General features: G+C 63.4%; 105 protein-coding genes, 1 tRNA gene, 3 rRNA genes and 3 pseudogenes (2 of these 112 only partly in view). 77 read left to right on the top strand and 35 right to left on the bottom strand.

Going from position 1 to position 115,343, the window contains the following annotated elements; translation table 11 throughout:
- A protein-coding gene (locus RCH11_RS06525) for a thymidylate synthase (RefSeq protein WP_327056175.1) crosses the window boundary here: on the top strand, positions 1-203 show its final stretch. The gene continues 604 nt to the left of window position 1, outside the view; only the last 203 of its 807 coding nucleotides appear in the window; the start codon falls outside the window, past its left edge; the stop codon is at positions 201-203.
- 451 nt (positions 204-654) lie between these two features.
- Here RCH11_RS06525 and RCH11_RS06520 read toward each other — a convergent pair whose 3' ends face one another.
- A complete protein-coding gene (locus RCH11_RS06520; RefSeq protein WP_327056174.1) occupies positions 655-1,062 on the bottom strand; it encodes an ester cyclase in 408 nt (135 codons plus the stop codon).
- A gap of 112 nt (positions 1,063-1,174) precedes the next feature.
- Between RCH11_RS06520 and RCH11_RS06515 the strand changes: the two genes are divergently transcribed.
- Positions 1,175-2,410 (top strand): aminotransferase class I/II-fold pyridoxal phosphate-dependent enzyme, encoded by a 1,236-nt coding sequence (locus tag RCH11_RS06515; RefSeq protein ID WP_327056173.1) that lies wholly within the window; start codon positions 1,175-1,177, stop codon positions 2,408-2,410.
- A 177-nt stretch (positions 2,411-2,587) separates the two neighbouring features.
- Here RCH11_RS06515 and RCH11_RS06510 read toward each other — a convergent pair whose 3' ends face one another.
- Positions 2,588-3,898, bottom strand: a complete 1,311-nt coding sequence (locus RCH11_RS06510; protein WP_327056172.1) for a hypothetical protein — start codon at positions 3,896-3,898, stop codon at positions 2,588-2,590.
- 111 nt (positions 3,899-4,009) lie between these two features.
- On the opposite strand from RCH11_RS06510, the gene RCH11_RS06505 reads away from it, so the two are divergent.
- Positions 4,010-7,783, top strand: a complete 3,774-nt coding sequence (locus RCH11_RS06505) for an AAA family ATPase (protein WP_442789010.1) — start codon at positions 4,010-4,012, stop codon at positions 7,781-7,783.
- A 216-nt stretch (positions 7,784-7,999) separates the two neighbouring features.
- Here RCH11_RS06505 and mscL read toward each other — a convergent pair whose 3' ends face one another.
- Positions 8,000-8,479 carry a large conductance mechanosensitive channel protein MscL gene (gene mscL, locus RCH11_RS06500; protein WP_327056171.1) on the bottom strand — a complete coding sequence of 160 codons (480 nt, stop codon included), beginning with the start codon at positions 8,477-8,479 and terminating at the stop codon, positions 8,000-8,002.
- Positions 8,480-8,550: 71 nt separating this feature from the next.
- Here mscL and RCH11_RS06495 point away from each other — a divergent pair, with 71 nt between their 5' ends.
- Positions 8,551-8,724 carry a hypothetical protein gene (locus tag RCH11_RS06495; RefSeq protein WP_327056207.1) on the top strand — a complete coding sequence of 58 codons (174 nt, stop codon included), beginning with the start codon at positions 8,551-8,553 and terminating at the stop codon, positions 8,722-8,724.
- A 62-nt stretch (positions 8,725-8,786) separates the two neighbouring features.
- Here the strand turns inward: RCH11_RS06495 and RCH11_RS06490 are convergent.
- Together RCH11_RS06490 and RCH11_RS06485 are read right to left on the bottom strand one after the other, a co-directional pair.
- A pseudogene (locus RCH11_RS06490) lies at positions 8,787-8,882 on the bottom strand (FmdB family zinc ribbon protein); the annotation flags it as partial.
- A gap of 26 nt (positions 8,883-8,908) precedes the next feature.
- Positions 8,909-9,487 carry a 5-formyltetrahydrofolate cyclo-ligase gene (locus RCH11_RS06485; protein WP_327056170.1) on the bottom strand — a complete coding sequence of 193 codons (579 nt, stop codon included), beginning with the start codon at positions 9,485-9,487 and terminating at the stop codon, positions 8,909-8,911.
- An 83-nt stretch (positions 9,488-9,570) separates the two neighbouring features.
- Here RCH11_RS06485 and galU point away from each other — a divergent pair, with 83 nt between their 5' ends.
- The 14 genes from galU to RCH11_RS06415 all read left to right on the top strand — a co-directional run bounded on the left by galU (position 9,571) and on the right by RCH11_RS06415 (position 23,009).
- Positions 9,571-10,464 carry a UTP--glucose-1-phosphate uridylyltransferase GalU gene (galU, locus tag RCH11_RS06480; protein ID WP_327056169.1) on the top strand — a complete coding sequence of 298 codons (894 nt, stop codon included), beginning with the start codon at positions 9,571-9,573 and terminating at the stop codon, positions 10,462-10,464.
- Positions 10,465-10,516: 52 nt separating this feature from the next.
- Positions 10,517-11,173 carry a GNAT family N-acetyltransferase gene (locus tag RCH11_RS06475; protein ID WP_327056168.1) on the top strand — a complete coding sequence of 219 codons (657 nt, stop codon included), beginning with the start codon at positions 10,517-10,519 and terminating at the stop codon, positions 11,171-11,173.
- A 38-nt stretch (positions 11,174-11,211) separates the two neighbouring features.
- Entirely contained in the window at positions 11,212-12,117 is a 906-nt protein-coding gene (locus RCH11_RS06470; protein WP_327056167.1) for a hypothetical protein, read from the top strand.
- Between the two features lie 206 nt (positions 12,118-12,323).
- Positions 12,324-12,399: transfer RNA gene (locus tag RCH11_RS06465), tRNA-Ala, on the top strand.
- Positions 12,400-12,799: 400 nt separating this feature from the next.
- The gene (locus RCH11_RS06460) at positions 12,800-13,042 is read left to right on the top strand and encodes a VOC family protein (RefSeq protein ID WP_327056166.1); all 243 of its coding nucleotides are present in this window, start codon (positions 12,800-12,802) and stop codon (positions 13,040-13,042) included.
- A 180-nt stretch (positions 13,043-13,222) separates the two neighbouring features.
- Positions 13,223-14,020 (top strand): ABC transporter ATP-binding protein, encoded by a 798-nt coding sequence (locus tag RCH11_RS06455; RefSeq protein ID WP_327056165.1) that lies wholly within the window; start codon positions 13,223-13,225, stop codon positions 14,018-14,020.
- On the top strand, positions 14,002-15,570 hold the full coding sequence (locus tag RCH11_RS06450; RefSeq protein WP_327056164.1) for a transporter: 1,569 nt from the start codon (positions 14,002-14,004) through the stop codon (positions 15,568-15,570). The genes RCH11_RS06455 and RCH11_RS06450 overlap by 19 nt, the downstream gene beginning before the upstream one ends.
- A 117-nt stretch (positions 15,571-15,687) precedes the next feature.
- Positions 15,688-16,341 carry a recombinase family protein gene (locus RCH11_RS06445; RefSeq protein WP_327056163.1) on the top strand — a complete coding sequence of 218 codons (654 nt, stop codon included), beginning with the start codon at positions 15,688-15,690 and terminating at the stop codon, positions 16,339-16,341.
- A gap of 116 nt (positions 16,342-16,457) precedes the next feature.
- Positions 16,458-17,246, top strand: a complete 789-nt coding sequence (locus RCH11_RS06440; protein ID WP_327056162.1) for a DeoR/GlpR family DNA-binding transcription regulator — start codon at positions 16,458-16,460, stop codon at positions 17,244-17,246.
- Between the two features lie 113 nt (positions 17,247-17,359).
- On the top strand, positions 17,360-18,433 hold the full coding sequence (locus RCH11_RS06435; RefSeq protein WP_327056161.1) for an ABC transporter substrate-binding protein: 1,074 nt from the start codon (positions 17,360-17,362) through the stop codon (positions 18,431-18,433).
- 127 nt (positions 18,434-18,560) lie between these two features.
- Positions 18,561-20,156 (top strand): sugar ABC transporter ATP-binding protein, encoded by a 1,596-nt coding sequence (locus tag RCH11_RS06430; RefSeq protein WP_327056160.1) that lies wholly within the window; start codon positions 18,561-18,563, stop codon positions 20,154-20,156.
- Positions 20,153-21,121 carry an ABC transporter permease gene (locus RCH11_RS06425; RefSeq protein WP_327056159.1) on the top strand — a complete coding sequence of 323 codons (969 nt, stop codon included), beginning with the start codon at positions 20,153-20,155 and terminating at the stop codon, positions 21,119-21,121. Before RCH11_RS06430 ends, RCH11_RS06425 begins: the two co-directional genes overlap by 4 nt.
- Complete coding sequence (locus tag RCH11_RS06420) at positions 21,118-22,116, top strand: ABC transporter permease (RefSeq protein ID WP_327056158.1); 999 nt, start codon at positions 21,118-21,120, stop codon at positions 22,114-22,116. Before RCH11_RS06425 ends, RCH11_RS06420 begins: the two co-directional genes overlap by 4 nt.
- Before the next feature lie 32 nt (positions 22,117-22,148).
- Positions 22,149-23,009, top strand: coding sequence for a phytanoyl-CoA dioxygenase family protein (locus RCH11_RS06415; protein ID WP_327056157.1), 861 nt, complete (start codon positions 22,149-22,151; stop codon positions 23,007-23,009).
- Positions 23,010-23,124: 115 nt separating this feature from the next.
- On the opposite strand, the gene RCH11_RS06410 is transcribed toward RCH11_RS06415, so the two are convergent.
- Together RCH11_RS06410 and RCH11_RS06405 are read right to left on the bottom strand one after the other, a co-directional pair.
- The gene (locus RCH11_RS06410) at positions 23,125-23,586 is read right to left on the bottom strand and encodes an NUDIX domain-containing protein (protein WP_327056156.1); all 462 of its coding nucleotides are present in this window, start codon (positions 23,584-23,586) and stop codon (positions 23,125-23,127) included.
- A gap of 3 nt (positions 23,587-23,589) precedes the next feature.
- Positions 23,590-24,459, bottom strand: coding sequence for a DUF4349 domain-containing protein (locus tag RCH11_RS06405; RefSeq protein ID WP_327056154.1), 870 nt, complete (start codon positions 24,457-24,459; stop codon positions 23,590-23,592).
- A gap of 159 nt (positions 24,460-24,618) precedes the next feature.
- On the opposite strand from RCH11_RS06405, the gene RCH11_RS06400 reads away from it, so the two are divergent.
- The gene (locus RCH11_RS06400; protein ID WP_327056153.1) at positions 24,619-24,834 is read left to right on the top strand and encodes a hypothetical protein; all 216 of its coding nucleotides are present in this window, start codon (positions 24,619-24,621) and stop codon (positions 24,832-24,834) included.
- A 41-nt stretch (positions 24,835-24,875) separates the two neighbouring features.
- The gene (locus RCH11_RS06395) at positions 24,876-25,874 is read left to right on the top strand and encodes an aldo/keto reductase (protein WP_327056152.1); all 999 of its coding nucleotides are present in this window, start codon (positions 24,876-24,878) and stop codon (positions 25,872-25,874) included.
- A gap of 74 nt (positions 25,875-25,948) precedes the next feature.
- Here the strand turns inward: RCH11_RS06395 and RCH11_RS06390 are convergent, their stop codons facing one another.
- The gene (locus RCH11_RS06390; protein ID WP_327056151.1) at positions 25,949-26,779 is read right to left on the bottom strand and encodes an aldo/keto reductase; all 831 of its coding nucleotides are present in this window, start codon (positions 26,777-26,779) and stop codon (positions 25,949-25,951) included.
- 92 nt (positions 26,780-26,871) lie between these two features.
- Between RCH11_RS06390 and RCH11_RS06385 the strand changes: the two genes are divergently transcribed.
- Positions 26,872-27,432, top strand: a complete 561-nt coding sequence (locus tag RCH11_RS06385) for an NADPH-dependent FMN reductase (protein ID WP_327056150.1) — start codon at positions 26,872-26,874, stop codon at positions 27,430-27,432.
- A gap of 24 nt (positions 27,433-27,456) precedes the next feature.
- On the opposite strand, the gene RCH11_RS06380 is transcribed toward RCH11_RS06385, so the two are convergent.
- Positions 27,457-28,668, bottom strand: coding sequence for an MFS transporter (locus tag RCH11_RS06380; protein ID WP_327056149.1), 1,212 nt, complete (start codon positions 28,666-28,668; stop codon positions 27,457-27,459).
- Positions 28,669-28,961: 293 nt separating this feature from the next.
- Here RCH11_RS06380 and RCH11_RS06375 point away from each other — a divergent pair, with 293 nt between their 5' ends.
- From RCH11_RS06375 to msuE, 11 genes are all read left to right on the top strand, one after another.
- Positions 28,962-31,520 (top strand): ribonucleoside-diphosphate reductase subunit alpha, encoded by a 2,559-nt coding sequence (locus tag RCH11_RS06375; RefSeq protein ID WP_327056148.1) that lies wholly within the window; start codon positions 28,962-28,964, stop codon positions 31,518-31,520.
- Positions 31,521-31,680: 160 nt separating this feature from the next.
- Complete coding sequence (locus tag RCH11_RS06370; RefSeq protein WP_327056147.1) at positions 31,681-32,673, top strand: ribonucleotide-diphosphate reductase subunit beta; 993 nt, start codon at positions 31,681-31,683, stop codon at positions 32,671-32,673.
- 95 nt (positions 32,674-32,768) lie between these two features.
- Positions 32,769-33,200, top strand: coding sequence for a GNAT family N-acetyltransferase (locus RCH11_RS06365; RefSeq protein WP_327056146.1), 432 nt, complete (start codon positions 32,769-32,771; stop codon positions 33,198-33,200).
- A gap of 282 nt (positions 33,201-33,482) precedes the next feature.
- On the top strand, positions 33,483-34,376 hold the full coding sequence (locus RCH11_RS06360; RefSeq protein WP_327056145.1) for an ABC transporter substrate-binding protein: 894 nt from the start codon (positions 33,483-33,485) through the stop codon (positions 34,374-34,376).
- Between the two features lie 4 nt (positions 34,377-34,380).
- Positions 34,381-35,397, top strand: a complete 1,017-nt coding sequence (locus RCH11_RS06355) for an amino acid ABC transporter permease (protein WP_327056144.1) — start codon at positions 34,381-34,383, stop codon at positions 35,395-35,397.
- Between the two features lie 11 nt (positions 35,398-35,408).
- Positions 35,409-36,161: an amino acid ABC transporter ATP-binding protein gene (locus RCH11_RS06350; protein WP_327056205.1), complete on the top strand. Its 753-nt coding sequence runs from the start codon at positions 35,409-35,411 to the stop codon at positions 36,159-36,161.
- Positions 36,162-36,285: 124 nt separating this feature from the next.
- Positions 36,286-37,863: a long-chain-fatty-acid--CoA ligase gene (locus RCH11_RS06345; protein WP_327056143.1), complete on the top strand. Its 1,578-nt coding sequence runs from the start codon at positions 36,286-36,288 to the stop codon at positions 37,861-37,863.
- An 81-nt stretch (positions 37,864-37,944) separates the two neighbouring features.
- Positions 37,945-38,991 carry an iron ABC transporter substrate-binding protein gene (locus RCH11_RS06340; RefSeq protein WP_327056142.1) on the top strand — a complete coding sequence of 349 codons (1,047 nt, stop codon included), beginning with the start codon at positions 37,945-37,947 and terminating at the stop codon, positions 38,989-38,991.
- Between the two features lie 23 nt (positions 38,992-39,014).
- A complete protein-coding gene (locus RCH11_RS06335) occupies positions 39,015-40,559 on the top strand; it encodes an ABC transporter permease (RefSeq protein WP_327056141.1) in 1,545 nt (514 codons plus the stop codon).
- Positions 40,556-41,632 carry an ABC transporter ATP-binding protein gene (locus RCH11_RS06330; protein ID WP_327056140.1) on the top strand — a complete coding sequence of 359 codons (1,077 nt, stop codon included), beginning with the start codon at positions 40,556-40,558 and terminating at the stop codon, positions 41,630-41,632. The genes RCH11_RS06335 and RCH11_RS06330 overlap by 4 nt, the downstream gene beginning before the upstream one ends.
- Before the next feature lie 77 nt (positions 41,633-41,709).
- Positions 41,710-42,342 carry an FMN reductase gene (gene msuE, locus RCH11_RS06325; RefSeq protein ID WP_327056139.1) on the top strand — a complete coding sequence of 211 codons (633 nt, stop codon included), beginning with the start codon at positions 41,710-41,712 and terminating at the stop codon, positions 42,340-42,342.
- A gap of 3 nt (positions 42,343-42,345) precedes the next feature.
- Here msuE and hrpA read toward each other — a convergent pair whose 3' ends face one another.
- Positions 42,346-46,140, bottom strand: coding sequence for an ATP-dependent RNA helicase HrpA (hrpA, locus tag RCH11_RS06320; RefSeq protein ID WP_327056138.1), 3,795 nt, complete (start codon positions 46,138-46,140; stop codon positions 42,346-42,348).
- Between the two features lie 282 nt (positions 46,141-46,422).
- Between hrpA and RCH11_RS06315 the strand changes: the two genes are divergently transcribed.
- Entirely contained in the window at positions 46,423-47,055 is a 633-nt protein-coding gene (locus RCH11_RS06315) for a hypothetical protein (protein ID WP_327056137.1), read from the top strand.
- Between the two features lie 98 nt (positions 47,056-47,153).
- On the opposite strand, the gene RCH11_RS06310 is transcribed toward RCH11_RS06315, so the two are convergent.
- From RCH11_RS06310 to pdhA, 5 genes are read right to left on the bottom strand one after another with little or no spacing between them, the layout of a single operon-like run.
- Positions 47,154-48,359, bottom strand: a complete 1,206-nt coding sequence (locus tag RCH11_RS06310; protein ID WP_327056136.1) for an acyl-CoA dehydrogenase family protein — start codon at positions 48,357-48,359, stop codon at positions 47,154-47,156.
- Entirely contained in the window at positions 48,356-49,099 is a 744-nt protein-coding gene (locus tag RCH11_RS06305) for an SDR family NAD(P)-dependent oxidoreductase (protein WP_327056135.1), read from the bottom strand. The genes RCH11_RS06310 and RCH11_RS06305 overlap by 4 nt, the downstream gene beginning before the upstream one ends.
- A gap of 7 nt (positions 49,100-49,106) precedes the next feature.
- Positions 49,107-50,474, bottom strand: coding sequence for a dihydrolipoamide acetyltransferase family protein (locus tag RCH11_RS06300; RefSeq protein ID WP_327056134.1), 1,368 nt, complete (start codon positions 50,472-50,474; stop codon positions 49,107-49,109).
- Positions 50,474-51,454: an alpha-ketoacid dehydrogenase subunit beta gene (locus RCH11_RS06295; protein WP_327056133.1), complete on the bottom strand. Its 981-nt coding sequence runs from the start codon at positions 51,452-51,454 to the stop codon at positions 50,474-50,476. Before RCH11_RS06295 ends, RCH11_RS06300 begins: the two co-directional genes overlap by 1 nt.
- Entirely contained in the window at positions 51,451-52,566 is a 1,116-nt protein-coding gene (gene pdhA, locus RCH11_RS06290; RefSeq protein WP_327056132.1) for a pyruvate dehydrogenase (acetyl-transferring) E1 component subunit alpha, read from the bottom strand. Before pdhA ends, RCH11_RS06295 begins: the two co-directional genes overlap by 4 nt.
- A 143-nt stretch (positions 52,567-52,709) precedes the next feature.
- Here pdhA and RCH11_RS06285 point away from each other — a divergent pair, with 143 nt between their 5' ends.
- Positions 52,710-53,189, top strand: a complete 480-nt coding sequence (locus tag RCH11_RS06285) for an Lrp/AsnC family transcriptional regulator (protein ID WP_327056131.1) — start codon at positions 52,710-52,712, stop codon at positions 53,187-53,189.
- Between the two features lie 10 nt (positions 53,190-53,199).
- On the opposite strand, the gene RCH11_RS06280 is transcribed toward RCH11_RS06285, so the two are convergent.
- Complete coding sequence (locus RCH11_RS06280) at positions 53,200-55,122, bottom strand: propionyl-CoA synthetase (RefSeq protein ID WP_327056130.1); 1,923 nt, start codon at positions 55,120-55,122, stop codon at positions 53,200-53,202.
- Positions 55,123-55,250: 128 nt separating this feature from the next.
- Here RCH11_RS06280 and RCH11_RS06275 point away from each other — a divergent pair, with 128 nt between their 5' ends.
- The 5 genes from RCH11_RS06275 to RCH11_RS06255 are packed head-to-tail and all read left to right on the top strand — an operon-like array spanning position 55,251 to position 59,698.
- Entirely contained in the window at positions 55,251-55,958 is a 708-nt protein-coding gene (locus RCH11_RS06275) for a GntR family transcriptional regulator (RefSeq protein ID WP_327056129.1), read from the top strand.
- Positions 55,959-57,458 carry an MmgE/PrpD family protein gene (locus RCH11_RS06270; protein ID WP_327056128.1) on the top strand — a complete coding sequence of 500 codons (1,500 nt, stop codon included), beginning with the start codon at positions 55,959-55,961 and terminating at the stop codon, positions 57,456-57,458.
- Positions 57,458-58,354 carry a methylisocitrate lyase gene (gene prpB / locus RCH11_RS06265; RefSeq protein ID WP_327056127.1) on the top strand — a complete coding sequence of 299 codons (897 nt, stop codon included), beginning with the start codon at positions 57,458-57,460 and terminating at the stop codon, positions 58,352-58,354. Before RCH11_RS06270 ends, prpB begins: the two co-directional genes overlap by 1 nt.
- An 8-nt stretch (positions 58,355-58,362) precedes the next feature.
- Positions 58,363-59,511 (top strand): bifunctional 2-methylcitrate synthase/citrate synthase, encoded by a 1,149-nt coding sequence (locus RCH11_RS06260; RefSeq protein WP_327056126.1) that lies wholly within the window; start codon positions 58,363-58,365, stop codon positions 59,509-59,511.
- Positions 59,501-59,698 carry a hypothetical protein gene (locus tag RCH11_RS06255; RefSeq protein WP_327056125.1) on the top strand — a complete coding sequence of 66 codons (198 nt, stop codon included), beginning with the start codon at positions 59,501-59,503 and terminating at the stop codon, positions 59,696-59,698. Before RCH11_RS06260 ends, RCH11_RS06255 begins: the two co-directional genes overlap by 11 nt.
- A gap of 163 nt (positions 59,699-59,861) precedes the next feature.
- Here the strand turns inward: RCH11_RS06255 and RCH11_RS06250 are convergent, their stop codons facing one another.
- Positions 59,862-60,224, bottom strand: a complete 363-nt coding sequence (locus RCH11_RS06250; RefSeq protein ID WP_327056124.1) for a DUF1844 domain-containing protein — start codon at positions 60,222-60,224, stop codon at positions 59,862-59,864.
- Between the two features lie 230 nt (positions 60,225-60,454).
- Between RCH11_RS06250 and infC the strand changes: the two genes are divergently transcribed.
- The 15 genes from infC (at position 60,455) to RCH11_RS06175 (ending at position 75,843) form a co-directional block, all read left to right on the top strand.
- Entirely contained in the window at positions 60,455-61,540 is a 1,086-nt protein-coding gene (gene infC / locus RCH11_RS06245) for a translation initiation factor IF-3 (RefSeq protein WP_327056204.1), read from the top strand.
- Between the two features lie 46 nt (positions 61,541-61,586).
- Complete coding sequence (rpmI, locus tag RCH11_RS06240; RefSeq protein ID WP_196829774.1) at positions 61,587-61,781, top strand: 50S ribosomal protein L35; 195 nt, start codon at positions 61,587-61,589, stop codon at positions 61,779-61,781.
- 31 nt (positions 61,782-61,812) lie between these two features.
- Positions 61,813-62,199 carry a 50S ribosomal protein L20 gene (rplT, locus tag RCH11_RS06235; protein WP_327056123.1) on the top strand — a complete coding sequence of 129 codons (387 nt, stop codon included), beginning with the start codon at positions 61,813-61,815 and terminating at the stop codon, positions 62,197-62,199.
- A 163-nt stretch (positions 62,200-62,362) separates the two neighbouring features.
- Positions 62,363-63,172 (top strand): TrmH family RNA methyltransferase, encoded by an 810-nt coding sequence (locus RCH11_RS06230; RefSeq protein WP_327056122.1) that lies wholly within the window; start codon positions 62,363-62,365, stop codon positions 63,170-63,172.
- Between the two features lie 278 nt (positions 63,173-63,450).
- Complete coding sequence (gene pheS / locus RCH11_RS06225) at positions 63,451-64,473, top strand: phenylalanine--tRNA ligase subunit alpha (protein ID WP_442789013.1); 1,023 nt, start codon at positions 63,451-63,453, stop codon at positions 64,471-64,473.
- Positions 64,473-66,965, top strand: a complete 2,493-nt coding sequence (pheT, locus tag RCH11_RS06220) for a phenylalanine--tRNA ligase subunit beta (RefSeq protein WP_327056120.1) — start codon at positions 64,473-64,475, stop codon at positions 66,963-66,965. Before pheS ends, pheT begins: the two co-directional genes overlap by 1 nt.
- Before the next feature lie 224 nt (positions 66,966-67,189).
- Positions 67,190-68,233: an N-acetyl-gamma-glutamyl-phosphate reductase gene (gene argC, locus RCH11_RS06215; RefSeq protein ID WP_327056119.1), complete on the top strand. Its 1,044-nt coding sequence runs from the start codon at positions 67,190-67,192 to the stop codon at positions 68,231-68,233.
- Positions 68,230-69,381, top strand: a complete 1,152-nt coding sequence (gene argJ / locus RCH11_RS06210; RefSeq protein ID WP_327056118.1) for a bifunctional glutamate N-acetyltransferase/amino-acid acetyltransferase ArgJ — start codon at positions 68,230-68,232, stop codon at positions 69,379-69,381. The genes argC and argJ overlap by 4 nt, the downstream gene beginning before the upstream one ends.
- Positions 69,381-70,277 (top strand): acetylglutamate kinase, encoded by an 897-nt coding sequence (argB, locus tag RCH11_RS06205; protein WP_327056117.1) that lies wholly within the window; start codon positions 69,381-69,383, stop codon positions 70,275-70,277. The genes argJ and argB overlap by 1 nt, the downstream gene beginning before the upstream one ends.
- Positions 70,277-71,476, top strand: a complete 1,200-nt coding sequence (locus tag RCH11_RS06200; protein WP_327056116.1) for an acetylornithine transaminase — start codon at positions 70,277-70,279, stop codon at positions 71,474-71,476. The genes argB and RCH11_RS06200 overlap by 1 nt, the downstream gene beginning before the upstream one ends.
- Positions 71,473-72,393, top strand: coding sequence for an ornithine carbamoyltransferase (argF, locus tag RCH11_RS06195; protein WP_327056115.1), 921 nt, complete (start codon positions 71,473-71,475; stop codon positions 72,391-72,393). Before RCH11_RS06200 ends, argF begins: the two co-directional genes overlap by 4 nt.
- A 42-nt stretch (positions 72,394-72,435) precedes the next feature.
- On the top strand, positions 72,436-73,635 hold the full coding sequence (locus RCH11_RS06190) for an argininosuccinate synthase (protein WP_327056114.1): 1,200 nt from the start codon (positions 72,436-72,438) through the stop codon (positions 73,633-73,635).
- A gap of 2 nt (positions 73,636-73,637) precedes the next feature.
- Positions 73,638-75,077 carry an argininosuccinate lyase gene (gene argH, locus RCH11_RS06185; RefSeq protein WP_327056113.1) on the top strand — a complete coding sequence of 480 codons (1,440 nt, stop codon included), beginning with the start codon at positions 73,638-73,640 and terminating at the stop codon, positions 75,075-75,077.
- Positions 75,074-75,220, top strand: coding sequence for a hypothetical protein (locus RCH11_RS06180; protein ID WP_327056112.1), 147 nt, complete (start codon positions 75,074-75,076; stop codon positions 75,218-75,220). Before argH ends, RCH11_RS06180 begins: the two co-directional genes overlap by 4 nt.
- Positions 75,221-75,231: 11 nt before the next feature.
- Positions 75,232-75,843 (top strand): DNA-3-methyladenine glycosylase, encoded by a 612-nt coding sequence (locus RCH11_RS06175; RefSeq protein WP_327056111.1) that lies wholly within the window; start codon positions 75,232-75,234, stop codon positions 75,841-75,843.
- Here RCH11_RS06175 and RCH11_RS06170 read toward each other — a convergent pair.
- Positions 75,840-76,409, bottom strand: a complete 570-nt coding sequence (locus RCH11_RS06170; RefSeq protein ID WP_327056110.1) for a hypothetical protein — start codon at positions 76,407-76,409, stop codon at positions 75,840-75,842. The two genes, RCH11_RS06175 and RCH11_RS06170, sit on opposite strands and share 4 nt — an antisense overlap.
- Positions 76,406-77,020, bottom strand: a complete 615-nt coding sequence (locus tag RCH11_RS06165) for a DNA-binding protein (RefSeq protein WP_327056109.1) — start codon at positions 77,018-77,020, stop codon at positions 76,406-76,408. Before RCH11_RS06165 ends, RCH11_RS06170 begins: the two co-directional genes overlap by 4 nt.
- A 112-nt stretch (positions 77,021-77,132) precedes the next feature.
- On the opposite strand from RCH11_RS06165, the pseudogene RCH11_RS06160 reads away from it, so the two are divergent.
- From RCH11_RS06160 to recN, 11 genes and pseudogenes are all read left to right on the top strand, one after another.
- A pseudogene (locus RCH11_RS06160) lies at positions 77,133-77,878 on the top strand (DUF817 family protein).
- A 26-nt stretch (positions 77,879-77,904) separates the two neighbouring features.
- Positions 77,905-79,206: a tyrosine--tRNA ligase gene (gene tyrS / locus RCH11_RS06155; RefSeq protein ID WP_327056108.1), complete on the top strand. Its 1,302-nt coding sequence runs from the start codon at positions 77,905-77,907 to the stop codon at positions 79,204-79,206.
- A gap of 682 nt (positions 79,207-79,888) precedes the next feature.
- A 16S ribosomal RNA gene (locus RCH11_RS06150) occupies positions 79,889-81,420 on the top strand.
- A gap of 565 nt (positions 81,421-81,985) precedes the next feature.
- Positions 81,986-85,107 (top strand): 23S ribosomal RNA (locus RCH11_RS06145).
- A gap of 150 nt (positions 85,108-85,257) precedes the next feature.
- Positions 85,258-85,374: ribosomal RNA gene (gene rrf, locus RCH11_RS06140) — 5S ribosomal RNA — on the top strand.
- Together the 16S, 23S and 5S rRNA genes form the textbook arrangement of a ribosomal RNA operon.
- A gap of 148 nt (positions 85,375-85,522) precedes the next feature.
- Positions 85,523-86,554, top strand: a complete 1,032-nt coding sequence (locus RCH11_RS06135) for a tetratricopeptide repeat protein (protein ID WP_327056107.1) — start codon at positions 85,523-85,525, stop codon at positions 86,552-86,554.
- Positions 86,514-87,554, top strand: coding sequence for an HAD-IIA family hydrolase (locus RCH11_RS06130; RefSeq protein ID WP_327056106.1), 1,041 nt, complete (start codon positions 86,514-86,516; stop codon positions 87,552-87,554). The genes RCH11_RS06135 and RCH11_RS06130 overlap by 41 nt, the downstream gene beginning before the upstream one ends.
- Before the next feature lie 51 nt (positions 87,555-87,605).
- Positions 87,606-87,818 (top strand): hypothetical protein, encoded by a 213-nt coding sequence (locus RCH11_RS06125; RefSeq protein WP_327056105.1) that lies wholly within the window; start codon positions 87,606-87,608, stop codon positions 87,816-87,818.
- The gene (locus RCH11_RS06120) at positions 87,811-88,620 is read left to right on the top strand and encodes a TlyA family RNA methyltransferase (protein ID WP_327056104.1); all 810 of its coding nucleotides are present in this window, start codon (positions 87,811-87,813) and stop codon (positions 88,618-88,620) included. The genes RCH11_RS06125 and RCH11_RS06120 overlap by 8 nt, the downstream gene beginning before the upstream one ends.
- A gap of 119 nt (positions 88,621-88,739) precedes the next feature.
- Positions 88,740-89,648, top strand: coding sequence for an NAD kinase (locus tag RCH11_RS06115; protein WP_327056203.1), 909 nt, complete (start codon positions 88,740-88,742; stop codon positions 89,646-89,648).
- Positions 89,645-91,351 (top strand): DNA repair protein RecN, encoded by a 1,707-nt coding sequence (gene recN, locus RCH11_RS06110; RefSeq protein WP_327056103.1) that lies wholly within the window; start codon positions 89,645-89,647, stop codon positions 91,349-91,351. The genes RCH11_RS06115 and recN overlap by 4 nt, the downstream gene beginning before the upstream one ends.
- Positions 91,352-91,353: 2 nt before the next feature.
- Here the strand turns inward: recN and RCH11_RS06105 are convergent, their stop codons facing one another.
- On the bottom strand, positions 91,354-92,103 hold the full coding sequence (locus tag RCH11_RS06105) for an MBL fold metallo-hydrolase (RefSeq protein WP_327056102.1): 750 nt from the start codon (positions 92,101-92,103) through the stop codon (positions 91,354-91,356).
- 22 nt (positions 92,104-92,125) lie between these two features.
- On the opposite strand from RCH11_RS06105, the gene RCH11_RS06100 reads away from it, so the two are divergent.
- Positions 92,126-94,045 carry a thioredoxin domain-containing protein gene (locus tag RCH11_RS06100; RefSeq protein WP_327056101.1) on the top strand — a complete coding sequence of 640 codons (1,920 nt, stop codon included), beginning with the start codon at positions 92,126-92,128 and terminating at the stop codon, positions 94,043-94,045.
- Here RCH11_RS06100 and RCH11_RS06095 read toward each other — a convergent pair.
- The 8 genes and pseudogenes from RCH11_RS06095 to RCH11_RS06060 form a co-directional block, all read right to left on the bottom strand.
- Positions 94,033-94,653: a hypothetical protein gene (locus RCH11_RS06095; protein ID WP_327056100.1), complete on the bottom strand. Its 621-nt coding sequence runs from the start codon at positions 94,651-94,653 to the stop codon at positions 94,033-94,035. The genes RCH11_RS06100 and RCH11_RS06095 overlap by 13 nt on opposite strands.
- A gap of 374 nt (positions 94,654-95,027) precedes the next feature.
- Positions 95,028-95,552: an AAA family ATPase gene (locus RCH11_RS06090; protein WP_327056099.1), complete on the bottom strand. Its 525-nt coding sequence runs from the start codon at positions 95,550-95,552 to the stop codon at positions 95,028-95,030.
- Positions 95,553-95,699: 147 nt separating this feature from the next.
- Entirely contained in the window at positions 95,700-96,110 is a 411-nt protein-coding gene (locus RCH11_RS06085) for a GNAT family acetyltransferase (protein ID WP_327056098.1), read from the bottom strand.
- 139 nt (positions 96,111-96,249) lie between these two features.
- A complete protein-coding gene (locus RCH11_RS06080) occupies positions 96,250-96,546 on the bottom strand; it encodes a hypothetical protein (RefSeq protein ID WP_327056097.1) in 297 nt (98 codons plus the stop codon).
- A gap of 294 nt (positions 96,547-96,840) precedes the next feature.
- Positions 96,841-97,164 (bottom strand): DUF4190 domain-containing protein, encoded by a 324-nt coding sequence (locus tag RCH11_RS06075; protein ID WP_327056202.1) that lies wholly within the window; start codon positions 97,162-97,164, stop codon positions 96,841-96,843.
- Positions 97,165-97,254: 90 nt separating this feature from the next.
- Positions 97,255-97,368 (bottom strand): annotated as a pseudogene (locus tag RCH11_RS06070) (DUF2510 domain-containing protein); the annotation flags it as partial.
- A 262-nt stretch (positions 97,369-97,630) separates the two neighbouring features.
- Positions 97,631-97,909: a hypothetical protein gene (locus RCH11_RS06065; RefSeq protein WP_327056096.1), complete on the bottom strand. Its 279-nt coding sequence runs from the start codon at positions 97,907-97,909 to the stop codon at positions 97,631-97,633.
- Between the two features lie 389 nt (positions 97,910-98,298).
- Positions 98,299-98,571 (bottom strand): DUF4190 domain-containing protein, encoded by a 273-nt coding sequence (locus RCH11_RS06060; protein WP_327056095.1) that lies wholly within the window; start codon positions 98,569-98,571, stop codon positions 98,299-98,301.
- 601 nt (positions 98,572-99,172) lie between these two features.
- Between RCH11_RS06060 and RCH11_RS06055 the strand changes: the two genes are divergently transcribed.
- The 4 genes from RCH11_RS06055 (at position 99,173) to RCH11_RS06040 (ending at position 101,402) form a co-directional block, all read left to right on the top strand.
- Complete coding sequence (locus RCH11_RS06055; RefSeq protein WP_327056094.1) at positions 99,173-99,460, top strand: ArsR/SmtB family transcription factor; 288 nt, start codon at positions 99,173-99,175, stop codon at positions 99,458-99,460.
- An 11-nt stretch (positions 99,461-99,471) separates the two neighbouring features.
- A complete protein-coding gene (locus tag RCH11_RS06050; RefSeq protein ID WP_327056093.1) occupies positions 99,472-99,729 on the top strand; it encodes a hypothetical protein in 258 nt (85 codons plus the stop codon).
- Positions 99,730-99,892: 163 nt separating this feature from the next.
- Positions 99,893-100,630: a hypothetical protein gene (locus tag RCH11_RS06045; protein ID WP_327056092.1), complete on the top strand. Its 738-nt coding sequence runs from the start codon at positions 99,893-99,895 to the stop codon at positions 100,628-100,630.
- Between the two features lie 244 nt (positions 100,631-100,874).
- Complete coding sequence (locus RCH11_RS06040) at positions 100,875-101,402, top strand: GNAT family N-acetyltransferase (protein WP_327056091.1); 528 nt, start codon at positions 100,875-100,877, stop codon at positions 101,400-101,402.
- 211 nt (positions 101,403-101,613) lie between these two features.
- On the opposite strand, the gene RCH11_RS06035 is transcribed toward RCH11_RS06040, so the two are convergent.
- The gene (locus RCH11_RS06035) at positions 101,614-102,267 is read right to left on the bottom strand and encodes a hypothetical protein (RefSeq protein WP_327056090.1); all 654 of its coding nucleotides are present in this window, start codon (positions 102,265-102,267) and stop codon (positions 101,614-101,616) included.
- 418 nt (positions 102,268-102,685) lie between these two features.
- On the opposite strand from RCH11_RS06035, the gene RCH11_RS06030 reads away from it, so the two are divergent.
- From RCH11_RS06030 to RCH11_RS06020, 3 genes are all read left to right on the top strand, one after another.
- Entirely contained in the window at positions 102,686-103,126 is a 441-nt protein-coding gene (locus RCH11_RS06030) for a GyrI-like domain-containing protein (protein ID WP_327056089.1), read from the top strand.
- A gap of 265 nt (positions 103,127-103,391) precedes the next feature.
- A complete protein-coding gene (locus RCH11_RS06025; protein ID WP_327056088.1) occupies positions 103,392-103,628 on the top strand; it encodes a hypothetical protein in 237 nt (78 codons plus the stop codon).
- Entirely contained in the window at positions 103,625-103,969 is a 345-nt protein-coding gene (locus tag RCH11_RS06020; RefSeq protein WP_327056087.1) for a type II toxin-antitoxin system PemK/MazF family toxin, read from the top strand. The genes RCH11_RS06025 and RCH11_RS06020 overlap by 4 nt, the downstream gene beginning before the upstream one ends.
- A gap of 100 nt (positions 103,970-104,069) precedes the next feature.
- Here RCH11_RS06020 and RCH11_RS06015 read toward each other — a convergent pair whose 3' ends face one another.
- Positions 104,070-104,963 (bottom strand): alpha/beta fold hydrolase, encoded by an 894-nt coding sequence (locus RCH11_RS06015; RefSeq protein ID WP_327056086.1) that lies wholly within the window; start codon positions 104,961-104,963, stop codon positions 104,070-104,072.
- A gap of 288 nt (positions 104,964-105,251) precedes the next feature.
- On the opposite strand from RCH11_RS06015, the gene RCH11_RS06010 reads away from it, so the two are divergent.
- Complete coding sequence (locus tag RCH11_RS06010; protein ID WP_327056085.1) at positions 105,252-105,971, top strand: hypothetical protein; 720 nt, start codon at positions 105,252-105,254, stop codon at positions 105,969-105,971.
- Positions 105,972-106,160: 189 nt separating this feature from the next.
- Here RCH11_RS06010 and RCH11_RS06005 read toward each other — a convergent pair whose 3' ends face one another.
- Complete coding sequence (locus RCH11_RS06005) at positions 106,161-106,856, bottom strand: hypothetical protein (RefSeq protein ID WP_327056084.1); 696 nt, start codon at positions 106,854-106,856, stop codon at positions 106,161-106,163.
- Between the two features lie 457 nt (positions 106,857-107,313).
- On the opposite strand from RCH11_RS06005, the gene RCH11_RS06000 reads away from it, so the two are divergent.
- The 3 genes from RCH11_RS06000 to RCH11_RS05990 all read left to right on the top strand — a co-directional run bounded on the left by RCH11_RS06000 (position 107,314) and on the right by RCH11_RS05990 (position 111,245).
- On the top strand, positions 107,314-108,558 hold the full coding sequence (locus RCH11_RS06000) for a sugar ABC transporter substrate-binding protein (RefSeq protein ID WP_327056083.1): 1,245 nt from the start codon (positions 107,314-107,316) through the stop codon (positions 108,556-108,558).
- Between the two features lie 115 nt (positions 108,559-108,673).
- Positions 108,674-110,320, top strand: a complete 1,647-nt coding sequence (locus tag RCH11_RS05995) for an ABC transporter permease subunit (RefSeq protein ID WP_327056082.1) — start codon at positions 108,674-108,676, stop codon at positions 110,318-110,320.
- Between the two features lies 1 nt (position 110,321).
- The gene (locus tag RCH11_RS05990) at positions 110,322-111,245 is read left to right on the top strand and encodes a sugar ABC transporter permease (RefSeq protein WP_442789009.1); all 924 of its coding nucleotides are present in this window, start codon (positions 110,322-110,324) and stop codon (positions 111,243-111,245) included.
- Between the two features lie 4 nt (positions 111,246-111,249).
- On the opposite strand, the gene RCH11_RS05985 is transcribed toward RCH11_RS05990, so the two are convergent.
- From RCH11_RS05985 to RCH11_RS05970, 4 genes are all read right to left on the bottom strand, one after another.
- Positions 111,250-112,266, bottom strand: coding sequence for a LacI family DNA-binding transcriptional regulator (locus RCH11_RS05985; protein ID WP_327056081.1), 1,017 nt, complete (start codon positions 112,264-112,266; stop codon positions 111,250-111,252).
- A 4-nt stretch (positions 112,267-112,270) separates the two neighbouring features.
- Positions 112,271-112,846 carry a CoA-binding protein gene (locus RCH11_RS05980; protein ID WP_327056080.1) on the bottom strand — a complete coding sequence of 192 codons (576 nt, stop codon included), beginning with the start codon at positions 112,844-112,846 and terminating at the stop codon, positions 112,271-112,273.
- Between the two features lie 33 nt (positions 112,847-112,879).
- Entirely contained in the window at positions 112,880-114,187 is a 1,308-nt protein-coding gene (locus RCH11_RS05975; RefSeq protein ID WP_327056079.1) for an O-acetylhomoserine aminocarboxypropyltransferase/cysteine synthase family protein, read from the bottom strand.
- Between the two features lie 93 nt (positions 114,188-114,280).
- Positions 114,281-115,343, bottom strand: the 3' portion of a protein-coding gene (locus RCH11_RS05970; RefSeq protein ID WP_327056078.1) for a dolichyl-phosphate-mannose--protein mannosyltransferase. It continues 578 nt past the right edge of the window; 1,063 of the gene's 1,641 nt are visible here — the last part of the coding sequence; its start codon lies beyond the right edge, outside the window — the gene reads right to left on this strand; the stop codon is at positions 114,281-114,283.

The following is a 115,343-nucleotide window of genomic DNA, read 5'->3' as shown; positions in this document are numbered from 1 at the left end:
GCGACTTCATCTGGACCGGCGGCGACTGCCACATCTACGACAACCATGTTGATCAGGTGACGGAGCAGCTCAGCCGCGAGCCGTTTCCGGCGCCGACTCTGCGCCTCGCACCGCGCGACAGCATCGACGACTACGTCTACGAAGACTTCGAGGTCCTGGACTACCAGCACCATGCGGCGATCAAGGCACCGGTCGCCGTCTGAGCGAGCGCCGTGCGTTCGTAGTTGCTCATTCAGACCCGTGACTGCGCAGATTCGCGCCCAGGATTGCCGCGTTACTGCCTATTTCGTCCGGTCACCGTCAGTGACTGTCGCGGGCTGGCGACGTGACGGCGCATCCGGGTAAGTTACCGCGCGCCATCCCTGCCCGAGGCGCCATCCGCAGCTTCGCGTCCGTGGCGCCCTCCGCAGCTTCGCGCCCGTGGGTGACACGCGCGCCTAAAGATGCGGGCGCGCGTGTCACTCGGTGGCGCGAAGGGGGTGCGACGGGCGTGCGGCGACCCTTCCGGGGGCGCGCGCAATCAGAAGGGTTCACCCGCGGACGGGGCGTTGCACCGAACACCCACCGTGATTCACCGCCACGCGATGGCGTGATTAGACCCGGTGAAGGTACCCGATTGAGGGCGAGAGCCAGGATGGCCCGTGAGCCTGCGAATCAGGCAAGACCGAGCTGCTGCATGAGGGAGAGCTGGTCGCTACTGCCCCATCGCTCGACCAGCTTCGCGCCCTCGAATCGGCTGATCTGCAAACCGTGCACCGAAAACGACTTACCTGTGGGCGGGTGCCCCTGGAAGGGTCCGTCGTGGGTTCCGCTGAGCGTGTAGGCAAATGACACGTCAGTCTCGTTGGCGACGAGACGATCGACCTCGATGTGCAGGTCGGGGAAGGCTGCACGCAGTTCCCCGAACATGTCTCGGAAGCCCTGCGGCCCTGCTACCTGGCCGGGAGCCGGGTCGTGATCGACCGAATCGATGGCGACGAGGGTGTCAAGCTCGTCGAGACGACCGCTGTTGACGGCGCTTCCGAACGCCTGCTGGCTCGCGATGTTCTCCTGCTGCGACATTGTCGGATCCTTTCGTCGGTGGATGATTCCGCCGACGGTAACCCGCTCGTCGGGAAGCGCGCGAGATTTGCAGGGAACACTCAACCGGCCGCCGGTCAAGTAGTTTTAAGGGGTGAGCGAAATCAGCACAGCCCTCGAATCGCAGTATGCCGAACTCCGGGCGAAGAACCTCTCGCTCGACCTCACGCGGGGCAAGCCCTCACCCGCCCAGCTCGACTTGTCGCACGCACTGCTCACACTGCCCGGCGAGGGTGACTATCGTGATGCGGCCGGTACCGACCTGCGGAACTATGGCGGTCCGGACGGGCTGATCGAGCTTCGCCAGATCTTCTCCGAGCTGCTCGTGATCCCGGTCGACCAGCTGCTCGCCTCCGGAAACGCGAGTCTCGCGATCATGCATGACGTCATCGTTACCGCGCTCCTGCACGGCGTGTCCGGCAGCGTCGGTCCATGGCGGGACGCGCCGGGGTTGTCGTTCCTCTGCCCCGTTCCCGGGTACGACCGCCACTTCGCGATCTGCGAGGCCCTGGGCATCCGCATGATCCCGGTTCCGTGCGTCGACGGACGCCTCGACCTTGACACCATCCGTCGTCTCGTCGCTGCGGATGCTGGCATCCGCGGCATGTGGGCGGTGCCGATGTACGCGAACCCCACCGGCACGAGCTTCAGCGTCGAGGAGGTCGAGGCGCTCGTGAGCATGCCGACGGCCGCCCCCGACTTCCGGTTGTTCTGGGACAACGCCTACGCCGTGCATCACCTCACCGACGACGAGCCCGTCGTGATCGATGTGCTCGCCGCGGCCGAGGCGGCCGGCACCCCAGACCGTCCCTTCGTCTTCGCGTCGACCTCGAAGATCACCTACCCGGGGGCCGGCATTGCGTTCTTTGGAGCGTCGCCGAGCAACATCGCCTGGCGCAAGCACCACACCGCAGTTCAAACGATCGGCCCCGACAAGATCAACCAGCTCCGCCATGTGCGGATGCTCGGCGACGCCGAGGGCGTTCGCCGCCTCATGCGCGCCCACCGCGCCATTGTCGAGCCGCGCTTTGCCGCGGTGCTCGAGATTCTCGAGAGTCGGCTCAGCGGGGTTGCCACCTGGACGACCCCGACGGGCGGATACTTCATAAGCCTCGATGTTCCCCACGGTGCGGCCTCGGCAGCGGTCGCACTCGCGGGGCAGATTGGCGTGGCCGTCACACCCGCGGGATCGAGCTTCCCCTACGGCGACGACCCCGATGACACGAACATCCGCATCGCGCCGACCTTTCCGTCGCAGGCCGATCTCGAGTCCGCGATCGACGCTCTGTGCACCTGCGTGTTGCTCGCGGTGGAGCGGATGAGCGGATGAGCGCCGGGTAAGGTCACCCCGGCTGCTGGCCGAGTAGCGAGCGCCAGCTCTCGTGTCAAAACCGGCCTCGTGAGGCTCGCCCCTGCACTCGCGCTCAGCTGCGCGCCGACCAGTGACACGCGCGCCCGAACGTTCGGGCGCACGTGTCACTCGCGGGCGCGGAGGCCGCCTACAGCATCAGCGGTGGTCGTCGAACCTCGCCAGGGCATCCGCATCCCGCGAATAGGTCGCAGAGCTGCGGGCGGTGTCGAGCGCGGCGACGGGGTCGGACTGCGCCTCGGCCACCTCGAGCAGCCGCTGTGCCTCGGCAAGGCGGGTGCGGGCATCCGCCCCTACACCGCCGCGTCGGCTCGCGATGAAGTCCTGCGTTGCGGCAATCTGGCTGCGAGCGCTCACCAGAACGCCGACGAGCGCCGCGCTCGCGTGCTCGAGCCGCTGGGTTTGGTTTCGCGCGGTCGCCAGGGCGCTGTCGAGTTCGGTCACGGCATTCTCAAGCAGGCGGAGGGATGCGGCGGGTTCGCCGCTCACGAGGGAACCGAGCACCGACTCGAGCGCGCTGACGGCGGCACCGATTGCCGCCCCGGATTCTGGATCCGGCGCCGCATCCCGCGCGGACCTCGCCTCCGCGAGGTCGGCCTGGCTCTGGGTCGTGAGCGATGCGAGTCGGTCGGACTGCTCGGCGAGCGATGCGCTGAAGCTGTCCACCGCATCCAATAGCCGCACAGCCCTGGTCGCCGTCACTCGGGCCTCCTGCACCCGGTCGGCGACATCGGTTGCAAGCGGATCCGCGAGTCGAGCAAGTGCGGACTCCGCACCCTGACCCGCGGCGGTCAGCAGCCCGCGCGCCGCGGTGACATTGCCGCTCACCGTCGCGATCGCGGCCGGAGAGTAGCGGATACCGAGCGCGCTGAGGGCGGCCTCCGTGGTCGGGACACGCATCGAGGTCGCGACCACGAGCATCCGCACGGCTGCCAACTCTGTCGGGGCATCCGTCTCGCGGCGGCGCAGCGCATCGAAGGCGGCAGCCTCCGCAACGAGTTCCTGCTGTGATGATTCGCAGAGATGGATGATCCGCGCGTTCCATTCCCGCTGCTGAGTCGTCGTGTCGGCCTCGGAGTCGTCGAGCCGTTGCTTCAACCGGAATGACTCGGTGCGATCGCGCCGAGCCGTCACGAGGGCCTCGGCGAAGTCGCGAGTGCGATCCTCGCCGAACTGCGCGATCGCGAAACCGAGGTCATCGTCGGCCTGCGTCACCGCATCATCCAGCCGCACAAGGAGAATGTTTGCGCGCGTCGCGAGATCGCCGTCTACTGCACTGACACCCTCGGTGTTGGTGGTTGGCACCGCGGGTCTGCGGCGTCTCCGGCGCGACAGGATGGTGAACCCGGCGATCACCACGATCGCGAAGAGGACGACAATGGTGATGAGCGCGGTCGTCACGGCCTGGACGAGGTCGGAAGAAGCGGCGCGGATTGCCAGGATGAGCATGGCCGATATCTTACGTTTCACGCCCTGTGAGCGATCGAGGTGCACCTCGACGCGCGGCGAAACTCCCCCGCATTTCCCGAGATTCCGGGATGCCCCCGTTAAGGTTGCCCTGTGTGGCGTGCCAATAGACCCCAGGATGACGACTTCTTCGCGGAGCCGGGCGATAATCATGCCCGGGTGGAGCGGCAGGTGACTTCGCCCCACGCGCTGACCCTCGGCGATCCCAATTACTCGCTCTCGAATGTGGCAGAGCCCACCTGGCAGGGCTGGCGATCCGAACTCTCAGGTATTGGCGGCACCTCCCCGCTCCTGCACTTCGTCGACGGGCCTCGCACACGCATCGAGCTCGGCGCTACCCATCCGGGTGGACTCGCGCAGTTCATCACCGGCAAGTCCACTCTTCTTTCCAACCTGATTCGGGATGACATCGCCCTGCGTGCCGCGAAACTCGCCGCCGCAGAAATCGCCGATAAAAGCCTCGAGCTCGCCACTGCCCGGGGCATCGACTCGATCCACCTCGGAATCGGAATTGCGGAATGGCAGCATGACGGCGTGCAGTTCCGGGCACCGGTGCTTCTGCGCCCGCTCGCCATCCGTCGCTATGGCAGCAACTTCGAGCTCAAGCTCAAGGGTGCCCCGTTCCTCAATCCGGAGTTGTCCCGCGCTCTCGAAGCCCAGTTCCAGATCTCGCTCGATGCGGAGGCCTTCGTCGCGCTCGCCGAGGAAGACGGGTCGTTCAAGCCGAACCCGGTGATCGACCGCCTTCGCGGCCTCACCTCACATCTCGAGTGGTTCAACGTGCAGCCGAGACTGGTCGTTTCGTCGTTCGCCGATGTCGCGCGTGCGATGGAGTCCGACGCCGGTGACCTCGAACATCCGGTGCTCGATGCCCTGGCTGGCAACCCCTCAGCGAAGTGGGCCATCGAGGAGAGCTATTCTCCGGTCGCGCCACACAGCCCCGACCTACGCACCCCCGAAACCGACACGCTACTGCTCGATGCGGATGCCGAGCAGGAGAACGTGATCGCCCAGATCGCCGGCGGTAATTCCGTGGTGGTCAAGACACTTCCCGGCACGGGCGCCACCCAGACCATCGTCAACGCCATCGGTGCCCTCGTGAGCCAGAACAAGCGTGTGCTGGTCGTGAGCGCACGCCGGTCCTCCCTCGCGGGTATCGCCCAACGCTTCGGGGATGTCGGTCTCGCTGGCCTCGCGGTCGCTCCCGGCACGCTTCGCCGCGATCTCATCCGCTCGATCGGACGCAACGAGAAGGCACGCGCGCCGCAGATCGGTGAAGTGGATGACGCACTCGTGCGCCTGCGCAAGGTGCTGCTCGACTATCGCGGCGCCGTCGCCCGCACCGACCCGGCCCTGCGCGTCTCCGTGCTCGACTGCCTCACCGAGCTCTCCCGACTCGCCCTGCTTCCCGACCCGCCGGCCACCACCGCGCGGCTATCCCGCGAATCCGTCGAACTCATGGCGGATGACCGCGTCGGCGCCGCCCGGGCGATGGTCGAAGCGGCCGGCCTCGGTGAATTCCGCTATGGTCCGGGAGACTCGCCCTGGTACGGAGCCAACTTCGCGACGAGCGAGGCTGCCTCCCGAGCCCACGCGATCGCCAAGCAACTGAATCACACCGAGTTCCCACGACTACTCGAGCGTGCGGGCGATCTCATCTCGGGTACGCGCATGCGTCCGTTCGAGACGATCAACGAACTCGGCATCTACCTTCGCCTGCTCATTGACATCCGCGACACCCTCGACCGGTTCCTTCCGGTGGTCTTCGACCGCTCGCTCAGCGAGCTCATCGCCGCAACATCCGCCCGCAAGGACTCGCCAGAGATGTCGTCGGCGAATCGTCGGCGGCTCAAGAAACTCGCTCGGGAGTATGTGCGCCCCGGCGTTCACATCGGGGACATCAACGAGAGCCTGCAGCACATCCAGCAGCAGCGAATCCTCTGGCAGCGTTTCGTCGCTGCCGGGGTCACGCCTGAGGTACCGGTCGGCATCGCCGACGTGCAGGTGGCGTACCAGCAGGTGGCCCAGGACCTCGAATTCCTCGACGAGCCACTCGGTGCGGTGACGCGCGAAACCCAGCTTATCCACCTGCCGATCCATATCCTCACCGAACGACTCGCGGACCTCGCCGCGGAATCGGATGTGCTGAACAACCTGCAGGAGCGCGCCGAGTTGCGCGGCACCCTTCGCCACCTCCAGCTCGACCCGCTCCTCGACGATCTGGCATCGCGCCACGTGCCCGATGAGCAGGTCGCCGCGGAGCTTGAACTCTCCTGGTGGCAGTCGGCTCTCGAGTCGCTGCTCGAGGCGGATCGCGCCCTTCTCAACGCCAACACTTCGGTGCTCGACCGTCTCGAGGCGGACTTCCGCCTTGTGGACGAAGCCCACGCCGCAGGCAGCGCACAGCTGCTGGGCTGGCAGCTCGCCGAGAACTGGAGCATCGGCCTCGTGGACTGGCCGGAGGAGGCATCCGCTCTCAAGTCCGTGCTGCGCGGCCCGTCTATCGACGCCCGGGACCTGCAGGAGGCTGCCCCGCATCTCTCGCGAACGATCGCGCCAGTCTGGCTCGCATCCCCCTATGAAGTGGCGGGCATCACCGACACTCTTTCCTTCGACACCGTGATTCTGGTCGATGCCGGTGCGACGACCCTTGCGGAGAATCTGGCGGCCATCCGTCGTGGCAAGCAGACCGTGGCGTTCGGTGACCCGGTGACGCAGACGCCGTCCCCCTTCACCGTGGGGCTCGCGGGCGCCGACGACATCGTGCAGCTCGACGCGGAGGCGCTCGACGCGCTGCACGGAGAGTCTGCCCTTGCTCGCCTCGGGTCTCTGCTGCCGTCTCTCGCTCTCACGCGTAGCTACCGCGCGGGGGGAGAAGACCTCGCCGAACTGGTAAATCGGCGTTTCTACGCCGGCAAGATCGAGTCGTTCCCCTGGGCGGGCAGCTTCCTCGGTCACGGCAGCATCCGCCTGGATTTCCTGGCCGATGGATCGGGGATGCCCGACCCGGAGTCCGGCGGAGTCGAGAGTGTCGACGCCGAGGTCAACCGCATCGTCGAGCTCGTAATCGAGCACGCGACGACACGCCCGCACGAGTCCCTCATGGTGATCACTGCCAGCGCCCGCCACGCCGTGCGCGTGCAGCAGGCGGTGCTGGCCGCCACCTCCGGACGCCCGGAGCTCGGCGAGTTCGTGCTCGGCGATCGACCGGAGCCGTTCACGGTCACGACGATCGAGCAGTCCGTAGCTCAGAGCCGCGATCGGGTGATCTTTTCCATCGGCTATGGCCGGACTCCCCATGGCCGCGTGCTGTCGGACTTCGGTGCTCTCGGGCGCCCGGGTGGCGAGCGACTGCTCGCGGTCGCGATGACCCGTGCGCGCCGTTCCATGGTGATCGTCACGTGCTTCGAAGCGCAGGATATCGACGAGGACCGGATGCACTTCGGTGCGATCGCGCTCGCCGAGATCCTGACCGATGTAACGGCGCGTAGTGCCCTCGAGGCCGCAACGGACGACAGCGAGCCGATGCTGGTCGACCTCGCACGGCGGCTGAAACTGCGTGGCCTGCGCGTCGCTCTCGGTCACCGCGGAAAGCTCGGGCTCGTGGCATCCCACCAGGGCATGTGCCTCACCATCGAGACCGATTCCGTACTGCACGGCACGAGCCTGCGCGAGTCGCTGCGGCTGCGGCCCGAGATGCTTCGGCGCCTCGGATGGCACTACCTCCGTGTGCACGCGTTCGAGCTCTTCAGCGAACCCGACGCCGTGGCTGATCGCATCGTGACCATGCTCGGCGCCACCTCGACGCCAGATACCCAGCCGATCCCGACCGTTGGCGCAGTCGGCAGCGCACCGCACCCGGGTTGACGTGGGAAAGCACGACGCGCCTACGCCGCGGGAAAGACCGCGCCGCCGGGTGAGGACCGAGGCCATCGCCGGTTCAGACCCTCATCCGCAAAAGGAAGCACCGCGGCACGCCGAGAATGAAAACGACGAGCGTCTCACGGCAGATAAGCCGCCGCACTGGGGCCAGACTCACTAACAGTCTTCACTGCCCAAATTTCACACGAGGTACCGCGGCCGCTACTGGGCGGCGTGAGCCCCACCGGCCGGGGTGCTCGCGGGCAGGGTGTGGTCACCCTCGAGCGACGGACGACCGGCGAGCAGGTCACGAATCTGAATGAGCAACTCGGTCTCCGTCGGCGGCTGGTCTTCGGGGGTGGCCTCCCTTTCCTTTTTTTGCTTCGCGAAGGCGACTTTGCCCAGGTGGTTGATCGGCAGCACGATCGCGAAATAGACCACCAGAGCGATGATCAGGAACTGGAGCACGGAAGCGATGACCGAGCCGAACAGAATGTACGCGGTCTTGCCGTTGAGGGTCGGGATGGGCACCTTGAAGGCATCCTTCAGGTCCGAGGCATTGAACAGCGCCCCGATGATCGGGTTGAAGATGCCCGCAACCAGCGCCGTGACAATAGCGGTGAATGCCGCGCCGATGATGATACCGACGGCTAGATCGATCACGTTACCTCGGAGGACGAATTCCTTAAAACCTGTGAGCACGGGGGTCTCCTTTGCTTCTCTGATTCGAGTACTACGAACCGGTGGGACCGGAGGGGGACTTTGAAGGGACGGTGCCGGATTTCGGAGCGGGCGATTTCGGGGCCTTCGTTTCTCCCGGTGAGGAACTCGACTCGGATTTTTTGGCCGGAGCTTCGGATTTTGTCGCCGAGGTCGAGTCTGCTGACGAGGTCGACGACACGCCGGACGAGTCCTTCGACTTCTCGGCGCGACTGTCGTTGCGATAGAAACCCGATCCGGTGAAGCTCACGCCGATTGAATTGAACACCTTGCGTAGCTGCGATTGGCCACAGTTGGGGCACACGGTGAGGGACTCATCCGTGAATGCCTGGTATTGGTCGAACGCGAAGTCGCAGTTGGCACAGCGGTAGGAGTAGGTGGGCACAGAGGTCCTTAGAGCGTCGGGGGGAGTTAGAAGCGAGTGATGGCGCTGGGGGTGATGACACCGTCCACACGCTTGTCGTGCACTTCGCTGGGCACGCTATCGACGAATTCCCGGTCGAAGATCACAGCATAGACCGGTGGGCACTTTTCCATCGATCCCAGCGTGCGGTCGAAGTAGCCGCGGCCCCAGCCCATCCGCATTCCCGTGCGGTCGACGGATGCGGCGGGCACGAGGATGAGGTCCACATCGTTGATGGCGATCGGGCCGAGTAACTCGCCAACGGGTTCCAGCATGCCGAAGAGTCCCTCGACCTCGGTCTCGCCGTCGCCAACCGTCCAGTCGAGCAGGCCGTCATCGCGAGAGATGGGAAAGAGGATGCGGATCTGCTGTTCGTCCGCCCAGTTGAGGAAGGGACGGATGTTGGGCTCCTCGGTTGTCGGCAGGTACGCCGCCACCGAGCGCACGTGAAGTCGCGTGGCGAGTTCGATGAGGTGGGCGCTCAGTTGTGTGGTGGAAAGCTCACGCTCCCGGGTCGTCATGATCCGTCGCCGTTCTCGAAGCTCGGCACGCAGGGCGCGCTTCTGGTGGCTCTCGTCTCCAGTCATCCCAGTACCCCGTTCATTCCGGCAAGTCTACGGTTAGGCCGCAGTTAACACCCTCGAAGGAGAGGCCGTATACCCTAGGCCCCATGGCCTTCACAATCACTAAAGCTGTCATTCCCGCCGCGGGACTCGGAACACGATTCCTGCCCGCGACGAAAGCGATGCCCAAGGAGATGTTGCCCGTCGTCGACAAGCCCGCGATTCAATACGTGGTCGAGGAAGCCGTCGCGGCAGGTCTCACCGATGTTCTGATGATCACGGGACGCAATAAAAACGCGCTCGAGAATCACTTCGACCGCGTGGGTGAGCTCGAAGCGACCCTGCTCATGAAGGGCGACATCGAGCGGCTGCGCAAAGTGAACTACGCCACCGATCTTGCCGAGGTTCACTACGTGCGCCAGGGTGACCCCAAGGGACTCGGCCACGCCGTGCTGCGCGCACGGATGCACGTGGGACACGAACCCTTTGCCGTGCTCCTCGGTGATGACATCATCGACGAGCGCGACGTGTTGCTCTCGCGCATGCTCGAGGAGCAGGGCAAACGCAATGCGACCATCGTCGCCCTGCTCGAGGTGGATCCCGCGCAGGTTCACATGTACGGAATCGCGACGGTCGAGGCGACGGAAGATGATGACGTTGTGCGCATTACCGGACTTGTAGAGAAGCCCTCCCGCGAGACGGCCCCGTCCAACTACGCGATTATCGGCCGTTATGTGTTGCAGCCTGAGATCTTCGACATTCTGGAACACACGCCCGCGGGCAAAGGCGGAGAGATCCAGCTGACGGATGCCCTGCAAACCCTTGCAGCAAACCCCAGCATCGCGGGTGGCGTCTACGGCGTCGTCTTCCGCGGCCGCCGGTACGACACCGGAGACCGGCTCGACTACATCAAGGCCATCGTGCAGCTCGCGGTCGACCGCGACGACCTCGGCCCCGACCTTCGCCCTTGGCTCAAGGACTTTGCCAAAAACCTCGAGTAGCGCCTCACGATGGCGAGCCGGCGCATCGATGACCCGGCTCTAGACTGGGGCGGTGGCGACTCCGATCCCTACCCTGCGCGAGGGTAAGACGACGATTCGCCCTATCCGTCTCAGGGATGCTCGACTACTCGAGCGTGAGTTGCTTGAGAATCGCGGATGGTTGCGCAAGTGGGAGGCGACCAACCCGCACGGGGCGATGAGTTTCGATGTGCGCTCGAGCATCCGCAGTCTCCAGGCCAATTCCCGCGCCGGCTTCGGTCTGCCATTCGCCATCGAATACGACGGTGAGTTCGCGGGCCAGCTGAACGTGTCGGGTATCACCTACGGTTCCCTCTCGTCGGCGACGATCGGCTACTGGGTGTCCGAACGGTTTGCGGGGAAGGGCGTGACGCCGGCGGCGGTAGCGCTTGCCAGCGACTATGCCTTTTTCCAGGTGGGGATGCACCGCATGGAGATCTGCATCCGTCCCGAGAATGCGCCGAGCCTTCGGGTTGTAGAGAAACTCGGGTTCCGTTACGAAGGGCTGCGACGGCGCTACATTCATATCAATGGCGACTGGCGCGACCATTTCTGCTTCGCACTCGTCGCGGAGGAGATTCCGGTCGGTGTACTGCGACGCTGGCTCGATGGTCGCGTTCCCGTTGGTGCGGGCACGGTGCCCCAGGCCGACTGGGATGCCTCGCTTCAGCGCGGGACACACCCTCGATAATCGGCCGTGAATTGGCCTCGCCCTCGTACCGTAGGGCTATGGGTGCAGCAGGATTCGGATCGAGCGTGATCATTGCTCTGGCTGCCGTGCTCTGGCTCACCTATCTTGTGCCAACCTGGCTGCGTCGCCGCGAGTACCTCGCGACCGAGCGCAACGCCCTTCGCCTTCAGCAGACCCTCCGCATCATGGCCGAGACTGCAGAGGTGCCGCAGGAGGTCCGCGTCGAGACGACTGCCCGTAATGCAGCCCAGCTGGAGCGGGTGCTCAAGACTCAGCTTCAGCGCACTGCTGCCATCGCCGAGGCGCAGGCTGTCGCGGTCGCTCGTGCCGCCGCTCGTCGCCTTGCCGAAACCCAGCCGGCCCTCGCCGCGGATATTGCGATCACATCGTCTGCATCGCGACGACTCCGTCGTTCGCGCGCCGTTACCGCGGTGATCCTCTTCGCCGCGCTTGCCGGCTCCGGGCTCGGGGTCGCGGAGTTCGTCGCCTCCGGTGCCTGGACTCTTCTCGCTGGTGGTTCGGCCGTGACACTCGGCAGCATCGCGATGCTCGGGCAGATGGCATCCGTCGGCCGAGCCCGCGCCGAACTCGCCCGCAGCCTGCGTTCCCGGCCCGCGGTCGTTGTCGAAGCTCCGCGGGTGATTGTCGTTCCCACGGTCCCGGTGCGGGCCACCTGGACGCCCGTTCCGGTGCCGAAACCGCTCTACATGTCACGGCCGGCTCCCGAGCGCTCGCTCGTCGCGTCCCTCGAGGCCGCCGCCGAGGTGCGCCAGGCCGCTGCGGATGCCGAGCGCCGGCTGCGCGAGGCCTTCGATGCTCCCGAGGTCACTCCGATCCGACCCGCCGCTCACGTGCCGAGTCGATTTGCGCGGATGGGATTTATCGAGGAGCAGCCCGAGATTCACACGGACCTCGATGCCGTGCTGCGCCGCCGTCGCGCCTAGCCCGCGCGCTGAAGTTGTGCGGCGGTGCTCGGGCCGCAGTTTTCGGGCCGCAGTTTTCATGGCGCAGTTTTCGGGCTAACTCCTGAACCATGGCGCCATTCCCGCCCACTCGATACCGGACGGATGGTCCGCGGCCAGCACCGCGCAGTGGAGCGGTCGCCTGCGCCGAAGCCAGCACCGAAAGTGATAACGTAGCTACGCAGCACGGGCCCTTGGCGCAGTTGGTAGCGCGCCTCGTTCGCATCGAGGAGGTCAGGAGTTCGAATCTCCTAGGGTCCACCAGCACTGCAGAAACTCCCCGCACCTCGGCATCACCGCCGTGGCTCGCGGGGAGTTCGTTCGTGGAGGCCTCGATCAGTCGGGAACCGTAGCGCCGAGAACGGGACGGCCGCGTTCACTGGGCTCTTCTGCGGCAGTGGATCGCCAGCGAGGGTAACCGGCGAGCAGGCCTCCGGCAGTGAGGATGTGTCGATCAGCGGTGACACACCAATCCAGCGATTCGATGTGGCGTCTCGCGCCGGGAAGATGTGTAAACGGCGGGCGCGCCGATCCTGCGAGCGATCGGGGGCATGCTCGTGATCCCGCCACCCGTGACACCGCGGATGTCTCCGCCGAGAGCACCTTCTGGTCAGGCCTCCTGCAGGCCGCAGTCGAGATTAGCGACGATTGGCACACGCTATAGGTGGATGGTGCGCCACGTCTGGGATTTCAATTCGCCCCAAACTATGTCGCGCCGGACTGGCCCGATGGCGAATCGCAGCAGATGCACCTCGACCTGTATGTCGACGATATCGCCGCTGGCCACGCCGAAGCGATGGCGCTTGGCGCCCGCCTGCTGAAGCTGTCGGCGCACCCCGAGTCAGCGGAGAGGTTTCATATTTACGCGGATCCGGCCGGGCATCCATTCTGCCTCTGCTGGGGCTGAGCAGGGTCGTCGCCGCAGCTATGCGCCCGCGAGCGACACTCGCGCCCGAACCTTCGGGCGCGAGTGTCGCTCGCGGGCGCATAGAAGCCGCGGAGAGGGTCGCACGGAGAGGGTCGAACGTAGAGCAGGGATAGCCGAAAGCACCTCGTCTTATCGGCACCGTCGAGTAGTCTGACGCTCGTGCCCGAGACCCAAGACCAGCCTTCCACCGCCCCCGTCTCCTCACCGGCAGCTCTCCGCATCCGCGGACTGTATAAGCGCTTCGGTGAGAAGAATGCGGTCGACAATCTCGACCTGGACGTGCCGACCGGATCGTTCTACGGACTGGTCGGGCCTAACGGCGCGGGGAAGACCACGACCCTCTCAATGGCGACCGGGCTGCTGAGACCGGATGCCGGCACCATCATCCTGCACGGGGTCGATGTCTGGCGAAACCCCATCGAAGCGAAGAGACTCGTGGGAGTGCTTTCCGACGGAGTGCGCCTGTTCGATCGGCTCACCGGCGAACAACTCGTGACCTACTCCGGACTGCTCTCGGGCATGGACCGGGCTACGGTCGCGGAGCGTGTCGACGACCTGCTTCGCCTGCTCGACCTGCAGGGTGCGAGCGGCACGCTGGTAGTTGACTATTCGGCGGGTATGACCAAGAAGATCGCCCTCGCCTGCGCCCTCGTGCACGCGCCGCAGCTTCTCGTGCTCGACGAGCCCTTCGAATCGGTTGATCCGGTATCAGCGGCGAATATCCGTGACATCCTGCAGGGATACGTCTCATCGGGTGGCACGGTCATTGTCTCCAGCCACGCGATGGATCTGGTGCAACGCATGTGTGACCACGTCGCTGTCATCGCGGCTGGCCGGGTGCTGGCCGCAGGCACGGTCGACGAGGTGAGGGGCGGATCGACGCTGGAAGACCGGTTTGTCGAGCTCGTCGGCGGACGGCACCATGCGGAAGGCCCCGAATGGTTGCGAATCTCCTGAGGCTTCGCCTCCTCGTTCTCAAGAACTCCCTTCTGCGCAGTACCTGGCAGCTCGTCGCCGTGATCTTCGGCGCACTCTACGGTCTCGGCGTGCTGTTCGGTGCCGCGATCGGGCTCATCGCCCTCAGCGGTGCGCCGGTGTCCATCGCGCGCACCGTAGTGGTGCTCGCCGGCTCGGCAGTGGTGCTCGGCTGGGTCGTCATCCCGCTTCTCACCTCTGGTATCGACCAGACCCTCGAACCGGCGCGGCTGGTGACCTTTCCCATTCCGCTCAACACCCTGCTGCTTGGGCTCGCCCTCAGCGGACTCGTGGGGGTGCCAGGGATCGTGACCATGCTCGGGTCGCTGGCGACCGCAGGCACCTGGTGGCAGCATCCGCAGATCGCCCTGATCGCCGCGATCTGCGCGGCTATTGCGGCGGCGACCTGCATCGTCGGGTCGCGGGCGGTCACCACCCTCAGCGCCACCTTCACCTCGGGGAGACGCTTTCGGGAGGCTGCAGGATTCCTCGCATTCATTCCGCTAGTGCTGCTCGGTCCGATCATCGTCTCGCTGTCTTCTGGCATTCGCAATTCCACCGACGCCCTTCCCGGCCTCGCAAACGCCCTCGCCTGGACTCCGCTCGGAGCCCTCTGGGCCGTACCTTCGGATGTCGCGGTCGCTGACTGGGGTGCCGCCGGCCTGCACTTCCTCATCGGCGTCGCGACTCTCGTGCTGCTCACCCTGCTCTGGCGACGCAGCCTCGCACTCGCCCTCATCACGCCGGCCCACGTCACCTCGCGAAGCCGAGGACGCGGAAAGCTTGGCTTTCTCGGCAGCTTCCCTGCGACTCCGGCGGGAGCGGTGGCGGCGCGATGCCTCACCTACTGGATCCGGGATCCGCGCTACGCCCGACAGTTGCTCATCGTGCCACTCATCCCCGCTCTCATGTTCTTCTACAGCCGCAACGGGCCGCTCGAGCTGCTCAACTCGGTGGGACCGATCGTCGCTCTGCTGCTCTCTCTGTCGATCTTCTCCGACCTGTCGTATGAGGGCACTGCCTTCGCCACGCAGATCGCGTCCGGCATCCGGGGGAGGGACGACCGGCTCGGTCGCGCCGCAGCTCTCGGAAGCTTCGGACTGCCGATCGTGATCATCTTCACCATCGGATCGGTGTGGATCAGCGGCTCTTGGGAGGTGCTCCCCGGACTTCTCGGGCTATCTCTTGGCATCTTCCTGAGCGGACTCGGCGTGTCGAGCTTCTCGTCGGCGCGGATCGTCATCCCCGTGCCGGGGCCGGGCGATAATCCATTCAAAGCTGCACCGGGGGCGGGTTTCACCACCGCGCTCACCACCTTCGCGACCTGGGGGGTGCTCGGGGTGCTCGTATTACCGGAACTCGTGCTCGCGGTGGTCGGGGCGGCGACCGGGGTGGGAATCCTCGGCTGGATCGGGCTCGGGGTGGGCATCGGACTCGGTTCGGCGCTGCTGGTGGCGGGTGTCCGGCTCGGCGGCGCCCAGCTCGATCGGGCGGCACCGGAGCTTCTCGAGAAACTGGCTCGCCAGCATTGAGAACACGGCGAGAGTCGGGCCGGTGGGTCTGTGCCGGTGGGTCTGTGCCGGTGGTAGGTTGGGGCGATCATCGCCCGGCGCTATCGGGCCGGTCTCGGGAGCAGGGGTGGTGAGTCGATGACACGGGTTGGCTATATCTGGGTCGGTCCTCTCGAGCACAACCTGGAGTTCCAGCGTGACCTTCTGGCCACGCGCGGCATCGACATCCTCTACGAAGACATCAGTGCCAAGGTGGCGACTCCGATCCGCACCGAACTAACCACCGCACTCGACGCGATCGGCGCGGGCGACACTCTCCTGGTGTGGCGTCTCGACCGTCTCGGCAGCACATCGGGCAACGTGCTTTCCCTGCTCGAGTTACTCGGTCGTCGTGGCGTCGGTGTCGCCTCCGTCGCGGAGAACCTGGATACCTCGGGTGACGCAGGTCACTCCCTCCTCACGATCATCTCGGCGTTCAACGAACTCGAACGCTGTCTCAGTCGTGAGCGCACGATGGTCGGGGTCTATGCAGCGCGTGCCCGTGGTCGAGTGGCCGGACGCCCGCGTGCTCTCTCACCCACCAACGTCGAGCGCGTGCTGATGCTCAAGGACCAGGGTGCGACAGTGCGCGAGATCGCCCAAGAGCTCGGCACCTCGCGCGCCACGGTGTACCGCGCGATCGAACTTGCGGCCGTGGATGCCTCGGCAGAGCGCCCCGCGGAACAAGAGCGCACCTCGCTCACGGTACGATTTGGCAGCCCGCTCCTCGGTGATGCGGACGCCCTGGCGTAACCCGCTGGCGTAACCCGCTGGCCTAAGCCCCTGGCCTGGCCCGCCCGCGTGCAGCGCGAGCGGCAATAAAGAACAAAATAGATCACTTTCTCTCATTAACTTTGTAGCATGAGCAGGTGATTGCCGCGCAGAGACGCCAACTGATCCTCGATTCGCTTCGGGTGGATGGTGCCGTGTCGATCACAGCGCTTGCTCTCCTCCTCGACACCTCGGCCGTCACCATTCGCCGTGATCTTGACTACCTCGACTCGGTCGGAAAACTGACCCGAACGCACGGGGGAGCGGTGGCCGGGCTCACGGCGGTGGAGTCTCCGTATGCCGAGAAGGTGGTGCAGGCGATCGCCGAGAAGGAGGCGATCGCGCGGCTCGCGGCGTCTCTCGTCCGCGACGGCGATGTGCTCATCATCGGCCCGGGTACCACCACCGAAGCGCTGGCGAAGAACCTCACCATACGCACCGGACTCACTATCATCACTAACTCGCTACCGGTGGCAACGGCCTTCGTCGAATCCCCGGGAAATCAACTGATCATGACGGGCGGAACGCTGCGTGCATCCATTCTCGCCCTCGTCGGAGATGCGACCAACCGCACCATCCGCGGCATCCATGCGGACACCACTTTCCTCTCCGGAAACGGCCTCGACGCCGAGTTCGGGCTCTCGACCCCCAACATGACGGTGGCGGATGCCGACCGCGCGATGGCGGCATCCGCTGCCAGGGTGGTCGTGCTTGCTGATCACACCAAAATCGGCGTGCGCACGGCCATCCAGACTCTCCCCACCGCATCGATTTCCCATCTGGTGACCGACAGTGGATCCCCTCTTGCGCAGCTGGAGGCGATGTCTCAAAAAGGGGTCACTGTGCACAGTGCAATAATTGCCTCTGGACTTTTGGACACGTTTTAGCAACAATCCTTAGGGAACAGGTTTGCATTCTGCAACCTATTGCTATGTTTTGAGCGATTCGGTTCGAACCGGAGTGCTTTTACACGTCATCTCTAACAAGGAAGTTGGACCCAATGTTCACGAAACGTACGGCGCAGAGCCTCGCCGGTACCGTTGCATTCGTTGCAGCGGTCGGGCTCGCGCTCACCGGTTGCACCAATACCGGAACCCCCACGTCAAGCTCTGCGGGCACGGACGTCAAGCAGACCGTCAAGGCATCCGACGGGCCCACCTGTTCGCTCACCGACTACAAGGGCGCCAAGATCGATCTCAAGAATGCGATCGTCGGATTCTCCCAATCGGAGAAGGAAGACAACCCGTTCCGTATCGCGGAGACCAAGTCGATCACCGACGAAGCCGCCAAGATCGGCGTGAAGAAGTTCATCAAGACGAACGCCCAGTCCACGCTCTCGAAGCAGATCTCCGATATTCAGGATCTGATCTCGCAGGGAGCACAGGTGCTGATCGTCGCCCCGCTCAACTCGGACGGCCTCAAGCCGGCGCTGTCGGCAGCGCGGGCCAAAAATATCCCGGTGCTGACGGTTGACCGCAAGCTCAACGCAAGCGCCTGCACCGACTACGTGTCGTTCCTCGGGTCGGATTTCATCTCACAGGGCAAGCGCGCCGCCGACCAGTTGATCAAGGGAACGAGCGGCAAGGGCAACGTCGCGATCCTGCTCGGAGCGTCGGGAAACGGTGTCACGACCGACCGCACGAAGGGCTTTGTTGACGAGATGGCCGCGAAGGCGCCCGACATGAAGATCGTCGCGCAGCAGACCGGTAACTTCAACCGCGGAGACGGCCAGACCGTGACCGAGCAGCTGCTGCAGGCTCACCCCGACATCTCGGTCATCTACGCCGAGAACGATGAGATGGGGCTCGGTGCCCAGGCCGCCATCATCGCTGCAGGCAAGGCTCCGGGCAAGGACATCCAGATCTACTCGATCGACGGCACCAAGAACGCGGTGCAGCAGATCGTCGCTGGTGCCTACAACGGAGTCATCGAGTCCAACCCGCGGTTCGGTCCGCTCGCCTTCGCGACTCTCACGACCTTCCTCGCGGGCACCCCGGTCGGCCAGAGCATCGTCATCGAGGACTCAGAGTACGACCCCGCGAATGCGGCGCAGAAGGTAGATTCGGCCTTCTAGCCGTACGAACGGCCAGCGCACCGCCAGCACAGTCGCCCCATCGCGACCTGCCGCCGGTGCGCTGGTGTTCGATCACCCTTCCGATCAGTGCGTCGGAAGAGACCCGTTCGACAGAGAGGTAGTGGCTGTGACTATCGAGTCCCCGACCAGCGGTGCCCCGCTCGATGGCGAGGCGACCACCCCCGCGGTACCGGTGCTGGAAGCGCGTGGCGTCACCAAGAGATTCGCCGGTGTCACCGCGCTTGACTCGGTGGATTTCGCGGTGCGGCCCGGTGAGAGCCTCGCCCTCATGGGCGAGAACGGCGCTGGCAAGTCGACCCTCATCAAAGTGCTCACTGGTGTCTACCAGCCGGACGATGGAGAGCTGCTGCTCGGTGGAGTGCCTGCGAAGTTCGCTCGGCCGCTCGATGCGCAGCGCAACGGAGTGTCCACTATCTACCAGGAGGTCAATTTGATCCCCCTGATGTCGGTGGCCCAGAACATCTTCCTCGGGCGGGAGCCCCGCAATCGGTTCGGACTCATCAACTTCGCACGCATGTATGCCGACGCCAGGGGTCTCCTCGACGTGTACGGCATCGACGTGGATGTGCGAAGGCCATTGCGGAGCCTGGCCCTCGGCATCCAACAGATGGTGGCCCTCGCGCGCTCGGTGAGCATCAACGCGCGGGTGGTGATCATGGACGAACCCACGTCCTCGCTCGAAGCCCGCGAGGTGGAGACTTTATTCTCGGTGGTCTCGTTGCTGCGGGAACAGGGAATCGCGATCGTCTATGTGAGCCATCGGATGGACGAGATCTACCGCGTTGCCGAGCGAGTGATCGTGCTGCGTGATGGCAGGGTCGTGCACGTCGGCGGTCTCGCCGAACTGCCCCGCGTCGAACTCATCTCCCTCATGCTCGGGCGCTCGGTGGAGAAGGTCACCCGAGGAGGGACGACCGCGTTCGGCGGCTCGCACGCGTCCAGCGCACCGCCGGTGCTGGTGGCCGACGACCTCAGTCGCAAGCATCAGATCGACGGCATCGACATCCAGATCCGCCCGGGCGAGGTCGTCGGTCTCGGCGGACTCCTCGGCTCCGGACGCTCCGAGACGCTCAAGGCGCTCGCCGGAGTGATGCAGCTGGATCGCGGTACGGTGACGATCGACGGCAAACCCGTCAAAAGCGGATCAGTGCCTGCCGCTATTCGCGCCGGAATCGTGATGCTGCCAGAAGACCGCAAGGCCGAGGGCATCGTGCCGGGCCTCTCGGTGCGCGACAACATCGTGCTCGCCGCGCTACCCCGCCTTTCTCGCGGTGGATTCTCGTCGAAGAAGAACCAGGATGCGGTGGTCGAGGTCTTCATGAAGCGATTGCACATCAAGGCATCCAGCCCCGACCAGATCGTCTCCGAACTCTCCGGCGGAAACCAGCAGAAGGTGATGATTGCGCGCTGGCTTGCGATGAGCCCCAAGGTGTTGCTCCTGGACGAGCCGACCCGCGGGATCGACGTCGGTGCCAAAGCCGAAGTGCAGGCGCTCATCGACGAACTTGCGCGAGAGGGGCTCGCGATCGTGCTCGTCTCCTCTGAGGTGGAAGAGGTTGTCGAAGGATCCGCGCGCGTGATCGTGCTGCGTGACGGCTCACTCGAGACCGAACTCGACGGGGATGACGTGAACGAAGACCGACTGCTCGCTGCCCTTGCCGGCGGAACCGACACCGCCATCACCCCCGGAGCGGACAAGTGACCGAGCAGACCGTGACGATAACCCTGCCTCAGCGAGGTGCCGTGCTCGGAGTTTTGCAGAAATACGGCGTGTACATCGCCATCATCGTGCTCCTGCTCTACAACCTCTTCTTCACTCCCAATTTCTTCCAACTCGAGAATTTTCGCACGCAGTTCGTGCAGGTGGTGCCCGTACTGATCGTGGCGCTCGGTATGGCGCTCGTCATCGGCACCGAAGGAATCGACCTCTCCGTCGGCGGGGTGATGGCGCTCGCCGCGGCGGTCATCCCGCTCTACATCGGCTACGGCCTCGTCCCGGTGGTGATCATCGCCATTGTCGTCGGCAGCCTGGTCGGCCTCATCAACGGCTCACTCGTGGCTCTCGTGGGAGTGCAACCGATCGTTGCGACGCTGTCGCTCATGGTCGCAGGGCGAGGGATCGCGCTCCTCATCGCCAATGAGCAGTTGAAGTCGGTGGTCGACCCGAACCTGCTCGCTATCGGTCGGGATTCCCTGTTGGGCGTGCCGTACAGCGTGATAATCGCAGCCGTACTCGTGCTGCTCATCGCTCTTCTCGTCAACCGAACGACCTTCGGTAAGCAGCTCATCGCGATCGGAGGCAGCCGCCGCGCCGCAGAGCTCTCCGGGTTGCCGGTGAAGCGCATCCTGCTTCTCGTCTATGTGATCTGCGCCGTGCTCGCCGCCATCGCTGGCATCATCGGCACCGCGCGTCTCGGGGCTTCGGTGCCCTCGACCCTCGGCAACCTGATCGAGCTTTCGGCGATTACCGCCGTCGTGGTGGGAGGTACCCCGCTCACCGGAGGGCAGGTGAAGGTGGCCGGAACGGTAGCCGGAGCGCTGCTCCTGCAGTTCATCAGTGCCACTCTCAACCAGCACAATGTGCCGGATGCGTTCTCGCAAATCACCCAGGCCGTAATCATTCTCTTTGCGGTCTATCTCCAGCGCGGACGGACGGCAGTGCGATGAGCGTCACCATCGAGACGAGTGCCGGACCGACGACGGACAGCCAGGCCCGCCGAGAACGCGTCGCCGGTATCCTGCAGGGATATGGCGCTGCCATCGTGCTCGTGATCCTGCTCGTGGTGGGGGCGGTATCTTTCCCCACTTTCTTCACCCCGAGCAATTTCACCAACATCGCGACCCAGTCGTCGTTTCCCCTGATCGTTGCGGTCGGCATGACCTTCGTGATACTCACGGGCGGAATCGATCTCTCGGTCGGGTCGGTTTTCGCCCTTGGTGGGGTGCTCGCGGCCTATGGCTCGGCTCTCGGAGTGCTCGGCGCCCTGCTCCTGCCGCTCGTGGTTTGCGGCGTGATCGGCCTGGTGCAGGGCCTGCTCGTCGCGTGCGCGAAAATGGCGCCTTTCATCGTCACCCTCGCGGGACTGCTCGCCGTGCGTGGCCTCGTGCTCGCGATCACCGCCGGGGGCTCGAACACGCCGCTGGTGAAGGATCCGGCGTTCACCGCCATCGGACAGGGCGGGGTCTTCAGCATCCACTGGACGGTGATCATCGCGATCGCCGCCGTGGTGATCGGCACCATCGTGCTCACGCGCACTCGGGGTGGCCAGGCGATCTTCGCTGTCGGAGGTTCGGAGAGCGCATCGACCTTCATGGGGCTCCCGGTCGCCCGGGTGAAGCTGACCGTCTATATCGCGAGTGGACTGTGTGCCGGGCTCGCTGGTGCGCTCAACGCCGGCTATTCCTCATCCGGGGTTCCGACGGTCGGTGTGGGGCTTGAGCTCAGTGCGATCTCGGCGGTCGTGATCGGCGGCACGCTGCTTGTGGGCGGCCGAGGCAGCCTCGTCGGCACCCTGGCCGGGGTGCTGCTGCTCAGCGTGATCCAGAACATGATCAACCAGGTCGGCTCTTTGTCGTCATCGGTGCAGTCAGTCGTCTCCGGCCTATTTCTCGCGGTCGTGGTGATCATTCAGACTGTGCTCTCTCGAACGCAGCGGCTGTAGCCCAACATTCATAAGACGAAGAGGCGGAAATCATGACGGTACCTCGGGTCGCAATCAGTGCGGAGCCAACAATCAAGGTGGCTGACGTGACGATCGCAGCGGTCGTGCACGCTCTCTACACCGACGGAATTTCGGCGCTGAAGGGAGCCATGTCGGTTGAATGGGCCGACACCCTTCGCGAAGACATCGACCTCGCTCTCGCGGAGGCGCTCGCTCGAAAAGACGGCGCGGTCGGGCGTGGCCCGAGCCGGTACTACGTCGAAATGCATCCGGAACAGATTCGGGGCTGGCGTGAGCTTGTCGATCATCCGTGGGTGCGAAGCGTGAGTGAAGCCGTGCTTGGTCCGGATTACCAGATCGTCGAATTGGGCTTCGACATCCCCGGTCCTGGCGCGATGAACCAGCCCTGGCACCGTGACTTCCCGATGCCGGAGGAAACGCGGTCAACAGGTCGTCTCACCTCGCTTGCGTTCAACGCGACGGCGGTCGATACTGCCAGGGACATGGGGCCGTTCGAGATCGCTCCGACCACGCAGTGGGATCTGCCCGAGGGATTCGAGCATGAGATGTTCCCGGCGAAATCGCTCTCGGAACGATACGAAGGTTTGGCGCAGCGCAAATTCCCACTGCGTGGTGACCTCTCTGTTCGTTCTGCCCTGACCATCCATCGCGGAACGAAGAACGAATCACAGAAGTCACGACCGGTGCTCGTGCTCGGTGTCGATGCGCCCGGTGCAGGAAACGCGGAGGCTCACGACATGGCCGTGACGAGGTCGTTCTACGAAAGCCTGCCGCAGCGGATTCGCGATCACCTGGTTTGTCCGATAGTCGACACCCTCACCCCGATCACCCAGAAGCACAGCATCGAGGGATTAATGATGGGTGAGGCGTGATTCGCTGAATCGACTCGGGAGTTGATGTCGGTTGCAGCCGATTCTGGTGACAACAACTCCCGAGTCGATTCAGTGGGGCGGGAATCGTGGGTGGATGAGGCACCACGCAAACCGGTCACGCACGGTCCGCGATCAGGGCAACCAGCGCGTCGAGCATCGCGACCTGTCCTTTCACCACTTTCTCGCGGGACAGCTCCAGTGGAAACCACCGTGCATCGTCGATCTCGGGGAACTGCTGGGTGCGGCCCGACCGCGGCGGCCACTCGAGGTCGAAAAGGTTGCTGTTCACCCGGTCGACTTCGAAGTCGGTTTCGCCGGTGAAGACCACCACAACCTTTCCCGAGGGCTGGACGAACTCGCCAAGCAGGATCCACTCCGCTTCGGGAGCGGGATGCCCCATCTCCTCAGAGAATTCGCGAAGGGCGGCGGCGAGGTCGACTTCACCCTCCTGCACTTCGCCCTTCGGGATCGACCAGGCCGCGCCATCCCGTTTCGCCCAGAAGGGGCCGCCCATGTGGCCGATCCAGACTTCGAGCCCGGGGTGGTGTCGGAAGAGGAGCAGGCCGCAGCTTCGCATGCCTCAAGCATGCTGGATCGAGCGACGACGCCGCCACCGAACGACCAGCAGGATGATCCCGCCGATCACGCCAGCGACGACCACCCAGGGCAGTACAACGCCGATGACAACGAGCAGGCCGGAGACGAACCCGACGAACGAACCCCAACGGGCGGCGAGGCCAGACAGGAAGGTCGCGGGCGGTCGCACCGGCGCGGTGGCGACGGTGCCGAATTCCACGGTGAGAGTGGCAAGGTCGACCTGGTCGTCGAGGCCACGCTTCTGCGATTGCAGGCTCTCCAGGCTCGCCTGGCGATCGGAGAGGGCGGACTCGATGGAGATGAGATCGGCGGTGGTGGTGGCGCGTGTCATGAGTTCGACGAGCCGGTCGACGGAGGTGGTGAGAGCCGTGATGCGCGCGTCGAGGTCCTTGGCCTGACCCGTGACATCCTGCGTCGACTGCGAGACTTTCTCCACGCGGCCGAGCTTCTTCAGTTGCGTGATTGCGCCATCCAGTTTCGCGGTCGGGATGCGCAACACCAAGTGGGCTGACCCGGGGTTACCTTCCGCTGGGAGGCGCTCGTCGCGTCCGTCGACGTGCCCCCCCGAGGCATCCGCGATGTGCACCGCTTCTTCCGCGGCCGCCGAGGGCGTGACTACCGTGATCGAGAGTGCGCCCGTCGTGATCACCTCGCGGGCGGATGTCGCCCGTGACGCTGTGCCGGCGGCGGCCTTCGCTGAGTCGCCCTGTTCGGGCACTATGGCCGGAACCCCTGGCAGTGAACTTCCCGAGCTTCCCGAGCTGTCCGAGCGTGATGAGCCGGAGGATGGCGTGCACCCCGCCAGGCCGAGCGCCGCGATGAGCAGAACGGTGGTGACCAGGATTCGCCTCATGAGCCAACGGTAGATCGTCACATCGGCGAGCCGCCACCCAACGTTTTGTGCGATTCAGACGTCAGCACAGACGAGACTCTGAGAATCGCGTGGGATCCCGGTGCGCGACCCGTGCCCAGTAATAGCGTGAGAAAAACCGCAACACGTGAAGGAGAGATCATGGGCCTGTTGGACAACGCCAAGGATGCTGCAGAAGCGACTGGCAAGAAGGTCGGCGAGTGGGCCGATGACACCAAGGAGCGGGTGAGCGACCGGGTCGACGAGGCGAAAGCCGAGGCCGATGTGAAGCGCGCCGAGCGAGGCGTCTCGAAGGCGGAAGTGGATCGCGATGCGACCAAGGCGACGAACGACTACAAGGAAAAGTTGCGCGACTGATCCGGTGCGGGCATGTGGGTGAGTCGACCTAGGCTGGAGCGATGGACACTCGCACCCTCGGCCGCACCCACCGCTCCGTCTCCGCAATAGGGCTCGGCACCTGGCAACTCGGTGCCGATTGGGGCACGGTGACGGAGTCGGATGCCCGGGCAGTGCTCGACGCATCCGTCGCGGCCAGCGTCACCCTGTTCGACACCGCGGATGTCTACGGTGATGGCCGAAGCGAGCAACTGATCGGCGGATATCTCGCCGACCGCCCCGGACACAGCATTACCGTTGCGACCAAGATGGGACGCCGCGAGGCGCAGGATGCCACCAACTTCACACTCGCGAACTTTCGCGACTGGACTGATCGCTCGCGATCGAACCTCCGCACCGACACCATTGACCTCGTTCAGCTGCACTGTCCGCCGACCGCCGTCTTTTCGAACGATCGGGTCTTCGACGCTTTGGACTCCCTCGTCGAAGACGGCGCGATCGCTGCCTACGGGGTGAGTGTCGAAACCACGGATGAGGCGCTGATGGCGATTGCGCGGCCGAATGTCGCGACCGTGCAGATCATCCTCAACGCCTTCCGCCTGAAGCCACTGGATGCCGTGCTTCCGGCCGCGAAGACGGCCGGAGTTGGCATCATCGCCCGCGTGCCCCTCGCTTCGGGACTGCTGAGCGGCACCTACACCGCGCAGACGACCTTCGCGGCGAACGACCACCGCAGCTACAACCGCGACGGCTCGGCATTCGACGTGGGGGAGACCTTCTCGGGGGTCGACTTCGAGCGGGGAGTCGCCGCCGCACAGGAGTTCGCTGCACTGCTGCCGGAGGAAGCCGCGGCATCCGGATTCACCACCGCGCAGGTGGCCATCGCCTGGGTCGCGCAGCTCGATGGCGTGAGCGCCGTCATTCCTGGGGCCCGAAACGTGGCGCAGGCCGAGAGTAATGCTGGGTCTGGCTCGGTGCCGCAGCTGAGCCCGGCATTCACCACAGCGGTGACGGAACTCTACGACCGCGAGTTCCGCGCGGCAGTGCACGACCGCTGGTAGAGCCTAGGCGGTCGGTCACCGGCGATCGATGACCGGTGGCGAGTGTGGAGCGCACCGCCGGCATCGAGACCAGGTCAGTGTGCGTCGGGATCCATGCCTGTCCGCGTGCCCGACTCGAGCCCGGCGATAGCGGCGAGGTCGGCGGTGTCCAGTTCGAAGTCGAACACCAGGAAATTCTCTACGATGCGACTCGCCGTCACTGACTTCGGGATCACCACGTTGCCGAGCTGTAGGTGCCAGCGGATCACGACCTGCGCGGGAGTGCGATCGTGTTTTGCCGCGATGGAGTCGAGCACGCGATCCCCGATCAGTCGCCCGCGCGCCAGCGGAGACCACGCCTCGGTGCGGATGCCATGGCTGGCGTCGTAGTCCCGAACCTGCTGTTGGGGAAGCCACGGGTGCAGCTCCACCTGGTTGATCGCTGGCACGGTGTCGGTCTCGGCGAGCAGGCGGTCGATGTGATGGGGGGCGAAGTTAGAGACCCCGATCGACAGGGCGCGGCCGTCCGCTTTGATCGCCTCGAGCGCTCGCCACGTCTCCACGAACAGGTCGGTGGACGGCACCGGCCAGTGAATGAGGTACAGGTCGACGTAGTCGAAACCGAGCAATTCCAGGCTCGTGTCGAAGGCGCGGCGCGTCTTGTCGAAGCCGTGGTCGTCATCCCAGACCTTCGTTGTGACGAAGACCTCGTTGCGAGGAACCCCGGAGGCTCGCACGCCGTCGCCGACGCCGCGCTCGTTGTTGTAGAGCGTGGCGGTGTCGATGTGGCGGTAGCCGGCGTCGAGCGCGACCTCCACGACCCGCGCCGCTTCGGCATCCGGCACCTTGTACACTCCGAGGCCGAGCTGCGGGATGTCGCGGCCGTCGTTGAGGCGCAGATTGGCGGGAGTCGTGGTGGAAGTCATCCCTCCATTATGGAAGATTCGTTCGTCCCACCATCTCGATGCACACTGTTAACAACGCCCGGCGTTCGGGTGAAATCATGCCAAGGAGAAGCATGCCAAAGCTCATGATCATCGTCGGAAGCGTTCGCCCGGGCCGGATCGGCCTGTCCATCGCCAAGTGGGTGCGCGACTCGGCGCTCGCGCGGGGGGACTTCGAGGTGGACTTCGTCGATCTCGTGGAGCTCGGACTTCCGTTCATGGATGAGCCGAATCATCCGCGACTCCGCTCCTACACCAAGCAGCACACCCTGGAGTGGAGCGCCCGCGTCGACGCGGCGGAGGCAATACTGCTCGTGACTCCCGAATACAACCACAGTTTTTCGCCCGCCCTGAAGAACGCACTCGACTACCTTTCCGCGGAGTGGTGGCGTAAACCTGTCGCGTTCGTGAGCTACGGCGGTATCTCCGGGGGAACCCGCGGGGTCGTGGCACTGGAGCCCGTCGTCATCGGACTCGGGATGGTGCGGGTCGGTTCGGAGGTGGAGATCCCATTCGCCGCGCGCCTCGTCGTCGACGGTGTCTTCTCGCCGGAGGAGAAGGAAGTGGCGATCCTCGGAAAGCTCTTCGACGAGACGGTTGTGCTCGCCGGGGTGCTCGGGCCGTTGCAGGGATAGCGGGGCGCCAGCAGGCGCCAGGGCCTATCCGGGATGTGTTGCGATCGGCTCCGTGTCGGGGATCGGGCTGGCGTCGCGGCCGCGAAGGTCGGGGTGTGCTCGATGGAAGATCGTCGGGAGGAGAAATCCGAGTCCGGCGAATACCGCCGCAACCCAGAATGCGCCGGGGGCGTTGAATCGGTCGATCAAGAACCCGGCGACGGCTGATCCGATCGCCGCTCCGATCAGCTGTCCGGTGCCGACCCAACCGTATGCCTCGGCGGTCTCGCTGAACCGCACGCTCGACGATACGATCGCGAACATCACAGCGAGGGCCGGGGCGATGCCGATTCCCGCGATGAAGAGGGTGACCGCTAGCCACCAGAAGTTGAGGGATGCCGCGGCCAGCGACATCCCGACGAAGATCGCGAACAGGCGGCGGGCGAGTGCCCACGGGCCGATCGGGATGTGCCCGAGCGCGAGTCCTCCGATCAGCGAGCCGACCGCGAAGAGGCCGAGGACGAGTCCTGCCTGCGGTCCGCTCTTGCCGAAGGCCGAGACCACCCCCGCTTCGACCGCTGCGCAGGCGCCGACGAGCAGGAACCCGGTGGTGGTCGCGAGCAGCACGGCCGGCTTCTTCAGCACGGCTCCGAGATTGCGCTTGCTGCGGGGGATGCGTACCCGGCCGACCTCGGGAGAGGAGATGAACCAGATGCCGCCGCCGATCAGAAACACCAGGGCGACGAGAATCGCGAGCACCGTGCTGACCTGGATGGCCAGGAAGGTAGTGATCACCGGGCCAACCACCCAGATCACCTCCTGGGCCGATGCGTCGAGCGAGAACAGGGGGGTGAGCTGACGGGAGTTGACCATCTTGGGATAGATCGTGCGCACCGCCGGTTGAATCGGGGGAGTGCTGAGTCCGCTGATAAATCCGATCGCCATGTAGAGCCCGATCGGCAGCGCAGGGGCGAGCGCGATGGTACCGACCGCTGTCGCGCACACGATCATGGTGAGCACGAGCACGCGGCGCATACCCCAGACGCCCATCCATCGGCTCGTCAGCGGGCCGGCGATCGCCTGGCCGAGGCTGGTGGCGGCGAGCACGAGGCCGGCCGCGAAATACGAACCGGCGATGTGCTGGATGTGGAGCAGGAAGGCGAGCGAGAGCATTCCGTTGGGGAATCTCGCAACCAGCTGGGCCGCCATGATGCGCGCGACGCCGCGCGTTTTCAGGAGGCTCAGGTAGGTCTTCACAAGGCTGCAAGCCTACCGGTCGGGCAGAAATTCGCCGGTGTCGGATGTCGCGGATACGCTCGTCACCTGCACCTCGGGAATTGTGCACAGCCTGTGTAAAAATCGGCGAACTTATCCACACTCTGTGGATGACACGCCCACTACATATAGGGTTACCGTTTTGTCGGAGGCCCGATATATAGTGGTCAAACCGCGGAAACGCTGTTCTTTGATCCCCGTGATCGGAGGGCGTGAAATCACAATTTCCGCATACTATTTCGACCCTGCTGAGGGGCGCACGAGGGGAAGCAAACGTGGCAATCACCGTAGTTAAGCGCAATGGCCAGCGCGAGCCGTATGACGCGAACAAAATCAATCTCGCGATCGAGCACGCCAGTACCGGTCTCGACGAGAACATCACCTGGGTCACACAGATCGCGAGCGAGCTCGAGTTGACCCTGTTCGACGGCATCACCACCCAGCAGCTCGATGAGGCGGTGATCCAGGTCGCCCTGCAAAACGTGAAGGACGACCCGGCCTTCGACACGGTTGCCGCGCGCCTGCTCCTCAAGACGATTTACAAGCGAGTGCTCGGCGACTACGAGAGCGCGGAAGAATTGAAGGCGTTGCACGCCGGCCAGTTCGAGGCGAACGTGGCCCGCGGTGTGGAAGAAAAGTTGCTCGATCCCCGTCTCACCGAACTCTTCGATCTCAAGGTGTTGGCGGATGCCCTCGAGCCCGCGCACGACGAGCTGCTCAAGTACATCGGTGTTGTCACCCTCAACAACCGATATGGCATCAAGGGCCGAAACGGCGATGCGCTCGAGGTGCCGCAATACTTCTGGATGCGCATCGCGATGGGGCTCTCCCTCAACGAGGCGAATCCAACGGCGCACGCCATCAAGTTCTACGAGAAGATGTCGCAGCTCGAATACCTCGCTGCGGGATCCACCCTCGTCAATGCCGGCACCGTTTACCCCCAGCTCGCCAACTGCTTCGTCATGGAGATGCAGGATGACATGGAGCACATCGCCAAGACGACCCGCGACGTGATGTGGCTCACCAAGGGCACCGGAGGAATCGGCCTCTCGGTCACCAAGCTGCGCGCGCAGGGCTCGCCGATCCGCTCGAACAACACCACCTCGACCGGCCCGATCCCGTTCATGCACACGATCGACTCGATCCTGCGCGCGGTCAGCCGCGGCGGGAAGAAGTTCGGCGCACTCTGCTTCTACATGGAGAACTGGCACCTCGACTTCCCCGAGTTCCTCGACCTTCGCCAGAACTCGGGCGACCCCTACCGGCGCACCCGTACCGCCAATACCGCGGTCTGGATCTCCGACGAGTTCATGAAGCGTGTCCAGAACGATGACGACTGGTACCTCTTCGACCCGCTCGAAGTGCAGGATCTCAACGAGCTCTACGGCAAGGCGTTCTCGACGAAGTACAACGAATACGTCGTCAAGGCCGAGGCCGGCGAGATGCGCCTGTTCAAGAAGATCACCGCGCGCGAGCAGTTCAAGTCGATCCTCATCTCCCTCCAGACCACCAGCCACCCGTGGCTGTGCTGGAAAGACACGATCAACAACCGTGCGCTCAATAACAACACGGGCACGATCCACCTCTCCAACCTCTGCACCGAGATCACACTGCCGCAGGACGAAGACAACGTTTCGGTCTGCAACCTGGCGTCGATCAACCTTTCGCGTCACCTCGACAATGCGGGAAAGTTGGATTTCGCCAAGATTGAAGAGAGTGCACGTCTCGCCGTGCGCCAGCTCGATAACCTCATCGATATCACCCGTTCCTCGGTGCAGGAAGCCGACTTCTCAAACGCCCAGAACCGTGCCGTTGGTCTCGGCGTCATGGGGTTCACCGACGTGGTCGAGCGTCTCGGCTTCAGCTATGAAAGCGAAGAGTCCTACGACCTGATCGACGAGATCATGGAGCACGTTTCCTACGCAGCGATCGACGAGAGCGCCAACCTCGCACAGGAGCGTGGTTCCTATCCGAATTTCGATGGCTCGCGCTGGTCTGAGGGACTCGTGCCGCTCGACTCGATTGCGCTTACCGAAGCCGATCGCGGCATGGAGATTAAGGTCAACCGCACGACCCGTCTCGACTGGGACGCGCTGCGCCTGAAGGTCAAGGGCGGAATGCGCAATGCGACGCTTATGGCGATCGCGCCCACCGCATCCATCGGGCTCGTGGCAGGCACGACGCCGGGTCTCGATCCGCAGTTCTCGCAGATCTTCTCCCGCTCGACCTCGAACGGCAAGTTCCTCGAGGTGAACCGCAACCTGGTGAAAGACCTGCAGGACCTGGGGATCTGGGACACCACGCGCGAGGCCATCCTGCGCAGCCAGGGCGACATCCAGAACATCGCGGCGATTCCGGATCACCTGAAGGCCACGTATAAGACGAGCTTCCAGCTCTCGCCCTATTCGTTCCTCGAGGTCGCGGCCCGGTCCCAGAAATGGATCGACCAGTCCATCAGCCGCAATATGTACCTCGAAACGCGTGACCTCGGCGACATGATGGACATCTATTTCGCAGCCTGGGAGCGTGGCGTCAAGACCACCTACTACCTGCACATGAAGCCGCGTCACACGGCCGAGCAGTCCACGGTGAAGGTGAACAAGTCGGAGCAGATCGGTGGGGGAGCCACCAGTTCGGCCCGAAGGGGCTTCGGCTCGGCAGCTGGTTCGGCCCCGGCCGGTGCGCCGGCTGTCAGTGCACCTACCGTCGCAGCGCCGGTTGCGTCAGCACCCGCTGTCGCACCCGGTCTCTCTGCACCGGTCGCCGAGGTCGCGGCCCCTGCACCCAAGCGCGGCTTCGGTTTCGGTGGGCTCGCTCCCAAGTCGGGAGAGTAGACAGTGAATAACGACTCCACCGTTTTCGAATACGAAGTACCGGTCGACCCAATGGACGACCTCCAGTGCGATAGCTGCCAATGATTCGGGATGGTCGCTGAGCGACCTTCACGATTACCAAATTTCGTCAACAGTGTTATCTAAGAAAGAAGAACAGCTCATGGGAATTCTCGGAACCGGCCTGCAAGAGGGCCTGCTTCTCAAACCAATCCGCTACCAGTGGGCGATGGACCTTTACGACCAGGCGGTCGCAAACACCTGGTTCCCGAACGAGATCCAGCTCGGCGAGGACATCGCGGACTTTAAGAAGATGACCGATGAAGAGCGTCACGCGGTCACCTTTCTGATGAGCTACTTCAACCCGAACGAGCTGCTGGTCAACAAGGCCCTCGCCTTCGGCGTGTATCCCTATGTGAACGCGGCAGAGTGCAGCATTTATCTCGCGAAGCAGATGTGGGAAGAGGCCAATCACTGCATGTCGTTCGAGTACGTGCTCGAAACCTTCCCCATCGATCGGGAGGCGGCGTACAACTCGCACGTCAACGTCCCCTCGATGGCGAAGAAGGAAGAGTTCGAGATTCGGTACATCCGTCGCATGACGGAAAACACCCTCGACATCACGACGACCGAGGGCAAGAAGGACTTCGTGCGTAATCTCGTGGCGTACAACGTGATCCTCGAGGGCCTCTGGTTCTACTCGGGCTTCATGGTTGCGCTGTCGTTCCGCCAGCGCAACCTGCTGCGCAACTTCGGTTCGCTCATGGACTGGGTCGTTCGCGACGAGTCACTGCACCTCAAGTTCGGTATCAACCTGATCCTCACGGTGTTGGAAGAGAACCCCGACCTGCAGACGGAGGAGTTCGCTGCCGAGATCAAGCAGATGATCCTGGATGCCGTGGAGCTCGAGGAGCAGTACAACCGCGATCTTCTCCCCGGTGGCATCCTCGGGCTCAATGCCAACTACATCAACCAGTACGTCAAGTATCTGGCTGACCGTCGGCTTGAGGAGCTCGGCTTCGAAGCCGAGTACAACGTGACCAACCCGGCCAAGTGGATGGCGACGGCCAACGACACCCTGCAGCTCGTCAACTTCTTCGAGTCGACGAACACGTCGTACGAGTCCAACGCGTCCGCGACGGTAGGCGCGAAGTAGCACTCTTGGACGGTCGGGCCATCTCGACGGACGGGTCAGCCGAGATGGTCTCTGTCGGCTGGCTCGATCCCCGGGCTGTCGCCCTGCGTGAGGCAATGGAAATCGAAATGGGCGCTATCTACGCGCCTAGCTTTGGCCGGTATCCGCGAGAAATCCAGAGCCTGCTTGGGTCTGCGTTTGACGTGGATTTCTCCACGGTTGTCGCGACGGTACTCGCAGTTATCGGTGATGTGCCGGTCGGTCATGCGGGCCTGCGCCCGTATGACGACCGGGGCTCTCTTGAGGTGAAGAAAGTGGTGGTAGATCCCGCCCATCGCGGCCGCGGCATCTCGCGCAGCCTGATGCTCGAACTGGAGCGGATCGCCCGCGAGCGAGGTGTGCCGTCCCTGGTGTTGCAGACCGGCGATCTCCAGCCGGCGGCGATTTCGCTGTACGAGAGTCTCGGCTACCAGCTGATCCCGCCGTATCCACCGTTTCAGCTCCTGGCGAACGCGCTGTGCTACGAGAAAGTGCTGTCTACGGAGTAGCGGTGTGCGAGGCACGGCTCCGTGTCGCCACCGTGTCGCTGCAGTGTCACTGCAGTGTCGCTGCCGTGGCGGCGGCAGTCGGTGCCAATGTCAAGGTGTAGGCTCCGAGCACAGTCGAGGCAAGGGTGCCGGAACCGTGCAGCGAGGCCCGAGGGCACGATAAATGTGACCACCGCGAAGAAATCCGATCGTGGTGGTGATGGTCGTTCTTCTGCGGCCGGATTTCATCGGTCGCCGGATCGCTCCCTATGCCCCCCCACCAGGAGAGAATAGGTAGAAAAAATGCGAATCAGATACGGGATTCCCGTTTTCGCTGTCGTCGTGGCGCTTGCGTTGAGCGGATGCGTCGACAACTCGACCCCGGCCGGTCCCGCGAGCTCAGGCGCACCAGCGGCCGCGAAAAAAGATGCGGCCGCTGCGGCCCTGCTTCCGAGCAAGATCGCCACGGCGGGCAAGCTCATCGTCGGCATCGATCCCACCTATCCCCCCAACGAGAAAAAAGACGCGAACGGCCTTCCCATCGGCTGGGAAGTCGAATTGATGGATGCGGTCGCCGGCAAGCTCGGTGTGAAAGCCGAGTATGCCGTGTCGAAGTTTGACACCATCATCCCGAGCATCACCGGGGGCAAGTACGACCTCGGGTTGTCATCTTTCACCGACAACGCAGAGCGCGAGAAAGTCGTCGACTTCGTGAACTATTACACCGCGGGTATCCTGTGGGCGTCACCGGCAGGCAAGACGGTTAAGCCGGACGACGCGTGCGGTCTCAAGGTCGCAGTCCAGGCCACCACTTTTCAAGACACGGACGAAATACCGGCCAAATCCAAGGCCTGCACGGACGCGGGAAAGCCGGCGATCCAGGCACTGAAGTTCGATACCCAGGACCAGGCGACCAACGCGGTGGCGCTCGGCCAGGCGGATGCCCTGAGCGCGGACTCCCCGGTCACCCTCTACGCTGTCGCGCAACTGAAAGGCAAGCTGCAGGTCGCGGGCAAGTCCTTCGAGGTCGCGCCCTACGGGCTCGCCGTCAACAAGGGCAATGCGCTCCAGAAGGCGCTCCAGAAGGCGCTCCAGTCGACCGTCGACGACGGCACTTACAAGAAGATCCTCGACAAATGGGGCGTTGCGGATGGCGGGATAGACAAGATCACGATCAACGCCGCTGCGAACGGCTAACAGGATGGCCCGTCCAGTTCATATCGGGTCGGCGGTGCGCTCATCCGTGCCGCCGACCGAGGGGTCTGCTAGCCACGACGGACGGGCCATCAAAGCGGTTCGGCTGCGTCATCCGATTCGCAACATCTTCGCGGCGATCATCGTCATTTTCGTGGCCGCGTTCGTCTACGACGCTGCACTACGGCCGGCCTTCAACTGGCCGGCGGTCGGCAAGTACATCTTCGACCGCCGCATCTCGGAGGCGGCCGTCAACACCCTTCAGCTCACCGTCTATTCGATGGTGATCGCGATCGTACTCGGTGTGGTGCTTGCGGTCATGCGGCTGTCGCCGAATCCGGTTTTCAAGAGCATCTCGTGGTTCTATCTCTGGGTCTTTCGAGGCACGCCGGTCTACGTGCAGTTGACCTTCTGGGGGCTGTTGTCGGTCATCTACCCGGTGATCAACCTGGGACTTCCCTTCCTGCATCCGTTCATCACGCTCCCCACCGGCGACGCACTCAATGTCTTCCAGCTTGCGATCATCGGTCTCGCGCTCAATGAGGCGGCCTACCTGGCGGAAATCGTGCGTGCCGGAATCCTCTCTGTTGATCGCGGGCAGGAAGAGGCATCGACGGCGCTCGGTATGACCTGGGTCCAGACGATGTGGCGCATCATCATCCCGCAGTCAATGCGTGTCATCATCCCGCCGATCGGCAATGAGGTCATCTCGATGCTGAAGACCACCTCGTTGGTCACGGCGGTGCCCTATAGCTTCGATCTGTTCACCCGGTCGCGAGACATCTCCGCGGAAACTTTCAACACGATCCCGCTGTTTCTCGTGGCCTCCCTCTGGTACCTGGCCTTCACCTCCATCCTCATGGTCGGCCAATACTTCCTGGAGAAGCGGTTCGCCCGAGGGGTTGGAGCTGCCCCATCGGAGAAGAGGGTCACGGTCGCAACCGGCCTAGTTCCCGTGGTCGGCTCGCCCGTCGAAGACACGGAAACGCACCCGGACGACGGAAAAGGAGGCGGCACGCCGTGAACGATACCTTGATGGTGGATGCTGATCGCGTCTCAAAGAGTTTTGGCTCGAACCAGGTACTCAAAAGCATTTCCCTCACGGTGAAGCGCGGCGAAGTAATGTGTCTGGTCGGTCCGAGCGGATCGGGAAAATCTACGTTTCTTCGCTGCATCAATCACCTGGAGACGGTGGACGCCGGCCGCCTTCGGGTCGACGGCATTCTCGTCGGCTACCGCGAGAAGGATCAGATTCTCCATGAGCTCAAGCCTCGCGAAGCCGCGTTGCAGCGACGCGACATCGGGATGGTCTTCCAACGCTTCAATCTCTTCCCCCACATGACGGCGCTCGAAAACGTGATTGAGGCTCCGATGCGGGTCAAGAGGGTTCCGAAGGCGAAGGCGGTGGAGCGTGCCAGGGAACTGCTGGCGCGGGTGGGACTCGCCGAGAAGGCCGACGCCTACCCCGCACACCTGAGCGGAGGCCAGCAGCAGCGCGTTGCGATCGCCCGGGCGCTCGCCATGGATCCCAAGCTCATGCTTTTCGACGAGCCGACCTCTGCCCTCGATCCCGAGCTCGTCGGTGAGGTGCTGGACGTGATGAAGAAGCTCGCCCAGGAGGGGATGACCATGATCGTCGTGACCCACGAGATGGGCTTCGCGCGTGAGGTGGCCGACTCGCTCGTCTTCATGGATGGCGGTGTGGTCGTCGAGTCGGGCGAGCCTCGCGAGGTACTCACCAATCCGCAGCACGAACGCACCCGGTCCTTCCTGTCCAAGGTTCTGTAGCGCTGCAGGTGCTGCGGATTCGCTCTGGTGCGCTCGGCGAAGTTGAAGTTTCCGCAGTCACTGGCGTAGCGTGCGAAAGAGCGTTCGCAGGCGAGCGCACCCAGTCGAGGATGACAGGAACACCATGACCGACCCGAGCTACTCCACCCTCTCCGTCGCCGCGATTCTCAAGGAATCGGCGGATCGCACGCCCGACAACATCGCATTGGTTGTGGGAAGCCAGGAGATCACCTACGCCGAACTGTGGACGCAGACCCGCTCTTACGCCGGAGCCTTGCTCGGGCGAGGGGTGAGCGAAGGCGACGCGGTCGCGATCCTCATCCCGAACGTCGCGGACTTCGCCCGCACCTATTTCGCGATTCTCAGTATCGGCGGGATCGTCGTACCGATCCACGCGCTGCTCAAGTCCGACGAGATCGAATACGTGCTGCGCGACTCGGGCGCCACGATGCTCATCTGCGCCGCTCCGCTTCTGGGGCAGGGTGCCAAAGGTGCCGAACAGGCCCGCATCCCGGTGCTGTCGGTACTTTCGCCAGATCCGATCGAAGGAATCCCGCAGCTGGAGACGCTCGCCGCTGAGGCCGAGCCGATTCGCACCTATCTGCCCCGCCAGCCCTCGGACACGGCAACAATCCTCTATACGAGTGGCACCACCGGCAAGCCGAAGGGGGCGATGGGCAGCCATTTCGCGCTCGTCGAGCAGACCAACACCCTGCTGCTCAGCACCTTCGACATGCGCGCGGATGACACGGTGTTCGGAGGTCTTCCGCTCTTCCATACCTTCGGCCAGACCTGCACCCTCAACACCGGCCTGCGTGCCGGCGCGAGGATCGTGCTGCTGCCGAAGTTTGACGGTGACTCCGCCCTTCGCCTGCTCATCGACTCCGGGTGCACGATCATGATGGGCGTTCCCACCATGTACATCGCTCTCCTCGAAGCGGCAAAGAAGACCACGGAACGGCCGAAGCTGCGGTATGCGGTCTCCGGGGGATCATCCCTTCCCGTCGCCGTCATCGAACGGTTCAGGACCGAGTTCGGGGTGGAGATCTATGAGGGCTACGGCCTCACTGAAACGTCGCCGGTCGCAAGCTTCAACCATGTGGGCCGCACGCCTCGCCCCGGGAGCATCGGTACCCCGATCTGGGGAGTGGAGGTCGAGATCGCACGGGCCGAGGTCGAGGAGGCGATCGAACTGCTCCCCATCGACGAACTCGGCGAGATCGTGATCCGCGGTCATAATCTCATGAAGGGTTATCTCAACCTGCCGGAGGAATCGGCCAAAGCGGTCGTCGATGGTTGGTTCCGCACTGGAGACCTCGGCACCAAAGACGCGGATGGCTACATCTGGATCGTGGACCGTAAGAAAGACATGATCTTGCGCAACGGTTACAACGTATATCCGCGTGAGGTCGAGGAGGTTCTGGTGGCGCATCCGGCGGTCTCAAGTGTCGCGGTCTTCGGGGTGGCGCATGAGATGCATGGCCAGGAGATCATGGCTGTCGTCGTGCTGAGCCCCGGAGCAGACGTCGACACCGCCACGCTCGCAGCGTTCGCGAAGGAAAAACTGGCAGCCTATAAATACCCCCGCAGGGTGGAGATCGTGGAGGTGCTACCCCTCGGGCCAAGCGGCAAAGTGCTCAAGCGCGAGCTCGTGGCGATCTACGAGACAGAGATGAAAGCCGTGGTTGATCCTCACTCCTAGCCGGTTAGGGTAGGCTTACCTAAATGAGGTTCGGCGATATCGCTGCCGGTCCAGAGCCTGCCCGTGACTAGAGGAATGTCCATGACCACCACCCCGAAATGGGTCGCCGCCGCGGCGCTCTCACTCGCGACCGTCATCGTGCTCGCTGGATGCTCCGCGGCGACACCGGCGGCCAGCTCTACGCCCGGCGCGAAGCCCAGCGGAGCGATCACGGTCTACAACGCGCAGCACGAAGAACTCACTCAAGCCTGGGCCGATGAGTTCACGAAGGAGACCGGCGTCACTGTCACGCTCCGCAACGGTGACGACTCCGAGCTTGGCAACCAGCTGGTGCAGGAGGGGAGCGCCTCACCCGCTGATGTGTTCCTCACAGAGAACTCTCCAGCAATGAGCCTCGTCGATAATGCCAAGCTGTTCGCCCCGGTAGATGCCGCTACTCTCGCCCAGGTCCCCAAGGCCTATCGGCCGTCGACCGGCCACTGGACCGGCATTGCCGCGCGCAGTACCGTTTTCGTCTACAACCCGTCCCTGCTCTCGGAGGCCCAGCTGCCGGCATCCCTGTTGGACCTGGCGGATGCGAAGTGGAAGGGCCGGTGGGCGGCCTCACCCTCGGGTGCCGATTTTCAGGCTATCGTGAGTGCGCTTCTGGCCCTGAAGGGCGAGAAAGCGACCGCGGCGTGGCTCGCGACGATGAAAGTAAACAGCACGACCTATAAGGGAAACAGCACGGTCATGAAGGCGGTCAACGCGGGCGAGATCCCCGCCGGCGTGATCTACCACTACTACTGGTTCGGAGACCAGGCCGGCACAGGTGAGAACAGCGCGAACACGAAGCTCTACTACTTCAAGAACAAGGATCCCGGCGCTTTTGTAAGCACCTCGGGTGGCGGAGTGTTGAAGACGGCGAAGAATGCTGTGGCAGCCCAGGCGTTTCTGAAATTCATTACGGGAAAAGCCGGACAGGCCATCCTCCAGTCGGGCAGCTCGTTCGAATACCCCGTTGCCAGCGAGGTCGCCGCGAACAAGGCACTGGTTCCCCTCGTCGACCTGAACGCCCCCGTACTCGATCCGTCGAAGCTCGACAGCCGTAAGGTCACCGACCTCATGACCGCTGCGGGAATTCTTTAGGCCAACAGGGAAAGACTCCGCCGGTGACTCGACTCCGACATCGCACCCCGGCGGCCATCATCGCGATGGCCGCCGGGGTATCACTGTTGGGTCTGGTGCCGCTCGGATACGTAGTTGTCACCGCGATCGCAACCGGCGCACCGACGCTCTCCGCTCTCGTTTTCCGCCCAAGGGTCGCAGAACTGCTCGCGAACACGGCAGGGCTTGTGCTCATCACCGTGCCGCTCTGCGCCCTCGTCGGCGTCGCGGCCGCCTGGCTGGTCGAGCGCACGAGGCTCGCTGGCTCGCGTGCGTTCGGGATCCTGCTTGTCGTACCGCTGGCCATTCCCGCTTTCGTCAACAGCTACGGCTGGGTGAGTGCAGTGCCCTCGCTCAATGGGCTGTGGTCGGGCGTGCTAGTAGCGGGACTCTCTTACTTTCCGCTCGTCTACCTCCCAACCGTCGCGGCGTTGCGTCGACTCGACCCTGCCGTTGAGGAGTCCGCTCGGTCACTCGGCGTCCCGCCGCTCGGGGTCTTTCTGCGAGTGGTGCTGCCGCAGCTGCGCCTTCCCATCCTCGGCGGGTCGCTGATCATCGCCCTGCACCTGCTCTCGGAATATGGTGCCTTCGCGATGATCCGGTTCGATACCTTCACCACTGCGATCGTCGACCAGTTCCGTTCCACTTTCAACGGCCCGGCCGCCAACGCCCTGGCCGGCGTTCTGGTGCTGTGCTGCCTGTTCCTCTTGGTGGGCGAGTCCGGCGCCCGCGGCGGAGCACGATATGCGCGTATCGGCACGGGATCGGCTCGGCCCGCAGGTCGCACCCTCCTCGGCTCGTGGGCGCCGATCGCCTATCTCTTTCTCGGCGTTCTCGTAGCGCTGTCGGTAATCGTGCCGTTCGCGAGCGTGGCGCGGTGGCTCGTCTCGGGTGGACTCGCCATCTGGTCTGACCGCTATCTCCTCACAGCCCTGGGCCAGACCATCGGTTACGGGCTGGTCGGTGCGCTGGTCACGTGCCTTCTGGCCTTCCCGATCGCCTTCCTCGCGGTGCGGTTTCCCGGTCGGGTCGCCCGCGTCCTCGAGTCGATCAACTATGTGACGAGTTCGCTCCCCGGGCTCGTGACGGCTCTCGCGTTTGTGACCGTGGCCATCCGATTGATGCCGGCGCTGTACCAGACCACTACCCTCGTGATCGTGGTCTACCTCCTGATGTTCCTGCCGCGCGCGATCGTGAACCTGCGCTCCGGACTCGCCCAGGTGCCGCCCGGGCTTGAGGAGGCGGCTCGCTCACTCGGTCGGCATCCCCTGGTCGCGTTCTCGACGGTTACCCTCAGGTTCGTGATGCCTTCGGCGCTCGCGGGGGCGTCCCTGGTATTCCTCGGCATTGTCACAGAGCTGACATCTACCCTGTTGCTCGCACCGAACGGCACGCGTACGCTCGCCATCCAGTTCTGGTCGCGGGTGAACGACATCGACTATGTCGGCGCTGCACCCTATGCCAGTCTCATGATCCTGCTCTCGTTGCCTGTTACCTACCTGCTCTTCGCGAGATCACGTTCCGAGAGAACGGCGGTGAACAGCATATGAGCGAGATCGAACCCAGCACCTCCGAACACAGCACGATCGACCTGCGCGGCATTGGAAAGCGCTACGGTTCGACCCCCGTGCTCGAATCGATCGACCTCTCGGTGCCCGCCGGGTCGAAGACGGTGATCGTCGGATCGTCAGGGTCGGGCAAGACCACGCTTCTGCGGTTACTCAGCGGTTTTGATTTTCCGGATGTCGGCACCATCCGTATCGGTCGGGAGATCGTCGCGGGTCCCGGGGTTGCCGTCCCGGCCCATCGCCGCGGCGTCGGTCATGTCGCGCAGGACGGCGCCCTGTTTCCCCATCTGACTGTTGGGCAGAATGTGGCCTTCGGGCTCGATCGCCACGAACGCGACGACCGCCCGGCGATCGTCTCCGAGCTCCTCGACCTCGTGTCCCTCGATCCGGTATTGGCGTCGCGCAGACCAGACGAACTCTCCGGCGGGCAACAACAGCGCGTTGCACTCGCCAGGGCCATGGCCCGGAAGCCAAGCGTGATGTTGCTCGACGAGCCGTTCTCCTCCCTCGACACCGGCCTGCGCGCCTCCACTCGCGAACTCGTTTCCGCCGCGCTCACGTCCGCGGGCATCACGACGGTTCTCGTGACCCACGACCGCGCCGAAGCCCTCACCTTCGGCGATCAGGTCGCTGTGCTGCGCGACGGGCGACTTGCGCAGGTGGGAACTCCGACGGCGCTGTATTGTTCGCCGACCGACCTCGCAACCGCGCGCTTTCTCGGCGATGTCGTGCTCCTTGAGGCGAACGCATCCGCCGGTCAGGTTCGCTGCCCGCTCGGTGTCGTCGCCCGGTGCACCTCCCTCAATGGAGGCTGCACGGCGCTGTTTCGGCCTGAGCAGCTGGTCATCGATCTTCTCGTACCGGGAGTGGATGCCGGTGGCATCGTCGCTCGCATTGCCGCTGCCGAGTTTCAGGGGTCATCCCAGCTTCTCACTCTCGAGATCGCGGGAACTTCGGGGCTCGAACTGCCTGTCGCCAGCGGGATCCAGTATCGAGTGGGGGACCAGGTGACGATCCACACCATCGGCGACGCTATCGTTTTTCCTGCGAGCTAAGGGGGCATCCCGTCGCTTTGCCGTCACGCAGAGCAACACTCGCGCGCCTGGAGCGCCACTGTATTACGGTCGAAGTCATGAGCCGCCCACTGAATGTCGTCGCGATCTCCGGGAGCCTTCAGGCGCCATCGAAGACCATCGCGCTGGTCGAGGAGATCGTTGCGGAGTTGGCAACACGCCTGCCCATCGACGCACACTTCATCAAACTCAACGAACTCGGTCCGTCGTTCGCGGGTTCGCTCAGCCGCGCGGGGCTACCGCTGAACGTCGAGCGAGAACTGCAGCGCATCGAGACCGCCGACCTGCTTGTCGTCGCCTCTCCGGTCTATCGGGCGTCGTTCACCGGGCTCTTCAAGCACCTTTTCGACTTCGTGGACCAGTACGCGCTGGTCGACACCCCGATCCTGCTCGCCGCCACCGGCGGTTCGGAGCGCCATGCGCTCATCATCGAGCACCAGTTTCGCCCCCTGTTCTCGTTCTTCCAGGCGCTCACGCTGCCGCTCGGTATCTATGCACACGATTCGGATTTCACCGATTACCGGGTGTCAAGCACGTTCCTGCACGATCGCATCCGTAAGGTCATCGAACGATCGCTGCCGATCATCACGGCGAACCTGGAGGAGAAGCTCAATGTCGAGCGCGTCCTCGACGGGCAACTCGTGCTGAACGACGAGACCGTCGCCCCGGCCGTGGTGCGACTGCTGACCTGATTGCTACTCCGCTAGCACCCGAACGATTCGCTGCAGCGATACCGGCTCGGCAGTGCCCAGATGCTGGGCAAACAGGCTGAGCCGTAGTTCTTCGAGCAGCCAACGCGCCCGCACGAGCGATAGTTTCGAATTCGGTGCGAGCGGCAGGCTGCCACCAGCCAGCTCGAAACGAGCGGTCGCGGTCTGCACTTCGGCCATCCAGACCCGGTCTCGACCGAGATTCTCGCCGAGCTTGCCGATGCGGTGCACGATGCCGGCGAGGTAGACCGGCAATCGGCGCAGTTGTGCCAGGCCGGTCACGGAGGCGAAGCCGGGATAGACGAGAGCCGAAAGCTGCTCGCGAGCATCGGCGAGCGGGCTGAGCATGGCAATGTTGGAGGCCGCCTTGATCGCCTTTTCGGCGTCGCGCGAACCAACTATCACTTTCGTCAGCAGCGAGACCGTCTGGAACAGGGCATCCATGATCGTGGCCGAGATCTCGTCGCGAATGGTTTCGAACTGCGTGCGAGTCCAGATCTCGCGGTCCTCGACCACCGCGTCGATACAGACCGCCATGCAGTCCGCGAAGAGCTCGGCGGTCGTGCGGTACGGGCTCTGCGCAAGAGTGATCTTCTCGGTATGGGTGAGGTGCTCCTGCACGTAGGACACCGGCGAGGGGATCGCGAGCAGAAGCATCCGCCGCACTCCACTGTGCTGTTCCCGCGCCTGGTCGCCGGGCGTGCTCATGAGCCGGATGGAGACGCTCGTGCCGTCGTCAACGAGGGCGGGGTAGGCCCGGATGGTGTTGCCGCCCTGCTTCGTGTCGAGAGTGCGGGGTAGCTCGTCGAAGTCCCAGGTCGTGAGCCCCGCCCGCTCGAGGTTGCTGCGGGGGGTGACGGATGCCCTTGCCACGCTTTCGCGAACCGTCGAGGCGAGCTGCTCCTGTAGCGCGCGTAAGTCCATTCCGCTGGCGACCGTGCGAGAACGCTCGTCGATCACCGCGAAGGTCATGCGAAGGTGAGAGGGGATGCGCGACTCGTCGAAGTCGGTGACCGCCACGGGCACGTAGGTGAGGCGGGTGACCGTTGCGGCGATGGCGGCGCGAAGCGACCGTCCGTCACTGGCATCGGGCAGTTCGGCGAGCAGACGGCGCGCCCAATCGTTCGCCGGCACGACATTTCGACGGATCGCCTTCGGCAGCGACCTGAGCAGCGCCGTGACCAGTTCCTCTCGAAACCCGGGCACCTGCCAGTCGAAGCCCTCGGGTTGGAGGCGCGCGAGCAGGGCGATCGGCACCTGCACGGTGACTCCGTCGTCGTCGGCCCCCGGCTCGAACCGGTAGCTCAGGGTGAGGCGCTGGTCGCCCTGGCTCCAGGTCTTCGGATAGGAGGTCTCCACGAGTTCGGCCACCGGGGCCGCCTCATCTTCGTCGATGAGGTTCTCCGCGGTCATCGTGAGCAGGTCTGGAGTCCGGGACCGGGCTGTGCGCCACCAGGTCTCGAACAGGCGCTGGCTGGTGATCTCGGCCGGGATACGTCGCTGGTAGAAGTCGAACACGGCTTCGTCGTCGTAGAGCAGATCACGTCGACGCGTGCGTTCCTCGAGCTCGGCGAGTTCGTTGCGCAGCGCACGGTTCGCGCGGTCGAAGGCACTCACGCGCGTGTCGATGCGGTCGAGATCCCAGTCACCGTCGACCAGCGCATGACGGATGAACAGTTCGCGCGCGTAAGCAGGGTCAACCTTTGAAAACTGCGCCCGTCGACGCGCGACGATCGGCACACCGTAGAGAGTCACTCGTTCCCACGCCACGGCGGAGCCCTGTTTCTTCTCCCAGTGCGGCTCGCTGTAGCTTCTCTTCACCAGATCGCCGGCGATGGGCTCGGCCCAGGAGAGGTCGATTGCCGCGTTGGTGCGGGCGAAAAGCCGACTCGTCTCGACGAGCTCGGCGCTCATCAATTCGGCTGGCTGTTTTTTCGCCAGAGCGGAGCCGGGAAAGACGCTGAAGCGCACCTGCCGAGCGCCGATGTATTCCTTCTTCGCGACATCCCGGATGCCCAGCTGGCTCAGCAGGCCGGCAAGAAGGGAGCGGTGGATGCCGTTCGGGTTGGTCGACGGGCCGCCGACCACGAGGCCGAGGGGCTTTGCCATCCGCTCAAGCTGGCGGAAGACATCCTTCCACTCTCGCACCCGGAGGTAATTGAGGTACTCGCTGCGGCAGAGGCGTCGAAACTGGTTGCCGCTGAGTTCTTTCTCCTTCTCGCGCAGATAGTTCCAGAGGTTGAGAATGGAGAGGAAGTCGCTGGTCGGGTCGACGAAGCGGGCGTGTGACTGGTCGGCCTGCGGTCGCCTGTCGAGCGGTCGCTCCCGAGGATCCTGGATGCTGAGCCCGGCGACGATCGCCATGACCTCGCGGGTGACTCCGTGTTGCTTCGACTCCACGACCATGCGCGCGAGCCGCGGGTCGATCGGCAGTTGGGTGAGCTGTTTACCGATGCGGGTGATGGCCGGATCGACTGTTCCTGAGCCCGAAACCGCCCCAAGCTCTCGCAGCAAGTCGAGCCCGTCCTTGATGCCGCGCGAGTCGGGCGGTTGCAGGAACGGGAAGTTCGCGATGTCGCCGAGCCCGAGGGAGATCATCTGCAGGATCACTGCCGCGAGATTGGTGCGCAGGATCTCCGGCTCGGTATATTCCGGCCGGCGCATGAAGTCCTGTTCGGAATACAACCGAATGGCGATGCCGTCGCTGGTGCGGCCGCTGCGACCCGATCGCTGGTTTGCGCTCGCTTGGCTGATCGCTTCGATCGGTAGTCGCTGCACCTTTGATCGCACGCTGTAGCGCGAAATGCGCGCAGTCCCCGCATCGATCACGTATTTGATGCCGGGCACCGTGAGACTCGTCTCGGCCACATTGGTGGCGAGCACGATGCGACGGCGGATGCCGGGGGTGCGCCCGGTCTCAAAGACCCGGTGTTGCTCCGCCGAGCTCAGTCGGCCATACAGTGGAAGCACCTCGGTGAACGGCAGGTTGCGCCCCCCAATCGCCTCCTCGGCATCCCGGATCTCGTTCTCTCCACTGAGGAAAACCAGAACGTCGCCGCTCGACTCCCGCGCGAGTTCGTCGAGGGCGGCGTTGATTCCCTCCATCGGATCGAGGTCGGCCTCGGTCTCGGCGTCTTCCTCTTCGTCCGCGATCGGCGCCTCGGCCACGAGCGGGCGATACCGAACTTCCACGGGAAAAGTGCGCCCGCTCACTTCGACGATGGGTGCACCGACACCCGCGGCATCCGCAAAGTGACGGGAAAAGCTCTCGGGATCGATGGTCGCGGAGGTGACGATCACGCTGAGATCGGGGCGCTGCGGCACCAGCTGTTTGAGATAGCCGAGCAGGAAGTCAATGGTGAGACTGCGTTCGTGGGCCTCGTCGATGATGATTGCGTCGTACTTACGCAACAGTCGATCCCGGTGGATTTCGTTGAGCAGGATGCCGTCGGTCATGAGTTTGATGCGCGTGTCTTGGCTCACGGTGTCGGTGAAACGCACCTGGTAGCCGACCAGGCCGCCGAGCGGGGTCCCGAGTTCATCGGAGATGCGTTCGGCGATGGTGCGCGCCGCGATACGCCTCGGCTGGGTGTGGCCGATGCTCGTCTTGCCGAGTTCGAGCAAAATCTTCGGAAGCTGCGTTGTCTTGCCCGACCCCGTCTCGCCCGCGACAATCACGACCTGGTGATCGCGGATGGCCGCGGCGATGTCCTCGCGGCGCTGGCTGACCGGGAGGTCCTCCGGATAGGAGATCCGGTACTCGGTCGTCGCGTCGGTCATGGGCGTCCAATTCTACCGAACTCGCGCGCGCATCCTTGGAAAGAGCAGACCACCCACGATGGGTGGGGGCACGATCGCTGTGCCAGGTTTACCGATCCAATTTCCGATCTCGGCCGCGAAGCCCATGCCCGCGGCGGCAACGCGCCAAGAAGTCACAGGATTGCCAGCGGCCACTGACGGGACACCCAGACCGACTACCTAGCCTCTCTCGATGCCCACATTGCGGCCCGCATCCGGCCATCTGCCGAAACGGGGTCGTGGGCTAGAGAGAAGGTTCCACTGATGACGTTCAACCAGATTCCCACCACGTTCAACACTCCCGCGAGGAAGCGCCTCGCCGTCGGAGCGGCGACCGTGCTCACGGCCGGCATACTCTTCGGAGTCGGCATTACCGGAGCCTCCGCCGCGACCTCGTCGCCGGCAGGATCCAGCACGACCTCGACTAGCTCCACGCACAGCGACTCCACCCACAGCGGACAGGCATTCGGTTCCCGGTCGATCGTGCAACAGGTACGCGAGGCATTCTTCGCGGACAAGATCGACGGCGTCAAGGCGCAGAAGCTCGCCACCGCGGCCACCGGTCAGACGATGGTGTTCTCGCGGCTGCCTACCGCGCTGCAGACCGACCTCACCTCGCTGAAGACCGCGTCGGCGGCCGAGCGGGATGCAGCCGCTCAGAAGATCAGCAGCACCTCGCTCGGGGGCGGATATGGCCAAGAGCTCAGGACCATCGCCACTGACCTGAAGAGTGGCGCGAAGCTCCCGCTCGGCGAGATCATTCGTGACGCGGCCAGCGACCTGGCCACGGGTAAGACCCTCGGCCAGTCGGACCTGTCGACCGCGCCGACGAGCCACGTCGGAGCGGGCGCGCACCACAGCGGCACGTCCGGCGCGGACGCTACCGAGGGCAACTAGAACCACAGGCATCCGAAGCGAAGGCCAGGAGCGAGGAATTGCTCCTGGCCTGCGTCGCGTCTGCGCCCGGTCCGTCCACCCTTCGCAGGCGGCTCGCACTATTCGAAGGCGGAGATCCCGGTGATCGCCCGACCGACCAGCAGGGTGTTGATCTCGTAGCTTCCCTCGTAGCTGTAGACCGCTTCGGCATCCGCGAAGATCCGCGCCATCCCGAAGTCGGTCGAGATGCCATTGCCGCCGAGGATGCCGCGGGCCATCGCTACCGACTCTCGCATCCGTGCGCTTCCGGAGGCCTTGGCCATCGCCGCGTGCTCGGAGCGCAGGGTGCCTTTCTGCTGCAGCTGGGCGATTCGCACCATTGTGCCTAGGGAAGCGGTGGCGTTCTCGAGGATGCGCACAAGCTTCTCCTGCACAAGTTGGAATGACGCGATCTGTTTGCCGAACTGGCGTCGTTCCAGCGCATAGGCGAGCGCGTGATCATAGGCGGCGAGCTGCAGGCCGACCGTCTGCCAGGCCACCCACACCCGGGAGTCGGTGAGAAGAGCGCCCGCGTCGCGGAAAGAGGTCGCACCGGGCAGTCGAGCCGACTCGTCGACCCGCACGTCATCGAGCAGGATATCCGCGTTCTGCACGATTCGAAGCGAGATCTTGTTCTCGATTTTCTCGGTGCGAAGTCCAGGGGTGCCCCGGTCCACAATGAAGGCCTTGATCTCGCCGTCTGCGGTGTCGCGAGCCCAGAGGATGATGTGGTCGGCGATTGTGCCGTTGCCGATCCAGCGTTTTGCTCCGGAGATGCTCCAGGTGTCCCCGTGCCGGGTGGCCGTTGTGGCCATCGAGCGGGAGATGTCCGATCCGTGATCCGGCTCGGTGAGGGCGAATGCCCCGATGCGGGTCAGATCGCGCAGGCCGGGAAGAAGCCGTTCGCGCTGCTCGTCCGACCCGAGTCGGGCGATCGCGGCGGTGACCAGCTCGGAGTGCACTCCCAGGAATGTGGATACGGACATGTCGACCCGCGACAGCTCGAGATGCAGGAAGCCGCGAAGCAAATGGCTGCCGCCTGAGGCTGGGATGCCGATGAGGTCGAGTCCGGCGAGGGCTGGAAGCAACTCGAAGGGAAACGTCGCGGCATCCCAGTGGGCGCCGATGACGGGTCGCACTTCACGGTCGAAGATCGCGGTGGCATCGCTCAGCCGCTGCTGCTCAACGGGCGTGAGCAGGTCGCGGTAGTCGAGGAAGTCATCGGAGGGCCGCGGACGGCGTTCCTGCGCGGCGGCGGTGTCGGAGGTCAGCGGATTGTGGCTCATCGGGGCGTCATCCGGATGGAACCATCGAGTCGGATCGTCTCGCCGTTGAGGTAGGGATTTTCCACAATGTGCTTCACAAGCGAGGCGTATTCGGCCGGCCGGCCGAGACGTGCCGGATGCGGCACCTGGCTACCGAGCGAGAGCTTCGTCTCCTCGCTCATCGCCGCCATCATCGGAGTTTCGAACACTCCGGGAGCGATCGTCATTACCCGGATGAGGTTCGAGGCGAATTCCCGCGCGATCGGCAGCGTCATCGCCGCAACGGCGCCCTTCGATGCCGAGTAGGCCGCCTGCCCGATCTGCCCGTCGAACGCCGCCACAGAGGAGGTGTTCACGATCACTCCGCGCTCGCCGTCGATCGGCTCGTTCTGCTGCATTGCCGCGGCTGCCAGTCGGAGCACATTGAAAGTGCCGATGAGATTGATGCGGATGGCACGCTCGAACAGCTCGAGGGCGAGCGGGCCATCGCGACCGACAACACGGTTCGCCGGCGCGATACCGGCGCAGTTGACCAGGATGCGCAGGGTGCCGAGGCCCGTCGCGACGCCGACCGCTGCGGCGACATCCGGTTCGCTGGTGACGTCAGCGGCGACGAAGGTCGTGTCCTCCAGCGGCTCGTGTGGCGCGGTCAGATCCAGGATGACCACGTGAGCGCCGGCGGAGGTGAGCGTTCGGGCGGTGGCGAGCCCGAGGCCGGAGGCCCCTCCCGTGACGATGGCGACCGTGTCGGTAATGTTCATGCTGCTCCTATCCGAGGGCGATGAGTTCGAGCGGATCGGCCAGGATCCGTCCGATCTCTGCGAGAAATGCGGACCCCGCTGCTCCGTCCACGAGACGATGATCGAAGGAGACGCTCAGCGTCATCACCGAGCGCAGGGCGATTTCGCCCCGGAACTCCCACGGCTGCCGCCGGATCGCCCCTGAGCAGAGAATCGCAGCCTCGCCGGGATTGATGATGGGAGTGCCGCTGTCGATACCGAAGCTGCCGATATTGGTGATGCTGATCGTGCCGCCGGACAGCTCGGCCACGGCCGTCTTGCCGTCGCGAGCGCGGGTCGCCAGTCCCGACAGGGCATCCGCGAGGTCGCGGAGTGTCAGAGAGTTGACATCTCGGATGTTCGGCACCATGAGCCCGCGCGGGGTGGCCACGGCGATGCCGAGATTGATCGCGCGATAAGTCACGATCTCCTGGGCGGCCTCGTCCCAGCGCGAGTTGAGCGCGGGATACCGCACCGTCGCGATCGCCAGCGCCTTCGCAATCAGCAACAGTGGCGTGACTCTCGCGCCCTCGAATGCCGGATGCGCGCGCAGGCGATCCACCAGCTCGACGGTGGCAGTGACATCCACGGTCACGAATTCGGTGACATGGGGTGCCGTGAACGCGCTCGACACCATCGCGGCAGCAGTGCGCTTGCGCACGCCGCTGATCGGCACCCTGGTCTCGTCGGCCGAAGCGGTCCTGTCGCTGACAACGGAAGGCGCCGACGGAGAGCCGCTTGCCGCCTCGACATCAGAGCGGATGACCGCGCCATTCGATCCCGTACCGGTGACAGTTGCGAGGTCGAGCCCGAGGCGCCGCGCGAGGTCGCGCACCGGGGGTTTGGCGAGCACGCGCGAGGGCGAAAGCGGGGACGAAAGCGGGGACGAAAGCGGGGACGAAAGCGGGGACGAAAGCGGGGACGAAAGCGGGGACGAAAGCGAGGGCGAAAGCGAGGGCGAAAGCGGGGGCTCCGGCGTCAGCTCCGCGGCAGAAGCCCGCTGACGGCGGTGGCCGGAGCGATGATCGCTCGCACCGGGCCCGTACCCGACGAGCATGTTCGATCGGCCGTCCTCCTCGGCATCCGGCTCAGTCGCGGAAGGATCATGGATAGTTGCTTCAGCCCCACCGAAGCTGATGATCGGGGCGCCGACCAACACCGTCTCGCCCTCAGCGACGTGAAGTGCAGAGACTATCCCGATGATCGGTGACGGCAGTTCGACCAGGGCCTTTGCCGTCTCCACCTCGCAGATCACCTGGTTGAGAACGACCTCGTCGCCCGCTTTCACGAGCCAGCGCACGATCTCGGCGTCGGTGAGTCCCTCACCGAGGTCGGGAAGGAGGAAATCGGTGGCCATCACTGCACCGCCAGGCTTCGATCGACCGCGTCGAGTACCCGGTCGATGTCGGGCAGGTAATACTGCTCGACCTTGGACGGCGGGTAGGGGGTGGAGTATCCACCCACCCGGATCACCGGCGACTCGAGCATCCAGAAGCAGCGCTCCGAGATGCGCGCGGCGATCTCGGCGCCGAGCCCGAGGAACACCGGGGCCTCGTGCACCACGACGAGCCGGCCGGTCTTCGCAACCGAGCGCTCGATGGTGCCGAAGTCGATGGGGGAGAGCGACCGCAGGTCGATGACCTCGACGGAGGTGCCCTCGGTCGCCGCTTCGCGCGCCGCAGCGAGGGCGGTCGCCACCATCGGACCGTAGGCGACGACGGTGAGGTCCGTGCCCTCGATCACCACTCGGGCGTCGTAGAGCCCGAGTGTCGGGGTGCCTTCGAGGTCGACATCCTGCTTATCCCAATAGCGGCGCTTCGGCTCAAAGAACAGCACCGGGTCATCGGAGGCGATCGCCTGCTGGATCATGCCGTAAGCGTCATCCGCGGCGGAGCAGGAGACGACGCGAAGGCCCGCGGTGTGCGCAAAGTACGCCTCTGGAGACTCGGAATGGTGCTCGACCGCACCGATTCCGCCGCCGTAGGGCACCCGGATGGTCAGGGGTACGGTGACGGCGCCATCCGTACGGTTATGGATCTTCGCGAGCTGGGAGACGATCTGGTCGAATGCCGGGTAGATGAAGCCGTCGAACTGGATCTCGCAGACCGGCCGGTAGCCGCGCATGGCGAGACCAATGGCGGTGCCGATGATTCCCGACTCCGCGAGCGGGGTGTCGAAGACCCGCTCCCGACCGAATTCGGCCTGCAGCTGGTCGGTCACGCGAAAGACCCCGCCGAGGGCCCCCACGTCTTCCCCCATCAGCATGACGCGGTCGTCAGAGGTGAGGGATCGCCGGAGTCCGGCATTGATTGCCTTGGCGAGCGAGAGGGTCGTCACTGGCCGGCCGCCTTCGTGTCGGGGATGCCGTGGTAGGCCAGAAACTCGATCCGCTCCTCCTCGAGCAGCGAGTGCGGCTCGGCGTAGACGTTCTCGAAGATCGACTCCGGTGCTGGCTCGACCGTGCCGAGGCATCCGGCGCGCACCGAGGCGGCGAACTCGCCTGCCTTCGCTTCTGCGGTGGCGAGCATCTCGGCAGTGGCGAGCCCACGATGCTCAAGGGTGCGAAGCAGCCGGTCAATCGGGTCGCGTTCCTTCCACCGGGCGAGCTCGTCGGCGTCGCGGTAGCGAGTCGGGTCATCGGATGTCGTGTGCGGCCCCATGCGATAGGTCACCGCTTCGATGAAGGTGGGTCCGTCGCCGTTGCGCGCGCGCTCGGCCGCGTACCGGGTGACGGCGAGCACGGCGAGCACATCGTTGCCGTCCACCTGCACGCCTTCGATTCCGAAGCCCGCGGCGCGCTGCACGATCGGAACGGTGGCCTGCACGCCGACGGGAGCGGAGATCGCAAACTGGTTGTTCTGGCAGAAGAAGACGACCGGAGCGTTGAAGCTCGCGGCGAATCCCAGCGCCTCGGAGAAGTCACCCTGGCTAGTGGCCCCGTCGCCGAAATAGGTGATTGCGATGTCGTCAGAACGGTCCCGGCGGATCCCCATGCCGTAGCCGACTGCCTGCAGCATCTGCGAGCCGACCACGATCGCGGGCGTGGTCATGTTGACCTCGTACGGGTTCCAACCGGAGTGGGTCGACCCGCGCCAGAAGCGAAGGATCATCGTGGGGTCCACACCTCGCAAGTAGGCCACGGCGTGCTCGCGATAGCTTGCGAAGACGAAATCCTTCTTCCGCAGGGCAAGGGCCGATCCGACCTGCGCAGCTTCCTGGCCGAGCATCGGCGCCCAGAGTCCGAGCTCGCCCTGGCGTTGCAGGGCAGTCGCCTCGGCATCGATTCGGCGCACGACCACCAAATCGGTGTACATCTGCACCAGCTCGGCGTCACCGATGTCACTCACGTAGGCCGAGAAGACGGGATGAAGGAGCAGGTCGCCGCCGGCTCTCGGCAGCAGAGCCACCGCCTCGGTCTGCCCGGTGATTTCCATCGATGCGATGCTCATGACGACCGTCCTCTTTGACGTGTATTGCGTGTGGCCAGTTGTCCCTGAATAGTGCGCCCCGCGGCGTGACTGCACAACCCATCTCGCCAGAGTTGAGCAGAATGCACACTCTGAACGCTCTGAACCGTGCCAGACTGCGATACATGCAAGACCTCGACGGCACTGACGCCCGCATCCTGCTCGCACTGAGCGAGGATGCCCGGCTGTCGGGTGTCGAACTCGCCCAGCGTCTCGGCCTGTCCCGCAACACTGTGCAGTCCCGACTGGCACGGCTCGAGTCCGACCGGTTACTCGGCAGCATGGATCGGCGGGTGCAGCACCGTGCTCTCGGTTACCCGCTCACGGCGTTCGTGGCGGCCAGGGTCAACCAGCATCGGCTGCAGGAGATCGAGGCCGCTCTCACCGGTATCGCCGAAGTGGTAGAGGTGCACGGTATCGCCGGGGGCGCCGACATCATGATCCGGGTGGTGGCGCAGGACACCGATGATCTGTACCGCATCGCCGGCGTCATCCTCGCCTCGCCCGGCATTGAGCGCACCGAGCTGTCCCTTTCGATGCGCGAGATGGTGCCGTACCGCACGGCACCGCTGTTGCGGCAGCGGGCGGGTCTCACCGAGGGCTGAGGGTGCGACGTCAGCGTCCAACCGTCGCGGCGATCACCGCGATCGACTGCGTGTCCTCAATCGTCGGAGGCACCACGTAGTCCTCACCGTTCACGATCTGGCGCATCGTCTTGCGAAGGATCTTGCCGGACCGGGTCTTCGGCAGGCCGGACACGACCACCACATCTCGGAACGCGGCGACGGCCCCGATCTGCTCCCGTACCATCGCCACAAGCTCGGCGGCGAGGGCCTCATCCGAAATGTCGGTACCGCTCTTCAGCACCACGTAGCCCATCGGCTTCTGGCCCTTGATCTCGTCGTGCACGCCGATCACGGCGCACTCGGCGACGGCCGGATGTTGCGCGAGCACCTGCTCCATCGATCCTGTGGAGAGTCGATGCCCTGCCACGTTGATGATGTCGTCGGTTCGGCCCATCACGTAGAGGTAGCCCTCGCGATCGAAGTAGCCGGAGTCTCCGGTGAGGTAGTGGTCGGGAATCACCGAGAGATACTGCTGGATGTAGCGGTCGTCGCCGTTCCAGAGCGTGGTCAGCGTGCCGGGCGGCAGCGGCAGCGAGATGACGATGTTCCCCTCGTCGAGGTGTGGCACCGTCTGACCATGCTCGTCGACGATGCTCACGTTGTAGCCGGGTACGGGAAACGACGGGGAGCCGGCTCGCAACGGTAGTTGCTCGAGCCCGCGCGGGCTCGCGCAGATCGCCCAACCGGTCTCGGTCTGCCACCAGTGGTCGATGACCGGCTTCTCGAGCAGCGCGGTGGCCCAGGTCCAGGTATCGGGGTCGAGGCGCTCGCCGGCGAGGAAGAGGGCGTCGAGACAGCTGAGGTCGTACTGGTGCGAGAGCGCGGCGTGCGGGTCGGCCTTGCGGATGGCGCGGAGAGCCGTCGGCGCGGTAAATAGAGTCTTGACGCGGTAGTCGCTGACGACGCGCCAGAATGCCCCGGCATCCGGAGTGCCCACCGGCTTGCCCTCATACAGCACCGTCGTGGCCCCCGCGATGAGGGGGCCGTAGACGATGTAGGAGTGGCCGACGACCCAGCCGACGTCGCTCGCCGTCCACATGACCTCACCCCGCCCGACGCCGTAGATGTTCTTCATCGACCAGGCCATCGCCACGGCATGGCCGCCGTTATCGCGCACGACGCCCTTGGGGGCGCCGGTCGTGCCGGAGGTGTAGAGGATGTAGAGCGGGTCGGTCGCGGCCACCGGCACCGGATCCCGCGGGGTTGCGGTCGCCGAATGCTCATCCCAGTCCCACCACGCGGTCGTCTCGGTCGAATAGTCGCTCGCCCGGCCCGGCACCTCCGGTCGGTTTTTCACGATCACGGTGTCGACGCTGTGCCTGCTGAGTTCGAGTGCGGCCGAGATGGTGGGAAGGTACTCCACTACCCGGTTCGGCTCGATGCCACCGGTGGCGGTCACAATCGCGACCGGGGCGGCATCGTCGATGCGGGCGGCGAGTTCCTTCTCCGCGAAGCCGCCGAAGACTACGGAGTGCACCGCGCCGAGTCGAGCGCACGCCAGCATCGCAACGATCGCCTGCGGCATCATCGGCATGTAGATGATGACCCGATCGCCCTTCGCGACTCCGGCATCCCCGAGTACACCGGCGAACCGGGCGACTTTGTCGAGGAGAGTGGCGTAGCTGTAAGTCTTTTTCTTGCCGACGACGGGAGAGTCGTAGATCAGCGCGGTGGTCTCCCCACGCCCGGCCAGCACATGCCGATCGAGCGCGTTGAAGCAGGTGTTGAGTTCGGCCCCGGCGAACCAGCGGTAGAGCGGAGCATCGCTGCTGTCGAGGGCCGTGGTCGGCTCGATCACCCAGTCCACGAGCTTCGCCGCCTCGAGCCAGAATCCCTCGCGGTCGTCTGCGCTGCGTTGAAATGTCTGCCGGTAGCTGCGGGAACTCTCCGGGGACGCGCTGGGCTCACTCACGGAATACCTCTCCATCGAAGTCATAACACCGGCTATGTATACAGAATATGCATGAAGTATGACACAGGATGGGTAAATTGGCCCGGAATGGGCCATAATGTGTACAGAAGTGCGAAAGATGGGGAGCAATGGCAGTCAGTCGGCGGGCAAGCGATCGGGCATACCAGACCCTTCGCGACGAGATCGTGGAGTGGGAGCTGCGTCCGGGAAGCGTGCTTGGCGAGGTCGAGCAGTCCACCCGCCTCGGTGTTTCGCGCACCCCCTTGCGGGAGGCGCTCACGCGATTGATGGCGGATGGCCTGGTGTCATCCCAATCCGGTCGCGGCCTCGTCGTCACTGATCTGTCGCTCGCGAGCATCCGGGAGATCTTCGAGGTGCGCCAGGCACTCGAGGAGCAGGCAGCTCGCCTCGCCGCCCGACGCGGCGACACCGCGGTGTTCCAGCAGCTCGAGATCGAGTTCGCGGCCGTCAACGAGCTGCTCGAGCACGACGATCCGGTCCGCCACGCCTATTACGGACTCGTCGCCCGACTCGACGATGCCATCGATACCGCCGTTGGCAATTCCTACCTGGCCGCCGCGCTGGCGACCCTGCGTACTCATCTCGTGCGCGTTCGTCGGCTCGCTGTCGACGACCCCGCGCGACTGTCCGCCGCTGCTGCCGAGCACCTTCTCATCGTGCAGGCGATCGCCGCCCGGGATGCCGAACTTGCTGCTCACGCGACGCAGGTACACCTCCACCAGGCCCTCCAAAACATCCAGAAGATGGCACACCTCCAGGCAGACCTCTTGAACCGGGCGAGCTCAACGAGTAGCGCCTTACCGAAAGGAACATAAGTGAAACTGCACTCCGTACGCGTCCACCCGAGCTCCGAGAACCTCCCGCGTGAAGACCAGCTGGCCTGGAAGATCGCCGAGGTGGCGGCAGATCCGGTGGCGGTGACTCCCGAGGTGACCGAGATGGTGATCAACCGGCTGATTGACAATGCATCCGTTGCCACCGCCTCCCTCACCCGAGGGCCCGCGATCGCTGCGCGCGCACAGGCCGAGGACCATCCCTATGAGCCCGGATCGACGGTCTTCGGCATCGCCGGTCGGTTCGGCCCCGAGTGGGCGGCCTGGGCCAACGGCGTGGCTGTTCGCGAGCTCGACTACCATGACACCTTTCTCGCGGCCGAGTATTCGCACCCCGGCGACAACATCCCGCCGATCCTTGCGGTGGCCCAGCAGGCGGGCTGCACGGGCGCCGACCTGGTTCGCGGCATCGCCACCGGCTACGAGATCCAGGTCGACCTGGTGAAGGCCATCAGCCTGCATGCGCACAAGATCGATCACGTCGCTCACCTCGGCCCGTCGGCCGCCGCGGGAATCGGCACGATGCTTCGCCTCTCGCCGGAAGTGATCTTCCAGTCGATCGGCCAGGCACTGCACACCACCACCGCCACGCGACAATCGCGAAAGGGCGAAATATCCACTTGGAAGGCATACGCCCCGGCCTTTGCCGGCAAGATGGCCATCGAAGCAGTCGACCGTGCAATGCGCGGCCAAACCAGTCCGACGCCCATCTACGAGGGCGAGGACGGCGTGATCGCCTGGCTGCTCGATGGCGTGGATGCCCATTACGAGGTGCCGCTGCCGGAAGCCGGCGAGGCCAAACGGGGCATTCTGGACACCTATACCAAGGAGCATTCGGCGGAGTACCAGGCACAGGCCTGGATCGACGTCGCCCGAAAGCTGCATAACGAATACCCCGACCTCGCTGCCGATACGATCGCGTCCGTGGTCATCCACACGAGCCATCACACGCACTTCGTGATCGGATCCGGCGCGAACGACCCGCAGAAGTACGATCCCACCGCGAGCCGAGAGACACTCGATCACTCGATCCCGTACATCTTCACGGTCGCGCTGCAGGACGGCGAATGGCACCACGAGCGGTCCTATGCACCCGAGCGTGCGGGGCGCCCCGACACGGTCGCACTCTGGAACCGCGTGACGACCACCGAGGATGCAGAGTGGACCCGTCGCTACCACTCGAACGACCCGGCCGAAAAGGCCTTCGGCGGTCGCGTTGTCATCACGCGTACCGACGGAACGAGCATCGTCGACCAGATCGCGGTAGCGGATGCACATCCCCTCGGCGCTCGGCCATTCGTGCGTGAACACTACATCGCAAAATTCCGCGCGCTCGCCGCGGGAATTCTCGACGCCGTGGAGATTGAACGCTTCCTCGAGCTCGTGCAGCGCCTGCCCGAACTCACTGCCAACGAACTCGGTGGTCTCACCGTCACCGCGAAGCCGGGCCTCCTTGGCGCCGGCCCGAAGGGACTTTTCTGATGCTGTATTCCGCCCTCACCCCCGCCGAGAAGCGAGCCAACTTGAGAGCGGCCCTTGGCAGTGGAAAACTGCAGCTTGTGCCAGGGGCGTTCAACCCGTTAAGCGCAAAACTCATCCAGGACAGGGGATTCGACGGGGTGTACATCTCCGGCGCGGTCATCGCCGCGGATCTCGGCTTGCCGGATATCGGGCTCACCACCCTCACCGAGGTCGCCAACCGGGCCAAGCAGATCAGTCGGATGACCGACCTGCCCTCGCTGGTGGATGCGGACACCGGATTCGGCGAGCCGATGAATGTCGCCCGCACGGTGCAGGAACTCGAGGATGCCGGCGTGGCCGGCCTTCATATCGAAGACCAGGTCAACCCGAAACGGTGCGGTCACCTCGACGGAAAGGCCGTCGTTGACACGGCCACGGCGACCAAACGCATCCGTGCGGCGGTGGATGCGCGCCGAGACCCGAACCTGCTGATCATGGCACGCACCGACATCCGGGCAATCGACGGGCTCGCCGTCGCCATCGACCGGGCGAAGGCGCTTGTCGATGCCGGGGCCGACGCGATTTTCCCGGAGGCAATGGTCGACCTCTCTGAGTTCGCGGCCATTCGCGCGGCGATCGACGTGCCGATCCTTGCCAACATGACCGAATTCGGCAAGAGTGAGCTGTTCACCACCGACCAACTCGCGGGCGTCGGAATCAACCTGGTGATCTACCCGGTCAGCCTTCTGCGGCTCGCGATGGGGGCAGCCGAACGCGGTCTCGATACGATCAGGCGAGAGGGATCACTGACATCGGAGGTGCCGAACATGCAGACGCGTGCCCGGCTCTACGAGTTGCTCGACTACGAGGCATACAACGCCTTCGACACGAGCGTCTTCAACTTCACCCTGAGCTAGGAGCACACATGACCGACCCAGCCACCACTGAACAGGCACCGAAAAAGGGGCTCGCGGGAGTCGTCGTCGATTACACCGCAGTCTCCAAGGTGAATCCCGACACCAACTCGCTGCTCTATCGCGGATACCCTGTGCAGGAGTTGGCGGCGAACTGTTCCTTCGAAGAGGTTGCGTATCTCCTCTGGCATGGCGAGCTTCCCGACGAGCACCAGCTCGCCGACTTTGAGACTCTCGAGCGCTCGCTGCGCGCGCTCGACGACACGGTGAAGCGCGTTATCGACGACCTGCCGCTCACCGCGCATCCGATGGATGTTGTGCGCACCGCGGTCAGCGTGATCGGTGCGAACGATCCACACGCCGACGACGCGAGCCCGGAGTCAAACCTCACGAAGTCGGTTGCACTGCTCGCCCAGCTCCCCGCGATCGTCTCGTACGACCAGCGTCGCCGCCGCGGCCAGGAGCTGATCGAGCCGCGCGACGATCTCGGCTACTCAGCCAACTTCCTGCACATGACCTTCGGCGAAGTGCCGGATCTCGTGGTCGTGAATGCCTTCGACGTGTCGATGGTGCTTTATGCCGAACACTCCTTCAACGCCTCCACCTTCACCGCCCGCGTAATCACCTCGACCCTCTCGGACCTCTACTCGGCCGTCGTCGGAGCAATCGGAGCCCTCAAGGGACCGCTCCACGGGGGAGCGAACGAGGCGGTGATGCATGTGTTCGAGGAAATCGGAACTGCGGACAGGGCGCAGGCCTGGCTGGACACGGCACTGGCCGAGAAGCGCAAGATCATGGGCTTCGGACACCGGGTCTACAAGAACGGGGACTCGCGAGTACCGACGATGAAAGCGGCACTCGACACTCTCATCGTCGAGTACGACGCCCAACCGCTCTCCGATCTCTACGACACCCTGGAGAAAGCGATGGGTGAGGCGAAGAACATCAAACCGAACCTCGACTACCCCTCAGGCCCGGCCTACAGCCTGATCGGCTACGACACCGCAATGTTCACCCCGCTGTTCGTCGCGAGCCGCATCACCGGCTGGACCGCGCACATCATGGAACAGCTCGCCTCGAACGCCCTCATCCGCCCCCTCAGCCTTTACAACGGGCCGGACGAGCGTCACATCGGCACGGGAGAAGGCCATGCCGGGTAAGTCCGTCTCTTTCTGGCTGAACGTCGGCTTCGTGGTGGTGCTCGTCGGACTCGTTCTCGGGGCATCCGCGCAGCCGTGGTTCTTCGTCGTGGCGATCGCCTGGGCTGCGGTGGGCTTTGTGGTCACCGCCCGGAATCGGCGCAACCGGCCCGGTCCGCCGAACCTCTTCGACGACGACCCGCGGTAGCGCCCTCGCCGTCGCCCCGCCCAACCCCCATCTCGAAAACGCAGGAGATGCGCCACGAAGCCGCCCGAATGGCAGCGATTCGCTCCTGCGGTGGCAAATCTCCTGCGTTTTCGGAAGCGGCGGGATGCACGAGGGAACGGGTGCGCGGCCGGGTAGCGGCGCATCAGTTGACGGCGCCGGTCCACTTCTCGCCGGCGCCGAGGCCAGGGGCATCCGGAATCGTGGATGCCTCGCGGAATGCGAGCTGCACGGAACGCAGGCCGTCCCGCAGCGCCCGTGAGTGCTGGTCGCCGAGGTCGGGGGCACTCGCGGTGATCAGGCCGGCGAGGGCGTTGATCAGCTTTCGGGCCTCGTCCAGGTCGAGCTGGGTGTCCGGATCATCCGCGAGGCCGCACTTCACGGCCGCAGCACTGAGCAGGTGGACGGCGACAGTGTTGATGACCTCGATCGCCGGAACATCCGCAATATCCCTCGCCGCATTGTTCTCGTGGGTGTGGCCGGGTTCTGAATGATCCTGCTCGCTCATCGGGCGCTTCCTCTGTTACACTGAACGCTGGCTCCGAGCCCGCAAGGGATCTCGGAACGAAAGTGGAGATTCTCCCACCCGCGCTTGACCGCTTAGAGATACTGCTAGTCAATATCGCTAATGACGAGGTTACCGGGTTGTTGCGGTCCGCTTGCTCTCCCATACGGGGTGCAGGCAGTCAGGTCGCAGTGCCCAAGGATCCGAAAAATACCGGATGCTTAGGCGCACGAATTTCCTCAGTCGTCAAGAGTCCGGCATACCGCCGACAACTCTGGCCAACACGCCCGACTAAGGAGTTACGCATCAGCGATCCCCGTACCAATGACCGAATCCGCGTGCCGGAGGTCCGACTTGTTGGCCCCAACGGCGAGCAGGTCGGTGTAGTGCGCATTGAAGACGCCATTCGTCTTGCCCAGGAGGCAGACCTGGATTTGGTTGAGGTTGCTCCCAATTCCAAGCCTCCCGTCGCCAAGATTATGGATTTCGGCAAGTTCAAGTACGAAACCGCGCAAAAGGCGAAAGAAGCCAAGCGCAACCAGTCCAACACCATCCTCAAAGAAGTGCGTTTTCGACTGAAGATCGACGTGCACGACTACGAGACCAAGCGCAAGCGTGCCGAGGGATTCCTGCAGGGCGGCGACAAGGTCAAGGCAATGATCCTGTTCCGCGGTCGCGAGCAGTCGCGTCCCGAGCAGGGCGTGCGACTCCTCCAGCGCTTCGCGGAAGACGTGTCCGAATTCGGCAGCGTCGAGTCGACTCCGATGATTGACGGCCGCAACATGGTCATGGTGATCGGCCCGCTGAAGACCAAGGCAGAGGTCAAGGCTGAGCACGACGCCAAAAAGCCCGCAGCAAAGCCTCGCGCTGAGCGCCCCGAGGCGCCTTTCGAACCGATGGTCGCGCCAGTACGCACCGAGGCTCCCGTTGTCGCTCCTGTCGCCGAGCGAGCGGTAGCTCCCATGGCGGCCAAAGCAGCGCCGGTCGCCGAGGCGGCTTCTGCTGCCCCAGCACCGGCAGTTGCGCCGAAGGTCGCTACTGCGGCTCCTGTCGCACAGGCCGCTGCGGCAGCTCCCGCTGCCGCGGCTCCCGTCGCGAAGGCCGCTGCAGTAGCTCCCGTCGCGAAGGCTGCGTCTGCGACTCCTGTCGTGAAGGCCGCACCGGCGCCGCGCGCGGCAGCCACCCCGGCCGCGGCATCAAAGCCAACGCCAGCGACGGCATCCAAGCCAGTTCCACGACCCGCCCCCACCCCCGGAAACGCGCCAAAGCCTCGTGCGGTTCCGCCCAAGACTGCACCAGCAGATGTGACGTCGGACTAGTTCCGGCGAGTAAACGAGCCGAACGAAGGCTCAAACAAGGAGAGATATGCCCAAGCAGAAGACGCACTCCGGCACCAAGAAGCGATTCAAGGTCACCGGCAGCGGCAAGATCATGAAGCAGCAGGCTGGCATGCGCCACAACCTGGAAAGCAAGTCGGGGCAGCGCAAGCGTCGCCTCAACCAGGACCAGGTCATTGCTCCGGCAAACGTCAAGGCCATTAAAAAGCTTCTCGGCATCTAACGTCGACCCCCAGAACTAAAGGAAAACGGAAATGGCAAGAGTAAAGAGGGCCGTCAACGCCCACAAGAAGCGTCGGGTCATCCTCGAGCGCGCCAAGGGTTACCGCGGCCAGCGTTCGCGTCTGTACCGCAAGGCCAAGGAGCAGGTCACTCACTCCCTCGTCTATGCCTACCGTGACCGTCGTGCCCGCAAGGGTGACTTCCGTCGCTTGTGGATCCAGCGCATCAACGCCGCGTCGCGAGCCAATGGCCTCACGTACAACCGGCTCATCCAGGGGTTGAACCTGGCCGGAGTCGGCGTCGACCGTCGTATCCTTGCCGACCTCGCCGTCACCGAGCCAGCGACGTTCGCTGCTCTTGTCGCCACCGCGAAGGCCGCTCTCCCGGCCGACACCTCGGCCCCGAGGGTGCTCGCGTAGTTCGCAGTCTCTTCATCGAAGGGCCCGGCCACCTGTGGGTTGTCGGGCCTTTCGTCACGCCGGCCCGTACCCGTGAGGGTGCGCAGAGTCGAACGTCAGTCATATACGCGCCGGGGAATTCGACCTCCACCGTGAAGCCTCCTCGCGACAATAGACTTGAGCCGTGCTAGATAACCCCCGTTCGCCGCGCGTCCGTGGCGTTGCCAAACTCGCAAAACGCGAAGGGCGCGTCTCGAGCGGCCAGTTTCTTCTCGAGGGTCCGCAGGCAGTCGCCGAAGCCCTCGCCTTCCGACCCGAACTCGTCGTCGAGCTCTTCGCAACGCCGACGGCCCTCGACCGTTACACGGACATCGCGCACAACGCGGAAGAGGCGGGTATCGAGGTCGAATTCGTCAGCGAACATGTACTTGACGCGATGGCGGACACCGTGACTCCCCAGGGAATCATCGCGGTGTGTCGCCAGTTCCCCACTTCGCTGAAAGATATTCTCGCCGCCGAACCAAAGCTGATTGCCATCCTCGAAGAGGTGCGTGACCCGGGCAATGCCGGCACAATCATCCGGGCCGCAGATGCCGCGGGTGCCGACGCTGTAATCCTCACCGGCCGCAGCGTCGATCTCTACAATCCCAAGGTCGTCCGCGCCTCTACCGGCTCCATCTTCCACCTGCCGGTCGCCGTCGGGGTGGAGCTGGAAGCCGTGTTGCAGAAGGTGCATGCGGCCGGCCTCACCGTTCTCGCGGCAGACATCAAGGGAGACAATCTGCTCTCGGCGCGGGTCGAGGGGCTTCTCGCACAGCCAACGGCCTGGCTGTTCGGTAACGAGGCCCGTGGGCTCTCTGACGAGCATTTTGCGCTTGCGAATCGCGCGATCAAGGTGCCGATCTACGGCCATGCCGAGTCCATGAATCTCGCGACAGCTGCATCCGTTTGCCTGTATGAGAGCGCTTTCGCGCAGCGAACACTGATCGAGTAGGTACTGATCGAGTGACACGCCGCGCGTCCATATCGAGGCCCCGGCACGACCAAAAATCGTCGTCTTCAGCGTTCGCGCCGCATTTCGCCCGGTTCCGCCATCCTGGAAAGATCGGTCGCGGGTCGGAAATTATTCCTTTGGTTGCCGTCTCGTTCGTGGGAGCGTTGAGTTCGATTCCCTAAGACGGCAATCGCGAATATTCCCGGTCCCGGTCTCGACGCTCGTTGGCATTAAGCTTGGGACCCGTGTCAGACCCCACCACGCCGCCGCCCCCGTCGATTTCCGAAGCCAGCGTCGGTACCGCGCTCGATTCGGCTCTCGCCGCAATCACTGCGGCCGCGGATGTCGCCGCCCTCAGGCTGGTCAAGACTCAGCACCTCGGTGAGGCGTCTCCCCTGGCGAAGCTGAATGCGACCCTGCGGGATGTCGCTCCGGCCGATAAGGCCGCCTTCGGCAAGCTCGTCGGCCAGGCGCGCGGCCGCGCCAACCAGGCCTTCGCCGCACGCGAGGCCGAACTCTTCGCGGCAGAGGAAACCGGACGCCTCGCCGCAGAGGCGCTGGATGTCACGGCACTGTCATCTCGCTGGACTCCGGGCGCGCGGCATCCGCTCAACCTGTTGCAGGAGTACATCGCCGATGTCTTCGTCGGAATGGGCTGGGAGGTGGCCGAGGGGCCGGAGCTCGAGAACGAGTGGTTCAACTTCGACGCGCTCAACTTCGACGAGGATCATCCGGCCCGCGCCATGCAGGACACCTTCTTCGTCGAACCGGTCGAGGAGCACCTGGTGCTGCGCACTCAGACCAGCCCGGTGCAGATCCGCTCGCTGCTCACCCGCGAGCTGCCCGTCTACGTCATCTCGCCCGGCAAGGTCTTCCGCACCGACGAGCTTGACGCCACTCACACCCCGGTGTTCCACCAGGTCGAGGGCATCGCCATCGACCGGGGCCTCACCATGGCACACCTGCGCGGCACCCTCGAGCACTTCGCCCGCATCATGTTCGGCGACGAGGCGAAGATTCGACTGCGCCCCAACTACTTCCCCTTCACCGAGCCGAGCGCCGAGATGGATGTCTGGCAGCCGAACGCCAAGGGTGGGGCACGCTGGGTGGAGTGGGGTGGCTGCGGCATGGTCAATCGCAACGTGCTGCGCGCGGCCGGGATCGACCCGGAGGAGTATCAGGGTTTCGCCTTCGGCATGGGAATCGAGCGCACCCTGCAGTTCCGCAACGACCTCAATGACATGCGAGACATGGTTGAGGGCGACATCCGCTTCTCCCAGCAGTTCGGAATGGTGATCTGATGCGCGTTCCTGTCTCCTGGCTCCGGGAGTTCGTCGACGTGCCCCTCGACGTCACCCCGGAAGACGTGCATGCCGCGCTCGTGAGCGTCGGCTTCGAGGAAGAGACGATTCACGGCTTCGGCCTCAGCGGTCCGATCGTCGTCGGTCGGGTGCTCGAGTTCACGCCAGAGCCGCAGTCCAATGGAAAGACGATCAACTGGTGCCAGGTGGATGTGGGCGAGCCCGAGCCGCGCGGCATCGTCTGTGGTGCCCACAACTTCATTGTCGGCGACAAGGTCGTCGTCTCGCTTCCCGGCGCGGTCCTGCCCGGCCCGTTCCCGATTGCCGCCCGCACGACCTACGGCCACGTCTCCGACGGAATGATTGCCTCCGCGCGTGAGCTTGGTCTCGGCGAGGAGCACGACGGCATCCTGCGCCTGGCCTCGCTGGGTCTCGACCCGGAGGTGGGAGCGGATGCCACTGCTCTTCTCGGCCTCGACGATTGGGCCGTCGAGATCAACGTCACTCCCGATCGTGGCTACGCCTTCTCCATCCGCGGAGTCGCCCGCGAATACGCCCACGCCACCGGTGCCGCCTTCCGCGACCCAGCCCTCACCGTCACGCCGGAGGAAGGCACCGGGTTCGACGTCGTCATCGACGACCGCGCTCCCATCCGCGGCCGGATCGGCGCAACCGTATTCGTCACGCGAGTGGTGCGCGGCATCGACGCCGGGCGCCCCACTCCGCCCTGGATGATCGCGAGATTGATTCTCGCGGGCATTCGCTCTATTTCGCTCGTCGTCGATATCACCAACTACGTGATGCTGGAGCTCGGCCAGCCGATCCACGGCTACGACCTCGATGCGCTGAGCGGCGGTCTCGTTGTGCGCCGCGCCGAGGTCGGTGAGAAGATCGTGACTCTCGACGACCAGACCCGCATTCTCGACCCGCAGGATCTGCTCATTGCCGACGGCTCCGGGCCGATCGGTCTCGCCGGCGTGATGGGCGGCGCGTCCACCGAGATCGGCGCGACCACTACGAACGTGCTCGTCGAAGCGGCCAACTTCGATCCCATCTCCATCGCCCGCACCGCCCGCCGCCACAAGCTGCCGAGCGAAGCCTCGCGCCGCTTCGAGCGCGGTGTCGACCCCGCAATAGCGGATGCGTCAGCGGCCCGCGTCGTCGAACTGCTCGTGCAGCTCGCCGGCGGGCAGGCCGACCCGCAGGGGTCTCGCCTGTTCGATGTCGCCCCGCGCGAGCCGATCGTGCTGCCGGACGGCTACATCGTCGGCCTCGTGGGCGCCGACTATTCGGATGTTGAGATCCTGCGTTCTCTCACGGACATCGGCGGATTGATCGAGCCGATCGACCATGCTCTGTCGGTGACGCCGCCGAGCTGGCGGCCCGATCTCACCGACAAGGCGACCCTCGCCGAGGAGGTGGCTCGCATCGTGGGGTACGACCGCATCCCCGCGGTGTTGCCGACGGCTCCTCCTGGGCGTGGTCTCAGCCGATCGCAGCGACTTCGTCGATCCGCTGCCCAACTTCTCGCATCCACCGGACACACCGAGGTGCTGTCCTATCCCTTCGTGTCGCAGCGCGCCAATGACGCGTTCGGTGGCTCGGTTCCGGGTGCCGTCCCGGCTATCCGCCTGGCCAATCCGCTCGATGGCGAGGCACCGTTCCTGCGCACTTCGCTGCTCCCAGGCCTCATCGAGATCGCCCGTCGCAACCTCTCTCGTGGGCTCGTCGACCTCGCGGTCTACGAGATCGGATCGGTGTTCCGCCCGGAGGCCGGAGCCCGCTACGCCAGCGGAGATCTGCCTTCCGGCATTATCCGCCCGACGAGTTCCGAGCTCGCAGACCTCCTCGGCAGTATTCCGCCCCAGCCCCTTCGACTCGGTGCGTTGTTCACCGGCGCAGCGATTGTGAAGCAGCCCGGCCAGCCAGGAGTGCAGCACGGCATTGCGGATGCGATCGACGCGGCCCGACAGGTCGGTCACGCTCTCGGCGCCACGATCACGGCGCGGCAGGGATCGCATCACTCCTTCCACCCTGGGCGTACCGCGGAGCTGTTCTTCGGCGATCGCAGCGTCGGATTCGCTGGCGAGCTGCTGCCCGCGCTCGCCGGCGAGCTCGACCTCCCGCGTGTGACCGCGGTGCTCGAACTCGAGCTCGGCCTGCTCATCGAGCTCGCCGCCACCGAGGTGTCGCCCACCGCTATCGCCGCTTACCCGGCGGCGACCCAGGATCTCTCCCTCGTGCTTGGAGCACAGGTGTCCGCCGGCGAGGTGCTGTCGGCCATCGTCGAGGGAGCCGGACCGCTGCTGGAGGTCGCGCATCTCGTGGACGACTATCGCGGCCAGGGCATCCCGGAGGGAGCGAAGTCGCTCACCTTCGCGCTGCGTTTCCGGGCTGTCGACCGCACCCTCACGGCGGCGGAGGCCACCGAAGCGAAGCTCGCCGGGGCCGCAGTGGCCGCCGGGCGATTCGGCGCGAGCATCCGAGAGTAGCGGGCGCCCCATCGATGTCCGCTAGGCTCAAAGGGTGGACATCCGTAGCATCACCGGCTCGACCGAGCGCCACACCTCCGTGCGCCGTGGTCTCCGCCTGCGCTCGGACCGTCGCGGTCAGCGACTGCAGGCGACGCTCTCCGTCTGATCGGCTGCCGAAGCCGGATCCGACATTAGCGCCGCCGCACCGGGCCCCGTCGATCCACTCTCAATAAGGTGTAACCATGTCCTATTCCGTTGCCGTGGCCGGTGCCAGCGGCTATGCGGGCGGGGAGCTTCTGCGGCTGCTCTCCCAGCATCCCGAGTTCCAGGTGGTTACGGTCACGGCGTTCCAGAACGCCGGACAACCCCTCGCTCTCGCGCAGCCGCACCTGCGCTCCTATGGCGGGCTCACGCTTCAACCGACCACAGCCGATGTGCTCTCGGGACATGATCTCGTCTTCCTCGCGCTGCCGCACGGCACCTCGGGTGAGCTCACCGCCCACCTCGGCGACCACAGTCTCATCGTCGATTGCGGTGCAGACCACCGGCTCGCGGATGCCGCGGACTGGGCTGCCTTCTACGGCGGCGACCACTTCGGCGCCTGGGCGTACGGCGTGCCGGAGCTGCCTGTCGCCGGGGGCAAACAGCGGTCCGCCCTGGTCGGAGCAACTCGCATCGCAGCCCCCGGCTGCAACGCGAGCACCGTCTCACTTGCCCTCGCCCCCGGAATCGCGGCCGGTGTGATCGAAGAGCGCGACCTCGTAGCGGTGCTCGCGGTCGGGCCCTCGGGAGCAGGCAAGAGCCTGAAGGTCGAGAACCTGGCGAGCGAGATCCTCGGGTCTGCTAATCCGTACGCGGTCGGCGGCACCCATCGTCACATCCCGGAGATCCAGCAGTCGTTGCGGGCAGCCGGGGCCACGGCCCCCACCATCTCATTCACCCCGGTGATCGTGCCGATGGCGCGGGGCATCCTCGCCACGTCGACCGCCCGTATCGTGCCGGGGGTTTCGGCGTCCGACATCCGCGCGGCCTGGGAGTCGGCCTACGCCGACGAGCCCTTTGTTCACGTTCTGCCCGAGGGTCGGATGCCCCGCACCGGCGACGTGCTCGGCTCCAACACGGCACTCATCGGCCTCGTCGTCGACGAGGCGGCCGGTCGCGTTGTGACCGTCACAGCGCTCGACAACCTCGTCAAGGGCACCGCGGGCACCGCCATCCAATCAGCGAACATCGCCTTCGGTCTCGACGAGACCAGCGGCCTTCCGATCGACGGAGTTGCACCATGAGCGTCACTCACCCCCGTGGCTTCGTCGCGGCCGGAGTCGAATCCGGACTAAAAGGCAAGGGCGGCAAGGACGTCGCGCTCGTCGTCAACCAGGGTCCGAGCCGGGCGGCGGCGGCGGTCTTCACGAGCAATCGCGCCAAGGCGAACCCGGTCATCTGGTCCCAACAGGTGATCGCGGACGGCATCGTCAGCGCCATTGTGCTGAATTCCGGCGGGGCCAACTGCTACACCGGCGCCCGCGGATTCCAGGTGACCCACGCCACCGCGGAGCATGCGGCATCCCTCCTCGGCGAATCTGCCGGCGACGTGCTGGTCTGCTCAACCGGGCTTATCGGCGACCAGCTCGACCTGCAGAAGGTGAGCTTCGGCGTTACCGCCGCCCACGCCTTCCTCCGCGATGACGGGGGGCTCGATGCCGCGACTGCGATCATGACCACCGACACGCATCCCAAGCAGGCCCTCGTCCTGCGCGACGGCTGGTCGATCGGTGGCATGGCCAAGGGTGCCGGCATGCTCGCTCCCGGACTCGCCACAATGCTCGTCGTCATCACGACTGATGCTGCTCTCGAGTCATCGCAGCTGGATGCCGCGCTCCGGCACGCGACGCGGGTTACCTTCGATCGCCTCGATTCCGACGGCGCAATGTCCACCAACGACACGGTTGCGCTCCTCGCTTCCGCAGCATCCGGTATCAGCCCGGCGATCGAAGAGTTCACGACGGCTCTCACCGGGCTCTGCGAGGACCTTGCCACCCAGCTGCAACAGGATGCCGAAGGCGCGGCCCACGACATCACCATCGAGGTGATCAACTCGGCGTCCGAAGACGAGGCCGTCGAGGTCGGCCGGGCCGTTGCGCGCAATAACCTCTTCAAGGCCGCGGTCTTCGGCAACGATCCCAACTGGGGCCGGGTGCTCGCCGCAGTGGGCACCACCGGGGCTGCCTTCGACCCCTACGACATCGACGTGTCGATGAACGGCGTGCGAGTCGCACACAAGGGCGAGCCAGACCAGCCCCGCGAGAGCGTCGACCTCACCAATCGCGCCATGCACCTGCTGATCGACCTGCACGCCGGCACCTGCACGGCCACGATCTGGACCAACGACCTCACCCACGACTACGTGCACGAGAACAGCGCGTACTCGAGCTGATGGGTGCGCACTCGAGGGAAGCATCGGCGAAGGCATCGGCCCTCATCGAATCGCTGCCGTGGCTTCAGCGATTCCACGGCAAGACCATCGTGGTCAAGTTCGGCGGCAACGCCATGGTCAACGACGAACTCAAACATGCCTTCGCCGAAGACATGGTCTTCCTGCGCCAGGTGGGAGTCCGGCCGGTCGTGGTGCACGGCGGCGGTCCCCAGATCTCCGCTGAACTTGCGGCCAGGGGCATCCCGAGCGAGTTCCGCGGTGGACTGCGGGTCACCTCTGCTGAGGCCCTTGCGGTGGTGCGCGAAGTGCTCACCACCCGGGTGGGTCCGGAGATCGCGGCGCTCATCGACTCGCACGGCATCGAGGCTCAGGCGCTGTCGGGGGAGACTGACGGCCTGTTCGCCGGCACCCGTCGAGGCACCATTGTGGACGGCGAAGCGGTCGACCTCGGGCTCGTCGGTGACGTCACGGCGGTCGATCCGTCAGTCGTGCTCGCCATCCTCGACGCCGGCCAGATCCCGGTGATCTCATCGATCGCGCCGGATGCGGCGGCGCACGGGCAGTCCCTCAACGTCAACGCCGACTCGGCTGCGGCATCCCTCGCTATCGCCCTGGAGGCCGAGAAGCTCGTGATCCTCACGGATGTCGCTGGGCTCTACCGCGACTGGCCCAATCGCGATTCCCTCATCTCCACCATCGATGCGGCGGAGTTGCGCGCGCTGCTGCCGTCCCTCGAATCCGGCATGATCCCCAAGATGACCGCCTGTCTCGACGCGGTCGACGGGGGAGTACCGAAGGCCGCGATCATCGACGGTCGCATCCTGCACTCGATTTTGCTCGAGGCGTTCACCGCCGAGGGAATCGGCACCGAAGTGGTTTCCGGAAAGGACCTGTGATGGACACGGACAACTGGCGCGAACGCTTCGGCAACGCGATGATGGGCACATTCGCACCACCCCTGGCGATGCTCGAACGCGGCGAAGGCGCCCATGTGTGGGATGTCGACGGCAACCGCTATCTCGACTTCCTCGCCGGCATCGCCGTCAACGCGCTCGGCCACGCGCATCCGGTGCTCGTGGATGCCGTGAGCCGCCAGGTCGCGACGCTCGCGCATGTGTCCAACTACTTCGCTTCCCCACCGCAGCTCGAACTCGCCGAGCGCCTGCGCCGCATCACCGGCGCCGGCGACGGCGGGCGGGTATTTTTCGCCAATTCCGGCGCCGAGGCGATCGAAGCGGCGATCAAGCTCGCGCGGCTCAATCGTGGCGACGGTCGTCGCACGCGCATCCTCTCCCTCATCAATTCCTTCCACGGACGCACGATGGGATCGCTTTCGCTCACCGGCAAGACGGCGCTGCGCGAAGCCTTTGAGCCACTGCTGCCCGGTATCGAGCACATCGACACGACCGTCGCGGCTCTCGAAGCGGCGATGGATGACAGCGTTGCCGCGATCTTCATCGAGCCGATCAAGGGAGAGGCCGGCGTGCTCGATCTGCCAGACGGCTTCCTTCGTTGCGCGCGCGAGCTCGCAACCAAGTACGGCGCACTGCTGATCCTCGACGAGATCCAGACCGGCGTCGGCCGCACGGGCACCTGGTTCGCTTTCCAGCAGACCGATGTCGTGCCGGATGCCCTCGTCCTTGCGAAGGGTATCGCCGGCGGCGTGCCGATCGGGGCACTCGTCACCTTTGGTGCGGCATCCGACCTGTTCCAGCCGGGCCAGCACGGCAGTACCTTCGGGGGCAACCCTCTTGCGACCGCGGCCGGCAATGCCGTGCTCGGCGAGATCGAGCGGGCCGGGCTCATCGAGAACGCCACGGTCATCGGTGCGAAGCTGCGCGCGCTCGTCGAGGCAATCGACTCGCCTCTCATCACCGAGGTGCGTGGCCAGGGAGCCCTCGTGGGTCTCGGTCTCTCCCAGCCGGTCGCCGGTGCGCTCTCGGTAGCGGCGTTCGCGAACGGGCTCATCATCAACGCCCCGAACGACTCGACCATCCGAATCGCGCCGCCGCTCATCGTCGGTGACGCAGAGCTCGAGGAGTTCCGGCAAAAGTTCACGATTGCCCTCCAGGCCCTTACATTGGATGCGAAATGACCCGACACTTCCTGCGCGATGACGACCTCAGCCAAACCGAGCAGACCGCCATCCTCGATCTCGCGGTCGAGCTCAAGAAGGATCGCTTCGGCACCCGCCCCCTTGCCGGACCGCGCACCGTCGCGGTGATCTTCGACAAGTCGTCGACGCGCACCCGGGTCTCATTCGCGGTGGGAATTGCGGAGCTCGGCGGCATCCCGCTCATCATCTCGACGGCCAACAGCCAGCTCGGGGGCAAGGAGACTGCCGCAGACACCGCGCGCGTGCTCGAGCGCCAGGTCGCCGCGATCGTCTGGCGCACCTTCGCCCAGTCGGGGCTGGAGGAGATGGCGCTGAACACGACGGTCCCGGTGATCAACGGGCTGTCCGATGATTTCCATCCCTGCCAGTTGCTGGCGGATCTCCTCACCATCCGCGAGCACCGCGGAACCCTCGCGGGTCTCACCGTCACCTTCCTCGGGGACGGGGCCTGCAACATGGCCCAGTCCTACCTGCTCGCGGGGGCAACGGCCGGCATGCATGTGCGGGTCGCGTCGCCCGTCGACTACGCGCCTACCGATTCCGTGGTTGCGGCAGCGGATGTCGCGGCAGCGAAGACCGGCGGATCGGTCACGCTCTATACGGATCCGGTCGAGGCCGTCGCCGGTTCCGACGTGGTGGTGACCGACACCTGGGTCTCGATGGGTAAGGAAGAGGAGAAAGCGGAGCGCCTCACCACTCTCGGCTCCTACCGCGTCGACACCGAGCTCATGGCACTGGCCAAGTCCGACGCTCTTTTTCTGCACTGCCTGCCGGCGGACCGCGGCTACGAGGTGACCGCCGATGTCATCGATGGCCCGCAGAGCGTGGTCTGGGACCAAGCGGAGAACCGCCTGCACGCTCAGAAAGCGCTCTTGGTCTGGCTGCTGCAGCGGTAGCCCACCCCATAAACTGGCGAACGAAAACAAGGAGCACCACACATGGCAGAACGCGTTGTCCTCGCCTATTCCGGCGGACTCGACACCTCGGTGGGGATCGGCTGGCTGAAGGATGCCACCGGCAAGGAGGTCGTGGCCCTCGCCGTCGACGTCGGGCAGGGTGGAGAAGACATGGAGGATATCCGCCAGCGCGCGCTCGATTGCGGCGCAGTGGAGGCGATTGTCGTCGATGCACAGGACGAGTTCGCCGACGACTTCCTCATGCCGGCTCTGAAGGCCAATGCCCTCTATCAGAAGCGCTACCCGCTCGTCTCGGCGCTCAGTCGTCCGCTGATCGCCAAGCACCTCGCGATCGTGGCCAAGCAGCTGGGTGCCGACAGCGTCGCGCACGGCTGCACCGGAAAGGGTAATGACCAGGTGCGCTTCGAGGCCGCCGTCGCCGCGCTCGCTCCCGAACTGAAAAGTATTGCCCCGGTTCGCGATCTCGCTCTCACCCGCGACAAGGCGATCATCTACGCCAACGAGCACAATCTGCCGATCCGCCAGAGCGCGGCGAGTCCATATTCCATCGACAAGAACGTCTGGGGTCGCGCGGTCGAGACCGGATTCCTTGAGGACCCGTGGAACGCGCCGATTGAGGAACTGTACGAATACACGATGGATCCGACCGTGGCGAAGGATGCCGATGAGGTCACCATCTCCTTCGCCTCCGGCATCCCCGTCGCCTTGGACGGTGTGTCCTACAGCGCTCTGCAGATGATCGAGAAGCTCAATGAACTCGCCGGAAAGCACGGCGTCGGCCGCATCGACGTTGTCGAAGATCGCCTTGTCGGCATCAAGAGCCGCGAGGTCTACGAGGCCCCCGCCGCAATGGCCCTCATTGCAGCGCACGAGGCGCTCGAGAGCCTGACTCTCGAACGTGACCTTGGCCGGTACAAGCGCGGCGTCGAGGCGGAGTGGTCCAATCTCGTCTACGACGGCCTGTGGTTCTCGAGCCTTAAGCGGTCCCTTGACGTGTTCATCGACGACACCCAGCGTTACGTGACCGGCGACATCCGCCTGAACCTGCAGGGTGGCCGTGCCACCGTGACCGGCCAGCGCAGCGAGCAGAGCCTCTATGACTTCAATCTCGCGACCTACGACACCGGCGACACCTTCGACCAGTCGCTCTCAAAGGGCTTCATCGAGATCTGGTCATTGCCGAGCAAGATCTCGGCCCGCCGCGAGCTGTCGGGCAAGTAGGCATGACCACTGGCTCGGGCGGCAACGATATCGGAGCGACAACCGAGGGCGCGCTCTGGGGAGCCCGCTTCGCCTCCGGCCCGTCGCCCGAGCTCGCCCGCCTGAGCAAGTCGACCCATTTCGACTGGCAACTCGGCGGCTATGACATCCGCGGATCACGAGCCCACGCACAAGCGCTCGCGGCGGCGGGCTACCTCACCGCCGATGAGCTGGTCGTGATGGATGCCGCCCTCGAGACCCTGCGTCAGGCCTGGTCAGACGGCTCTTTCGCCGAGCGCGAGTCCGACGAAGACGTACACGGGGCGCTCGAACGCGGCCTGATTGACATCGCCGGCCCAGAGCTCGGCGGCAAGCTGCGGGCCGGTCGCAGCCGCAACGACCAGATCGCCACCCTTGTCCGCCTCTACCTGCTCGATCACGGGCGGGCCATTGCCGAGCTCGTCACCCACCTGATCGATGCAATCGCGTCCCAGGCGGCAGCGCATCCGGATGCCGCGATGCCGGGTCGCACGCACCTGCAGCATGCCCAGCCGGTACTGCTCGCCCATCATCTTCTCGCTCACGCGTGGCCTCTCGTTCGTGACCTCGAACGGCTGCGGGACTGGGCAGTGCGCGCATCCTTCTCGCCGTATGGTTCCGGCGCCCTTGCGGGCAGTTCGCTCGGACTCGACGGCCAGCTGGTCGCGACCGAGCTCGGCCTCACCGGCCCAATGGAGAATTCGATCGATGCGACGGCGAGCCGCGATGTCGTGGCCGAGTTCGCCTTCATCCTCTCCTTAATCGGCATCGACCTCTCCCGTTTTGCTGAGGAGATCATCCTCTGGAATACCCGCGAGTTCGGCTTCGTCACCCTCCACGATTCGTATTCGACCGGGTCGTCGATCATGCCGCAGAAGAAGAATCCCGATATCGCCGAGCTCGCCCGGGGCAAGTCCGGGAGGCTGATCGGCAATCTCGCCGGGCTTCTCGCCACTCTCAAAGGCCTGCCGCTTGCCTACAATCGCGACCTCCAGGAAGACAAGGAGCCCGTCTTCGACTCGGTCGAGACGCTCGAGGTCCTGCTTCCCGCGTTCACCGGAATGGTCGCGACGCTCACCTTCCACACGGATCGAATGGCCGAGCTCGCCCCCCAGGGATTCTCGCTGGCGACGGATGTTGCCGAGTGGCTTGTCACCCAGCACATTCCGTTCCGCGAGGCCCACGAGATCAGTGGCTCGCTGGTGAGCTTCTGCGAGCAGCGCGGGCTCGAGCTCGATCAGCCGACGGATGCCGACTACCTGTCGATCTCGCCCCGCCTCACCCCCGGTGTCCGGAGTGTGCTCACCGTCAGTGGTTCGATCGGTAGCCGCACCGGTGCTGGCGGCACCGCTCCGGTGCGCGTCGCCGAACAGCTTGCGACGCTCACCCACCGCGTTCGAACACTCACGGAGGCCCGACAGTGACCCTCAGCAAAGATAACCGTCCCGATAAGCCGGAGCAGAACCGCACGCAGAAGATTGTGATGTGGAGCGTCTACGGTGCGGCCGCCGTGCTGCTCGTGATCGCAGCGATCCTGTTCGTCACCAGCGGTGCGAAACTCTTCTGACCAGCCCGGCGGTGTTCGATCGGAATCTCTTCATTGCGCCGTCCGTCGAGGTCGCCCCGATGTTGCTCGGGGCAGTTCTCAGCCACCGCACTAGTGAGGGCACGGTCACCGTGCGTCTCACCGAGGTGGAGGCGTATCTCGGCGAGGCCGATCCCGGCTCTCATGCGTTCCGCGGTCCGGGCAAGCGCAACGCCGTGATGTACGGCGAGCCTGGCCACCTCTACACCTACTTCACGTATGGCATGCATGTCTGCGCGAATGTGACCTGCTCACCCGCCGGTACGGCATCCGCGGTGCTGCTGCGCGGGGCAGAGGTGGTCGACGGCATCGAACTCGCCCGCGATCGGCGGCACACCTCGAAGAGGGATGCCGACCTGGCCAGCGGGCCCGCCCGCCTGGTCGTAGCGCTCGGCATCACGCTCGACGACGGCGGAGCGGATCTCGTTGCGCCGCCGTTCGAGTTGACGCTGCCCGCTCATCCGCTACCGTTCGCGACAGGACCGCGCACCGGTGTGTCCGGTGTCGGGGGTTCGGCCGAATACGCGTGGCGCTTCTGGCTGCCGGGGGAGCGCAGCGTGTCTGTTTACCGGGCACATGTTCCGAAGAAGCGCGTCGCCCGCTAAAGCACGATGAGCAACGCGCAGGCACCCGCCCAGACCAGGCTCACGAGTGTTCCAATGATGAATCGCTCACGAATTTCTGGGCTGTCGAGCTCGGAGAACCGGCCGAGTCCTTTCACGGCGATGAGCACCGCCACGATCTCGAGATGCCCGAGCACAATCGCTGCGATGAGCGCGAGCCGCTCGAGATAGCCGATGATCGTGCCGCCCCGCAGCACCTCGGCGCGATGGACTTCCGGTGCGATCCCCTCGTTCACGACGATTCCGCCGTGCTGACCGTCCACTGGTCGACTTGTCCCCCGACTGGAGAAGCCGAGCACCGCAATGGTGATCGGGCTCCCGGCGACGATCCCGAGCAGCGCGAGCAGAATTCCGGCGACCACAGCGACGGCATTGCTCGGCGCCGGCACTCCCGAGCGGAAGGCGAGCCCGACGAGTCCGGCGATCACGGGAATCGCGGCGAGAAGTGCGAGGGAGGGTTTGTGAAACCGGATGGCGGTGATACTGGTCGCGAGAGCGGCGGCGATCACGACGGTGGCAAAAATCCACAGCACTACCTGCGCGATCACGATCGGCTCCCTTTGCCCGTAAACAAGTCCACGGCAGCGAGCCTACGTTCGAGCGGCGACCTCGCGGCGAACTCGACGCGGAGTGCCGCAGCCCGTGCTCGCTTACTTGCGGCCTGGGGAGTGATCCCCAGCAGTTTTGCGGCCTCAGCCTGGCTGTTGCCAGCGAGAAGTAGGTCGCACATCTCCCAACCTTCCGCACTGCGCCGCGCCCGCAATTGCAGCAGGAGGTCGACGAAAGCCTCGGCATCCGCAGCATCCGTCGCGGCCGTGCTGCGCAGGGCAAAACGAGTGTCCCGCTTCTTCGCCTCGTTCACCGCTGCGCGGGCGGCCACAAAGGCGTCCCCTCCCGCCTCCCGTGCGTTGGCCGGCAGCGGCAGATTCACGCTACCGATCCCGCATCCCACGCTCCATTGGCCGTGGCGGGTGAGCGCGAGAATGGCGGTGAGCGCAGTACCGGGAGCTGCGACGAGCATCTGGATCTCGTCGCCGGCCGTGCGGTCCACGGGCAGCACCAGACCCTCGCCGAGCATCACCTCGAGTGACCGCATGGTCTCGGCGGCGATGTCCGGTCGCCGTCTGCTGTCAACCTGATCCGCGGTGATCGCGAACATTCGTACCTCTCATCATGCCCTGAGCATTGATCTGATCAAATCAACCCTAAGCGGTAGATTTTATTAAATCAACCCCGAGGGCATGACATAACCCGTCGGATAGCCTGAACCGATGAACGCCGAGGAGGATAAAGCGGGCTTCACTCCGGTCGAGCGTTTCATCGATGCACGGGCGCGCCGGCTCCTCGCCCGCGCACCGGACAATCGCCTGTGGCGTGGTCTTGTGGAGTTTCTCGTCTTCGCGCTCAAGCAGGCCTGGGCGTGCATATTTGGCGCGGCTCTGTTGGCGGTGCTCTTCGGCATTCGACTCTGGTATCCCACCGACGCGCCTCTCGCTCGCAATGACTTCGTGACGATCGCGGCAGTCATCATCCAGGTGTCGATGATCGCGCTGAGACTCGAAACGCTTCGGGAACTCCGGGTCATCATCCTGTTCCACATCGTCGGCACCGGCATGGAGCTGTTCAAGACGAGCGGTGGATCACCGCGCTTCTCGCCGCACTCATTTACGCTAACTTCTTCTCCCATCACTACTTCTGGGACTTTCGCTGGATCCTGCTCGGGGGAGTCGCCCTGATCTTCGGTCGCAGTGTCATGCACTTCCGGGTCTTTCGGCTTCGACTGAGGATGCCCGTCGTCGTCGCCTTCCTGCTGGTCGCCCTCTTCATCTGGATCGCCGAAAACGTCGCGACCTGGTCCCACGCCTGGTCATACCCGAACCAGCTCGACGGTTGGCAACCGGTGTCGATTACCAAACTCGTGTCCTGGTTGTTGTTGATGATCATCTCGGTCGTGCTGGTGGCCTGGGTCTACGCTCCGCGTCCGCCGGAGACGAGCGAAGCGGATACCCGACTCTGACCGGGCACCGCTGGTATTCTTGCACGGTGCCAGCATCCGATGTCCTGTCCACCCAGCGCAATGATGACTCGTTCGACACGGTCTGGGATGAGGTGGTCTGGCGTGGACTCGTGCATGTCTCCACCGATGAAGCCGAACTGAGGGCGCTCCTCTCGGGTGAGTCGATCACCTTTTACTGCGGCTTTGACCCGACCGCGGCAAGCCTGCACCTTGGCAACCTGGTGCAGTTGCTCTTGATGCGCCGCCTGCAACTGGCCGGGCACAAACCCCTCGGCCTCGTGGGCGGATCCACCGGACTCATCGGAGATCCGAAGCCGACCGCCGAGCGCACTCTCAACTCGAAGGAGACGGTGGCCGAGTTCGTGGGCTACCTGCAGGCCCAGGTCTCCAAATTTCTGAGTTTCGAGGGTGACAACGCTGCGCGCCTGGTTAACAATCTCGATTGGACGGCCCCCTTGAGCACCATCGACTTCCTCCGGGATGTCGGTAAGTATTTCCGCGTCGGCACGATGCTCAAAAAGGATGCCGTGAGCGCGCGCCTCAACAGCGACGCCGGCATCAGCTATACCGAATTCAGCTACCAGATCCTGCAGGGGATGGACTTTCTCGAGCTTTACCGCAGCTACGGATGCGTGCTCCAGACCGGGGGAAGTGATCAGTGGGGCAACCTCACCAGCGGCACGGACCTCATCCGCAAGGCGGAGGGTGCCTCGGCGCACGCCATCGGTACACCCCTCATCACCAATTCCGACGGCACCAAGTTCGGAAAGAGCGAGGGTAATGCGGTGTGGCTCGATCCCGCGCTCACCAGTCCCTACGCGTTCTACCAGTTTTGGCTCAACACCGACGATGCCGATGTGATCGAGCGGCTCAAGATATTTACCTTTCACACCCGCGCGGAGCTCGATCGGCTCGCGGCGGTGGTCGCGACCGAGCCATTCCGGCGCGAGGCGCAGCGGGCTCTCGCTATCGAGGTGACCACACTGGTGCACGGAGCGGATGCCACGCAGGCCGCCATTGCGGCATCCGCGGCTCTGTTCGGCCAGGGTGAGCTTGACCGGCTGGATTCGTCAACCCTTGAGGCGGCCCTGCGCGAACTGCCCAACACCACGACGACGGCGAGCACGCCGGTGATGCAGCTCCTCGTCGATACGGGCCTGGCCAGCAGTCTCAGCGAATCGCGTCGGGCGGTCGAACAGGGTGGGGTCTACCTCAACAACGTGAAGGTCGAGGATGCGGCAGCCACTCTGGTGGGCAACACCCTGCCGGGACGCATGGCCGTACTCCGCCGCGGTAAGAAGACTCTCGCCGGAATCTTCATCGAATAGCTCGGAAACCCCGCACTTCCGGGCGACACGCCCGGGCGACAGTCGAAATTTGACCGACTCGTAATGGACACGTAATCTTCTTACTTGTCACCCCAAAGGTTCGAAAAGCGGAAGAGCTTACGGCCTCAAGAGGGACCAACATCATCGGTCAGAAATGATCGTCCAAGTCAAACAGCAGCTAGCCTCTTGCAGGTAGTTGTCTTCAGATCTTATGATGGAAAGCCCACCTCGTGAGTATGTCGGAACGTCCCGTCGCGCGCATTTCAAGCCGCTTCGGTCGATTTGACAAGTACCGCGAAGGTGGTAAGTTAGACAAGTTGCCCGGCGCGAGAGCGAGGGTGACAAACACAGGTTTTACGGCAATGTTAGGCGACTTTCATTGCCCAAAGGTATGGCTCTGGGTAGCAACCGCGAGGTGAAAACCAGAAGCATCCGATCCTTGAGAACTCAACAGCGTGCACAATGTCAAATGCCAAAAACCTCGTCTGTAGGAGCTGCCTTTTCGGCAGACACCGCAGAGGAGATTCCTTTGGAAAAAATATAAACATAACAAGCAAGTCAGTCCGGATTTATTCGGTTTGGTTTGTTCTTGTCAGTTTCAAACTTGCAACTTGTCCGCCCATTCCGGTGGCTGGTTGCACTAGATGTGCCGTCCGACCTCGGTCGTTCGTGCAATCAAACATTTACGGAGAGTTTGATCCTGGCTCAGGATGAACGCTGGCGGCGTGCTTAACACATGCAAGTCGAACGATGAAAGGGAGCTTGCTCCCTGGATTAGTGGCGAACGGGTGAGTAACACGTGAGTAACCTGCCCTTGACTCTGGGATAAGCACTGGAAACGGTGTCTAATACCGGATACGAACTTCAGCCGCATGGCTAGGAGTTGGAAAGAATTTCGGTCAAGGATGGACTCGCGGCCTATCAGCTAGTTGGTGAGGTAATGGCCCACCAAGGCGACGACGGGTAGCCGGCCTGAGAGGGTGACCGGCCACACTGGGACTGAGACACGGCCCAGACTCCTACGGGAGGCAGCAGTGGGGAATATTGCACAATGGGCGCAAGCCTGATGCAGCAACGCCGCGTGAGGGACGACGGCCTTCGGGTTGTAAACCTCTTTTAGTAGGGAAGAAGCGAAGTGTTTTACATGGAGTGACGGTACCTGCAGAAAAAGCACCGGCTAACTACGTGCCAGCAGCCGCGGTAATACGTAGGGTGCAAGCGTTATCCGGAATTATTGGGCGTAAAGAGCTCGTAGGCGGTTTGTCGCGTCTGCTGTGAAAACTGGGGGCTCAACCCCCAGCCTGCAGTGGGTACGGGCAGACTAGAGTGCGGTAGGGGAGATTGGAATTCCTGGTGTAGCGGTGGAATGCGCAGATATCAGGAGGAACACCAATGGCGAAGGCAGATCTCTGGGCCGTAACTGACGCTGAGGAGCGAAAGCATGGGGAGCGAACAGGATTAGATACCCTGGTAGTCCATGCCGTAAACGTTGGGAACTAGATGTAGGGTCCATTCCACGGATTCTGTGTCGCAGCTAACGCATTAAGTTCCCCGCCTGGGGAGTACGGCCGCAAGGCTAAAACTCAAAGGAATTGACGGGGGCCCGCACAAGCGGCGGAGCATGCGGATTAATTCGATGCAACGCGAAGAACCTTACCAAGGCTTGACATATACCGGAAACGGCTGGAAACAGTCGCCCCGCAAGGTCGGTATACAGGTGGTGCATGGTTGTCGTCAGCTCGTGTCGTGAGATGTTGGGTTAAGTCCCGCAACGAGCGCAACCCTCGTTCTATGTTGCCAGCACGTAATGGTGGGAACTCATAGGAGACTGCCGGGGTCAACTCGGAGGAAGGTGGGGATGACGTCAAATCATCATGCCCCTTATGTCTTGGGCTTCACGCATGCTACAATGGCCGGTACAAAGGGCTGCAATACCGCAAGGTGGAGCGAATCCCAAAAAGCCGGTCTCAGTTCGGATTGGGGTCTGCAACTCGACCCCATGAAGTCGGAGTCGCTAGTAATCGCAGATCAGCAACGCTGCGGTGAATACGTTCCCGGGCCTTGTACACACCGCCCGTCAAGTCATGAAAGTCGGTAACACCCGAAGCCAGTGGCCTAACCGCAAGGAAGGAGCTGTCGAAGGTGGGATTGGTAATTAGGACTAAGTCGTAACAAGGTAGCCGTACCGGAAGGTGCGGCTGGATCACCTCCTTTCTAAGGAGCACGTGCATCTCTCCTCTGTATACAGGGAGATCAAAGATGCCAAGCCATTACAGTTCACCACCAACTCATTCGGGTTGACAGGTTTCTGGTGGCGCTCATGGGTGGAACATTGACATTGTGACCAGGTAAGAGATTCGTCAAACCAGTACAGCTTGTTGCTTGCAGCAGGCACGGAACGTTTCGGAACTCGAGTCTGGTCTTTTGCACGCTGTTGGGTCCTGAGGGACCGGGCCGGCTCTCCTTTTGGGGGAGTTCGGATACCGACCTTTGGACCCACTGATGACTGCATCTTCGGATGTCAGTCGTCACGGTCTTGGACTTCGATCCCTGGCGAACTACCGGCCCATCATTACTGATGACACGGCAAGCACAGGTAAGACGGAGTACCGCCCGTACTTTGAGAACTACACAGTGGACGCGAGCATCTTAGAGACTGCCCGTCAAGATGACTTCCAACTTTGGTTGGATCGAATACTGACGAGTTGATCTCTTCAATAAAGATCTAGCAATCAGCGTTGTTTATTCGACGCGTTGCTGGTTCTTTGTGTAATTTTGTCATCAAGTTTCTAAGTGCAAACGGTGAATGCCTTGGCTTCTGGAGCCGAAGAAGGACGTATAAATCTGCGATAAGCCTCGGGGAGCTGATAATAGAGCTTTGATCCGAGGATCTCCGAATGGGGAAACCCCGCCAGGCGTAGCAATACGACCTGGTGACTTCCGCCTGAATATATAGGGCGGATAGAGGGAACGTGGGGAAGTGAAACATCTCAGTACCCACAGGAAGAGAAAGCAAAAGCGATTCCGTAAGTAGTGGCGAGCGAAACCGGAAGAGGCCAAACCGATCATGTGTGATAGCCGGCAGGCGTTGCATGGTCGGGGTTGCGGGACTTTTTAGCAGTTACTGCCGTACTGCAACAGTTACAACGCGATATAGACGAATGGGATTGAAAGCCCAGCCATAGAAGGTGCCAGCCCTGTAGTCGAAATGTCGCAATGGCTGAAGAAGTATCCCAAGTATCACGGGGCCCGAGAAATCCCGTGTGAATCTGTCAGGACCACCTGATAAGCCTAAATACTCCCAGAAGACCGATAGCGGACAAGTACCGTGAGGGAAAGGTGAAAAGTACCCCGGGAGGGGAGTGAAATAGTACCTGAAACCGTTTGCATACAAACCGTTGGAGCCTCCTTAGTAGGGGTGACAGCGTGCCTTTTGAAGAATGAGCCTGCGAGTTAGTGCTCAGTGGCGAGGTTAACCCGAGTGGGGTAGCCGTAGCGAAAGCGAGTCTGAATAGGGCGAAATAGTCGCTGGGTCTAGACCCGAAGCGAAGTGATCTATCCATGGCCAGGTTGAAGCGACGGTAAGACGTCGTGGAGGACCGAACCCACTTCAGTTGAAAATGGAGGGGATGAGCTGTGGATAGGGGTGAAAGGCCAATCAAACTTCGTGATAGCTGGTTCTCTCCGAAATGCATTTAGGTGCAGCGTTGCGTGTTTCTTGCCGGAGGTAGAGCTACTGGATAGCAGATGGGCCCCAAAAGGTTACTGACGTTAGCCAAACTCCGAATGCCGGTAAGTGAGAGCGCAGCAGTGAGACGGTGGGGGATAAGCTTCATCGTCGAGAGGGAAACAACCCAGACTACCAACTAAGGTCCCAAAGCGTGTGCTAAGTGGGAAAGGATGTGGAGTTGCATAGACAACCAGGAGGTTGGCTTAGAAGCAGCCACCCTTGAAAGAGTGCGTAATAGCTCACTGGTCAAGTGATTCCGCGCCGACAATGTAACGGGGCTCAAGCACACCACCGAAGTTGTAGATTTCGTATAGTAGCCCGGCCCACTTGTGGGTCCAGGCGTACGGAGTGGTAGGAGAGCGTCGTGTGGCCAGTGAAGCGGCGGTGTAAACCAGCCGTGGAGGCCACACGAGTGAGAATGCAGGCATGAGTAGCGAAAGACGGGTGAGAAACCCGTCCTCCGAAAGAACAAGGGTTCCAGGGCCAGGCTAATCCGCCCTGGGTAAGTCGGGACCTAAGGCGAGGCCGACAGGCGTAGTCGATGGACAACGGGTTGATATTCCCGTACTGACGAAGAACCGCCCAAGATAATCCAGTAATGCTAAATGTCTGAATCCCATAGATGGATCCCTTCGGGGTGAAGCGTTGGGCCTAGCACATGACCCTACGCTGGTGCGTTTAGCGTAATAACAGGTGTGACGCAGGAAGGTAGCTGAGCCGGGCGATGGTTGTCCCGGTCTAAGGATGTAGGGCGAACGATAGGCAAATCCGTCGTTCACATAGCCTGAGACCCGATGGGTAGTCCTCACGGACGAAATCAGTGATCCTATGCTGCCAAGAAAAGCATCGACGCGAGGTTCAAGTCACCCGTACCCCAAACCGACTCAGGTGTTCAGGTAGAGAATACCAAGGAGATCGAGAGAATCGTGGTTAAGGAACTCGGCAAAATGCCCCCGTAACTTCGGGAGAAGGGGGGCCCGCGGTGTGAAAGGACTTGCTCCTGGAAGCACCATACGGCCGCAGAGACCAGTGGGAAGCGACTGTTTACTAAAAACACAGGTCCGTGCCAAGTCGCAAGACGATGTATACGGACTGACGCCTGCCCGGTGCTGGAAGGTTAAGAGGAACGGTTAGCCGCAAGGCGAAGCTGAGAATTTAAGCCCCAGTAAACGGCGGTGGTAACTATAACCATCCTAAGGTAGCGAAATTCCTTGTCGGGTAAGTTCCGACCTGCACGAATGGCGTAACGACTTCCCAGCTGTCTCAACCGCGAACTCGGCGAAATTGCACTACGAGTAAAGATGCTCGTTACGCGCAGAAGGACGGAAAGACCCCGTGACCTTTACTACAGCTTGGTATTGGTGTTCGGAGTGGCTTGTGTAGGATAGGTGGGAGACTGTGAAGCTTGGACGCTAGTTCAGGTGGAGTCATTGTTGAAATACCACTCTGGTCACTTTGGATATCTAACTACGAACCGTAATCCGGTTCTGGGACAGTGCCTGGTGGGTAGTTTAACTGGGGCGGTTGCCTCCTAAAAAGTAACGGAGGCGCCCAAAGGTTCCCTCAATCTGGTTGGCAATCAGATGTCGAGTGTAAGTGCACAAGGGAGCTTGACTGTAAGACTGACAAGTCGAGCAGGGACGAAAGTCGGGACTAGTGATCCGGCAGTGGCTTGTGGAAGCGCTGTCGCTCAACGGATAAAAGGTACCTCGGGGATAACAGGCTGATCTTGCCCAAGAGTCCATATCGACGGCATGGTTTGGCACCTCGATGTCGGCTCGTCGCATCCTGGGGCTGGAGTAGGTCCCAAGGGTTGGGCTGTTCGCCCATTAAAGCGGTACGCGAGCTGGGTTTAGAACGTCGTGAGACAGTTCGGTCCCTATCCTCTGCGCGCGCAGGAAATTTGAGAAGATCTATCCCTAGTACGAGAGGACCGGGATGGACGAACCTCTGGTGTGTCAGTTGTTCCGCCAGGAGCACCGCTGATTAGCTACGTTCGGAATGGATAACCGCTGAAAGCATCTAAGCGGGAAGCCAGCTTCAAGATGAGATTTCCATCCCTTAGGGGGAGAGGCTCGCAGCTAGACTACTGCGTTGATAGGCGGGATGTGGAAGTGGGGACTAAAGACCCATGGAGCTGACCCGTACTAATAAGCCGATAACTTGATAACACTTTTCTTCCCATCACGGGTCTTTGGACACCGGTGGGATTGAGATGCTCTGCGTCCACTGAGTGGTTCCCGATGTACGGTCGGGAATCAGCACGCTGTGCTTGCTTTCGAGCAAGCCAGTGGCTAATTCGAAACCTATATCACTAGTGTTTCGGCGGCCATAGCGAGAGGGAAACGCCCGGTCACATTCCGAACCCGGAAGCTAAGACTCTCTGCGCCGATGGTACTGCAAGGGGGACCTTGTGGGAGAGTAGGACACCGCCGGACTTCTTTGTAAGATGGCCACCCAGCAATGGGTGGTCATTTTGCGTTAACGCGTGTTGTGGTGTAGCGCGCGCTGTGCGTTCACCTGCGCTGTGCGCGACCGCACACACCTCGTAACTTGAGCAGTGACCAACAGATCGTAAGGAAAGCCGTGTCGAATTTCGGAGATCGCGCGAAACGTCCGGGTGAACGACCCGACGGCAAGCGAGCGGACGATGGCCGGCCCCAGCGCGGTGGCCCGAGCGGTGTCCGCGGGCCGTCCCGCCCCGTCGGTTCAACGCCCGATCGTCATCAGCGTGGGCGCCCCGATGCGGATCTCTCCAAGAACCCCGGCGAGCGTCGACCCGGATCCGGCTACCAGGGTCGCACTGCCCAGCAGATCGAGGATCGCGACCCGTTCGGTACCAAATCCGTGCGAAGTCGTCACGACGATCCGGTCCTGCCCGATGATGTGCAGCCCAAGGACCTCGACCGCGTTGCTCGGTCGCAACTGAAGACGCTGAGCAAGGAAAATGCGGATGGCGTGGCCCGGCATCTCGCGATGGTCGCGCTCCTGATCGATTCTGATCCCCCGCTTGCTCACGCACATGCGGTATCTGCTGCTCGTCGAGCGGGTCGCATCGCGGTCGTTCGCGAGACGCTGGCGATCACGGCGTACTCGATCGGCGATTTCGCTCTCGCGCTTCGTGAGCTCAGGACGTACCGTCGCATCTCTGGACGTGACGACCAACTGCCTCTCATGGTGGACAGTGAGCGAGGGCTTGGCCGACCAGATCGTGCTCTCGAACTGGGGCGTTCGGTGTTACGGGCCTCCCTTTCGGTGGAGGTGCAAGTGCTGTTGGCTATTGCCATGTCGGGCGCTCGGCTTGACCTCGGACAGACTGATGCCGCGCTTGACGAGCTGCATATCCCCCAGCTCGACCCGACCACTGCGTTCTCGTGGACTCCTGCCCTCTTCGATGCGTATGCCGCCGTCCTGGAGGATCTGGGGCGCAATGCCGAAGCGGAGCAATGGTGGGAACGCTCCGACCGCGCATCAGATGCGATCGATGCGGGCAATCGCGAACCTGAAGACGACGTGATTGAAATCGTCGAAGAGGATCAGAGCGCCGACGAAACGCAAAACAAAGAAGGGCGGAAGGATGATGGTATTCCCACGGAAGAGGACCCGCTTGTTGACTGAGCGCACCCCGCTCGACGGTGTGGACCTGGTGCTCGCGGACCTGGATGGCGTGGTCTACACGGGTGATTCAGCCATCGCTCATGCCGTAGAGAGCCTCAATGCCGCCGCACAGACTCGGCGTATCGGGTATCTGACCAACAATGCCTCCCGCACAGCGGCATCCGTCGCCAGCCACCTCGCGAGCCTCGGTCTCGCCGCTGTCGAAGACGATGTGGTCACCTCGCCGCAGGCGGCAGTGCGCCTGCTGGCCGGGCTGGTGCCAGTCGGCTCGACGGTGCTTGTCGTGGGAGGAGAAGGCCTCACCACCGTGGTCGAGGCAGCGGGTTTTGTGATCACCCGCTCCGCTCTCGACCAGCCGGTCGCGGTGATTCAGGGATTTGCACCCGATGTCGGCTGGAAGGACCTTGCCGAGGCATCGTTTGCTCTCAACGACGATCCCGAACGGCCGTGGGTGGCGACCAACACCGACTGGACGATCCCGGTCGCACGGGGGATCGCCCCCGGCAACGGCACGCTGGTGGGCGCGGTACACAACGCGGTCGGCCGTCTGCCCGTGGTGGCGGGCAAGCCAGAGGTCGCAATCTTCGAGGAGGCTGTTCGTCGGTTCGGCGGGGTGAAGCCTCTCTTCATCGGTGACCGGCTGGACACCGACATCCTCGGTGCGAATCGTGCCGGCATGGAGTCGGTGCTTGTGCTCACCGGCATCGATAGGCGCAAGCAGGCCCTTGCGGCCAACGCGAAGTCCCGTCCCACGTACATTCTCGGCGACCTGAGGGAATTGGCGGAGCCGTATCCGGAAGCGGTGCTGGCCACTGACGCGCGCAGCGGCGACACCGTCGTCACGGTCGGCCGATCGGCCGTGCGCCTCGCGAAAACGGTCGTGACGGTCGAGCGAGCGGGAGACCGACCGATCGATCTGCTGCGCGCCGCTACCTCCCTCATCTGGGGCTCCGGCCTGCCAATCTATGGGCTCGACGTCGCCCCCGAGCTGTACTCGTGAGGGTAGCGTTGGTCTATGGCCGGTGAGATGTCTCCTGAGATGAGTCCTGAGATGAGTCCTGATATCGATGCCGAGACTCCGGCTACCTCCGGTGACGACGCGAGCGCCCTGCTGTCGCGCTTGCGCGTGATCGAGGACCAGCCGCTTGAATCCCGCGCAGCCGCGTTCGTGCAGATCCACGATCGATTGCAATCGACTCTCGAGGCCTCGGTTCGGGATGGTGGTCGGGATAGCGGAACTGGCACGTCGAACCTGCATGGCTGAGGCACGCCTGGATGCCGCCCTCGCGGAACGCGGTATCGCGCGCTCCCGCACCCACGCGGCACGACTGATCACCGACGGCTCGGTGACCGTCGACGGTCGTACTGTGATTAAGCCATCCACCCGGGTCACGGCCGAGCAGGTGCTTGCCCTGACGGCCATCGATCACTACGTGAGTCGCGCCGCCCACAAGCTGCTTGCCGCGCTCGACGCGTTCGCTGTTCCCGTCACCGGCCGCAGTGCGCTCGACGTCGGTGCGTCGACCGGAGGATTCAGCCAGGTGCTCCTCGAGCGCGGTGCGGCCTCGGTCGTCGCCCTGGATGTAGGCCACGGCCAGCTGGATCCATTCATCGGCAATAATCCTGCGATCACGGTGATCGAGGGCTTCAATGCGCGGGAACTGACGGTGTTGACCCTGGATGCCGCAGCTGGCCACGCGGTGCGGGTAAACCTCGTCGTTGCGGACCTTTCCTTCATCTCGTTGACGACCGTCCTGCCCGCTCTTGTGGCCACCGTTGGGGTCGAGGCGGACTACATCCTCCTCATTAAGCCGCAGTTCGAAGTGGGCCGAACCGGCGTGAAAGAGGGCATCGTGCACGATGCGGGTCTGCGGGCGGACGCGATTAGTGACGTGCTCTGGGCGGGGTGGGATCTCGGCCTGCCCACCGCTGGTCTCATCTCCTCCCCGATCCTCGGTGCCGCGGGAAACCATGAGTATTTGGTCTGGTTCAGCACGCTCTCGGGCAGCAATCCGACAGAATGGAGAGGACGGGTCCTCGCCCTCTCTCGACCCTCGACAAGCTGAGCGGTCGGATGACGCGGGCTCGTGCCATCCCATCCCCACCGACAGCGAGTGACTCCAAGAGCGATCCCCAGCCGGTGACCGCACGAAAAGCGCAGGGAGAACCAGTGTCCGAACGCTTCATGCTCGTAGTCGCCCATACGGGCCGACAGGAGTCCCTCGACGCCGCTGTGACCGTGACGCGACAGCTTCTGGCCGCCGGTGTGACACCGGTGATGAAGGCCGATGAGCATAGCGATGTGCTGGCGAATGCCCCGGAGCTCTCCGCCATGGAGGTGCTCGGCACAAATATCACCGTCGCTGAAGTGGAGCTGGCCATCGTGTTGGGCGGCGACGGCACGATTCTGCGCGCGGCCGAACTCACCCGAGGCTGTGCCGCGCCGCTGCTGGGAGTGAACCTGGGGCACGTGGGCTTCCTTGCCGAGAGCGAGCGTGACAACCTCACCGACACCGTGCGGCGTGCCCTTGCCCGCGACTACGAGGTCGAAGAACGAATGACGCTGGGCGTGCGGGTCAAGGTCGATGCGGAAGTCATCTATGAGACCTGGGCGCTCAACGAGGCGACCGTCGAGAAGGCCAGCCGGGAGCGGATGCTCGAGGTCGTCATCGAGGTCGATGGGCGCCCGCTGTCCTCGTTCGGCTGCGATGGAGTGGTGATGTCGACCCCGACCGGGTCCACGGCGTATTCGTTCTCTGCCGGAGGTCCGGTCGTCTGGCCGGAGCTCGAGGCGATGCTGCTCGTGCCCCTGAGCGCTCACGCCCTGTTCGCCCGCCCGCTCGTGGTGGGGCGGGACTCGGTGTTCGCCGTGGAGGTACTCGCCCGCATGCAGGGCACCGGTGTGCTCTGGTGTGATGGGCGTCGCACGCACGACCTTCCGCCCGGTGCCCGAGTGATCGTGCGCCGTTCACCGGTTCCCGTGCGCCTTGCGCGCCTGCATCGCGGGCCGTTCACCGACCGGCTGGTCAACAAGTTCCACCTTCCGACCAGCGGATGGCGCGGTCCTGTCGACGGTGAGGGCACCAGCGCGTGATCGAAGAGATCTTCATCCGCGACCTCGGCGTGATCGGCGAGGCACGGCTTCCGCTTGGGCCCGGCTTCACCGCGATCACCGGAGAGACCGGCGCCGGCAAGACCATGGTGGTAACAGCCCTCGGGCTGCTGCTCGGGGATCGTTCCGACAGCTCGGTGCTGCGGAAGGGGAGTGGCGCTGCCGTGGTCGAGGGGCGTTGGCTCGTCGATGCCAAGGGTGCAGTCGCCGAGCGGGTGCGCGACGCCGGCGGCGACCTTGATGACGGAGAGCTGATCCTTGCCCGGTCGGTGTCGCCGGAGGGGCGCAGCCGCGCGACCGTCGGGGGCCGCACGACACCGGTGAGCGTGCTCGCCGAACTTGGCGAACAACTGGTGGTCGTACACGGACAGTCCGACCAGGTGCGTCTTCGGTCCGCGACCGCGCAACGCGAGGCGCTCGATCGCTTCGCTGGGATCGCGCTGGCGACAGTGCTCGACGACTACCAGGCCACCTACCGACGCTGGCAGTCGAACCAGGGTGAGCTCGACGTGATCGTTGCGGAGCAGGAGGCTCGGGAGACTGAGGCTGCGGAATTGCGCCTGGCGCTGGCGGAGATTGAATCCGCGGCACCGCAGGCCGGCGAAGACGGGGAACTTGCCGAGCGAGCGGACCGGTTGACCAATCTCGAAGACCTGCGGCTCGCGGCATCCGAGGCGCATGAGCTCGTGTCATCCGAAGACCTGGTGGAGCCGCGTGACGCGCTTGGGCTGCTGGATTCGGCGCGTCGCCAACTCGAACGGGTTGCCGGTCACGATGCGACCCTCGGCCCGATCGTCGAGGCGCTCGCGAGCGCAAGCTATCTCGTGGCCGATGTCTCGGCCCAGCTCTCGACCTACCTCGGCGGCCTTGATGCCGACAGTGCGCGCGAGCTGGCGCTCGTGCAGGACCGGCGAGCGGAGCTAGGGGAGATCGCACGCAAGTACGGACCGACGCTCGCGGAGGCGATCGCCTACCTCGACACCGGCAGTGTGCGGCTTCTCGAGCTTGATCAGGATTCCGACCGGATCGACCGCGTGCGCACCGAGGTGCAGGCCGATCGCGCGCGGGTAATCGAGTTGGCAGATGAGCTCGGCCGCGTGCGCCGTGACTATGCACTCCAACTCGGCGAGAGGGTGAGTGACGAGCTGGTCGCTCTCGCGATGCCGAACGCTCGGCTCACGGTCGACGTCAGTGATCGACAGGATTATGGCCTCAGCGGCCGGGACGCCGTTTCGATTCAACTCGCGCCTCATCCCGGAGCGGAGCCCCGTCCGCTCGGACGCGGAGCCTCCGGAGGCGAACTCTCCCGGGTGATGCTGGCGATCGAGGTGGTGATCGCCGGCAGCGATCCCGTGCCTACATTCATCTTCGACGAAGTGGATGCCGGGGTCGGCGGCGCGTCGGCGATCGAGATCGGTCGTCGGCTCGCGCGTCTCTCGCGCACCGCGCAGGTGATCGTCGTGACGCATCTCGCCCAGGTCGCGGCGTTCTCCACCAATCACCTCCGCGTGGTGAAGGACAGCGACGGCGCAGTGACCGCCTCGAGCGTGCAACAGCTTCAGGGCGAGGAGCGAATCGAAGAGATGGCGCGGCTACTCTCCGGTCTCAGCGGCTCCGAGAGCGGCCTGCAACATGCACGCGAGCTCATCGAGACGGCGCGCAGCCTCGACAGTGAGCCGCGCTAGCCCTAAAGTTCGACCCGGGTTCCGCGCGGGGTGTTGGCGAGGATGCCGGTGTGCTCGAAGGCCACTTCGAGTTGCGAACGCGTATGGCTGAAGTGGGTCCAGTCTTCGGTGTGGAGACCGACCACCAGTCGCGCCCCCAGAAGTTTCGCGGCTGTCGCGGCATCCGCCGAGTTGAGAGTGAGGTCGGCATCGATCTCATCCACCCGTGCTGCCCCGGCGAAGAGGAGCGCGATGTCCACGGGCGCGAACCGGTCGGCGATCTGCTGCACGAGGGGCAGTGACGCGTTGTCGCCGCTCACATAAATCGTGGGCTCGCCGGGGGACTCGAGCATGAAGCCGATGACGGGGCCGACCATCGGTTCCGAACCGGGCGGACCATGCAGCGCAGGCATCGCCGTAATGGTCACAGGGCCAAAATCGTAACTTTCCCAGTTGTCGAGTCCCACCACACCGCCGCCGAACAGCTCATCGGCCGCCTGACGCGTGCTCAGCGTGGGGATACCTTGGGCAATGAGCTCGAGTCCCTCCCAGTCGAGGTTGTCTTTGTGGCCATGATGCGAGAGCAACACGAGGTCGACGGTACCGAGATCTTCACGGGCGATGGCCGGGCCGGTCGTTTTAACCAGCGTGGTCTCCTCCGGATCCTCGTAGATTTGAGGAGCGTCAAAAGTGGGATCGGTGACGATCCGCAGACCGGCGTACTCGAGTAGCGCGGTGGGGCCGCCGATGAAAGTGATAGCTGTCTTGGGCACAGAGTGAGCCTACGCTGGAGATATGGCCGATCGACTCGCGGATGCTCTGAGCCCGTACCTTCGCTCGCATGCGGCGAATCCGGTGGACTGGTTTCCCTGGAGTGACGAGGCATTTGCAGAGGCGCGGCGGCGGGATGTTCCGGTGCTGGTCTCGATCGGCTATTCGACCTGCCACTGGTGCCATGTGATGTCCCGCGAAAGCTTCAGCGACCCCGTAATCGCCGCGCGTCTGAATTCGGGATTCGTTGCCATCAAGGTCGACAGGGAGGAGCATCCCGACGTCGATGCGAGCTTTCTCGCTGCTGCCGGAGCCTTCACCGGCAACCTGGGCTGGCCCCTCAACGTTTTCGTCACACCGGAGGGCAAAACGTTCTTTGCGGGAACCTACTGGCCGCCGACCGCCGTCGGGCAGTTGCCCTCCTTCGGCCAGGTACTCGATGCGGTGACGGATGCCTGGACCTCTCGCCGCACCGAGGTCGAGCAGACAGCGGGTGCGGTCGTCGACGCCCTCCGGCAGTCGGCCGATCGCTTGTCGACGTCCGCAGCGGTCCCGGAAAGGCTGGTCACAGACTCGCTCGCCGCGGCGGTGGACGAACTCGCCGCCTATGAGGATGGAGAGTTCGGTGGCTTCGGTGGCGCACCGAAATTCCCGGTCGCGCCGGTGCTGCTCTTTCTTCTCGAGCGTGCCGCTACGGGCGACCGTCTGGCGCTCGAGATTGCTGGCCGAGCTCTCTCCGCGATCTCCGGGCTGGACCAGCCGCGTGAACGCGTCATCGCGGCGCTGCGAGACCGTATCGACGGGGGATTTTTCCGCTACGCGACCAAGCGCGACTGGAGCGATCCGCACTACGAGCGAATGCTGTACGACAACGCTCAACTGCTTGTCGCGTTTGCCCGGCTTGCCCAGCTCGATCCCGCTGCGCGCCAGGCCGCCAGTGACGTGGCGGAGGGCATCTCGGCGTTCCTCATTGAGGTGATGGAACAGCCGGAGGGGGGCTTCGCCTCGGCACAGGACAGTGAGAGTACCGTCGGTGGCCGGCGACTGGAGGGTGCCTACTTCGCGCTGGATGCCGCGGCTCGTGTAGCCCAGGACCCACCTGCTCTCGATGCCAAGGTGCTTACCGGCTGGAACGGACTAGCCATCGGCGCCCTTGCGACCGCCGGGTTCGTGCTCAGCCGAGACCCGTGGATCACTGCGGCCCGCCGGGCGGCCGACGCCCTGATTGCACGACACCTGCGCGTCGACGGAACCCTGGTGCGCGCGTCCCTCGCAGGTCGGATTTCTGCAGCCAACGCCACGCTCGAGGATTACGGCATGCTGGCCTCCGGACTTCTCGACCTCGCGGCGGCAACAGGGGAAGTCCGCTACGCGGTGGTCGCCCGGAGCCTCGTTGATCTGGTCCTTGTTGATCAGAGCCGCGCTTTCGAAGGGGAAACTTTTGTCGTGCCGGGCGGTGGCGATCCCGTGCTCCTTTCGCTTGGCATTGCGCTCGAGAACGATCCATCCGAGGGCGCCTATCCCTCCGGGCTGAGTTCCCTGGCTCGAGCGTGCACCGCGCTACACCTGGTCACCGGGCACGTGAGCTATCGGCAGGCCGCAGAACGGGTGATCCACCAACTGATGCCCGTCGCCGCGCCGAGACCGGTGTCATTCGGTGCGACGCTCGCCGTGGCATCCGCTCTCGCGCAGCCAGTCGAGCAGCTGGTGGTCGTGAGTGAGGATCGCCACTCGCCGCTGGCAGCGGTGGCCAGGTCGCTGTTTCGCAGCGGCGCGATCAATACCGTACTGTCTCCCGCCCAGGCAGCGGCCTTCGCCGACGCGGGATTCGAACTGTTCGAGGGCCGCCAGAGAGAGGCTGCCTACCTGTGCCGGAACTTCGTCTGCCGGATGCCTTTCGACGATGCCAGCGAGCTGGCCGAAGCGGTTGGTCAGCGGGGTTGAGCGGCACTCTCGACAGGATGAGGGCGGAGGGCAGATTGAACGCGAGCTGCGCGTTCGACCACGAAGTACAGCCACACCCAGCCGAGCGCGAGACAGAGCTGGCCCACCACTCCGAGGGGAAAGTAGATGTGCGCGTTGAGAAAGAGGATGGCGCCAACGCTCACGAGCACGGAGCCAGGGATAGCGGCCGTGCGAAACCGAACGATACAGCTGCCGGCCGAGACGACTACGGCCGCAATGAAGGCCACGCTGCCCACTTCGCCGAGATGGTTACCGAGACCGAAGACCGTGCTGGTGGCCATGCCCATTCCGTCGTACGCGAGCCCACCCGCGCCGATACCCGCGAGCACGTCGAGTGCGGTGTAGAACGCCGCGTAGAGAAATCCGAGAACTCCCACGACCCAGCCGAGCACCACGCCCGCCCCGCGGACAAGGATCCAGGGGGCGAAGGCCAGGAGGGGAAAGATCGGCAGGATTGCGATATGCAGGTTGCGCCAGTATTCGGCAGACGCTGAGGTCAGGTGTATCGGGTGGGTGACACCGATGGCGGCCAGCACGAGCGGTGGGAGTGCGACAGTCACATAAAGGAGAGCGGAGCGCGCGTGCATGGCGTCATGCTACGCGACCGGGCTGTGGGTGTAGCCACGGTGCTAGCCACGCCGGACTGGCAGTTCTCAAGGGATTCGGGATCTTTTAGATCGTATTGTGCTGGCATAGGACCAACCTGAGCCGGCTGTCTATTGGCAAGTCTGGCCAATGCCATTATTGTGTCGCTGTTTGGAGAAGCTAAAGTTTTCAAAACACACAAGGGCCGCGAGAAATTACGCCAGGGCGCCCGTAGCACGCAGCTGACTGAGACTGAGCTCCGGGCTACCTAAACGGGCACGCAAAGAGGTCCCCACGTGTGAGCAACAATGATGGTGGGGGCGTTCCCGTAGAGGGTCCGGCGTGGGGGCATGCGGGAGTGTCTGCGCGAGCGCGGTTATGCAATTCCGATCGCATCAGCGATGGTGATTCCCACTTCTGTGGGTGTGAGCCCGGTGGTGTCGATCATGTCGGCTTCGACGCCTAGCCATCCACGGAACGCCTCGTCGTACGGGACGAGATAGTCCAGACGGAACCCAGACGGACCCATCACCGCATCTCCCATGATGCGCTCACGAAGGGTGTCCGTGTCGGTGTGGAGCAGGAAGTGTCGAACTGGGATGTCGTAGGCGGCGAATCCGTCGCTGATCTCGCGCCAGTATGCCTCGACCAGGATTGTCATCGGCATGATGAGAGTGCCGCCCGTGTAGTCGATTATGCGGCGGGCTGTCTCGACCACAAGAGGGCGCCACGGAGGCCAGTGTTGAAAGTTTTCTGTCTCGGGCAGCCCGGGGTGGACGTCCATCAACGTCTCACCGACTTTCTCGGCATCGAACACGTGTGATTCTGGAATGAGCTGCTGCACGAGCTTGGCCGTGGTCGTTTTCCCGACGCCGTGAGTGCCATTCAGCCATACGATCACCCACTCATGCTAACGACATGCCCGACCGCTCTAAGCCCGGCCGTCCCGCGCAAGGCTGGCCATGCGGGCAGTTTCAGTGGGGTCACGGCTAGGGCTCCCTTGGGCCCTTCGACATATTGCCCGCGCAGGTTCTGAGCGGGCGAGCGGCTAGGTTAAGCGCTTTGATCGCACTTGAACGTTGGCGTCTTCGTAGCCGAGGTGCTCATAGAAACCAAGTACTGCTTCGTTGGTCGACCGAACCATAAGCTGAACTTTCACGGCGCCGTGTTCGCGTAGCCAGTTTTCCGCTGCCACCATCATTTGTTTACCCAATCCGGTGCCACGCTGGCTCTCATCGACAGCGAGGTAATACACCCAGCCACGGTGTCCGTCATGGCCGACCATCACAGTTCCAATTAGCCGTTCGTTGTCGAAAGCTCCAAGTACTGTCGATGTCACGCCGTCAAGTGCCCGTTGCATGTCGAGCTCGGGCGGATTCCAGGGACGGGTCAGGCCAGCTTGGAGCCAGAGTGACGTCGCTACCCCAATATCTGCCGAAGTTAGGTCGCGGATTTGCATAAACCTAGTTTGTCGTCATAACCAGACCTCGTGCCCGCAGAAAGTTCCCAAGGAACACGGCGTCTCCACGCTCGGCGCAGAGCTGGAGAGGCCGAGGATCTGTCGCGTTGGCTGTCCCTCTTGCGAGAAACCTTCCCGGCTAGCCTTCGTTGGTAGCCCGTTCGCTGTTACGAAGTCTCGCGAAATGCACAAGTGAGGGCAGATATCCGATCACAAGGAAGCCGGATACTGCAAGCAATATTCCGCCGAGCCAATCGACGGAAGCGCCGATAAACAATTCGATAAGGCGAAGCAGGAAAAATGCGGCCCAAACGCTGACGAGGACTATCGAGGATCGGAGGGAGCGTGTTGCGAGCCACCAGGGTCCTCGCGGCTTCATCGCCAGCTGGGGTGGATCGAATCCGAGAGATTCGAGCCCGTCCGGTTCATCCGCCATTCCACCAGATTACGCGTGCACGTAATCTGCTGTGGAAGATTCAATCTGGTAGACGGAACCCGCGTCCGATCAGCCTTCCTCGTGCGGGCACCCCTAAAAGTCCGAACGCGCCCATAAATGCGTTTCAAGGAGTACGGCCAATCTGCTGATCGTCCCGTGATGTGTCTCATGCGGGCGAAGGTGTTGCCCTCCCAAATTGGTGGGAGAAATCGGGCATTCGAGGGAGCCGACGCCGGGCGGGGCCCACTTACCGACTCAGCTCTTTTGATCCTCTTCGACATGCGCGCCATCGCATTACCCGCCGGGAGTGCCGCCGCCGCCTAGCACTATGACCAAGATGATGATGCCGACCATGAATCCTGGGACCGAAAGGATCAGGCCGGCAATTGCTTTTCCCTTACCCACGAAGGGAGAGCGGCTGGAGCGACGGATTCCGACGATTCCGAGGATGAGAGCCGCTATGCCCATGAGAAGCAGCGGGTTGAGGACGACCGAAATAATCCCGAAAATCAAACTCAGCGTCGCGGGTGTGTCTTTCTCCACTTGGCGATCTGCGTCACCGTGATCAAGACGGTAGGGGTCGGCGGCGTACCAGCCCGTTGGGGGTGCCTGTGGCACGGCTTCAAGTGCAGGATACCCAAATACGTTGGGTGGCGGCGCAATCGTCGGCGGGCCGAAAACAGGCGGTGCAAGAAATTGCCCTGACGGTGCTTCCTGAAATTGCGAAGTCCACGCTGCGCCATCCCACCAACGGAGCTCTGGCCGACCTTCCGGGTCTGGATACCAACCCGAACGAGGGTTGCCCGTGTTGACTTCGTTCATAGGTGCTCCAAGCTCAGTGCCGGGCAATCTTGGTGTCTGTGCGATGTGGAATGGTACAGACGAGTGATTGTGAATGTACTACTGACAGGCCTCATTGGAGCATTCATTCCCGATCTGGGCCATGGTGGCGAAAATCTGCCAGCCTGGGGGACTCATCTAATCGTTTCCGAACCCCTAGACGCATCGATCTGGCGTGTCCCCATCACCTCTTTCGCGCGCTCGGGATGAGCGAAACGCAGGAAAACTGCGTTAACGGAGATCACTAACCGACGTGTCCTGGGATCAGGATCAATACAGTTCCAGACATGACCTCGGCGATGAGCAACAGTACGGCCAGCGCGATGCGGGGCCAGATTCCTCGGCTCCAGTTCGCTGCAAGGATCGGCATGGCGGAGATCACAGCGCTGAGGACATAGTTTTTCAGCACGTTGGGGTAGACCATATCGATCCGATGCTGACTTAAATCGTCACCGAAGGGCCACATGACGACTGGAACCACCGGGTCATAAAAAGTATGAACAGCGCCAGTGGGAGCGCTCACAGCAGATTTCACATTTCGTGCGGCGACTTGGGGACGGGCAGGTAGGGAGGCCGAAACAAATTCTGCAGTTTCCCAGAGTGCACCCCATGGCGCTGGATTCTGTGTTGGATTTCGAACCGGCGAAACAGCTGACGGTGACTATCACTTCATATCCAGGCTCCCATCGATTGGGGGGCTTCCCTGCGGTCCGGGAATGCAACGCGCTGCCGACCAGTTGTCCGCAGTTTGTGGTTTATCGGCAAGCTTTGCAGGTCTCATTAGTGTCAGCATGCTCGGTCAAGCGGTGAGCGGGCCGAGGGAACGATTCTGCAGGCAACACCAGACTGCAGGAGTTTCAGAATTACGTTTCACGCTTCACTTCACCCTCCGGGGGAAGGATGTTCCAGAGATCAAGACAACCCGACGAAGAGGATCAGAAGCCACGTGAGGTATCCGTAGCCGAGCACCAGACCAGACCAAGCGAAGACCCTGCCCCGCTGACCGGTATTCCGAGTACCCCTCAAGGCAATGTGCCCCAGGATGATCGCGATCAGGGAAGAAAACCCCGACGCGATAGGACCGCTGAGAGCAAAAACAAAGCTGGCGATTGCAAAGTTTTGAGGGGAAAACTTCGACGCGAACTGACTGGGACTGTCAAAACTGGGTGGGGTGCGATCAGCCATGGGCGCATATCTTGCGGCGCTGAGCGGACATCACTACGGTCTCGATGTGTGCGATACCCGAAACGCTTCGAGTCGGAAACGAAACCATAATGCGCATGAACAAAACACCCACAACATGCCTTTCGAAAACGGGAGGAGGGTTGTAGCTAAAACGATGCAACGGTTGCGGCCAGCAAGACGACGCCAGTCGGAAGATGCATGACGGCGACAATTGGCAAGGCACTTGCCCAGGAGAGAGCCCGACATGGTCGGATCCTTTATCACCTGCGACAATACCGCCGGTCAGGGCCGAATTGATACCTGGCCCATTTCACTGAACAGCTTCACGAAGCGGGTTCTTCAGGTTGCCCCATAACGATGCCAGTCGACGTTTATTTCGGGCACTGGCTACTGCTATCGCGCGATCAAATCAGATGTCCGGTTCAGCGTTCCCCAGTGACACGGCGTCGGCGCGCTCGGCGCAGAGCCGGGCTGTCCCATGATCTGTTGCGGTGGTCGTCCCGCTAACGGGCATCCGCTCAGCAGTCTCGTCAAGCGACAATCGGTATTGACCTCACAGATACTGCACGTGTAGGTTTTCTATGACAGGTAGAGGTGATGAATGGTTGCGCTGAGTCAACGCCTGGCCGCCATCGCCAGCCCGCAACGTATGCGAATCATCGCAGAGTTGATGACCGGTCAAACGCATGTGAGTGAACTGGCTCGCCGTGTGGGAATGTCGCGCGCGCTGCTCTATATGCACCTCACCAAGCTTCAAGAAGCCGGTTTCGTTCACGGACATCTCGCGCTGTCCGAAGACGGCAAAGCGCTCAAGCTTTTCGAACTCAGCGACTTCAGTATCACCATCACACCAGCGTCGATCGCGGCGGCGTTCCCCACGGAGAACTAACAATGAACACAATGCTGAATGCAAGCGATTGGTCAAACGTGGGCGCGGCCGGCTGGATGATTCCTGTCGTTGCGATCATCGGCGGGGCGACCTTTTTGATCCTGGCCACCTATTGGAAGTACCGGCACCGCACAGCTGAAGTTGCCAGTCCGGAGTTGCGCAGAACACTGGACGCGAACACCGAGGCGAGCCGAGCCGTCCTGGCGAAGCTCGACGCACTCGACCAGCGCCTAGCGACCGTCGAGAAAACACTGACAGACATCCCCTAACGACGCCGCACCGCTGACCGTTCGGCTTGCGACCTAATCGAGCGGATCGAAGAAACCGCGTGGGTTGACCGGTTCCGTTTTCGACTGAGGCATTCGATAAATTGATTACGGTGTCCATCGGGAATGGAATGATCTCTCAATGCAGCTTCGGAATCGACACCGAGTGGATTTGTTCGAGGTGAGCCAACTGCGGTTCGTTGAAACCGCCGGTCCGGATCTCTCACCTGCTATGCGATCGACCATGGACAGCGCTTGGGACAAGGCTGTGCTTGCGAATCCTGCTTTGTTCGACGGTCCGGTGGTGCTGTGTACCGAGCTGGATCAAGCTGCTTCTGGGAATCTGGTCGTATCCTGGGCGCGCGCCACATATCGGTACCGTGTTCTGCGCCGGTTACAGGGCGCCCCGGCGCTTTCCTCTGTGTTCGTATGCGTTCTTCAGCCGACACAGGACGGGCGATTACTGATCGGTCGAATGTCGAATTCCACAAGCTTTCCCGGACAGCTGCAGTTTCCAGGTGGCAACATGGAATCGCCCCCAACGGGCCAACCGCTGACGACGGATGATCTGCGCCGCCACGCCGTAGTCGAACTCGCAGAAGAACTAGGCGTGCAGACAACCATTGAGAAATTGGACTTGTGGTCGGCGGTACGCGTGCCCAACGGGAATATCGGCTTCTTTTTCACAGCGCCGTCTCTGCCAGATGATCTCCTGATTCGCCGCCACGCTTTACTGGTTGACACTGAGCGCGAATGCGGTCGCGAACCTGAGTTTGCCGACGTAGCGCTGATTCGGGGTGGCGATGATCTCACCGGTATTGACGGTAATCCAGCAGAATATCTGGGCCCGCTCGTAAGTCAGTTCTTCGCCGCGGCGAGCCCACTCACCGAACCGAACCGGTAAATCGAAACTAAGCGATGCCCGGCGCGTCTCTGCTCGGAATGGGACGGTCGCTCATTCGCATTGACTATCCGGGTCAAACACCCGGTAACCGATCGCGATAACGCACTAACCGGGGTTGTAATTTGTCGCGTTGGCCGTTGGCTTTCGGACGGGAATACTTTTCAGCCCGGGCAACCCAGGCGGTTCGATGCTGACGTCACGGGCTGGCAGTCGCTTTCTATACCCTGCCCGTTAATATCAACTCATGATGATGACCGGAGTCGTAGAAACCGAACACCTTCGTCTACGGCCCGTTATCGAACAGGATGCCGACTCGGTGTGGCTTTTGCATTCGGATTTGCGCACGAACACATACAACCCAGCCGGCCCGATGACCCACCGGTCACAGGCTGAGCAGCAGGCGCGAGAGTGGGTTGCGAATTGGGCAGCGGACGGACATGGGTATTGGGCTGTCGAAGAATTGCATGTGCCTGGTGTGGTCATCGGTTTTGGGGGTATTCGGGCGGCAAATTGGCGCGGCCGGCAGGTCTACAACCTGGCCTACCGATTGGCGCCGACAGTATGGGGCAAAGGATTGGCCGGAGAGTTAGTTGTGGCTGCTGTCGAGCGGTGGCACGAGCTCGGCGAGCACCTCCCACTCGTGGCATATACGACGGCCGAGAATATTCCCTCGCAAAGGACTGCACTCAAGGGTGGCCTGACGAGACGACCCGACCTGGACGAAGTGACAAGCACCCACACGGATGTCGTATTCGCCTTGGGGCTGGACTGATCGCCCGTACGGGTTCCCAATGCGAAAGAGGAAAAAACAGGTCGCAAGTACTGCAGGCCCGTATGGCGTTCCCGTGTGAGACGTAGCTCTGCCCGTATGCGGTGATTGATATGACGATGCAGATCAAATATTGCCCCGCGCAGCAGTGTGGCCCATCATTACGATGGGCCACACTTCTAAGGGGCAGTACTTCCGTGCTCACCGCATATGTTTAGCGGCCGAGAAGAGCACCGATTCCGAGCCCGAGGCTCAGGTCGCCACTAGAGGAGCGGCTGTCGTCACGGTTCGAGTCGCTTGGCAGCCCGAGCCCGAGCCCAACATTGACGCCTGTTCCCGCGGCGAGGCGAGAGTTGTCACTGTTCTGTCCGGAGGTAGGCGAGTCGGCCACCACCGCGCCTTGCGTCTGCGTGTCGACTGGTGCCGTCGGTGACGACTGCGATGTGGGCGTAGCTGACGCGGGTGCAGATGACGAGGTTGATGATGTGGTGGCTGTCGCGCCCAGCTGGGTACCGGCCGAATTGGTGTCTCGGGTCGACGAATTAGAGGAACCCAGTTCGGCGGTGCTGCTAAGGGAAACCTGGCTGGTCGCGGAACTGTGTCGTGACTGACTGTTCAGAATTGCATCGACCCGAGCTTCCAGAGCAGCCGACGCCTGGGCCTCCTGCGCGGTGCGGAAGTCTGACGATTTCCACTGGTTGGATGAGGTTTGATGCTGCGAGGTATCGGAGACGGTGCTCGTTGCGGCAATCCCCGTATTCGAAGTCGATGCCATCGCGGGCCCTGCGACCCCCATGGCCAGAGCGACAGTAGCAATACCGGTGATACCGGCGATACCAAAAGCAGATTTTTTCGTTAACTCGTTCATGAACATGAACTCCTTTTCGAATCTCGGTCCGGAAGTTTTCCTGACCGCATAGGGGTCCGGAGCGGGCAGCGAAGAGGTTTGCTCCTCCGAACGAGGAAGACTCAAGAAAGGATCGAGGAAAAAAGTCTCGATCATGCTGAATGCCTACAGGCCTGATTCCATAGGAGAAAAGCTTGAAGGGATTTTTTTCCTGTACATCGCGTGGGAGCGTTTGGCCGTCGGGTGTGTATCGAGAGTTGTGAGCACCTATCGGAGTGAACTTTCTCACTAATGACCATCTGCCGACTGATCCTGATCTGGATCCGGATCATTCCGGCGATCAACCCGACAGCAGTCCTCTGGATAGAGTGGCCAGACCGCATCATTTTCGGATTCATGAGTAAGTCGTGCGCGGCCACGCCAGGGAGGGAAGGCACTAGTGGAGATTGTTGAACTTGGTGAGACTGTTGTCATTGGAATCGAAGTTGTCGCTGACTTCGGCCTGCTACGCTCCGCGATGCCTGCAGCCTGGCGCGAGCTGTTTTCCCGTCAAGACGAGGTGCCCGCCTCAGGCACAGGTGTCTTCGTCGAGGCCAGCAACCATCTAGGCGACGGCCGTTACCGCGAAACTATTGGGGCAGTAGCTGTTGTCGCCGATGTTTCAGTGCCTGATGGGATGGGTATGGCTCTCATTCCCGGTGGAAGTTTCGTCCACCACCGGCATGACGGTTCGGTGGCAACAATCGCAGGTGGTTTCCAGGCCATCTATGACTGGGCTGCGGAGCAGGGACTTACTCTCGGGAACCGCAAGCTCGATATCGGATACACGGCCGACGGTGGTGAACAACCGCACGAACTGTACGTCGACATCCTTATCTGACGGCGTCCACCTCCACGACGGAATCAGGCCATATCTAGCCGGACCGCCGGGCTATCCCAGTGATCCGCGGAGCTGCCGCTCCCATACGGCTGCAGCAGCCTCGTCTAGATGTTGAGAGAGGGAATAGGTGACAGGCCATCATTCCCGTTTAACACGAAATCAGCGAGCTCGGCAGTGCGAGTAGTCAGCCCGAGACCTGTCGCGTTGACCGTTCCGCACCTGCGATCGACTCCGGCGATGCCGACAACGACGGTATACTTAAAGTATGACTACTACGATCAAAGTCAGTGATGAGCTGCGAGATCGCTTGAAGGCGCAGGCTGCGCGAGATGGGCTGACTTTGGGTGCCCATCTGGCTCGCCTCGCCGAGGCAGATGACCGCGCGCATAGGTTGAGCGACCTGAAGACTGCGATCGCCCAGACGTCGGGCACGAGTGCGGCGCTGTACGCAGCGGAGGCCGGCGAGTGGGAGCTCGCCGAACTCGCCGACACGACCGCATGAGCGATCTTGACCTTGCGCCGGGCGTTGTCGCCTGGGCGACGCTCGAGCCTGTGCGAGGCCGCGAGCAGGGCGGCCGTCGACCCGTTCTGGTGATCGCCTCGACGGGCTACCTCGACGCCGTCACAATGCTCGTGATCGTTCTTCCCATCTCGACGGTAGACCGGGGGTGGCCGAACTGTATTGCGATTGTCGGGCCGAGTGGCCTCGATCGGCCGTCGTGGATCATGAGCGAGCAGCCTCGCACCCTCTCACGCGATCGGATTACCGGGATCGCCGGACACGTCTCCCAAGGATGCCTCAACGCAATACGGCTCTGGCTGAGCGACTTTCTCGACCTCTAAAACCCGAACGAACACTCGCCGGTATCTCGTAAGACGCCGCTGATGGTCAGCCGTAGCTCTGAACCTTCCGTCTGTGACACAGCGTCGGCACGCTCGGTTGTCAGGCGAACAGGCTCAGCACGGCTTCGGCGAACGCTTTCGGATTCTCCTGAGGAACGTTGTGTCCAATACCCGGGAGGAGCGATTGGTCATAGTGGCCGGTGAAATACTCTCGGTCCTCTTCTGCGCTGGGTCCGCCGACACCGTCGTCCCCGCTTTCGAGCACGACCGTTGGAACGGTGATCTGGGGCTCTTGCGCGATCAGGTCTTCGAGTCCCTGGTACTGAGGGTCGCCCTCGACGAGTCCGTAACGGTGGCGGTAGGAATGGATGACGACGTCAACGAAGTCGGGGTTGTGAAGGCTCGGTGCGCTCGCGAGAAACGCCTGGGAAGCGCCACCCCATGTCGGCGACCAAGTGCGCCACAACAGCTCGCACAGCTCGTCACGGTTTCGGTCGAGTCCGCGACGCCCTCGCTCCGACTGAAAGTAATACTGATACCAATAGGTGCGCTCCCATTCCGGGTCAGCAGGCTCGCCTGCGGACGCGATATTTTGCATGTTGTAGCCACCCACCGAGACGAGCCCGGCAACACGTCCAGGTTCCAGCGCGGCTGCGATGCACGCGGCCCGGCCGCCCCAGTCGTAACCCCCAACGACCGCTTTCTCGATGTTGAGGGCATCCATGAAGTCGATAAGGTCCTGCCCGAGGGCGCCCTGTTGTCCTGAGCGGATCGTCGTGTCATCGAGGAAACGAGTGGGACCGAAGCCGCGAAGGTAGGGCGCGAGTACGAATGCATCTTGGTCGGCGAGGATCGGAGCGACCTCGTCGAAAGCTCGAACGTCGTACGGGAACCCGTGCAGAAGAATTACCGGCGCTCCGCCGGCATCGCCTGAAAACTCGTAAGCGATTTCTAACACTGGTGTCGTGATGCGACCGAAGGACGTAAAGCTCATCTTCCTATTCTTGCCCACCGACCTGTTCGCCCCGATCTTCCGATGGGGACGCGTCCCTCTACGGTTCGACTTGCGGACACGAAGTCTTGGTGTTTGTCCAAACTCACACTGGCAGTGGAGCGCGCGAATCACAGGGTCGTTTCGCAAATGAGCCAGTCGCGTAAATGAGCGACACCATCGCTTACTTAGCTCGAACAATCCGTTGACGAGGGCCAAACACACGTCGCGCATTCTGAACAAGTCGGAGTACGAGTCCGGCACTCATAATCGACCACGGAAAGCAGCACAATGAACCGCATTGTTATCACCTCAGTCGTTGGCACCATCGCGGCGGCAGCCCTTGTCGTCGGCGCCGGCGCGCCGGCGTTCGCGAGCACCTCAAATTCAAACCCCTCAGCCAAGACGACGCGCACTCTGGAATCTGTCCAGACCGCCGCCAAGACGGCCACGGACAAGCGAGAAACGGCGCTGAGCGCCGCGATCGCGAAGCTCGATGTCGCGAAGGGCATCAGCGCATCCGACAAAGCGACTCTTGTGGACCGCCTCAACGCCGACTTGGCTGGAATGAAGGCCATCGAGGCCAAGATCGCCGCCGATACGACGGTGGTTGCGGCATCCGCAGACCTCAAGACCGTCTACACGACGTACCGCGTTTTCGGGGTGGCCATCCCGCAGGCGCACATCGTCGCTGAAATCGACCGCGCAACGTCGATTGAGATCCCGAAGCTGACAGCCTCACAGACGAAGCTCGGCGCCATGCTCGCGGGGAAGGACGCAGCCAAGTCGACGGCAGCTCTTCAGTCCGACCTTGCCGACATGACGAAGCAGATCGCGGCAGCAAACACCGAACTCAGTGGCGCCTCGGCAAAAGTTCTGGCGATCACGCCTACTGACTACAACTCGAACAAGACAGTGGTCAAGTCGGCGCGTGCTTCGGTGAAGACCGCGAAGAGCGATCTGAAGCAGGCCAGAACCGACCGTAAGGCGATCCTGGCCGCTCTTAAATAGTCGTCAGGCAAGGCGAGTGCTCACCCTAAAACTCACAGAGGGAGGGGGAGCGCTCGCTTACTGCCCGGCAGACCCCTTCCCGCAAAAATCCGCGGGACGTGCCCCCGGGAGGTTCGCCCCCGTGACACATCGTCAGCACCATCGGCGGTTGGGTCGTGTCGCCCGGGTCTGAGTGGATCCAGGTCTGAGTTATTGGGCAGGGTTTTCCCGGCTTGTGCCCGATAACTTTCTGGCAGTGATGACGCATCCGGTGATTGCGACGACGCAGTAGACGATCCCCGCTCCGAGATAGGTTGAGGCCAATGTGGTGGGTAGATCCCCGTCGACGAGGGCCAAGACTGCCGATATGACGACACTGGCCAGAAGCGCGGCAGCTACCGTGCAAACCAGACGGTAGAGGAGAAGGCGAAGTAACCGAAACGCGATTGGCTTGGACGGAAACCGGGTTGCCCAGATCCAGAGTCCAACCATCGCAGATACACCAGCGAGAACCTGAAGGTTCGACCCGCCGAAGATTCCCGTGACAAGCAAAACGGTAGACAAGATGGCGACGCCGACTGCCGTGGCCCGGTGGAAGCGCATTGTGTCGGTGACAGTGATGCGGGAGTAGGCCAGACACCCAGCCCACGCGAGGGCCACACCGACGATAACGATCACGGCTCCTGCCGCTAGGTGTGCCCAGACGAGAAATTCGAAACCGCTTCGCACCGTTCGCACCAAGAAGATTTCCCCGAGAACGCCGAAGATCACGATGAATGCGGGAAACGTGATCCACGACACAACAGTGGTCGGGGTGCCCCATAACTGTTCACTCTCGTGATCGTCGGCATCGTCCGAGCCGAGTGCCTCCCGTGAGGACTCGGGTTCACCGGGACTGGTGCTCATGAAGCAACGCTAGCAATCTGGGTGAGCAGGTATGCCCGGGTCGGCCCGATCGACTTCAAATCTGTCGCGTTGGCGATCCCGTTTGCTGCTGTTATTCCTAACGACACCGTGCACAACATCACGGGAGTCGCATGCAGTTCGCCCAGGAAGTCTCGATCTGCTCGACACCAGTCTCGAGTTGCTTGAGAACTGATACGGACCGCGCGAGGGGCGAGATACCTTCTCCGACCATTGAAAACGTTTACATGTGGGGGTAGACCGATCGTTGATGCGAATGAGGCAGAAAGACGATCATGCCCCCGAGATGAGGGTCATTTGGACCCGATATTGAGCTCTTGCGTTTCTTCTGGGACCTTGCTATAACTGGAAGCGCTTGCAACGTTTCGGGAGATTGTCCTCTCGCCCCTGTCTGGGGTGGCCGTAGCCTCCCTCTCCCACAGAACAGGAAGGCCCACCAATGAAGGTGACCCACACAGCCCGAATAGCAACGGCGACACTGCTCGTCGCCGGTCTAACATCCGCTGCCCTCACCGGATGCTCCGGCACGACCCCCAGTGCTACGGGATCGTCCACGCTCACACTCTGGACGGACGCCCTTCGAGCGCCGGCTCTCAAGTCGGTCTCCGCGCAGTTCCAGAAAGACACGGGCGTGACAATCAAGCTCGTCATTAAGGACTTTGCGACCGTCGACAAGGACTTCATCAGCCAGGTGCCCACCGGCAAGGGACCGGACATCATCGTGAGCCCCCATGACAAGCTCGGCGCCTATGTGCAGAACGGCGTGGTTGCGCCAATCCAACTGGGAGACTCCGCGAGCAAGTATGCAAAGGTCGCCATCCAAGCCGTCACCTACAACGGAAACGTTTACGGGCTCCCGTACTCGATCGAGAACATCGCGATGGTGCGCAACACGGCCCTCGCGCCCACGGCCGCGAAGACCTTCGATGACGTGATCACCACCGGCAAGGCTGCGGTGGCGTCCGGCACGGCGAAGTACCCGTTCCTCCTCGGACTCGACCCGAAGCAGGGCGACCCGTACCACCTGTATCCGCTGCAAACCTCTTTTGGCTCCTCGGTATTCGCGCAGAACACCGACGGTTCCTACGATGGGTCGAAGCTGACGCTCGGGGATCCTGCGGGAGTGAAGTTTGCCACCGCGCTGAAGACCTGGGGTGCCGAAGGAATTCTGAACCCGAACATCACGGCTGATATCGCCGCGACCTCATTTGCGAAGGGTGAGTCTCCGTACTTCATCACCGGTCCGTGGAACATCGGGGCCATAAAAAAGGCCGGCATCAAATACGCGATCGATCCACTGCCGACCGCTGGGCCGGATGCGGCGAAGCCGTTCCTCGGGGTCAACGCATTCTTCCTCAGCGCGAAAAGCAAGAATAAGGTCGCCGCCACCAAGTTCCTCGTGAACTACCTCGGCACCGACGCGGTGCAGGAGAAGCTGTACACGGTCGGTGACCGGGCCCCAGCGCTCACCAGCGCCTTCGACACGATCGCCGCCACGAACTCCGACATTCAAGCCTTCGGCAAGGTCGGCCGTAACGGGGTTCCGATGCCGTCGATCCCACAGATGGCGTCGGTCTGGGCCGACTGGGGATCCGCTGAGCTTGCCCTCATCAAGGGCGAGGGCGACCCTGCCACGGTCTGGAATGCAGCCGTAACCAACGTCCAGGCGAAGATCAAGGGCTGAGCCAACCCCCTGTAGTGGGCCGAGCGAGTGTTGCGCTCGGCCCACCCGCTGGCCCGTACTTGCTCATCCTGTTCGCGATCAACCGGCGCTGTACTTGCCGAGGGAGAGGATTTCCATGGCGATATCCGCCGCACCGCAGAAGCCCCCGGTCGACCGGGACTCCGCCGGGACTACCGCGATAACGACCGATCCGCATCGCCTGCGAACAGCCGCCGGCTTCCGCCGCAGCGGACTGGTCGCCGTGATCACCAAGATCCTGTTACTCGGGTTGTTCGACGCGTTCTCGCTCTCGCTCATTTTTGCAATGGCGGGACTGTACCTCTGGGGTCCGCTGGTCGCCACAATCATCATCACCCTGCTCATTAACTGGATCTATCTCGGGAAGAGCAGGCGTCTTCCCGGCAAATACCTGACCCCCGGCGTTGTGTTCCTCCTGGTCTTCCAGATATTTGTCGTCTTCTTCAGCGGTTACATCGCGTTCACCAACTACGGCGACGGCCATAACAGCACCAAGGCTGATGCGATCGGTGTCATCACGGTCGCGGCCCAGAAACGGGTATCGGACTCGCCGACCTACGCGGTCAACATCCTCCAGAAGGACGGGAAGTTCTTCTTTCTGATTACCGATCCGGACGGGAAGATGTCGGTGGGATCCAGCACCGATCCGCTCACCGAGGTCAAGAATCCACAGCGTGATAGCGCTGGCAAAGCGAACGGGTTACCCGGTTATGACACGCTCACTCTCGACCGGGTACTCGCCGCTCAGGAGGCAATCACCGCCATCGCGGTACCGCTGACCGCTGACCCCGCCGATGGCACACTACGAACGGATGATGCGAGCAGCGCGTACCTGTACAAATCTGATCTCAGCTACAACCAGAAGGCTGACACCTTCACCGATGGATCCGGGGCGGTCTACCGGGATGACGGAAAAGGCGAGTTCGCCACCGCGAACGGCACAAAGAAACTCTCCCCCGGGTGGAAGATCGATGTTGGATTCGAGAACTTTGCCAAGGCGTTCACTAACCCGCAACTCAGCGGTCCACTGTTGCGGGTGGCGATCTGGACCTTCGTCTTCGCACTGGCCTCGGTCGCACTCACTTTTGCGCTCGGACTGTTTCTTGCCCTTGTACTCAACCACCCGACCCTTCGGGGTAAAAAAATCTACCGCGTGCTGGTGATCCTGCCCTATGCCTTCCCGGTCTATCTCTCCGGACTGGTCTGGGCGGGGCTCCTCAATCCCCAGTTCGGTTTCGTCAACCAGGTGCTCTTTGGCGGGGCGCAAATTCCCTGGCTGACCGCCCCGCTGCTCGCGCAATTCAGTGTGATTCTCGTCAACGTCTGGCTGGGTTACCCGTATATGTTCCTGGTCTGTACCGGCGCGCTTCAATCCTTACCCGAAGAACTCAACGAGGCAGCGAGAGTGGATGGTGCGAGCCCGTGGCGTGCCTTGCGTTCGATTAAGCTCCCCCTGCTTCTGGTGTCGATCGCCCCATTGCTCATCGCGTCGTTCGCCTTCAACTTCAACAACTTCAACGTGATTTATATGCTCACGAGGGGATGGCCGAGGTTCTCCGATACGACCTTCGACATCGGGTCAACCGACCTGCTCATCACCATGGTCTACAAGGTGGCATTCGGCTCGGGCGGGGCGCGGGACTACGGTCTTGCCAGCGCACTGTCGATCGTGATTTTCCTGCTCATCGCCACAATCTCTGTGATTGCATTCCGACGCACCAAAGCACTGGAGGACATCAACTGACGTGACGACTCACACCGAAATCCCCATCGTCCCCGAGGCGGAACGGCCGCGGCACTTTGCCAAGCGGCCGTTCCGCCTCTCACACTGGGCTCGCGATACCGGCTGGCGCCACCTCATCGCGATCTTCGCCGTGATCTTCGCCGTGTTCCCCCTGCTCTATGTGGTGTCGGCATCGCTGAATCCGGCCGGATCCCTGGTGGGCTCCAACCAGCTATTCGCCACAATCAACTTCGCCAACTATGTTGCGCTGTTCACCAATCCGGAGCAGCCGTACGCCCTGTGGTTCGCTAACAGCCTCGTCATCTCTCTCATCACCTCGCTCGCGACGGTTTTCCTCGGCGCGATGGCGGCCTATGCGTTTTCCCGGATGCGCTTCCGCGGGCGTCGAATCGGCCTGTTGGCCCTCATCCTGATCCAGATGTTTCCGCAGTTTCTTGCCGTGGTCGCCCTGTTCCTGCTGTTGTCGGCGATCGGCGACGTCGTGCCGGCACTTGGACTCGGAACGCAACTAGGCCTGATCTTTGTCTACCTGGGGGGCGCGCTCGGGGTGAACACCTACCTGATGTACGGGTTCTTCAGCACGGTGCCGATTTCGATCGATGAGGCGGCGAAAATCGATGGTGCCAGCCATGCGCAGATCTTCTTCGGCATCATCCTGAGGCTGGTCGCGCCGATTTTGGCCGTGGTCGGTCTGTTGTCGTTTATTGCAACGACGGGGGAGTACGTGCTTGCCAGCATCATGCTGACCGATCCGAGCAGGCAAACGCTCGCCGTGGGGCTCTACAGCTTTGTCTCGCAAGCGCTCTCCAATAACTGGAGCATCTTTGCGGCCGGTGCAGTCCTGGCAGCGGTACCGGTGATGATCGTGTTCCTGCTGCTTCAGAAGTACATCGTGGGAGGGTTGACCGCCGGTTCGGTGAAGTAGCGAATCACTCGAGCGGTCGGGCGGTGCTTGAGCGCACGATGAGTTCGAATGGCAGCGGTACTCTCAGCGCCGGCTCTTCGTGGCGCGACGGCTCCAGTTGGGCGATGAGCGTCTCGGCCGCGAGCTCGCCCTGGCGCTCGGGGAACTGGGCGACCGTTGTGAGTTGGAAGAAGTCCGCGAGTTCGTGATCGTCGATCCCCACGATCGAGACGTCCTTTGGCACGCTGAGGCCCAGGTCGCGGGCGGCGAGAGTCGCCCCGATCGCCATCTCGTCGGATGCCGCGAAGATTGCGGTCGGACGGTGGTGTGGATGACCGAGCGCCTGTTTCGCGTGTGCGTAGCCATTAGCCATAGTGAAGTCTGCGCAGATCATCGACTCCGCGGCGACCGGGAGCCCCGCGGCGGTCATCGCCTGCTGGAAGCCGGTGCGGCGGTGACTTCCAATGTGAAAATCGGTGTCTTCTTCTGATGACCCTCCAATGTGCAGGATCGCGGTGTGGCCCAACATGAGCAGGTGCTCCGTCGCAAGCCGCGCGATCGCTATCTCATCGATTTCGAGCGATGGCACCCCGGCGAGCGGCCCACCAAGGCCGACGAGCGGCTTGTCGAGCGCCAGCAGGCCGGAAATCTCATCGGTGGTGAGTTCGAGGGCGACGGCAATCACGGCATCCACGCGGCGTCGGCGAAGGAAGTGGTCGAACACGCTGCGGCGTTCGTCGCCGCCGCCGCTCAGGTTGTACAGCGTGAGATCGTAGCCATTGCGGAGCAGTGCGCGCTCAGCGCCCTCGACGACGGAGGAGAAGAACCAGCGGTTGAGGTGCGGCACGACGACGCCGACGTTGCGCGTGCGCCCGGACGCGAGGCTCGAAGCATTCGATGACACGACATAGTGCAGGTCATTTGCGGCGGACTCGACCCTGGCCCGGGTCCCAGCCGAAACCGATCCGTTGCCGCTGAGCGCCCGGGAGACGGTGGCCGCAGAAACTCCGGCCAGGCGGGCAACCTCGTCGATGCCGACCATGACTTCAGCGGGCGGCTTTGCGCGAGCTGATTACTCCGGTGTCGAATCCCAACAGGTGCAGCCCACCGTTGAAACGCGCGTGCTCGATCTTGATACACCGATCCATCACGACGGTGAGTCCCTTGCTCTGCCCGACGCGGGCCGCATCCTCATTCCAGATGCCGAGCTGCAGCCAGACCGTGGTCGCCCCGACCGCGAGAACGTCGTCGATGACGGACGGGATATCGCTCGACTTGCGGAAGACGTCGACGATGTCGGGAATCTCGGGCAGGGATGCGAGGTCGGGATAGGCCTTCTGCCCGAGAATGGTGTCGGCATTCGGATTGACGAAGTAGACCCGATAGTCGCTCGAGGACATCAGGTAGGTGCCAACGAAGTAGCTGGAGCGCGCCGCGTTGGGGGATGCCCCGACGATTGCAATCGACTTCGCCCGGCGCAGGATGCCGAGGCGCTGCCGAGCGCTCGGGCCAACCCAGGTGCGCTGGGACTTGAGGAGTTTGGCCAGGGGAGAGTCAGCGGGAAGGGAACAACTCATGCCGTTGGGGAGCACGGTGATTTCATCGAGGGTCAGATCAGCCATGGGTTCTCCTTCGGGGTATCTCGACCGGCGCGATCACCGGGCGGCCGTCGCTCTAGTGAGTGCCTGGTCGAGGTCGTAGATGATGTCGGCGCCGTCTTCAATGCCAACGCTGACGCGAACCAGCCCGGGCAGCACGCCGGCGGCGATGAGCTGCTGCTCGTTCAACTGGGCATGGGTGGTCGAGGCTGGATGGATGACCAGGGTCTTGGCATCGCCGATATTGGCAAGATGACTGGCCAGTTCGACCGATTCGATGAAGGTCTGGCCGACCGCTCGGCCACCCTTCACCCCGAAACTGAAAACGGCTCCTGGGCCTTTCGGCAGATATTTCCTGGCCCGTTCATGGTGCGGATGGCTCACCAGCCCGGCCCAGTTGACGAATTCGATGCGCGGGTCGTTTTCGAGCCATTCGGCCACGATCTTCGCGTTGTCCACATGGGCTTGCAGGCGGTACGGCAGAGTCTCGACGCCCTGAGCCAGGAGCCAGGCCGAGTGCGGAGAGAGAGCCGGCCCGATATCGCGAAGCTGCTCGGCCCGCAGCCTCGTGAGAAACGCATACTCACCGAAGTTGCCATGCCAGTTGAGTCCGCCATAGCTCGGAACCGGCTGGTCGAAGAGTGGGAAGTGCTCGTTCGCCCAGGGGAAGCGACCGCTTTCGACAACCACGCCACCGAGCGTGGTGCCGTGGCCGCCGAGGAACTTGGTGGCCGAGTGGATGACGACATCGGCCCCCCATTCGATCGGGCGGTTGAGATACGGGGTGGCGATCGTCGAGTCGATGATGAGCGGGAGCTGTGCCGCGTGGGCGACATCCGCGAGACCCTCGAGGTCGGCGACCTCCCCGGACGGGTTGGCCACGATTTCCGCGAAGATCAACTTCGTCTTATCGGTGATTGCGGCGGCATAATCCTCGGGGTTCGACCCCTGCACGAAAGTGGTCTCGACGCCGAAACGGCGCAGCGTGACATCCAGCTGGGTGATCGATCCGCCATAGAGACTGGCGGAGGCCACGATGTGATCGCCCGCACCAGCGAGAGATGCGAAGGTGATGAATTGCGCGCTCAGCCCGCTCGCTGTTGCCACCGCGCCGAGTCCGCCCTCGAGCGACGCGATCCGCTCTTCGAAGGCGGCGACGGTGGGGTTGCCGAGGCGGCTATAGATGTTGCCGTATTTCTGCAGGGCGAAGCGGGCCGCCGCATCCGCTGTGTCGTCGAAGACAAATGCGCTGGTCTGGTAGATGGGAAGTGCCCGCGCACCTGTCGTCGCATCGGGGATGTTGCCCGCGTGGATCGCACGCGTGCGGAAACCCCATTCGCGGTCTGTCGCGTTACCATCGGCCATAGCTTTACGCTACCGGACAGGACGCTGTACCCGGCTCCGATGGAAACCGGAGGTAACAGTCCGGGCTGCTCGGTTTCGGTCGCGTGAGCGGAGTCACCGCCAGCCGGGGAGCCAGTAGTGCAACCGGGCGAAGATCTCTGGCACCTGCATTCCCGTCCAGACGGGGTAGAAGAAAGCGCTCACGAACACCACGAGGAGAAGGAACACCGCGACGACCCCGATGCCCCGGGTTCTGCGTGACCGGGCATCCCTTCTGCTGCCGATAATCAGGCCGATTACGAAGACAAGCCCGAGGATCAGGTAGGGCTCAAAGACGATCGCATAAAACTGAAAGATGGTGCGGTCGGAGTAGAGCAACCACGGGAGATAGCCGGCAACTGTGCCCATGAGAATCAGCCCGACCCGCCATTCGCGGTATCGCACGAGCCGGTAGACGAGGAAGAAGAGGGCCGCGGTCGCCGCCCACCAGAGGATCGGGTTGGCGATAGAGGTGACGTACTGCGCGCAACTCGAGAAGCTGCATCCGCTCTGCCCCTGCACTTGGCCGACGTAGTAGAAAGCGGTGGGGCGCAGCAGGAACAGCCAGGAGAGGGGATTCGCCGAGTAGGGGTGCGCGGTGTGCTCGTTCACGTTGAAGTCGTAGACACTCGCCTGGTAGTGCAGGAAGCTCTGCACCGAGTGCGGCACCCAGGTGAAGAACCCCGTTGCCGCGTTGCCCGGTACTTCTGCCCAGTTTCGGTAGTACCCCTCCCTGGTGACAAACCAGCCGGTCCAGCTCGCCAGGTAGGTAGCGATGGCGAGCGGGATCGTCAGCAGGAAGGTGACCGGACCCTGCTTGAAGATCGTGCCGCTCAGCCAGAAGGGAATACCTGCCGTACGCCGCGCGCAGGCGTCCACCACGAGCGAATAGACCGCGAAGGCGGCCAGAAAGTAGAGCCCGCTCCACTTGACGGCGGTGGCCGCTCCGAACAGGATGCCCGCGGTGAGAAGCCAGGGCCGCCACCACAGTGCCGGGCCCCAGTCGATGTCGCGACCGGCCTCCGCCCGGCGTGACAGCCAGAGCGACAGGCGACCGGCGCTCTTGGCGCGGTCGAGCATGATCGCCCCGAAGCCGAGCAGCGTGAAGATCATCACGAAGTTGTCCAGAAGTGCCGTG

Source organism: Glaciihabitans sp. GrIS 2.15 (assembly GCF_035984695.1).
In the GTDB taxonomy this organism is placed as follows: domain Bacteria; phylum Actinomycetota; class Actinomycetes; order Actinomycetales; family Microbacteriaceae; genus Lacisediminihabitans.
Note: the sequence above shows the minus strand (reverse complement) of the source record. Positions and strands in the feature narration are given on the sequence as shown.

Coding starts and splice junctions, on each gene's coding strand:
- RCH11_RS06125 (WP_327056105.1), top strand. CDS start 87,606: ATGAGTCCTGATATCGATGCCGAGACTCCGGCTACCTCCGGTGACGAC.
- RCH11_RS06040 (WP_327056091.1), top strand. CDS start 100,875: ATGATGATGACCGGAGTCGTAGAAACCGAACACCTTCGTCTACGGCCC.
- argC (WP_327056119.1), top strand. CDS start 67,190: ATGTCCTATTCCGTTGCCGTGGCCGGTGCCAGCGGCTATGCGGGCGGG.
- RCH11_RS06255 (WP_327056125.1), top strand. CDS start 59,501: ATGCCGGGTAAGTCCGTCTCTTTCTGGCTGAACGTCGGCTTCGTGGTG.
- RCH11_RS06050 (WP_327056093.1), top strand. CDS start 99,472: ATGCTGAATGCAAGCGATTGGTCAAACGTGGGCGCGGCCGGCTGGATG.
- RCH11_RS06355 (WP_327056144.1), top strand. CDS start 34,381: ATGGCCCGTCCAGTTCATATCGGGTCGGCGGTGCGCTCATCCGTGCCG.
- RCH11_RS06095 (WP_327056100.1), bottom strand. CDS start 94,653: ATGCACGCGCGCTCCGCTCTCCTTTATGTGACTGTCGCACTCCCACCG.
- RCH11_RS06435 (WP_327056161.1), top strand. CDS start 17,360: ATGTTCACGAAACGTACGGCGCAGAGCCTCGCCGGTACCGTTGCATTC.
- RCH11_RS06345 (WP_327056143.1), top strand. CDS start 36,286: ATGACCGACCCGAGCTACTCCACCCTCTCCGTCGCCGCGATTCTCAAG.
- RCH11_RS06420 (WP_327056158.1), top strand. CDS start 21,118: ATGAGCGTCACCATCGAGACGAGTGCCGGACCGACGACGGACAGCCAG.
- RCH11_RS06080 (WP_327056097.1), bottom strand. CDS start 96,546: ATGGCGGATGAACCGGACGGGCTCGAATCTCTCGGATTCGATCCACCC.
- RCH11_RS06020 (WP_327056087.1), top strand. CDS start 103,625: ATGAGCGATCTTGACCTTGCGCCGGGCGTTGTCGCCTGGGCGACGCTC.
- RCH11_RS06330 (WP_327056140.1), top strand. CDS start 40,556: ATGAGCGAGATCGAACCCAGCACCTCCGAACACAGCACGATCGACCTG.
- RCH11_RS06510 (WP_327056172.1), bottom strand. CDS start 3,898: ATGCTCATCCTGGCAATCCGCGCCGCTTCTTCCGACCTCGTCCAGGCC.
- RCH11_RS06365 (WP_327056146.1), top strand. CDS start 32,769: ATGGAAATCGAAATGGGCGCTATCTACGCGCCTAGCTTTGGCCGGTAT.
- pdhA (WP_327056132.1), bottom strand. CDS start 52,566: ATGAGCATCGCATCGATGGAAATCACCGGGCAGACCGAGGCGGTGGCT.
- RCH11_RS06275 (WP_327056129.1), top strand. CDS start 55,251: ATGGCAGTCAGTCGGCGGGCAAGCGATCGGGCATACCAGACCCTTCGC.
- RCH11_RS06085 (WP_327056098.1), bottom strand. CDS start 96,110: ATGCAAATCCGCGACCTAACTTCGGCAGATATTGGGGTAGCGACGTCA.
- RCH11_RS06305 (WP_327056135.1), bottom strand. CDS start 49,099: ATGAACATTACCGACACGGTCGCCATCGTCACGGGAGGGGCCTCCGGC.
- RCH11_RS06035 (WP_327056090.1), bottom strand. CDS start 102,267: ATGAACGAGTTAACGAAAAAATCTGCTTTTGGTATCGCCGGTATCACC.
- RCH11_RS06285 (WP_327056131.1), top strand. CDS start 52,710: ATGCAAGACCTCGACGGCACTGACGCCCGCATCCTGCTCGCACTGAGC.
- RCH11_RS06055 (WP_327056094.1), top strand. CDS start 99,173: ATGGTTGCGCTGAGTCAACGCCTGGCCGCCATCGCCAGCCCGCAACGT.
- rplT (WP_327056123.1), top strand. CDS start 61,813: ATGGCAAGAGTAAAGAGGGCCGTCAACGCCCACAAGAAGCGTCGGGTC.
- RCH11_RS06385 (WP_327056150.1), top strand. CDS start 26,872: ATGCCAAAGCTCATGATCATCGTCGGAAGCGTTCGCCCGGGCCGGATC.
- RCH11_RS06260 (WP_327056126.1), top strand. CDS start 58,363: ATGACCGACCCAGCCACCACTGAACAGGCACCGAAAAAGGGGCTCGCG.
- argJ (WP_327056118.1), top strand. CDS start 68,230: ATGAGCGTCACTCACCCCCGTGGCTTCGTCGCGGCCGGAGTCGAATCC.
- hrpA (WP_327056138.1), bottom strand. CDS start 46,140: ATGACCGACGCGACGACCGAGTACCGGATCTCCTATCCGGAGGACCTC.
- RCH11_RS06415 (WP_327056157.1), top strand. CDS start 22,149: ATGACGGTACCTCGGGTCGCAATCAGTGCGGAGCCAACAATCAAGGTG.
- RCH11_RS06190 (WP_327056114.1), top strand. CDS start 72,436: ATGGCAGAACGCGTTGTCCTCGCCTATTCCGGCGGACTCGACACCTCG.
- RCH11_RS06115 (WP_327056203.1), top strand. CDS start 88,740: ATGCTCGTAGTCGCCCATACGGGCCGACAGGAGTCCCTCGACGCCGCT.
- RCH11_RS06310 (WP_327056136.1), bottom strand. CDS start 48,359: ATGAGCCACAATCCGCTGACCTCCGACACCGCCGCCGCGCAGGAACGC.
- RCH11_RS06520 (WP_327056174.1), bottom strand. CDS start 1,062: ATGTCGCAGCAGGAGAACATCGCGAGCCAGCAGGCGTTCGGAAGCGCC.
- RCH11_RS06410 (WP_327056156.1), bottom strand. CDS start 23,586: ATGCGAAGCTGCGGCCTGCTCCTCTTCCGACACCACCCCGGGCTCGAA.
- RCH11_RS06340 (WP_327056142.1), top strand. CDS start 37,945: ATGACCACCACCCCGAAATGGGTCGCCGCCGCGGCGCTCTCACTCGCG.
- RCH11_RS06300 (WP_327056134.1), bottom strand. CDS start 50,474: ATGGCCACCGATTTCCTCCTTCCCGACCTCGGTGAGGGACTCACCGAC.
- RCH11_RS05995 (WP_327056082.1), top strand. CDS start 108,674: ATGGCGATATCCGCCGCACCGCAGAAGCCCCCGGTCGACCGGGACTCC.
- RCH11_RS06450 (WP_327056164.1), top strand. CDS start 14,002: ATGGTTGCGAATCTCCTGAGGCTTCGCCTCCTCGTTCTCAAGAACTCC.
- RCH11_RS06445 (WP_327056163.1), top strand. CDS start 15,688: ATGACACGGGTTGGCTATATCTGGGTCGGTCCTCTCGAGCACAACCTG.
- RCH11_RS05985 (WP_327056081.1), bottom strand. CDS start 112,266: ATGGTCGGCATCGACGAGGTTGCCCGCCTGGCCGGAGTTTCTGCGGCC.
- galU (WP_327056169.1), top strand. CDS start 9,571: ATGGCCTTCACAATCACTAAAGCTGTCATTCCCGCCGCGGGACTCGGA.
- RCH11_RS06485 (WP_327056170.1), bottom strand. CDS start 9,487: ATGACTGGAGACGAGAGCCACCAGAAGCGCGCCCTGCGTGCCGAGCTT.
- msuE (WP_327056139.1), top strand. CDS start 41,710: ATGAGCCGCCCACTGAATGTCGTCGCGATCTCCGGGAGCCTTCAGGCG.
- argB (WP_327056117.1), top strand. CDS start 69,381: ATGGGTGCGCACTCGAGGGAAGCATCGGCGAAGGCATCGGCCCTCATC.
- pheT (WP_327056120.1), top strand. CDS start 64,473: ATGCGCGTTCCTGTCTCCTGGCTCCGGGAGTTCGTCGACGTGCCCCTC.
- RCH11_RS06350 (WP_327056205.1), top strand. CDS start 35,409: ATGGTGGATGCTGATCGCGTCTCAAAGAGTTTTGGCTCGAACCAGGTA.
- RCH11_RS06370 (WP_327056147.1), top strand. CDS start 31,681: ATGGGAATTCTCGGAACCGGCCTGCAAGAGGGCCTGCTTCTCAAACCA.
- RCH11_RS06130 (WP_327056106.1), top strand. CDS start 86,514: ATGATGGTATTCCCACGGAAGAGGACCCGCTTGTTGACTGAGCGCACC.
- RCH11_RS06010 (WP_327056085.1), top strand. CDS start 105,252: ATGAACCGCATTGTTATCACCTCAGTCGTTGGCACCATCGCGGCGGCA.
- RCH11_RS06390 (WP_327056151.1), bottom strand. CDS start 26,779: ATGACTTCCACCACGACTCCCGCCAATCTGCGCCTCAACGACGGCCGC.
- RCH11_RS06400 (WP_327056153.1), top strand. CDS start 24,619: ATGGGCCTGTTGGACAACGCCAAGGATGCTGCAGAAGCGACTGGCAAG.
- RCH11_RS06005 (WP_327056084.1), bottom strand. CDS start 106,856: ATGAGCACCAGTCCCGGTGAACCCGAGTCCTCACGGGAGGCACTCGGC.
- RCH11_RS06000 (WP_327056083.1), top strand. CDS start 107,314: ATGAAGGTGACCCACACAGCCCGAATAGCAACGGCGACACTGCTCGTC.
- RCH11_RS06360 (WP_327056145.1), top strand. CDS start 33,483: ATGCGAATCAGATACGGGATTCCCGTTTTCGCTGTCGTCGTGGCGCTT.
- argF (WP_327056115.1), top strand. CDS start 71,473: ATGACCCGACACTTCCTGCGCGATGACGACCTCAGCCAAACCGAGCAG.
- RCH11_RS06165 (WP_327056109.1), bottom strand. CDS start 77,020: ATGTTCGCGATCACCGCGGATCAGGTTGACAGCAGACGGCGACCGGAC.
- RCH11_RS06395 (WP_327056152.1), top strand. CDS start 24,876: ATGGACACTCGCACCCTCGGCCGCACCCACCGCTCCGTCTCCGCAATA.
- RCH11_RS05975 (WP_327056079.1), bottom strand. CDS start 114,187: ATGGCCGATGGTAACGCGACAGACCGCGAATGGGGTTTCCGCACGCGT.
- RCH11_RS06250 (WP_327056124.1), bottom strand. CDS start 60,224: ATGAGCGAGCAGGATCATTCAGAACCCGGCCACACCCACGAGAACAAT.
- rpmI (WP_196829774.1), top strand. CDS start 61,587: ATGCCCAAGCAGAAGACGCACTCCGGCACCAAGAAGCGATTCAAGGTC.
- RCH11_RS06405 (WP_327056154.1), bottom strand. CDS start 24,459: ATGAGGCGAATCCTGGTCACCACCGTTCTGCTCATCGCGGCGCTCGGC.
- RCH11_RS06120 (WP_327056104.1), top strand. CDS start 87,811: ATGGCTGAGGCACGCCTGGATGCCGCCCTCGCGGAACGCGGTATCGCG.
- argH (WP_327056113.1), top strand. CDS start 73,638: ATGACCACTGGCTCGGGCGGCAACGATATCGGAGCGACAACCGAGGGC.
- RCH11_RS05980 (WP_327056080.1), bottom strand. CDS start 112,846: ATGGCTGATCTGACCCTCGATGAAATCACCGTGCTCCCCAACGGCATG.
- RCH11_RS06470 (WP_327056167.1), top strand. CDS start 11,212: ATGGGTGCAGCAGGATTCGGATCGAGCGTGATCATTGCTCTGGCTGCC.
- RCH11_RS06100 (WP_327056101.1), top strand. CDS start 92,126: ATGGCCGATCGACTCGCGGATGCTCTGAGCCCGTACCTTCGCTCGCAT.
- RCH11_RS06025 (WP_327056088.1), top strand. CDS start 103,392: ATGACTACTACGATCAAAGTCAGTGATGAGCTGCGAGATCGCTTGAAG.
- RCH11_RS06315 (WP_327056137.1), top strand. CDS start 46,423: ATGACGTTCAACCAGATTCCCACCACGTTCAACACTCCCGCGAGGAAG.
- prpB (WP_327056127.1), top strand. CDS start 57,458: ATGCTGTATTCCGCCCTCACCCCCGCCGAGAAGCGAGCCAACTTGAGA.
- RCH11_RS06060 (WP_327056095.1), bottom strand. CDS start 98,571: ATGGCTGATCGCACCCCACCCAGTTTTGACAGTCCCAGTCAGTTCGCG.
- RCH11_RS06015 (WP_327056086.1), bottom strand. CDS start 104,963: ATGAGCTTTACGTCCTTCGGTCGCATCACGACACCAGTGTTAGAAATC.
- RCH11_RS06200 (WP_327056116.1), top strand. CDS start 70,277: ATGGACACGGACAACTGGCGCGAACGCTTCGGCAACGCGATGATGGGC.